The organism is Hymenobacter negativus (assembly GCF_016056375.1).
GTDB lineage: Bacteria > Bacteroidota > Bacteroidia > Cytophagales > Hymenobacteraceae > Hymenobacter > Hymenobacter negativus_A.
On record NZ_JAEDAE010000002.1, the window covers coordinates 398,853 to 514,195 of the forward strand.

Genomic DNA, 115,343 nt, shown 5'->3' on the forward strand with positions numbered 1-115,343 from the left:
ACGACACCGGGCGCGGGTAAGCATTCTTCACCACCAGCCGGCCCACCTCGCGGCGCATTAGCTGGCCGTTGTTCGAGCGCACCCCGGTGGTGTACAGGAAAGCCTGCAGGCCCGACCAAATGGCATGGTAAGCTTGCGGGAACGTCCAATGTAGGGCGTTGCGCAGGAAATTGTCGTCGCCTAGCTCGGCCGTGGCGCGGAGGGCATACTCCGTGCTCCAGCTGGTATGCAGCAGCTTGGTGAGCGCGGCCACGTCGGCATCGTTCAGCTCGGCCGAGTGGCTGCGGAAAAACGGCAGGTTCTGCAGGCCCCCTAGGGCGTCGTCGTTTTCCTGAATGTGATAGTTGATGGCAAAGAAATAGTTGAGGAAAACCTGCGCCGGGATGGATTTGCGCCAGTTTTCGTCAGCTAGCTTCTGCTGTTGCTCATCGACGATAGCAGCTACCGACGGGTTGAGCGGGATGATGCGGGTTTCCTCTTGAGTAGTCATGCCAAGTAAACACCATGCGGCCCCTTTTTAGTTGCCTGTTTGCTAATTATTTTGACAAAATTTACTAAAGAAATTAACTATGATAATCAGTGTGTTACATGGCAAGCAACAGGTTTTGATAAATGGTGTCATAAAGGATGAATTGCTAACGGGGTTGACCAAATGAAGGTAAGGCCCAAAAAAGCCTCCGCTTCATATGAGGCGGAGGCTTTCTGGTTTGTTTCTGAAATTGGAAGCGGCAGAGCCACTCCCGTATCAATACCTATTTTATTTCATCCTGAATCACGGCCACGGCCTCGCCAATGGTAATATCCTTCTTCAGGCTCTTGGTGAAGCGGGCGGCCCGGTTCACTTTCACTGTATCGCCGCCCACGGCGCGTACATCGGCGGCCAGCGGCGAGAAGGCGAGGGCAGTAGTCGTCTTCTGTGCGGCTTCGTAGCGGTCCGAAATGGCTTTCGACTCCTGCTGCTCGGCGCGGTAGGCGCTAAGCTTGAGCGAAACCGTGGTTTCGTCCTTGCGTTTGCGCATGCTTTTCACCATTTCGTCCATCACCTTGAAGCTGGGGTTGGTGGCTACGCGGGCCTTGCTTTCGGCGCGGAGCTTGTCAAGCGACGGTGCAGCATCCCAGATACGGTAGCGGGCGGGCTGAATCTCGTCCCATTTCAGCGGATAGTCCGACTCTTTTTCGCCTTCATCGAGGTACGAATACAAGTCCGGCACCACAATGTCAGAAGCCACGCCCTTGAACTGAGTCGAACCACCGTTTACGCGGTAGAATTTCTGAGTAGTGAGCTTGAGCGAGCCGATGGGCTTCACGCTATTGAGTTCCGAAGGCAGGGCCTCATCGAGGTCGAAGATGCGTTGCACGGTGCCCTTGCCGTAGGTGCTGGTCGAACCCATGATTACACCGCGGTGGTAGTCCTGAATGGCCGCCGCCAGAATCTCCGAAGCCGAGGCGCTGTACTTGTTCACCAGCAGAACCAGCGGGCCGCTGTATTGCACGCGCGGGTCATTGTCGGTCAGCACCTGAGTGTGGCCCTGGCCGTCGCGCACCTGCACCATGGGGCCGCTGGGCATAAACAGGCCGGCCATCGAAACAGCGTCGCTCAGCGAGCCGCCGCCGTTGAAACGCAGGTCCATCACAATGCCCTTCACGCCTTCGGCGTTCAGCTTGGCCAGTTCCTTTTTCACGTCATCCGACGAACTCCGGCCGCCGTTGTCGTTGAAGTCGGCATAGAAGCCGGGCAGGCGCAGGTAACCTATTTTCTGGCCTTTATCCGTAATAATAGACGACTGCGCATACTTGTCTTCCACCACCACGATGTCGCGGACAATTGGAATAATCTTGGTGCTGCCGTCAGGCTTTTTCACCGTCAGGCGTACTTCTGAACCTTTTTTGCCCCGAATCAGCGTCACTGCCTTGGGGGTGTGCCAGCCTTCCACACTCACCGGCTCAGCAGCACCTTGCGCCACGCGCAAAATGGCATCGCCCTTCTTCAACTCGCCCTGCCGCGCCGAGGCCGAGCCAGGCATGATTTCCTCGATGTAAATCAGGCCGTCCTTTTCCTTCAGCGTGGCGCCGATGCCTTCGAAGCGGCCGGTCATTTCATAGTCGAAATCCTCTTTGGCTTTGGGCGCGAAATATTCCGTGTGCGGGTCGTAGGTATTGGCGATGGTGTTGGCATAGGTCGCCAAACGCTCGTTCGCATCGGTGTCGTTGATTTCGTCGAACTGGTCGTCGTAGTATTTCAGCACGCGCTTGCGGGCCTCGGCTTCCATTTGGGCGGGCGTGCGCACGGGCTCGGCAGCGGTAGGAGCCGAGGCATCAGCGGCGGCTGGCGCGGCGGTGGCACCGCTGGGCTTGGCTTCCTTCGCTTTTTCCTGCGCTTCCATCATTTCCGAAACGCGAGTCAGGGTTTCGTACTTCAGCAGCTTGCGCCATAGCTCGCGCTGGGCCGCTTTATCGGCCGGAAAAGCAGCTTTCTCGAAATCGGTCTGGAAGGTTTCGTCCACCGTAAAATCGAAGGGCTTGGCCAGAATGTCACGGTATAGGCCCTGCATTTCTTTGGTGCGCTCAGCCATCAGCTTGGTGCTGAGGTCGAGAAACTCGTGCGTACCGTTCTTCACCTCGTCGTCAATCTGCGTCTGGTAGCGGCGCAACTGGTCCACGTCGCTGGCCAGCAGGAACTGCTTGCGGTAGTCGAGGTGCTTAAGGTACAGGTCGAACACGCGCTTGGAAAAAGCGTCGTCCACCTTTTCGGGCTGGTAATGGGCCGCCGATAAGCCCTGCAACATGGTGCCAATCAGCACCTGGTCCTTGCTCGGTGCCGCCGAGTCGGCCCGGCGGAACAGCCGGTACGAAGCCAGAACAAACACAGCTGCCACCAAAAAAGCGTACAGCCCGACTTTCAAGCGGGGAAATGACATCTGCTAAAAATAAAAAACGGGATGAAAATCAAATATACGGAGATTGCCAGGCAACGCGAGCTCGGAATCCCTGCCGCAAAAACGCCCTTGCGGGGGGAATAAGTGCCCGGTTTTGTAAATGGCTGCCAATAAGCTCCTACCAGTCTACAAACTCACTAAACTGACCGAAGGTTGCAATAAAAAAGCCTTTCCCAGACGGGAAAGGCTTTTTTGATGACTAACAGGCCGGAACCTGCGACGAGACTAGTACTTGTAAATCTTGTCGCCGTTGTTGCGGCGGAACTCGTCTTCAAAGTACTTGGCATCCTCGGCGTTGCGGGGCTTCACGCCCATCACAATGCCACCGTTTTTGATGCCGGTTTCGTACTCGGCAGCGTGCTCCTCGGGAATGCCCGAGCCCACCAGGGCGCCTACCAGACCACCTGTGAGGCCACCGGCACCAGCGCCGGCCAGGGCAGCAGCCAGCGGGCCGGCAATAATCAGGCCCAGGCCGGGCAGTGCTACCGAAGTACCGATGGCCGCAATGGCACCGATGATAGCACCAGCCGTGCCACCGATGGCCGAGCCTACACCAGCACCTTCCATAGCCTTATCGCCGAGGTCGGTATGCACGGTGTCGTCACCGAAATGGGTTTTGCGGGTTTCGTCCGACATGAGCAGGTTCACGTCGTCTTTGCCGTAGCCACGCGAATGCAGAGCGTTGTAGGCTTTCTCGGCACTGCTGCGGTCGCGGAACATGCCGCTCATCGTGCTGCCATCGCGGTAAGGCTCGCCGGTTACGGCGTGGGCGGCGCTATCGGCGGTGTTCTGGATGCCATCAATGGCACGGCCTACTACAGCACCGGGGGTGCCGGCGATGGCTGCACCTTTGGCAGTGGCGCTGAAATCGTCGCCGTCAACGGCATTGGAAACGCCGGCTCCCGAAGAAGAAGAAACACCCGTGCCCGACGTAGAGCCGGTACCTGCATTGTAGCTGGTGCCTTCGTTGCTCAGGCCAGTGCTGTTGCCCATGCCGGTACCGGTGTTTTGAGTGCCGTAGTTAGAGCCTGCGCCGGTGCCAGTGTTTTGCGGGTTGTTCGAATCGTTGGTGTTCATGGGAAGGGAATGGAATGTGAGAGTGAAAAACCAGTCATAGCGGCTGGAATATGTCCCTTCAACGGGGGCGCCTTGCCGGGGGTTGCGGCAAGCCCGAATTCTATTCCTTCTTCTTTCTTTACTAACTACCGGGTATAAAAAAACAGTGTATTCATAGAGCAAGATGCTCATAATGAATACACTGCCGTTAAATTATTTTTTTTAGGGCAATTCAGGAAAATTCCTGAAAGTTTGCCTCGTCACGCCAGAATTCCCGGCAGTCGCGGATGAGATTTTTGAGGAAATCCTCGTCCTGTTTGAGGCTGCGCCATTCGCCCATCCCCAGCTTTTCGCAGAGCTTGTAAAAGTTGTCGCCCTGGCCTTTTGAACCCTGCACTTTCACCAGCGCGCTCAGGGGCGGGCGGCCGGCTTCGTGCTCGGTGGCGGAGATTTCGGCCAGCATTTCGTTGAGCCGGGATTTTTCGTGCGAAATATCCAGGTTGAGCCCCAATTCGGCTTCCTGCACCAGTGTGAGGTAGCTCACAGTTCCGGTTTGAAGCCGGGAATAACGAATTAGATACGTGCGAATACGACCAATCATAGCAGGGTTACAAGTGAACAAAAAACCGTTTTGGGGGCTGAAAATTAGTGATTTTTAACTGGCCAATGCAAGCTGCTGGCAATGTTGCTAATCAATAATTTCCAACCCCGCGGCTTTTCCCATGCCACAATCGTTCCTAAATTCTGAATACACCCTTTTAGATTCCAAAAACAGGCTTTTCCAGACTGCTTCTAGGTGCAAAAATCAAGTGTGCGACGTACAAAATTATTGCTTTTCGCAACTACAGATTTCCTTCAGAATTATTCCCCTTTGCGACGACGAATTTCCTTTTGAATGAGCAAAAATTCCCGGCTGCTCTGGCCGGCAATGGCCGTGTTTTCGTCGGCGCGGCGCAGCAGGTAGGGCATCACGGCGGCTACGGGGCCATAGGGCAGGTATTTGGCAGTGTTGTAGCCGGCGTTGGCGAGGTTGTAGGTAAGGTTGTCGCTCATGCCGTAGAGCTGGGCAAACCACACGCGCGGGTCGCTGGGGGCAAGGTGGGCCTGTTGCATGAGCTGGGTGAGCAGCAGCGAGCTGGCTTCGTTGTGCGTGCCGGCGCAAATGCTGATGCGGTCGATGTGCGCGATGCAGTAGCGCAGGGCTTCGTCGTAGAGGTCGTCGGTGGCCTGCTTGGTGGGGTTGATGGGGTTCTGGTAGCCGCGCTGCTTGGCCACGCGGGCTTCCTTTTCCATGTAGGCGCCGCGCACCAGCTTGGCACCTATGTAGTAGCCGGCTTCGGCGGCGTGGTCGTGGGCGGCTTGCAGGGCTTCGAGGCGGTCGTGGCGGTAGAGCTGGTACGTATTCCACACAATGGCTTTCTCGCGGTTGTACTTGGCCATCATGTCGTAAGTCAGCAGGTCGATGGTGTGTTGGAACCAGCTTTCCTCGGCATCCACAAACAAGCGCACGCCGTGTTGGTGGGCGCGGGCGCACAGGGCTTCCACGCGGGCCAGGGCACGGGCGTGGGCGGCTTCCTCGGCAGGGGTGAGAAGCTGGCCGGCCTGGATTTTTTCGAGAATGGCCACGTCGGCCACGCCCGTCACTTTGAAGACCGAAAAGGGGATGTGGCTGGAGCGGTGGGCCTCGTCGATGGTGGCCAGGATTTCGTCGCGGGTGCGGTCGTAGCTCTGGTCGCTGCCTTCGCCTTCCACCGAGTAGTCGAGGATGGTGCCGATGTTGTATTTGCCCAGCTCAGCCGTTACGGGGCGGCATTCGGCAATGGTTTCACCGCCGCAGAACTGCTCAAAAATGCTGTGCTTAATCAGAAATTTGGTGCCGGGAATTCCCCACTTGAGGGCGGTTTTCATGAGGCCGCTACCGGTTTTTACCAGGCTGCCGTTGTTCATGGCGGCGAACAGGGCATACACCTTGCGCAGCTGCGCATCAGACTTGGACGCAAAGGCCACACGGGTGTCTTCGAAGGAAACGGGCGGGGACTGGGTGGGGGGGGCAATAGACATGAGAGCAAGGAAAAAACGTGGGAATTGGGCGGGGTGGGAACGGGGCGCGAAGGTAGAAAGCAAACAACGTTTCGGGGAAACGAGTTACGTTTGCCGGGCTTTTCGGCGGCTGGCTGGCCGCTGGCTATTATTTATCTCTTTCGCAGAATGCTTCCCGGTACCGATACGTATTTCACCCGCTTGCTGGCCCAAAAAGGGCAACCGTTACTGATTGCCGGGCCGTGCTCGGCCGAAACTGAGGAGCAAGTGATGGCTACCGCTCACGGCCTGAAAGCGTTGGGTAAGATTGATTTGTTCCGGGCCGGTATCTGGAAGCCGCGCACCCGGCCGGGCTCGTTTGAGGGCATGGGCGCGGTGGCGCTGCCGTGGCTGCAGCGCGTGAAAGCCGAAACGGGCATCCCGACGGCCATTGAAGTAGCCACGCCGCGCCATGTGGAGGAAGCCTTGGCGCACGGCATCGACGTGCTTTGGATTGGGGCGCGCACCACCGTCAACCCCTTCGCGGTGCAGGAGCTGGCCGATGCGCTGGCCGGCACCGGCGTGCCCGTGATGGTGAAAAACCCCGTGAACCCCGACGTGGCCCTCTGGGCCGGCGCGCTGGAACGAATGGAGCGGGCCGGAATTGCCGATTTGGCGTCTATTCATCGGGGATTCAGCACGTTTGCGCCCAGCCGCTACCGCAACGCGCCTACCTGGATTCTGCCCATTGAGCTGAAAACGCGGTTTCCGCACATCCCGTTCATCTGCGACCCTAGCCACATTGGCGGCCGGCGCGACTTGCTGCTGCCCATCGCCCAGAAGGCGCTCGATTTGGACTACGATGGCCTCATCATCGAAACCCACCCCGACCCCGACCACGCCCTGAGCGACGCCGAGCAGCAGGTGACGCCCCAGCGCCTGGGCGAAATCCTGAACGAGCTGAAATACCGCTACCGCTCCAGCAACAACGCCGACTACCTCAACAAAGCCGAGGAACTGCGTCAGAAAATGGACGTGGCCGACCGCGAGATTGTAGAAGCCCTGGCCCGCCGCATGGCCCTGGTAGAGGAGCTGGCCGAATACAAGAAGGAAAATAACGTGAAAATCCTGCAGTTCGACCGCTGGCAGGAGATTTTCCGCACGCGCACCGACTGGGCCGGCAAGCTAAACGTGAACGACAAATTCGTGGCCGAGCTCTATAAGCTCATTCACATCGAAAGCATCCGCAAGCAAACCGAGGTGCTCAACGGCCGCCCGCAAGTGGACGGCGTGGAGCACCTCGGACCGGGGCTGTAGGCGGGTTGGAACTACGGCTGCACCCGCACATAGGTGTCGCGCGGGGCATCGCAGGGGCTGCCGTAGTCCAGGTTCAGCGTATCGGCCTGAAGCGTGTATTGCACGTCGCGCGGCCCGATGTTGGCCACTGCGTCGGTCAGGCGTATGCCCACGCTTGTAGTAGGAAGGCCGCACAGGGCCACCGCGGCGGGCTGATACAACCCGTTGGTGTAAGGCGCGGCCCCGGGTTGCGGACCTACGCGGTTGAACGCAAATGTGGTGGCCGTAAGCGTCAGGGTTTCATTGGGCAAAGCGGTAGGGGCGCAGTAGCATTGGCGGCTGACTAGGCGCCAAGTGCCAATGAGCCCGGCGTCGGCTTGCGGGTCAGTATCTTTTTTGCAGCTGCTACCGCTGGCCGACACCAGCAGCAGGAGAATTGAAGTGGCGAAGCGCATGGCAATTAAGATTAAAGTGAGAAAGGAAGAAACTTGCGGAATACTGCCCTGACCGGCCAGCCACCGCCACGGTTGCGTGGACAGGAGCCAACCCGCAATTTTTTGTGCCGACTTTTGCCCCATGGATAATTCCGTCATCATTGGCCCCCAGGCCCTGCCCGCCCTGGCCGAGCTGCTGCATCGCCCGGCCGTGAGCCGTGTGTTTGTGCTAGCCGACAGCAACACCGCCCGCCTCTGCCTGCCGCTGCTCGAAAACCACCTGCCAGCCAATTATAAGCTCATCGAAATACCCGCCGGCGAAGAATATAAAACGCTGGCCAGCTGCGACACCGTGTGGTGCGAGCTCACCGCGCAGCGCGCCGACCGCCACGCCGTGCTCGTGAACCTGGGCGGCGGCGTGGTCACCGATTTGGGTGGTTTCGCGGCGGCACTTTATAAGCGCGGCATCCGGTTTGCGCAGGTGCCCACCACGCTGCTGGCGCAGGTAGATGCCAGCGTGGGTGGCAAAACCGGGGTTGACTTTCAGGGTTATAAAAACCAGCTGGGTGTGTTTCAGGAGCCGGCCGGCGTATTTGTCGAGCCGCGCTTTTTGCAAACCCTCGACCCGCGCCAGCTCAAATCTGGCTATGCCGAGGTCATCAAGCACTGGCTCATTGCCGATGCCGATGCTTTCAATATCAACCGCCGCCTGGGCTGGCTGACCGACGACTGGACCACTATCATCCGAGAGTCGGTGGCGCTCAAGCAGCGCATCGTAGCCGAAGACCCGCTCGAAGCTGGCCCGCGTAAGCTGCTCAACTTCGGCCACACCGTGGGCCATGCCCTCGAAAGCTACTTGCTCACCCAGCCCGGCCGCGAGGCTTTGCACGGCGAGGCCGTGGCCGCCGGTCTGGTGTGCGAAAGCTGGCTCTCGGTGCAGCGCGGGCTGCTGAGCGCCGAGGAGCTGGACAAAATCGAAACCTTTGTGTTTTCGGTGTTCAATAAGCTGGATTTCGTGACGTTGGAAACCAACGCCATTGCCGAATTCGCGCTCCAGGACAAGAAAAACGCGGGCGCTACCATTAATTGTACACTGCTCAGCGGCATCGGCCACGGCGTGTACGACCAAGCGGTGACGGTGGCCGAAATCGCCGAGTCGCTCCGCTATTACCACCGGCTGCAAGCGTGAGGTAGGCTTTCGCATGCCGTCCTTTAATCGAAGCAGCAACATCTAAACGGCAAGCGCAAGCTTACCGCCCAACGCATGCAATTAACCTGGCCCGGCGGCCCGCTGCGCGGCACCGCCCAACTCCCGGCTTCCAAAAGCGAAGCCAACCGCGCCCTCATCCTGCAGGCTTTAGCCGGTGGCGGCACCCTCAGCAACCTCTCCGATGCCAACGACACGCAGCTCATGCAGTGCCTGCTGGCCACCGCGCCCGGCACTACTGAGCTCAGCGCCGAAGATGCTGGTACCGTTATGCGCTTCCTCACGGCCTATCTGGCCGTCACAAACTGGCGCGGCCGTCTCACCGGCACCGCGCGCATGCAGCAGCGGCCCATTAAGGTCCTCGTTGATGCCCTGCGCCAGGCCGGCGCCAGCATCAACTACCTGAACAACGACGGCTATCCGCCGCTGGAAATTGCCGGCTTCACGGCAGCACCTGAAACGACCGCGCCCACCGAATTATCCGTGCGTGGCGACATCAGCAGCCAGTACATTTCGGCCTTGCTGATGGTAGGGCCGCGCCTGCCCGGCGGCCTGCGCCTCACGCTCACCGGCCACATCGGCTCACGCCCCTACATCAACATGACGGTGGCGCTGATGCAGCGCTTCGCGGCCAACTACACGGCCGAGGGAGACGTGCTGACGGTGCGTCCCGGCGCATATCATCCTACCGATTACACCATTGAATCGGATTGGTCGGCGGCCAGCTACTGGTATGCGCTGGTGGCGCTGGCCCCGGCCGGCTCCGAAATTACGCTGCCCGACTTGCGCCGCGAATCGTTGCAAGGCGACCAGGCCATTGCCGGAATGATGACGCAATTCGGCGTCGAAACCACTTTCCTGACCGATGGCGTGCACCTGCGCCAGGTTCCCCTCGCGCCTCAAACCGAAATCCAGACTCTCGATTTTACCGATTGCCCCGACCTGGCCCAGACTGTGGCCGTAGTGGCGGCGGCCCTGGCCCGCCCGGTAGACATGACCGGTCTCGAAAGCCTGCGCATCAAAGAAACCGACCGCATTGTGGCGCTGCAAACCGAGCTGGCCAAATTCGGCGGCAATTTGCGTGACCTGGGCGAAGGCCGTTTCCGAGCCGAGTCAACTGGTTTCGATGTCAATAATCAATCGGTAGCCACCTACCACGACCACCGCATGGCCATGGCCTTCGCGCCGCTGGCCATGCGTGGCCCGCTCACCATTGAGTCCCCCTCTGTAGTGCGGAAATCCTACCCGCAGTTCTGGAAGGAATTAACAAAAAGCGGTTTTGCCGTTAGCGAAGCTGACTGAAATACGCCGCTGATTTTAACAAGCGACTGCCGTACCAGCTGAATAGTTCGCCGTCAACAATATCAACTTTTGCGGCCGGGCATATCTGCTGGAATTCAGCCACATGCTTTTCCGCAAAAGGGTAAGGCTCCGACGATAGTAAAATGCGCTGCGGAGCCGCCGTGGCCAATTGCTCAGCGGTGATTTCCGGGTAGCGGGACTGCCCGGCAAAGGCGTTGGCGAAGCCTGCCCGGCGCAGCATGCCATCAATGAATGTGCACGTAGCGGCCACCATGTAAGGTTTTCGCCAAATAAAGTAAGCTGCTGAAACGAGTGTTTCGTCAGCAGCAGAAGCTGCTAGCCTTGCAAAAGAAGCCTCAATCTCAGCAGCCAGTGTAGCAGCTTTTTCCTTTGCGCCGGTAATGAAACCAACGCGCCGAATCATATCCAGTGCTTCTGATAAATTGCTAATGTCGCTTATCCAAACCGGATATTTAGCGGCTAATTGGTCAACTCCGTCCTGATAATTTTCTTCCTTATTACCGATAATTAAATCAGGTTTCAGCGCGGCTATTTTACCAAAATCAAAGTTTTTCGTGCCGCCAATTACCGTAGCCTTGGTGCGCGCCTCGGCCGGGTGAATGCAGAATTTAGTAACGCCCACCACCTTCTCCCCCAACCCCAAATCGAACAATAATTCCGTCTGCGAAGGCACAAGTGAAACAATGCGCTGCGGCGGAAACGGAACTGCCACGCGCCGTTCCATCTGGTCGGTTACATTGAGCGGGAGGGAAGGGGTTATGGGAAATTCCACGTTGAAATAAAATCTGCTGTCATCCTGAATGCAGTGAAGGACCTTATCGCGTTGAGCCAACTTGCTCAGCCGTGATAAGGTCCTTCATCTTTGCTTTATGCGCAAAATGTCCAGGATAACAGACGGTTTCTAGGGGACTTATTTGAAGTAGCGGAAATCATGGCCGTCCTCGATGCGTAGCAGCGTCTCGTAAATCAGGCGCGTCACACTGTCCACGTCGTCTTTATGCACGGTTTCCACCGTAGTGTGCATGTACTTGAGGGGCAGTGAAATCAGGGCCGAGGCCACGCCCGAGCCGGAGTAGGCGAAGGCATCCGTATCGGTGCCGGTGGCGCGGGTAGCAGCGGCACGCTGGAAGGGAATGTCGGCCTGCTTGGCCGTGTCGATAATGAGGTCGCGCAGGTTGTTCTGCACGGCCGGGCCGTAGGTAATCACCGGGCCTTTGCCGCAGGAAATGTCGCCGGCCGTCTTTTTCTCATACATCGGCGACTGGCTGTCGTGCGTCACGTCCGTGATGATGGCCACGTCGGGGTTGATGCGGTGGGCCACCATTTCGGCCCCGCGCAGGCCAATTTCTTCCTGCACCGCATTCACTATGTAGAGGCCGAAGGGTAACTTCTTGTTGTTTTCCTTCAGCATGCGGGCCACCTCGGCAATCATGAAGCCGCCTACGCGGTTGTCGAGCGCGCGGCCCACGTAAAACTTGTCGTTCAGCACCGTGAACTCGTCCTCGAACGTCACCACGGAGCCCACGTGAATGCCCATTTCGGCCACCTCGTCGGCGCTGCTCGCGCCGCAGTCCAGAAACACGGTTTCAATGGTCGGGGCCTTGTCCTGCTCCACCTTGCGCACGTGAATAGCAGGCCAGCCAAAAATGCCCTTCACGATGCCCTTTTCACCGAAAATATTAACGCGTTTGCTCGGGGCCACTAGCGGGTCGGAGCCGCCGTTGCGGCGCAGGTAGAGGTAGCCTTCCTTGGTGATGTAGTTCACGAAGTAGGAAATCTCGTCGGCGTGCGCTTCAATAACGACTTTGTATTCCGCTTCGGGGTTAATTACGCCCACCACCGTGCCGTAAGTATCCACGAAATACTCGTCGATGTAGGGCTTAATGTATTCCAGCCACAGTTTCTGGCCTTCTTTCTCAAAGCCGGTGGGAGAGGGATTGTTAATGTAGTTCTGGAGGAAGGTCAGGGATTCGGGGCGCATTAGCAGAGTAAATACAGAAACGATAATACAATCAGCAAGCTACGAGGTTTGAAGTACTTGCGTTGGGGGCGGTGCGTGCCAAGCCATCGGAATATCGGCCTCCAAGCCGTGCATACCGGCAACGCGGCCTTCGAAGCGTCCTTCCTGCCGAAAACCCAATTTCTCGTACAGCGCAATGGCGCGGACATTGCTTTCGCGCACCGTCAATTCGACGCGGCTTACCTGGGGAAACTTTGTCTGCACTGTTGTCAGCAAGGATTCAAATAGCCGCCGGCCAACCCCCGCCCCTTGCGCTGAGGCATCAACGGCCACGGTGAGGTCGCCCAACACATGAGCAAATATTCGCAACCCGGCGGCGTAAGTGTGAATTTCCGCGATTATCTGTCCACCACGTTCAGCAACCAACCCCACGCCTTGGGCGTGAGCCTGGTGTAAAAAGTGCTGCACATAATCGTCGGTTACTTCGTCGGCCTGCCGGGCAATGCCGCCACTTTCGCGGGCTACCCGTTGGTACAGGGCGCGCACGGCCGGCGCATCAGCGGGCGTCGATGGGCGAATGGTGATGACATTTTCAGCAACCATTACAGCGGAATATTACCGTGCTTTTTGCGCGGCATGGTGTCCACTTTGTTTTCCAGCATCTTGAAGGCGCGAATCAGCTTCTGGCGCGTCTGCGAGGGTAGAATCACCTCATCCACGAAGCCGCGGTGGGCGGCGCGGTAAGGCGTGGCGAATTTCTCCTGGTACTCGTCCACTTTCTCCTGCAGCTTGGCTTCGGGGTTTTCGGCCTGGGCGATTTCGCGCTTGAAGATAATTTCGGCCGCGCCTTTGGCGCCCATCACCGCAATTTCGGCGGTGGGCCAGGCATAGTTCATGTCGGCTCCGATATGCTTGGAATTCATCACATCATACGCCCCGCCGTAAGCCTTGCGGGTAATCACGGTGATGCGCGGCACGGTGGCTTCGCAGAAAGCGTAGAGCAGCTTGGCGCCGTTGGTGATGATGCCGCGCCACTCCTGGTCGGTGCCAGGCAGGAAGCCGGGCACATCTTCCAGCACCAGCAGCGGAATGTTGAAGGCGTCGCAGAAGCGCACAAAGCGCGCGGCTTTGGTGCTGGCATTGATGTCGAGCACGCCCGCCAGCACGGCCGGCTGGTTGCCCACGATACCAATGCTGCGGCCCGCCAGCCGGGCAAAGCCCACCACAATGTTCTCCGCGAAATTCTGATGCACTTCGAGGAAGGAATCGGTGTCGATAATGCCCTCAATCACCTCGCGGATGTCGTAGGGCTGGTTGGCGTTTTCAGGAATCAACTTATCCAGTGCCGGGCGGCTCTCGTCGGCGCTGGTTTCGTAGGGCTGTGCGGGGGCAGTTTCCTCACAGTTCTGCGGCATGTAGCTCAGCAGCTGCTTGATGTGGTTGATGGCCACCACCTCGTTGGCGCACGAAAAATGCGTCACGCCGCTCTTGGCTGAATGGGTGCTGGCCCCACCAAGCTCCTCGCTGGTTACTTCCTCGTGGGTCACGGTTTTCACCACGTTGGGGCCGGTCACAAACATGTAGCTCGTGTGCTCCACCATCAGAATAAAGTCGGTGATGGCAGGCGAGTACACCGCGCCGCCCGCACACGGCCCCATAATGGCCGAGAGCTGCGGCACCACACCCGAAGCCAGGGTATTCTTATAGAAAATGTCGGCATAACCGCCGAGGCTCACCACGCCTTCCTGAATGCGGGCCCCGCCCGAGTCGTTGAGGCCAATGACAGGCGCGCCGTTTTTCATGGCGAGGTCCATGATTTTCACGATTTTCTCGGCGTGGGTTTCGCTCAGCGAACCGCCGAAAACCGTGAAATCCTGCGAAAAAACGTAGACCAAACGGCCGTTCACGGTGCCGTAGCCGGTTATCACGCCATCGCCGAGATAATGCTCCTTGTCCAGGCCAAAGTCCTTGGAGCGGTGCATCACAAACTTGCCGATTTCCTCGAAGGAGCCTTCGTCCAGCAGCAAGTCAACCCGTTCGCGGGCGGTGAGCTTGCCTTTTTTATGTTGAGCATCAATGCGGGCCTGGCCGCCTCCAAGGAGGGCTTCTTCGTTTTTGCGGGCCAGCAGTTCGGTTTTGGAAAGGTGGGCGTGGGCGTGCGGGTCGGGCATGAGCAGGGGTTAGCGCGCGGGTGGGATGGGTGCGCGGGAATGGGAGGCCAAAGGTAGGTTACGGGCAGATTACGGGCAGCAGTTTCGGCGTACTTCTGTCATGGTGAACGCAGTGAAGCATCTGATAATCGAACTACAGATTCTTCCCCAGCAACATCATCATAAAGGCGTACTGCCGCGCCGTGTCGTCAATCGATTTGAAACGGCCCGAGGCTCCGCCGTGGCCGGCGGCCATATCGGTGTGCAGCAGCACCAGGTTCTTATCGGTTTTCATGGCGCGTAGCTTGGCTACCCATTTCGCCGGCTCGAAATACTGCACCTGCGAGTCGTGCAAGCCCGTGGTAACAAGAATGTTGGGGTATGCCTGACGCTTTACGTTGTCGTAGGGCGAATACGAGAGCATGTACTTGAAATAATCTTCCTCGGCGGGGTTGCCCCACTGGTCGTACTCGCTGGTGGTGAGCGGGATGCTGGGGTCCGACATCGTCGTAACCACGTCCACGAACGGCACAGCCGCGATGACGCCTTTGTAGAGGTCGGGTCGCATATTGAGCACCGCGCCCATGAGCAGGCCCCCGGCACTACCGCCCATCGCAAAAAGCGTGGCCGGCGAGGTGTATTGCTGCTTGACTTTGGCACTGCCAACGGTAGCATCGTGCGGCTTGGTTAGGTATTCGGAGCAGTCGATAAAATCGTTGAAACTATTGATTTTGTGCAGCATCCGACCGTCCTCAAACCACTGCCGGCCCATTTCCTGGCCCCCGCGAATGTTGCACAGCGCGTACACAAACCCCCGGTTCAGCAAGCTCAACCGGGCGGCGTTGAAGGTGGGGTCCTGTGAGTAACCATAGGAGCCGTAGGCGTACTGCAGCAGCGGCGCGCTCCCATCCAGCTTCGTGCCCTTCTTATACACGAGGGACATGGGAATGAACTTGTTATCGCGCGATTTCACGAAGACGCGCTCCGTCACGTAGTCGAACTTGTTGTAGTTGCCCAGCACTGGCTGCTCTTTTAGCAGCGTGCTGGTGCGGGTGCCCATATCGTACTCAAAAATGGACGGCGGCGTGGTGAGCGAGGTGTAGTTGTAGCGCAGCACGGGCGTATCCAGCTCGCGGTTCACACCGATGGTGGCGGTGTAGGCTGGCTCTTCAAATTGCAGGTAATGTTCCTGCTTATCCTTCAGGCTCACCACGCGCAGCTGGCGCAGGCCGCCTTTGCGTTCATTCAGCACGAGGTAGTCCTTGAACAGCTCGAAATTATCGAGGAAGATTTCGGGATGGCGGGTCAGGGCATCGGTCCAGGTGGCTTTGCCGGTGGTGGCCACGGGTGTGGTCATCAGGCGGTAGTTGGGAGCCTGCCAGTTGGTGCGGATGTAGAACTTATCGCCCAAGTGCTCCACTTGGTAGAGGTGGTCTTTCTCACGGCGCGCAAACACCTTGGGTTGCTCCGTCGGCGCATTTGCCTCCACATAGCGGTACTCCGACGACAACGAGCTGACCAGCTCGATGCCAATGTATTTGCGTGATTTCGAACGGCTCACGTGCACGTTGAACGTGTTGTCGCGCTCCTCATACACCAGCGCGTCGCCTTTGGGGTCAGTGCCCAGCACATGCCGGTATACTTGGTAGGGCAGGAGCGTGGTCACATTCTTTTTGGTGTAGAACACCGTCTTGTTGTCGGCCGCCCACACTACTTCGCCGCCGGTGTTGGCAATGCGCTCGGGGTAGTTCTTGCCGGTAGCGAGGTTCTTGAAGCGCAGTGTGTAGAGGCGGCGGCTCACGGTATCCACCGAGAAAGCCAGCAGCTGGTTGTTGTCGCTCACCGCCCAGTCACCAATCTGAAAATAAGCTTGGCCGGTGCCCATCTCGTCGCCGTTCAACAGGATTTCCTCCGGGTTGATGACACTGCCTTTCTTGCGGCAATACACCGGATATTCCGATGCAAACTCGTAGCGCGAATAGTAATAGTAGCCGTTGTCACGGTACGGCTCCGAGGCGTCTTCCTGCTTGATGCGGTTCTTGATTTCCTGGGCCAGCTTCTTCTGGTTTTCCTTGGCCCCGGCCATTTGCTGGTCGTAGTAGGCGTTTTCCGCGTTTAGGTACTTGAGGACGGCCGGGTCGGTCGGCTGGTTCAGCCAGTAGTAATTATCGGTGCGAGTAATGCCGAAATCAGTAAACACCTTGGGTTTAACGGGGGCCACCGGGGCCGATTGTGCCAGCGCGCCACTGGTGATGGCCGCTCCAGCCCCGGCAAGGGCCGCTCTTTGCAGAAAATTCATAAAGAAGGGAGTAAGACTGCCAAAATCTCAACAATCGTGGTCGAAATCAAGATGCAAGTTACTAGGCATATAGCAAAAAAGGCCGGCCCCTTTTCAGGAGCCGGCCTTTTCAGACCATGCACAAGCCAACGCTTGTACTAGAGCCTACTTCTTCGCGTCCGTATCGGGCGCTTCCGGCGTTTCGGCCGGCCGCTCGTCGCTGGCGAGGTTTTGGGCCTCGCCGCTCTTGCTCACCGAGAAGGTCAGTTCCTCCTTGCCGTCCTCGTAATCGGCGGTAATCACGTCGCCGTGCACCACCTGAGCTTTGAGGATTTCCTCAGCAATTGGGTCTTCTATGTACTTCTGGATGGCGCGGTTCAGCGGACGGGCACCGTACTTAGGGTCGTAGCCTTTGTCGGCCACAAAGTCCTTGGCGGCTTCCGTCAGCTCGACGCGGTAGCCCAGGGCCTGCACCCGCGAGAGGAGCTTGCTGAGGCTGATGTCGATGATTTTGTGAATGTCCTTCTTCTCGAGCGAGTTGAAGACAATCACGTCATCCAAGCGGTTGAGGAACTCGGGCGAGAAGGTCTTCTTCAGGGCGTTGGTGATGGTGCCCTTCGTCAGCTCGTCCATGTTCTCCTGGCGGGCTTTCGTGCCGAAGCCGATGCCAGCGCCGAAGTCCTGTAGGTCACGCGCCCCGATGTTCGAGGTCATGATGATGATGGTGTTGCGGAAGTCCACCTTGCGGCCGAGGCCGTCGGTCAGAATGCCGTCATCCAGCACTTGCAGGAGCAGGTTGTACACGTCCGGGTGCGCCTTCTCAATCTCGTCGAGCAGGATAACCGAGTACGGCTTGCGGCGGATTTTCTCCGTCAGCTGGCCGCCCTCTTCGTAGCCCACGTAGCCGGGAGGCGCGCCCACTAGGCGCGATACGCTGAATTTCTCCATGTACTCCGACATATCGACGCGCACCAGCGCGTCTTCTTTGTCAAAGAGGTAGGTGGCGAGCACCTTGGCTAGCTCCGTCTTACCCACGCCCGTCGGGCCGAGGAACACGAACGAGCCGATGGGCTTCTTGGGGTCTTTCAGGCCCACGCGGGTGCGCTGAATGGCTTTCACCAGCTGCTTGATGGCTTTGTCCTGGCCAATTACTTTGCCTTGCAGCTCCTCGTTCATGTTGAGGAGTTTCTGGCTTTCGTTCTGGGCCACGCGCGAAACGGGGATGCCGGTCATCATAGCAATAACCTCGGCCACGTTCTCCTCTTTCACCGTGTAGCGCTTCTTCTTGGTTTCCTCTTCCCAGCTCTTTTTAGCCGTTTCGAGTTGGTCCAAGAGTTTCTTCTCGGTGTCGCGGAGCTTGGCGGCTTCCTCGTATTTCTGCGATTTCACCACGCGGTTTTTCTCGCCTTTGATGTTCTCAATCTGCTCTTCGAGCGTGAGAATGTCTTCGGGCACCACGATGTTGTTGATGTGCACGCGGGCACCGGCCTCGTCGAGAATATCGATAGCCTTGTCCGGTAGGAAACGGTCGGACATGTACCGGTCCGACAGCATCACGCACTGCTCTATGGCCTTATCGGTGTACACCACGTGGTGGTGGTCCTGATACTTGTCCTTGATGTTGTGCAGGATTTCGATGGTCTCCTCGGGCGTGGTGGGGTCCACCATTACCATCTGGAAACGACGGGCTAAAGCGCCGTCTTTCTCAATGTACTGACGGTACTCGTCCAGCGTAGTAGCACCGATGCATTGAATTTCGCCGCGGGCCAGAGCCGGCTTGAACATATTCGAGGCATCGAGCGAGCCCGAAGCACCGCCGGCGCCCACGATGGTGTGCAACTCGTCGATGAACAGAATCACGTCGGGCGACTTCTCCAGCTCGTTCATCACAGCCTTCATGCGCTCTTCGAACTGGCCGCGGTACTTGGTGCCAGCTACCAGCGAGGCCAAATCCAAGGTAACAACGCGCTTGTTGAAGAGTACGCGGCTAACCTTTTTCTGGATGATGCGCAGGGCGAGACCTTCGGCGATGGCCGTTTTACCTACGCCGGGCTCACCGATGAGGATAGGGTTGTTCTTCTTGCGGCGGCTCAGAATCTGAGCTACGCGCTCGATTTCTTTTTCGCGGCCCACAATGGGGTCGAGCTTGTCTTCCTCGGCCAACTTGGTGAGGTCGCGGCCGAAGTTGTCGAGCACCGGGGTGCGCGATTTCTCGCCGGGCTTCTTGGCGCCAGCGCCGGTGCCGGCACCGCGCCCGCCGGGGCCCGACGAGCCAAAGAGTTTGTCGTTATCGTCGTCGTCCGTGTCGGGCGTGCGGTTTTGCGGGGCAGCGCCGGCGTTACCGTGGTAATCCAGCGAGTCGCGCACAGTTTCGTAGTTCACGTTGAATTTGCTGAGAATTTGGGAAGAAATGTTGTCTTCGTCCCGCAGGATGGACAACAGCAGGTGTTCGGTACCAATGATTTCGGATTTGAAGATTTTGGCCTCCAAATACGTTATTTTCAACACCTTCTCGGTCTGCTTGGTAAGCGGAATCGAGCCCGTAATGCTGGTGCCCTGGGTGGCGGTGTTGCGGGTGGCCTGCTCCAATGAGAATTTCAGCTCATCGATGCTCACGCCCAGCTTGCGCAGAAGGCCAAGGGCGGTGCCTTCGGCCTCCCGAATCATACCAAGCAGCAGGTGCTCGGTACCAATGTAGTCGTGGCCGAGACGAATGGCCTCTTCCCGACTGAGGGAAATAACCTCTTTGACGCGGTTTGAGAATTTAGCTTCCATGCCAATAAACGTAGTGAAAAATCAGATAAGCCCCGCGTCGGGCAAGTAACACGAATAACGGGTTGGGCCGATGTAGCTTGAAAACAAGCCGGTTCGGGCGAAGGTTCGGACTAAGTTGCGGCCCGGCATTATTAACCTAACGTCGGCCGAAATCTACGGGTTACTGCAAATAGCGGCCGGCGGCCGGGCCTTGCGAAAACAGCAGGTCCAGCACACTCAGGCCGGGCTCAAAACCTGGGCCAAACACCTGCGGATAGGGCCGCACCAGGCCGGAGGCTGCCGGAGTGTCAGGTTCGGGCATTTTGGTAGCGGCTTTGGGTGTCAGCCAGTCGCGTCGGTCTATTATAGGGTAGGAGGGCAGGAGGGCAGGAGGGCAGGAGGTGGCGGGGTAGTGGGCGTGGTATTCGGTGGTGAGGTGCAGGGGCAGGGTGATGCGGAAGCACCTCAGCAGTAAACGTAAAAACTGCTGATTTAGGTCGAAAAGCAATGCGGGTTTACTTACGTAAATATCATGCAGATAGTCGGCATAAAATTCAAAATAAGGGCTGTTGCCGTAGGCCGTTTGCAGCGTGCGCCAGTGCCGGTGAATCCAGTTCTGGCGGTAGTCGATTTCGATTTCGGAAACGCTGACCTTTTCGGCCCGGTTGCCATCGATAACCGGCACCGTGAGCGGCTGCACGCCCTGCGCGGTGCGGATGAGGCAGCGGTTGCGGAAGGTTTGCTTACGGTAGTGCTCGTGGGCTTCGAGCAGGATGCTGTCGGCGCGGAGCAGCTCGGCAAAAAGGGCGGCCGGCGGGTGGTAGTGGAGTTCGGTGAGGAGAATCATGGGATGGTGTAGAGACGCATAATTGCGTCTCATCGTTGGACAAAACAGGCGAAAATCGTTCGCTGACTCCGTTCAATGACGAGACGCAAATATGCGTCTCTACTCATCGCCGCCCTGGCCTTTGCTGCGCTCGGCATCGAGGAAATACGCGCCTTTGATAACTAAATGCGTGGTGTCGCTCAGTTTATCCAGCGGGCGCACGGCTACCTGGCCCTGGTCGGTGGCGCCGGGGCGCAGGCTGAAGCGGCGGAAGGTGCTGCCCTTGCCGTCCGTTTTTATTTGATAATAGCCGTAACTGACTTCACCGCCGGGCACCAGCGCGTCTTCGGGCAGGGTGCGCTGCGGGGTGCGGCCGGTGAGGATGCGGGCACTGACGTATTGGCCGGGCAGCAGGGCGATGGTGGCAGCAGCGTCGGGGCCGGTTTCGTGCAGGTGGGCGTGCACGGGCACGGTGCGGCCGTCGTCGTCAAACGATTTGCCAACCAGAAATACCGTGGCGGGTAGCGGCTGGGCGCTAGCGCCCTGGGCGGGCACGCGGAACAAGATGTCCTGGCCCACTTTCACTTTCGCGATATCGCGCTCAAAAACTTTGAGCTCGAGATGCAAATCGGAGCGGTCAACGAGTTCAATCAGCACGTCCTGCGGATTTACAAATTGGCCGGGGTTCACCAGCACGGCCTTCACGAAGCCGCCGATGGGCGCGATGAGCGGAACGCTGGACTGGATGTTGGTGGCGGAGATGCGCTCCGGTTTCAGGCCAATGAGGCGGAGCTGGGCGGCGAGGCTACCGGCGGCGGCCTGCTCGGTGCGCAGCTCGGAAGCAGCCTGTTGAAGCTTGCGGCGGGCGCCCACGTCCTCGTCGTTGAGGATTTGCTGGCGGGCGGTTTCCTGCTTCAGAAACACGATGCGGGCCTGGCTTTGGAGGTAGTCCTGTTGCAGTTTGATGTAATCGGGGTTGCGCAGGGTGGCAAGCACACTGCCCTGCATAACGTGCTGGCCGGGCAGCACCGGGAGTTGCTGCACGTAGCCGCCCATCACGGCCGTGATGGATACTTTGTGGCTGGGCGGCACGTCTATCTGGCCGGTAGCCTGTACCTCGGTGCCCGGGTCGCGCCGGGTGAAGGTGCCCAGCTCGATGCCCGCGGCTTGCAGCTGAGCTTTGCTGAGAAAAACTTCGTTGGGGGCGCGGGGTGGAGGGGCAGCGCGCTTGTCGGTGGTTCCTTCAGTTTTTTTGTCGCAGGCGACGAGGAAGGGGAGAAGGAGGAAGGGGAAGTATTTCATCAGAGGAAGTGTCGTGCTGTGGTAGCCCCCACCCCCGGCCCCTCCCCGGTAGGGAGGGGTGCGTTCTGGAGTGAGGAACTGGTTGTTGCTTTTTGAATGACTCGTTCGGCTCCCCTCCCAGCCGGGGAAGGGCCTTGGGGTTACGGCGCATCTGCCCCAACCAGCGCCAGGATGTTGGCCACCAGCTCATTGTATTGTCTGAGCTGCTCCAGATACGCTTCCTGAATCTGCCAGGCGGGCTGGGTGTTCACCACGTATTCCACGTACTCGATATCGCCGGCGCGTCGGCTTTTTTCGGCCGTATCGAGGATGAGCCGGGCTTGCGGCAGGGCATAATTTTCGTAGTAAAGCAGCGAAGCCTGAGCGCGGGCCAGCTGCTGGCGCAGGGTGCTGAGCTGGGTGCCGAACTGGGTGTTGGCGTAGTTCAGCTGCATTTGGGCGGCTTCCTCGCCAATTTTGGCGGCAGCTATGCGGGCCCGTTGCGCCCCGCCCAGCAGCGGTACCGCAATGCCGGCCTGAGCCACGTTGAAGCCTCTTTCCTGGTTGATGGTTTGGTTAAAGTAGCCGGCGCGCAGGTCGGGTAGGCGGCGCAGCTTTTCGAGCTTGGTTTGCTGCTGGCTAAGGGCGAGCTGCTGTTGGTAGAGAGCCAGCGTAGGGTTAGTGGCGGGCGTGAGGCCAGCCGTATCGGCGGGCAGCAGCGAGGCGCGGGGGCTGGCCGTGGTGTCGATGCTGGCCAGATTGGGCTGGCCCAGCAGCAAGCCCAACTGCTGACGCTGCACCAGCAGCTCGGAGCGCAGGGTGGCGAGGCGGTTTTGCAGCTCGCGCGCCCGAGCTTCAGCCGACACCTGCTCCAGGCGGTTGGTTTCGCCCACCTGGTAGCGGATGCGGGCGGCCCGGGCAGCGCGCTGGTAGAGACTGTCCTGCTTACGTAGCAGGGCCACAAGGCGGTAGGTCACCAGCAAATTATAGTAGCCCGAACGGATGCTGCGGGCCAGCTCGCGACACTGAGCGCGGGCCCGAATGGTGCCGGCCTCGGCGGTGGTTTGCAGCACCTTGCGCTGGGCCCCGTAGACGGTCGGGAAGGCCGACTGCTGCAACACGTTGAAGCTATGGTCGGCCAGCGGACCGGAAATTTGACCGTACTGGTAGTCGAATACCAGGCGTGGCAGGTCGTAGCCGGTGCGCGTGAGGGCCTGCTGTTGCTGGGCTTGCAACGTGGCCACCTGCACCAGCGGGCTCTGGGCCAGGCCGGTGCTCAGGGCTTGCGCCAGGCTGAGCTGGGAATTGGTGGGTGCTTTTTGGGCGCGGGCAGTGGCCGGCAGCAGGGCGGCGGCTAAAAGGAGAAGCCGGAGCGGTGTAGAGACGCAATATTTTGCGTCTCGTCGTTGAACGAAATCATCCGAACGACTCCCGGACGGCGCGGCCGACGAGACGCAAAATATTGCGTCTCTACACCGTTCAATCCAGTATGCAAGGCCGGTAAATGACGCAGAAGCGGGCTTTGCCTCGTCATCTTCTGCCGCAGGCGCTTCACCAGTTTCTTCCCGCCGCTTGGCTTCTTCCGCTTCCTCGGCGGCTACTTCGGGGCTGGGTTCGTCGTCGTCTACGAAGAAAGTATAGAGCACCGGCAGCACCACCAGCGTGAGCAGCGTGGCCGTAATCAGCCCGCCGATAACCACCGTGGCCAGCGGTTTCTGCACCTCCGCGCCAGCCGAGCCGGATAAGGCCATCGGCAGGAAGCCCAGCGAGGCCACCGAGGCCGTGAGCAGTACCGGCCGGAACCGCTCCTCGGTGGCGCGCAGCACCCGCTCACGGATTTTGCGCACGCCGGCCGTGGCCAGTTCGTTCAGGCTGGCCACCAGCACAATCCCGTTCAGAACGGCCACCCCAAACAGCGCGATAAAGCCCACGCCGGCCGAAATGCTGAACGGCATCCCGCGCAGCCCCAGCGCCAGCACGCCGCCAATGGCCGCCAGTGGAATGCCCGTAAAAATCAGCAGCGCCTCCTTCACCGAACGGAAAGCCAGGAACAGGAGCATGAAAATCAGCACCAACGATACCGGCACGGCCACCGCCAGGCGGGCTTTGGCGTGGTTCAGGTTTTCGAACTGGCCGCCGTAGGTGATGCTGTAGCCGGCGGGCAGGCGGAGGCCGGTTTTCAGCTTGCCCTGGATGTCCTGCACGAGGCTTTGCACGTCGCGGCCGCGCACGTTCACGCCGATGTTGACGCGGCGGCGGGCGTCGTCGCGCGAGATTTGGGCGGGGGCTGGTTTCAAGGCCACGGTAGCAACTTCGCTCAGCGGAATCTGGGTGCCGTCGGGCAGCGACACGAGGAGCTGGTTGATGTCGTCGGGGCCGCGGCGGTGCAGGGAGTCAAGGCGCAGCACGAGGTCAAACCGGCGCTCGCCTTCGTACACCTGGCCGGTAGTTTGGCCGGCGAAGGCGGTTTGCAGCAGGGTGTTGAGGTCCATTACGCGCAGGCCGTACTGGGCCAGCCTGGCGCGGTCGTAGCTCACGCGCAGCTGCGGCAGGCCAATAATCTGCTCCACCTTAATGTCGCCCACGCCCTGCAAGGGGCGAATGAGCGCGGCAGCCTCATCGGCTTTGGCCTTGAGCACGTCCAGGTCGTCGCCGTAAATCTTCACCGACACGTCCGACTTCACCCCCGAAATCAACTCGTTAAACCGCATCTGAATGGGCTGCTGGAATTCAAGGCTCACGCCGGGCACGCCGGCCAGGGCCGCCTGCATCTTGTTGGCCAGCTCCTCGCGGGTGTGGGCGCTGGTCCATTCGGCGTGGTCTTTCAGGATAATCATCTGGTCGCTGTCTTCCAGCGACATGGGGTCGGTAGGAATTTCCGAAGTGCCGATTTTGCCCACTGCCTGCAGCACCTCCGGAAATTTACTTTTCAGAATGCGCTGAATCCGAGACGTAAGCAGAATGCTTTCATCCAGAGAAGAGCCCGGCGCCAGCGTCACGTTCATGGCAAAGTCGCCTTCGTCGAGCTGCGGAATAAACTCGCCGCCCAGCCGCGTAAACACCAGGCCGCCCAGCGCCAGCAGGCCCACGGCTACGCCCACCACCAACCAGCGCGCCCCCAGCGCCGCCCGAATAATCGGGTCGTACAGCTTATGCAGAAAGCCCACGATGCGGTCGGCCAGGTTGGGCTTTTCACTGATATTCTTCTTTAGCGCCCAGGCCGTGACGGCTGGCACGTAGGTCAGGCACATAATCATGGCCCCCAAAATGGCGAAGCTCACGGTGAGGGCCATTGGCCGGAACATCTTGCCCTCCACGCCCGTGAGCGAGAGAATGGGCAGGTACACAATCAGGATGATGAGCTGGCCGAACAGGGCCGATTTCATCAGCCGGTTCGTCACGTCCTCGGTAATGTCGTCCATGGTTTCGTGGGCGGCTTTGAGGCGCTCGTGCAGCAGGTGGGCGATGACGGCCTCCACGATAATCACGGCCCCGTCCACGATGAGGCCGAAGTCCAACGCGCCCAGGCTCATGAGGTTAGCTGAGACGCCGAAGGTGCGCATCATGCCCAGCGCGAAGAGCATGCACAGCGGAATCATGCCCGCCACCACCAGCCCGGCCCGCAGGTTGCCGAGCAGCAGCAGCAGCACGACTACTACAATCACGCCGCCTTCAATCAGGTTTTTCACCACCGTATGAATAGCCTTGTCCACCAGCTTGGTGCGGTCCAGAAACGGGTCAATTTCCAGGCCTTTGGGTAAGGTTTGCTGGATTTCGGCCACCCGGGCCTTCACGTTTTTGATGGTGGCTTCGGAGCTGGCGCCTTTCAGCATGAGCACCACGCCGCCCACGGTTTCGCCCTGGCCGTCGCGGTTCATGGCGCCGTAGCGCACGGCGTGGCCGAAGCGCACGGCCGCCACGTCGCGCACCAGCAGCGGGGCGCCGCCCCGGCCGGGCACGCCCACGGGCTTCACCACGATGTTGCCGATGTCCTGCAACGACGTGGCCCGGCCCTCGCCCCGGATGAAAAACGCCCGGGGGCCGCGCTCCAGGTAGCTGCCGCCGGCGTTGCCGTTGTTAGCCTGCAGGGCTTCGTAGAGCTCGGCCATGCTCACACCCGCGCCGGCCAGGCGAGCGGGGTCCACGCTCACCTCGTACTCGCGCACATAGCCGCCGAAGCTGCTCACATCCACCACGCCCTCCACGCCGGCCAGTCGGCGCTTCACCAGCCAGTCTTGCACTTCGCGCAGCTGGGCTAGGCCGTACTGCTTTTCGTAGCCCTTTTTGACTTTGATGGTGTACTGGTAAATCTCGCCCAGGCCGGTGGTGATGGGCGCCATGCCCGGCGCGCCCAGGCCCTGCCCGAGGTCGGCCTCTGCCACTTTCAGCTTCTCGGCCACCAGCTGCCGGGTGTGGTAGGTGTCCACGTCTTCCTCGAAAACCACGGTTATCACCGACAGCCCGAAGCGCGAAATCGACCGGATTTCCGTGACGCCCGGGATGGTGCGCAGCTGCAGTTCCAGCGGCACGGTGATGAGCTGCTCGACCTCCTGCGCTGCCAGCGCGGGGCTTTGGGTGATGACCTGAACTTGGTTATTGGTGACGTCGGGAATGGCGTCGAGCGGCAGGCTGGCGGCCGAAAATCCGCCCCAGGCAATCAGCCCGGCCAGCATTAGCCCCACCAGCAGCTTGTTGCGGATGCTGAAATTAATAATTGCCGAAATCATGCGATACGGTGCAATATGGCCCGGTCCGGACGCGGCCAATGGCCAGCCGGGAGGCGCTAAAAATCCAATAAGAGAGGGGAGGGGGCCGGAGATTTAGGGCCGGTGCTACCAATAGCACGGGCACACTGCCTCCGGGGGCGCAGCAGGGTTAGGCTCGGGGCGGCTGGCCCTGCGAAGCACTAAAAATGAAGGCGTAGCGCGGCGCAGCAACGGCACTATACGCCGGCGCAGCCGCTATTTCCGGCTGAGACACAAACAGTAGCCGCGTCACAGGTGCTACCACGAAGCTGAGCGTAACGCAACCGTGGTGGCAGCGCAGGGGCAGGTTGTGGTGGTCTTGCTGGTGGCGGGGCGAAAGTGTGCAACCCACATAGTGCTTGGTACCGGCGCCGTAGTGCTCAGCGATGAACTGGCCGAAATTCAATCCGCCGCCCGCGGTCGAATGATGGTATTCATAATGCTCGACCAGCTGCGGCAGCTTGGCCAGCTCGCCCAAGTCATTCTCGGGCACGAAGCTGCCCAGCAGCATCAGTATTCCCAGAAAGAAGGCGACAGTAGCACGCATAGCGGGGGAAAAACGAGGCAGGCGCGGGAATTGTTTGCCGCAGAGCTGGCACAAAAATAGTCTGATGACGAATTTAGGTAGCACGTCATGCCGAGCGCCGTCGAGGCATGACGTGCTGGCCATGTTCTGCATAACGTTCTACCACTTCCCAACACCTCCCCTACACCCGCCGTACTTTTGCCCCATGCGCTACCTCCTCGCCCTACTTGCCACATTCGCCACGCTAGCCGCCCAGGCCGGCCCGCCGCAGCTGCTGCTCGACGTGGCCCGCTTCCGCAACCTGAACAAGGTGGAGAAGGGCGCCGAAGTCGAAATCTATGTCACTGTGCCCACGCAGTCGCTGCAGTACCGGCAGCGCGCACCCAAGGCGTTCCAGTCGTCGGCCCTCGTCACGCTCGACATTCTGAAAGCGGATGGCACTTCGTCCTACCACGAAGTCATTAACTTGAAGCCGCCGGTACTTACGGACACCACCATTGTCATCAAAAATCCGCAGAGCTTCCTTAAGCGCATTCTGCTGCCCGATGGCAAATACACCCTGCGCGGTACCGTGAAGGACCAATACAAGACTGCCAACGGTGAAACCACTGTGGAGAAACCGCTGGTGCTGGAGGCCCCCACCGGTCCGTTCCTCTCGGATGTGGTATTGCTTTCGCGCCCGGCGGCCAAGAGCGGGGGCGACGATAATTTTGCCCGGGGCGGCTTTCGCCTCACCCGTGCGCCCGGCGGCAGCTACGGCCGGGGTGCGGATAATGTGTTCTTTTACACCGAATTGCACAATGCGCCCGTGGGCCAGGCCCTGCGCGTACACTACCACCTCACCACCCCCGACGGCTCGGCCGCCGATGCCGACGCCACCCTCACGCCCCAGAGCGGCCGCCCCACCAGCATTGCCGGGCAGCTTCCGATGGGGCCGCTGCCCGATGGCCCGTTTACGCTGTTTGTGGAAGTGTACGGCGGCCCCGGCAATAAGAAGCTGATAGCGGGCCACCGCGCCATTGGCGAGCACTCCGCCGCTGAGTATGCGCCCGCCGGCGCGGCCGTGCCCCGTTAAGCATGGCCACCAAAGGAACCCTCGCCACCACTGGCCGGCCCTACGCCTGGTACTTCGAGCCGCTGTGGTGGCTGTTGCTGGGCCTGGCGCACCTGCCGCTGGCGGTGCTGTATTTATTCGCGGAGGTAATTTATTTCATGTTGGCTTACGTGGTGCGCTACCGTTGGCGCGTGGTCACAGAAAACCTACGGAATTCCTTCCCTGAGAAAACGCCGGCCGAAATCGAGCGCACCGGCAAAGCGTTTTACCGGCATTTTGCCCAGGTAGTGGTAGAAATTCTGAAGCTGGCCGCCATTTCGCCGGCGGAGTTGCGGCAGCGCTTGCGCTTCACCAACCCCGAGCTGATGACGCGCCACTTCGCCGAAAACCGGCTGGTGCTCTCGCTGGGCTCGCACATGGGCAACTGGGAATGGATTTTGAACGGCGCGGCGCTGGAGTTTCCCGGCCGGGCCGCCGGCGTGTACAAGCCGCTCAACAACTTGTTTTTTGAGACCCTGATGCGTCGCTTGCGCACCCGCTTCGGGGCCGATGCCGTGCCCATGCTGGCCACGCTGCGCTACTTAGTGGCCCACCGCGGCGAGGGCCGTACCCTCAGCCTGCTCACCGACCAGGCCGCCGGCCCCGAAGACCGGCCTTACTGGACCCAGTTCCTCAACCAGGACACCAGCTTCTACACCAGCGCCGACCGCCTAGCCGTGCAGCTCGATTGCGCCGTGCTCTACGTGGGCATCCGCCGCGCCCGGCGCGGCTACTACGAAGTCACCTTCACCGAACTGCCCGATGGCCGGACCGCGAAAGGCGCGCCCGCCGGCACGTTTCCCATCACCGAAGCCTTCGCCCGGCAACTGGAAGCAGACATGCGCGCCTCGCCGGAGCAGTACCTCTGGACGCATAGGCGGTGGAAGCACAAGCGGTAGCCGTCTGTCATTGCGAGTGGAGCGCAGCGCAAGGCGGCAAACGAAGTTCAGCGAAGCTAATCCGTCCTCTCAATGTGACCAACCCTGAGATGTGATAAAGCCTTTTCAGTAAAAAGCCCCGCCGCTGCTATAGCGTCGGGGCCTTCTGGTAAAAGGAGGTGTCTGGTTAGTACAGGACGGATTGCCACGGGCTGCGGCCCCGCAATGACAGGCGATTTTACAGATACTGCTCAATATCCCCCGCGCCCTCGCGCACGATGTCAAAGTCGTCGTTGGTGCAGTCAACGATGGTGCTGGGGGTGTTGCCGCCGAAGCCGCCGTCAATCACGAGGTCCACGAGCAGGCGGTATTTCTCATAAATCAGGTCCGGGTCGGTCACGTATTCTTCCAGGGTTTCCTCGCTCTCGCGCACCGAGGTGCTCACGATGGGGTTGCCGAGCTCTTTCACCAGTTGGCGGATAATCTGGTTGTCGGGCACGCGGATGCCGACTTGCTTGCGCTTCACGCCCCCGAAGCGGGGAGCATCGGCGCTGGCCTCGAAGAGGAAGGTGAACGGGCCGGGCAGGGCTTTTTTGATAACCTTGTAAGTCGACGTGGAGATGCCGTGGGCGTAGTCGCTGATGTGCGACAGGTCGTAGCAGATGAAGCTCAGGTTGGCCTTTTCGGGCTTGATGCCTTTGATGCGGCACACACGCTCCACGGCTTTGGCATTGGTCACGTCGCAGCCGATTCCATAGACGGTATCGGTGGGGTAAATAATGACTCCCCCCTTGCGCAATACGTCAACGGCTTGCTGAATGCGGCTCTGCGGCGGATTTTCGGGGTGGATGCGGAGAAGGGTGGCGGGCATGGATATGGCTGATGGTTAATAAATTAGAGACGTAATGCGGCGGCGCGGCGGCCACGGCCTTCGGCGGCCGGCAACCCACCGGGCCAAAGGCGCGGGCAAGGTACTACGCCCGGCCGAAACGAAACAACTCAACCGCCGTCTGCGCCGTGCGGTTGCCGGCCTTCGTACTTTTGGCGCCGCTCCTCTGACCTCCGCTTTATTTCTCATGGCCAAACCTGCCCAAAAGTCCATCCTCGAACGCCGCGACGACGCTCTGAAACGCCGCAAACGCTGGGCCACTGTGAGCATCATTTTCACGCTCGCGCTGGTCTGCTTCTCCTATTATTTCTACCAGGTGTTCTTCACCGCCAACATCGAAACCAAGGGCAAGCCGACTTATGTGGTAATCCCCCGCGGCGCTACTTGGAAAACGGCCCTCGCGGCCATCGACAAAACCGGTACCGTGGTGGATAAACTCTCGCTGCACTTCGTGGCCCGGCTGATGAAGTACGACAAGCCCGGCGCCGTGAAGCCCGGTAACTACGAGCTCAAAAACGGCTTCACCAACCGCCAGCTCATCAACGTGCTCAAGAGTGGAGCCCAGTCGCCCGTAAAACTGACCTTCAACACGGTGCGCCTGCGCAATGAGCTGGTGACCAAGCTCGCCAGCCAGGTCGACGTGCCCGCCGCCCGGCTCGACTCGCTGCTGCGCGACCCGGCTTATACCAAGAGCCTGGGTTTCGACACCACCACGGTGCTTACCATGTTCATCCCGAACACCTACGACGTGTACTGGAACACATCGGCCAAGCGCCTGATGCAGCGCCTGAAAACGTCCTACGAGCAGTTCTGGACGCCCGCCCGCGACGCCGAGCGCGAGAAGCTGCACCTCACCCGTGCCCAGGTGAGCACCCTAGCCAGCATCGTGGAAGCCGAGCAGCAGCAGCACGCCGACGAGCGGCCCCGCATCGCGGGCGTGTACCTCAACCGCCTCAAGCGCGGCATGAAGCTGCAGGCCGACCCGACGGTGGTCTACGCCAACCACGACTTCACCATCAAGCGCGTGCTGAACGTGCACCTGCAAAAGGACTCGCCATACAACACCTACAAGTACGCCGGCCTGCCCCCCGGCCCCATCAACCTGCCCAGCATCGCCAGCATCGACGCCGTGCTGAAACCCGAGAGCAACAACTACCTCTATTTCTGCGCCAAGGAGGATTTCAGCGGCTACCACGCCTTCGCCACCACCGAGGCCGAGCACATCGCCAACGCCCGCCGCTACCAGGCGGCACTGAATCGGGCGGGGATTCGATGAACTAAACGGCTGTCATCCTGAGCGCAGCGAAGGATGACACAATTTACCAGACATTATGTATCAGTCCGATATCCAAATCCGCGTGCGCTACGCCGAAACCGACCAGATGGGCTACGTCTATCACGGCAATTACGCGGCGTATTTTGAAGTGGCGCGCACCGAGGCGTTCCGCAAGCTTGGCATCAGCTACAAAGAGCTGGAGGCCGACGGCGTGGGCATGCCGGTAGGGGAGCTGCGCACCCGTTTTCGCCGCCCCGCCCGCTACGACGACCTGCTGACTGTGCGCCTGCTGCTGCGCCAGCCGCCCGAAGGCACGCGGGTGCTGTTCGAGTACGAAATTTACAACGAAGCCCAGGAGTTGCTCACCGAAGGCCACACGCTCATGGTGTTTGTGAAAACTACCACCGGCCGGCCCGTACCTATCCCCGAAAGCATCCAGCAGCAGCTGGCACCGTATTTTAGCGAAGACGACCTGGAAAGCCCGGTGCTGCCCAAGCCCGGCGCAATTTTGCCAGATGCGCCTGCCCCGGCCGCGTTCCGGAAATAGAAAGTTAGTTAGCAGTTATCAGTGAACAGTTAGCAAAACGCTTGTTGTAGCTGATGCTGTTAATTGCTCACTGTCAACTGTTGACTGTCAATTGAAAGCCCCCGCCGCCATCCGCCGTGCCCGCTTCCCCGATGTGCGCCAGCAACGGCCGTACCGGCGGGCCATTGTGGGCCTGAAGCGGCTGCGGCTGCCCGGCGGCCACGCCTCGCTCTACGACGTGCTCGACCGCATCCTGCACGAGCTACGGCTCGACTCGCTGGAGAAGCGCGCCGCCTACATGGCCTTCAACCTCACGGTGGCCCTGTTCCCGACCATCATTTTCCTGTTCACGCTCATTCCGTACATCCCCGTACCGAACCTGAATGTGGACATCCTCCAGTTTCTGGCCGATTTCATGCCCCGCGAGTTGTACGCGGCCACTGCCAGCACCATCGAGGACATTGTGAACATCCCGCACGGCGGCCTGCTCTCCTTCGGTTTCGGCACGGCGCTGGTGCTCAGTTCCAATGGCATCATGGCCTTGCTCGATGCCTTTGAGAAGAAATATCCGTGGTTCAAGCACCGCAGCTACCTGCGCAAGCGAATGATTGCCACCGGACTAACGTTTGTGCTGGCCCTGATACTGCTGCTGTCCATCGCGGGCATCTTCTTCGGTACTTACCTCATCGATGGCCTGGTTTTCTATGAAATCGTGCCCGAGCGGTTCACCGATTTGGTGCTCACACTCATCCGCTACGGCTCACTGATTGGACTATTTTTGAGTACCACCTGCGTCATTTATTACTTCGTGCCGCCCGTGCATGACAAGTGGCCGTTGGTGTCGGCCGGGGCCATTGTGGCTACGCTGCTCATTTTTTTGGTGTCGTTTCTCTTCACGCTCTACGTCCGGATTTTCGATTCCTACAACCACTTCTACGGCTCCATCGGGGCGCTGGTGGGCTTCATGGTGTGGCTCGAATTCGTGTGTATGACGCTGATTATCGGGTTCGAAGTGAACGTGAGCATGGATGCCGTGACCGGCCGTCGCCGCCAGATGCTGCAGGAGCAGCTAATGACAAAGAATGAAAAATGAGGAATTGATTTTGAGGGCGATAGCAGAAAATTTGAGAAAAATTCTTCCTTCCTCGTTTTTCATTCCGCATTCCTTTTTACTTTTGCACTCCCCAATCACTCGGGGGCCTTATAGAGAGGTGGCAGAGTGGTCGAATGCGACGGTTTCGAAAACCGTTATACCGGCAACGGTATCGGGGGTTCGAATCCCCCCTTCTCTACAAAAAGGCTTTTTCTGCGCTGGGAAAAGCCTTTTTTGTTGCTTTCATAATCACAGCGCGCGAGTAATTGACCCAGAGAAGTGGCAGAGTGGTCGATTGCGGCGGTCTTGAAAACCGCTGACTGTAACAGGTCCGGGGGTTCGAATCCCTCCTTCTCTGCAAAGTAAAAACCCCGTTTCCGCATTGGGAATGGGGTTTTTACTTTTCCGGGGGACACTTTAGGAGACAAGGCGAAGTGGACATCTTCGTCAGCAGGGAGCAACCAATTAGAAAGAAACGGAGAAAGGGATGAAGGCTTCGAGTTAGATTAACTCGCATCCAAAACATTGGTCGTGGAAGAGCATTTCAACCAAAAATAAATGGGCTTCTGTATAGATGAATACTTCTGCCATAGGCGCTCTAATCATTAAGGTGTCTGGAATTCTGAGTGCTTACGCAGCTTTTGGCCGCAATAAGTTGCTGAATGCATGGGATTTTACTGCGGCAGTATGCACGCTTACTCCATCTATTCAGATGGCAACCGGGACTCGACTAGCTCGTGCAAAAGTTCCCCTCCCTGCTTCCCCAACCCGGTGGTGGCCGTCCGGTAACGGTGTCCTACTACCTGGAAGCCGGGGCCACGGTGAGCGTCGACGTACTCGACGAACTGAACTGCCCGATGATGGCACAGATGCAGGCGCAAGGCGTGGGGCCGCACACGCTAGCTGTGCCCACAGCCCCTGCACCGTGAGCTTGGTGCACGAGGGGGCGGCGACTTACCTAACGGATTCCCCCGGCCTTGCAGCGCCCCGGCCAACCGGCCAGGGCTTTTTTGTGCCCTGACGCGCTGCGCTCCACCTTTTCGTCTGGCTGGTATCGAACATATTAATGTAACGATGTCAGCAACAGCGGGTTTGGCAGGGTAATCATGTGCCCGAGCTTATCTAATAATTGCGTTATCACCCGACAATTCTTCCCAATAGCCCCTAATTGCCTTTGTATAATCCTAGTCATAAACAGGCAGCAACTGTCCTTTTTGTTGGGTGAAATGCGGCCAACCTTTGGGCATCCCTTTCACGCTTTAACTACCTGACGCGTGGTACCTATACTCGGCGACTCCCCCTCTGGGCTATGGCTTTCCGGCACTTGTGCCAGCCCTGGCGCCCCTGCTGTAAGGCATTGCCTTCGGCCCCGCCTCGCCGCCGCGGCTCCCCGGCGGCCCGCTCTTCGCTAACGGCCCCGCACGGGGTCCTGTTTCTGTTCCGATAAGTTTCCGGGCCCTTGCCGGCCGGAAGCCCCCAATTGTGGCAGCGCGTGCTGACCGCTCTTGCTTGCTTGTTCCTCGCCCAACGCCTTCCTGCTCCGGTGGCGTGGGGCAACCTGCCGCCAATGCTAGCTTCAGCGGCCAGGTTGCCCCCGCCGTGGCCGGACCCCCGGGAAGAAAACGGCGCGCTGCGAACCGCAAGTGCGAGCCCGGGCGCGCACTGCTCCGGGAGTCATAAGCCCTCCGATAGCCCGTATTAAGTGGAGGAGGCACCAATCCTTTCACAAAATGAAAAATTTCTTCCTGCTCCTGCTCGCTTTTTGCGCCATTGCCCTGGCCACCGTTTCGTGTAGTAAGAAAGACACCGCCGATATGGCCCCGACTGCCAAGACCGTGGCGCAAAACAGCACCAACCCCTACGATTATGTCGGCGTGCAGCACAATCAGGGCTTGGACTACTACCTGGCCAAGGCGGATTTTAACGTTGCGGCCGACGAGGTAGAACCCAAAACGCTGGATTTTTTACAAGAAGCGGGCTACAGCCGGTCTGCGATGCAAGAAGTGCTGAACCAGCCTTATGTGAACGAAATCATTCACAGCGCCGACCCGGTGGAAGCCCTGCGCCAGTACTACACCACCAACGGCAACACCAAGGAGTTGGACTACCTTGACCGGATGGTGGACGCCATGTCGACGTCCACCAACTCTGACCAAGCCGTCTCGCGGTTGACCCAAATCGAAGATGACGTTCAGGCCGACAATTCGCTCACGGCCAGCAGCCAGGAGTCGTTGCTGAAGGGCCTCGCCGTGGGCCGACACAGCGCTCAGTACTGGTACGAGCAGCAAGCGCAAGGCGACCAAAGCACCTGGCTGCAGGCCAACGCCGGCACCATCGGGGCTACCAATCAGCCCGGCGGTCCAAACAGCTTGCGCCCGTGGTGGCACTACGGGTTGGCCGACCTGGCCGGTACCCTTGGGGGCACCATCGCCGGTGGCATCGGCGCCTCCATCATCTTCTGGCTCGGCGACCATAAAGACTAACCGTCCCCCTTTTGGCAGGGCCCAGTACGGCACCGGACTCTGTCCGAAGTAGATACCAGGAAAGCCGTCGCATCCGTGCGGCGGCTTTTTTGTAGGCCATGGCGCCCTTTGCTTTACCTGGGGCGTGGGCGCCTTAATGATTTGATAACCGTCTTCTCGCAACCATACGGTCTGGGGAGAGTACACTGGCTGATTAGCCACCGCGTCGTCATGAAATTCAGCACTCTTCGTTCGCACTTCGGTGCCCTGCGCGCACGTCAGGAGCGGGCCGTTTATGCCGTCATGGGCATCGCGGCGGCGGGCGGCCTGAGTTGGGCGTTGTGGGAGCACTACCTCAAGTCCTTGTAGCAGTTTTCACCGTGTGGTCGGTTTTTTTGCTACCTCTTCTCTTTTTTACTTGCAATGCGCCGGGGGATTAGCGGCGGGTGAACGGGGCATTCGTTACCAGCTGCTAATGGCTGCCTGTGTTTAGGTGGAGCAATCTTGGTAGGGCGGCATGGCCGGTTCTGGTCGTGCCCGCCGCCTCTGGGGCTAGAGGGAAAGACATGCGTTTACTGCGCAGATAATGCCTCCAGTGGCAATAAGCCGGCCCCGTCCGCTTGGTAATGGTCCCAAATGATTTGGGCGCGGCGCTGCACCTCTGTTTCGAGCGGGAAAGCGGGAGGCTGTTTTTCAAAGCGGCGCAGCAGTTGGTAACACAGCGTGATTTCTGCGGTGGCCACGATAGCGGGAAGACGATGAATATCCAGTTGCCACCATAGTGTGGTGGGCATTTGCTGGGCTGAGAGAACGGTGGGATAAACAGCTGCCAGCTGCTGGCGGACAGACGTAGGTACGGATTTCGCGGCCACCTTTTTCCTTTTGATTAGCTGCCGCTCGTGTTCGGTAACCAGCGTGCCAATGATGCTGGTCATGGTTTCATACCCGCGGTTGGTGTCGTTTGCCTGGCTAAGGTTTCGATATAGTTGCTCGTAGTTGAGACTACGCACCCGGCGCATGAACACAGAGGTAAGCAACGCCTTGGTGCTGCCAAGACGCAGGGTGAGCAAATCATATAGCTGCCGTAACGGTAGCTGCCGCAGCCGGGGCAGCACCCACGCTGGCAGATTCGGTCCCATGCGACTCAATATTCGGGTAAGTCGCTGCCAGCCCCAGATGAGTAGCCCCGTTACACCAACTGCAGTCAGCGCCAGTCCAGTGAGGGTACCCCCGACGAAGGGATGGGAATTGCGCAGCCACCATGCCCCGAGGCAAAGCAGAGTGAGTAGGACAAGCCAAGCGCTGAACGCTTGGATGAGGGTAGGAGAAAAACCACCAATGGCTGCTGGCGCAGCCTGGTAGATGCTTTTTTCGGCACTGCTCACGTCCGCAACTAAAAACAGGGTAGTAGGCTGCAAGAGTTGCGCCTGCTCTTCGGGAAGTGTAGCCTGGGCTGTTTCCCGGTATTTAGCGTTGCGCTCGTTGGCCAGCAGCAGGCTTTCAATGCCCTGGTTGTCGTAGATGCCTCCGTCGAGTAAAGCCACGCTGCCGAGAAAAGGCTGGCCTGGACCGCCGCGAAGTACAGAATTATCTTCCTTGGGCAAAAAATCGTCTGGCAAGACCAAAGGCTCGAAACCACCCGGAAAGCAGGAAGATGCGGCTACCACGTCACCCAAGCGGAGTTGGCGGGCGTATTTTGCCGGCAAGTGCACGTTACCGTTGCCCACGAGGTAAGCCGCGTCGGTCTCTTTTTTGGGCGGAGGCAGGAAAGAGCTGTGCTGAAAGCGAAAAGTCAGCCCCGAATACAGTTCAGTAGCACCGAAAATGACCGTTTGCAGGTGATAGGGGATAGAAGGGGGCGCCTTATCCCAGAAAGTTCCTAGGTCGGTGTCGGGAAATAATAGCTTGGTGTACGTATCGGCGAAAGCATGAATGAGTTTGGGGCGGTCCGCCTTTACGTTGCTGCCCCACTGCGTTAGGGCATGGAGCAAGAGCTGGTCCTGGGCGAGGAAATCATAGAAGTCGTGATAGATAGCGGCAAAGTCGTCTCCTTTTTTCCTTCTCATGGCGTAGTAGGCGCCGGTAATGGTGCCGCCCGAGGCCGTTGATAGCATGTGCACGCGTTCGAGCAGACCGAGCATGTGTAAGGCCTTTAGCGTGCCCAGGCTGTAAGCGGAGGCACGGAAGCCGCCCCCAGACAAACTCAGGGCAATGCGGTCGAAAAGGGTAGACATTAAGAGAGCCGTTTAACCGAAGGAATTACTTTCCCTGTACTGTAGCGAAAATACTTGACGGGTGTAATATTAGTAGGTTTAGGGACCCGTCAAATAGGCCCGCGAGAGGTGACTTCAAGGCCATAGCCACCACTAAGTAAAGTTGGCCGTCCAGTACGTGGAGACCGATAGTGCCAAACGCTCAGGTGTTCTACCTCAGCTACCTTATGCGGCGGGATAGTTGACGTGCAGGGACTGCCGCAAGGGCACACATCCCGCAGGCGCTGCCCCTGCTGGACCGAAGTTGATTAGGCGCTAATAGCTTCTAAAGCAGATAAATCAACCCAGCCACGCAGTAAGCCCGTAATTGTGGCAATTGGAACAAGTTTGGACTTCCAGGTCGGCGTTACCTTAAATTCCTTTTCGGTGATGGCTTGCACATCTTGTTCCAGCACGAAGCCATAAGCCTTCGGACCGGTGGTCTCCTTGGCCACCACGATTTTCCAAAACCGGTTGGGAATTTGTACCCGGACTTCTCCGGTACTGTCTTTACCGCGAAACCAGCGGTCGTCCGGAGCGAGGACGGGGCCGGAAAACAATATCACTTTCTCGGCCTTGGTTTGCTTGGCTACTTCGGCTTCCAAATCGCCCCAGTTGTCTACTCCGTATGCCGCTTGATTGAATCCTTTGATTTGCGGGCTGCAGTTGGTAATGTGGTAAGTATCCCCATTTGCCATTTGCATATCCTCAAAAGTATTGCCCCAGCACACGTCGTCGCGGCGTACCAGATGTCCTTTGTCAAACGCTTTGTGGTCGTCGGTGTAGAAGATGTCGGACAGCTGGTGCGCGGCCGCAATGCGAGCATCCGGCACCCATTCCTCGGTGACCATGTCAGGAATGTTTGTCAGCTCGGCACGGGTCGGTTTGTGCCCATTGATTTCCCGATGGGATTGAATCCAGTCCACGTTGGCAGCGGTAAAAAGCGCCAGGCGGCGCTGCTTGTGCATGACCACAGAAAACTTGTGGTAGCGCAATTCGTAGCCTCCTCCTTCCAGCAGTGGGGCGACGACGGACTTGCCAGCGGCCGTAAGCTGCGGCAGGGCCACCACTGCCCCTCCATCTAGGGTCAAAAAATCGGGCTGGTAGCCCTGACGACTGGCCAAATCGTCGTAAATGACAGGAATCTGCTGCTTAAAGGCCTCTGTTTCCAAGCCAGTTGCTGCGGATAGCAAGGACTTGGTTCCTGTGTCAGCAGGCTCGGCCCGCAGGCCTTGCGGTCCTTCTAGGCTGATGCGCAGTGTGAGCGGAATGGCTATTCCGGTGTTGGTTTGAGGCGGGGTTGATTCGAGGGATGTTTCGGAGCGGCTGCTTTCGGCTTGCATGAGGGAGGATGAAGGAGGTGAAACATGGTCTGGGCCGCTGGTGCTGACTTGAACAATGGCGCGGCCCAGGATGTCGCCCCCCGCCATGGCTTGTTCCAGCACCGCCACAAAAGCAGGGTAGCGCTGGCGGGCCTGCATTAGCAGGTTCGCGCAAATCGCCGAAACGCGAATACCAGCGTTGGCTTCCCACTCCACATCTGATTCCCGCAGGCCGTCCAGGGTGGGGCGCGTGGTGCCGTCTTTCAGCACGTAGGCTTGCTGGGCATCGCGCTTGATGCGCCCTCCACTGTGCAGCGCGGCAACTTGCAGTGAATCGTTGAAGACCGGGGCGCCCGACGAGCCGTGGGCCGTGTCAGTCTCATACTGAATAAAGTTCTCGTCTTCTTGCGCCCGGGTCACCTGGTTTTCGCGCAAAGCAATCTGCATGAGCTCGCCGTCTGGGTGCTGAATGATGGTCACGCACTCGTTGACGCCCACTTTACCCGAGCTTGGAAAGAGCCGCAGGTACCCCTGCTCGGCAAGTAGTGCTCGGCCGCTGCGCGAGGTCGCCTGCACAGCAACCAGGGTATAGTCTAACTCCTGGTCCGTTACAAAAAAAGCTGCCGGGTTTAAATCAAACCGCACGGTCGGGCCCGCCTCGCCCGCTACGTCGTACCAAGCATTAAACTCAACCGAGCCGGTTTCAGCTATGCCGGGCTCGGGCAGTACGTGGTTGTTGGTGAGCAGCAAGCCAGGTGCAACCATAAATCCCGTGGCCAGAATGCGTTGGTTGTCCTGATGCGCTTCCAGCCGCCCCACGGCCTGCCGAACCAGTAGGCAGCGGTCTAAAAAATTGACTTGCAGCAGGTCGTTGTTGCCTCGAAGGACTTCCAGTTCCAGATTCGTGGGTTGCTGGCCATCCGCGGCCAGGAAGTGTTCGCGCCGTCTGGCTTCGGGTGCTGGCAGAGCCAAATGGATTGCCGCTTTATCGGCCTTGAGCAGCCACGTGCCGGGGTTTTTGACCGGTTGGAGCTGGTCCCAGCGTTGGGAAGAAACGTCGCTTGCGAGCATGGCAATAAGATAGAGGTTAGCAGTAGCGGCGGCGCAGTTGTACTATTGGTCCAGCCCCCAACCCTGGGGCCGCGGAGCTGCAATTCATGGCCAATTAGCAGTTCACCCCAGGTTTGAAATTATAACTAGTGCCGCCAAATTGATTGGCGATGCTCTGGCACGTTTGCAACGTCACATTTGATTGCGAAACCGAAGAACCGCCTTGTCTGATTTCGCAGCACCCTCGGGGCGCAAATCCTTCCATTGCTTTATCCACGTTATCACTGGCAGCGGCTTGAGCCAGCAATTGCTTAATCTTCTTGAGGTCGTCGTTGGGGGCCATGGCGGGAGCGGTTATGATGTTAGGGAATGAAGAGTACGGTTTGGCGACGGCTAGCCTGAGGGGTTTCCGCTGTGAGATACACAGTGCCTTTGGTAGTGTCAGACCTCAATAAGGTTCGAGCGTACCGGTAGTCACCCTGTATGGAATCTGCGAATTGCTTGATGATTTTGGTGTTGTTGAAGGGGAAGCTGCCAGCAGAAGTCGTAAAAGTGATGATGACCTGCCCCGCTTCTTTGGGAACCCGAGCCAGCAGCACCGTTTTGTCCTGGCCATTGGCAACTAACTGTTTTTTTCCAGTTACCGACAAGAGCAGTATTTCTTCCGGGGCGACAAGGGCCGGGTCCTCCAGCGGGGAGCAACCACCCAAAACCCAAACAGCGGCTAGCGCGCTTGCTAGGAAAATGATGCGTTTCATTGAACTAATTTGCCCAGCGGGCCGAGAATGGAAGCGATGTTGAAGTCGTAGGTGATGCTCATGAACAAAGCCCGTTTGTTGACATCGCCGGCGATGGACACGTTCTGGTTGGCCTGCTTAAAGTTTAGTACACCCACATTGACCCGCATGGGTTGGAAAAATACCCGCCCAAATCTGCCCGTGCGGAACCAGGGACTGTAAAATGGAGAACGCAGCCCCACCCCGTAAACAAAGCTTCCAAGGGCAAACTTGCGCTTAATTTCCTGCTCCGTATGTTCACTAAATACTACGGGTGAAAGACCCGCGAATAGGCTGGTGCGAAGCAAGAAGTGCCGGGAAAAGGACAAATGTTCGTCATTCAAATCCGTATCCTCGTTGATGGGAGAGAAGTAAAAGTGCACTGTAGTAAGTCCAACCACAGCACGGGGCTTGAAGGCATAGCCCAACCCGAAATCCAGCTTGATGTGGTCAGATAAGCCCGATTCTGTGGTTCCGACCAATGAGTAAGAGGCAACTTTACTTTGACCCTGCCAAGTGCAGGCGTAACCGTCAATGTAAAATAGATAACGGTGGTTAGGGGTGGGATACCCTTGGCCCTGTTTGAAGAGGAGGAACAGCCGAAACTTTTCGGCTTTAGCGTCTTCCCCTTCTGCCCCTCCATTACTTTTATCGTATTGGCGTGCCCAGGTAGCTTCCTCTACTGCTAGCACCGTCCCGGTAGAGGAATCCAGTTGCACCTTTCTTATTTTAAGGACATCGACCGTTTTGGGGGGCGTCCCGATGAATTCAAACGGGGCATCAAATGGGATTTTGCCTTTGATAGATTCATTTATCAAATCTATTTCCACTTGTTTGGCGATGGCAGGGGGAGGTACTCCTTGGGCCAAGACAGCGTGAGTAACTCCCAAGGCGCAGCAGAAGACGATTAGTAACTTGCAAATTTTGTTCGGCATGAAAAACAGGATGCTTACTTATCGGAATGGTAGTGGGGGACGGTACTGGCACAAAGCAAATGAGATTTTTTACTGAGGAAAAGGAAACATCGCATGTGAATGCGACATCAAAAAGAGGAGAATTATGACATGAAATGAGCTCGCTTTACTGAATATTTTATATTTATTATAATAAATTATGATAGTATAATATATAAAATCCAATTCTAAAAATAGACCGATTGTGACATCGATTCTTACACCATTATAGCGGTATACAGCAGGTAAGGCTACTGCAGCAACTTCTACTGGCTGGTCATTATCATCTGGTGCAACGTGGCGTTTGGCCCGGCAGCCGGAGTACCTTTGCCGCTCTCTTACCCCAGCCCGCCCGCCCGATGAACGGTACCGAACCGGCCACTCCCAGCGCTTTCGACAAAGCCCGTACCGGGCTGTGGACCAGCCTCCAGAAGCACCTGACCACGGTGTACGCCGCCGAAAGCGCCTTCGTCAAGGCCGTAGCCTTCACCGATAGTTTCCCCTTTCCGGCTTCGGCGGGCAGCGAGCAGCAGCTGTACGACTACGAGCAGCAGCGCCGCGCCTTGCGCGACCTCTTCACCGACGAAACCACGCAACTGGATACCCTCGTCAAAGCCATTCGCCAGAAAGGCTACGCTGAGGACGAGAAGAAGCAGTTGTACCTGTTGCTGCTGGGCTACATGGACATTGCGGCCACAATTTTTGCGCGGCTGCACACCCAGGTGCCCGTGCGCCAGCCCAAAGACGAGGAACTGGACGAAACCACCGACCGGTTTGCGCGGGTGCAGAAATTTGCCCGGCTCAACATCAAAGGAATTGCGGGCTTATTGGGTGGTATCTGAGGCAGGCCGCGAAAGCGTTAGTCGGCAGACTCGGCGGCTTGGTCGACGGTTAAGAGGGGAGGTGTTGAAGTAAGTTGTTGGATAAGAGTTGATTGTTGAAAGCGCGGCTTTTGGCTATTTCGGGCCTTGGCACAGCGCTTGCGTTTGGAGAGACAGACGCCGTCACAATCTCCATTCACTTTTCAACTTCTTTTTTCGTCATGAAAACTTCCCTGCTTTCGCTTCTCGCCACCGGCCTGCTCTTCGTTGCTACTGCCGCTTCGGCCGCTCCCGCTTTCGACCACGACCACGATAAAGACTCACGCCGTCAGGCGGCCATTGAGCGCGCCCGCTACGAAGCCGCCCAGCGCCAACAGGAACAACGCCGCATCGCCCTGGAACGGGCCCGCTACGAAGCCAACCAACGTCGCCTCGAGCAGGACCGCGCCCGCCTCGCCGCCCAGCGCGAAGCCGCCGAGCGTGCCCGCTGGGAAGCCCAGCACCGCAACGACCGCGGCCACAGCTACGGCTACAACCACCGCTAATTAAGCGCGCTTAGCTTTTGACGCAGCCCCGGATTTCGCCAGAAGTCCGGGGCTGTTCGTATTTGCTCCGGTCCTACCGCCCTAGGCGGTCCGACCGGTCTTCGTTATTCTCCAAAACGTGTTTCCTTCCACCGGTCGGACCGCCTAGGGCGGTAGGACCGGAGCAGCCGTTTGCCCACAAAAAAATCCCCGCCGGTTGGGCGGGGATTTCTCGTTGCAGGCAGTCAGACTAAACCTACTTGGCCAGCTTGGCTTTCAGATTTTCGTCCAGAGCTTCCAGGAATTCCTCGGTGTAGAGGTAATCGCGGCCGTGCTCCACTTTGTTGCCGTGGATGCAGACGGCGAGGTCCTTGGTCATTTTACCGCTTTCCACGGTTTCGATGCACACCTGCTCCAGCGTGTGGCAGAAGTCGATGAGTTCTTGGTTGCCGTCGAGCTTGCCGCGGAACTCCAGGCCGCGCGTCCAGGCAAAGATGCTGGCAATGGGGTTGGTGCTGGTAGGCTTGCCGGCCTGGTGGTCGCGGTAGTGGCGCGTCACGGTGCCGTGAGCGGCTTCAGCCTCCATCACGGTGCCGTCGGGTGTCACTAGCGTCGAGGTCATCAGGCCGAGCGAGCCGAAGCCCTGGGCCACGGTGTCGGATTGCACGTCGCCGTCGTAGTTTTTGCAGGCCCACACGAAGTTGCCGTTCCATTTCAGGGCCGAGGCCACCATGTCGTCAATCAGCCGGTGCTCGTAGGTGATGCCGGCGGCCTTGAACTTGGCCAGGTAGTCCTGCTCGTAAATCTCCTGGAAGATGTCCTTGAAGCGGCCATCGTACTTCTTCAGGATGGTGTTTTTGGTGCTCAGGTACAGCGGCCAGCCCTTGCTCAGGGCCTGGTTGAAGCAGGCGTGGGCGAAGCCACGGATGCTTTCGTCGGTGTTGTACATGGCCAGGGCCACGCCGTCGCTCTTGAAGTTGAACACTTCAAAGGACTGCGTTTCGCCGCCATCTTCGGGCTGGAAGGTGATGGTAAGCTTGCCCTTGCCCTTGGTCACAAAGTCGGTGGCGCGGTACTGGTCGCCGAAGGCGTGGCGGCCGATGCAAATCGGGGCCGTCCAGTTGGGCACGAGGCGGGGCACGTTCTGCATCACGATGGGCTCGCGGAACACGGTGCCGTCCAGGATGTTGCGGATGGTGCCGTTGGGCGACTTCCACATCTGCTTCAGGCCAAACTCCTTCACCCGCTCCTCGTCGGGGGTGATGGTGGCGCACTTGATGCCCACGCCGTACTGCTTGATGGCGTTGGCCGAGTCGACGGTCACCTGGTCATTGGTCTCGTCGCGGTACTCGATGCCGAGGTCGTAGTATTTGATGTCGAGGTCGAGGTAGGGCGTGATGAGCTTGTCCTTGATAAATTTCCAGATGATGCGCGTCATTTCGTCGCCGTCGAGCTCTACTACGGGGTTGGCTACTTTAATTTTGGTCATTTCCGCTATGGTTTGTCGTTTGATTTGGGGCAGTGGGTACGCTGGTTTTTCCAGTTCGACAACAATATTAAGGGAGGAAAGCGGGCTTGCCGCACACCGGCGGTTTGCAAATGGTAGCCGAGGGCGCACTTCAGCGCATTTTCAGGGATTTTGGGGTGCTCCGAAAAATTAGGTTTTAGTCTTAGCGGGCTTTGTTTATCTTTGAATGCACAATCGATTGTGTGAGCAGGTAACTTTCCCTTCAATCCATGATGTCATTTCGTCGTTCCGGGCTGCTGGCCGTAACATTGTCCGGCCTGCTATTGCTGGCCGCCTGCGGGTCTAATCAACCAACAGAGCAATCCACCACGACGGCTCCGGCCGTCGACTCCACTCAAACGAAAGCCGCTGCCATGCCCACTTCCGCCTCCTTCGGCAAAGCCCTCGACGGCACCGAAATCCAGCTCTACACCCTCACCAATAAGCAGGGTGCCCAAGCCACCATCACCAACTACGGCGGCACCCTCGTGGGCCTGCTGATGCCCGACCGGGAAGGCAAAATGGACGACGTGGTGCTTGGGTTCGATAATGTGAGCGACTACCAGAGCCCGGCCTTCCGCAAGGCCAACCCCTACATCGGCGCGCTCATCGGCCGCTACGGCAACCGCATTGCCAAAGGAAAATTCACCATTGATGGCAAAACCTACCAGGTGGGCGTGAACAACGGGCCCAACTCGCTGCACGGCGGCAAGGTGGGCTACGACCAGAAAATCTGGGAAGCCACGCCCGGCACCTCGCCCGAGGGCCAGACCCTGACCCTGAAATACCTGAGCAAGGACGGCGAAGAAGGCTACCCCGGCAACCTGCAGATTACGGTGGTTTACACCCTCACCGACAACAACGCCCTGCGCATAGCTTACACCGCCACCACCGATAAGGCCACGCCCGTCAACCTCACCAACCACGCCTACTTCAACCTGAGCCACGGCGTGAGCAAGGACATTCTCAAGCACGAAGTGACCCTACCCGCCGACCGCTACACCGTGGTGGATGCCGGCCTGATTCCGACCGGCGAACTGCGCCCCGTTAAAGGCACGCCCTTCGATTTCACCACGCCCCACGCCATCGGCGAGCGTATTGCGCAGGTGCCCGGCGGCTACGACCACAACTGGGTGCTGAACGCCGAAACCGGCCAGCACGCCGCCGCTACCGTGTACGACCCCGCCTCGGGCCGCACCCTGGAGTTGACCACCGACCAGCCCGGCATCCAGTTCTACACCGGCAACTTCCTCGATGGCAGCCTCAAAGGCAAAGGCGGCACCGTGTACGGCCTGCACGCCGGCTTTTGCCTCGAAACCCAGCACTTCCCCGACTCGCCCAACGAGCCCAAATTCCCAAGCACCATCCTCCGCCCGGGCGAAACTTACCATACCACCAGTACCTATACGTTTAGCGTGCGCAAGTAAGGCCCGTCTGTCATTGCGGGTGGAGCGCAGCGAAACGCGGCAAACGAAGTTCAGCGAAGCTAATCTGTCCTCTCGATGCGACTAGCCTTGAGATGTAATAATGCTCTGGTGAAAAAGCTTGCCGCTCAGGAAAATGTCTGGTTTTGACAGGACTGATTAGCTTCGCTGAACTTCGTTTGCCGCGTTCCGCTGCGCTTCACTCACAATGACAATTACTTAATTACCGATAACCATCGTGCAACCCACCCCAACCCCCGCCTACGTCATCGGCATCGACTACGGCACCGACTCCGTTCGCGCCCTGCTCGTGGATGCCCGCACCGGCACCGAAGCGGCCCAGGCCGTGCATCCCTACGCCCGCTGGAAAACTGGACAGTTCTGCAATCCCGCGCGCAACCAGTTCCGCCAGCATCCGCTCGACCATATTGAGGGACTGGAGGCAGTGGTGCGCCGCGTGGCCCAGCACGTGCCGGCCGAGCAGGTCGTGGGTCTGGCCGTGGATACTACCGGCTCCACGCCCGGCCCCGTGAATGCGCAGGGCGTGGCGCTGGCGCTCACGCCGGGTTTCGAGGACAACCCGAATGCCATGTTCGTGCTCTGGAAAGACCACACGGCCCTGGCCGAAGCCGCCGAAATCAACCACAAAGCCCGCACTTGGGGCGGCGAGGATTATACCAGATATTCAGGCGGTATTTATTCCTCGGAGTGGTTCTGGGCCAAAATCACGCACATCCTGCGAGAGGATGAGGCCGTGGCTGCCGCCGCCCACTCCTGGATGGAGCACTGCGACTGGCTGACCCTACTGCTGACCGGCGGCGACCTCGCCACCTTCAAGCGGAGCCGCTGCGCCGCCGGCCACAAGGCCATGTGGCACGTGAGTTGGGGCGGCCTGCCCGCCGAGCAGTTTCTCGAGCACCTTGACCCAAAACTGGCTGGTTTACACAATCGATTATTCACCGAAACTTACACCGCCGATGAGGTGGCCGGGCACCTTTCGGAAGAGTGGGCACAGCGCCTGGGTCTGACCACCAACACCGTGGTGGCGGTGGGTTCGTTCGATGCCCACGCGGGGGCCATTGCGGGTGAAATCGAAGCCTATTCGATGGTGAAGGTGATGGGTACTAGTACCTGCGACATCGTGGTGGCGCCCACGGTCGAAGTCGGTGACCACCTCGTGGCCGGCATCTGCGGGCAGGTGGATGGGTCCGTGATTCCGGGCATGCTGGGGCTGGAGGCAGGGCAGTCAGCCTTCGGCGATTTGCTGGCCTGGTTCCGCAACATCGTGGAATGGCCGTTGCACCACGTGCTGCCCGATTCCACAGTGCTGACGCCCGAACAGCAGGACGCCCTGCGCGACGAAATGAGCGACGCGCTGCTGGTGAAATTGAGTGAAGCAGCTGCCGCTGTAGACCACGCCGAGAGCGCCGTGCTGGCGCTGGACTGGGTGAACGGCCGCCGCACCCCCGACGCCAACCAGGCCCTGAAAGGCGCCCTCATGAACCTGACGATGGGCACCAACGCCCCCCAGATTTTCCGGGCGCTGGTGGAAGCCATTTGCTACGGCTCGAAGCAGATTGTGGAGCGGTTTGAGGCCGAAGGCATTCCCATTAAGCAGGTCATCGGTATCGGCGGCGTGGCCAAAAAGTCGCAGTTTGTGATGCAGACCCTGGCCGATGTGCTGGACCGGCCCATTCGCATTGCCGTGTCGGAGCAGGCCCCGGCGCTGGGTGCGGCCATGTACGCGGCCGTAGCCGCCGGCATTCAGCCTGATGTGCAGACGGCGCAAAAGGCCATGGGTTCCGGCTTCGCCGAAACCTACCTGCCCAACCCCGCCCGCGTGGACGATTATGCGGCCCGCTACGCGCAGTATCAGGCCTTTGGCCGCTTCGTGGAAAGCGCGACAAGCGGACCCGACGAACCCGTTATGGAAACTGAAGCGCCTGCCATCACCACCGCATGAGCCAATACCAAGCCCTGAAAGAAGCCTGCTACGAGGCCAATATGCAGCTGCCCAAGTTCGGGCTGGTGCTCTTCACCTTCGGCAACGCCAGCGTGGTCGACCGCGAAAAGCGCGTATTCGCCATCAAGCCCAGCGGGGTGCCCTACGAGTTGCTGAAACCCGAGGACATCGTGATTCTCGACTTCGCCAACAACGTGCTGGAAGGGGAGAAGCGGCCGAGTTCCGATACCAAAACCCACGCCGTGCTCTACAGCCACTGGGAGCACATCGGCGGCATCGTGCACACGCACAGCACCTACGCCACGGCTTGGGCCCAGGCGCAGCTCGACATTCCTATCCTCGGTACTACCCACGCCGACCACCTCACGGCCGATGTGCCCTGCGCCCCGCCCATGGATGATGCCATGATTGCCGGCGACTACGAACACCAGACCGGCTGGCAAATCCTCAACGAGTTCCAGCGGCGCGGCCTCTCGCCCACGGAAGTAGAAATGGTGCTGCTGGCCAACCACGCCCCCTTCACCTGGGGCAAGACCGTGGACAAAGCCGTGTACAACAGCGCCGTACTCGAAGAAATAGCCCGCATGGCTTACCTGAGCTGCACCCTACGTCCGGAAGTACCGCGCCTCAAAGATGCCCTCATTCGCAAGCACTACGAGCGCAAGCACGGCGTGAATTCCTACTACGGGCAGCAGTAGCGCGGACTTTATAGTCCGCGCCCGAACGAAACCAAAACCACTTCCCCAAACGCGGACTACAGAGTCCGCGCCACTTCTATGATTGACATTTCGCACTACGAAGCTTGGTTCGTCACCGGTACCCAGCACCTCTACGGCCCCGAAACCCTCGAAGAAGTGGCCCGCCACTCCGAAGAAATTGCGCGGGAGCTGGGCACGAAATTGCCCATCAAAATCGTCTACAAGCCCATTCTGAAAACGCCGCAGGAGATTTACAAGCTCTTGCAGGAGGCCAACCAGGCCGAAAACTGCGTGGGCCTGATTGCCTGGATGCACACTTTCTCACCGGCCAAAATGTGGATTAACGGGCTGAAAATCCTGCAGAAGCCGCTGGCGCACCTGCACACGCAGTTCAACCGCGACATTCCGTGGGCCGACATCGACATGGATTTCATGAACACCAACCAGTCGGCGCACGGCGACCGCGAGTTTGGCTTCATTGGGGCCCGCATGCGGCTGAAGCGCAAGGTGATAGTGGGCCACTGGCAAAGCGCCGCCGTGCACGAGAGCCTGAACATCTGGAGCCGCGTGGCCGCGGCCTGGGCCGACTGGCAGTCTGCGAAATTTATCCGTTTCGGCGATAACATGCGCTACGTGGCCGTGACCGAAGGCGACAAAGTGGAAGCCGAAATCAAGTTCGGCTACGAAGTAAATACCTACGGCATCGGCGACCTGGTGGCCGTGGTCAACGAAGTAAGCGACGCGCAAATTGACGAGCTGCTGGTTACGTATGAAAAAGAATACGAGCTGGCCGAAGACCTCAAAGCCGGCGGCACGAAGCGGGACTCTCTGCGCGAGGCCGCCCGCATCGAGGCCGGCCTGCGCCAGTTCCTGCAGGACAAAGGCGCTAAGGGTTTCACCGACACCTTCGAGGACTTGCACGGGCTGGCCCAACTGCCCGGCATCGCCACGCAGCGGCTCATGGCCGAGGGCTATGGCTTCGGCGGCGAGGGCGACTGGAAAACCGCGGCCCTGGTGCGCGCTATGAAGGTGATGGGCGCGGGCCTGCCCGGCGGCAACTCCTTCATGGAAGACTACACCTACCACTTCGAGCCCGGCAACGAGCAGGTGCTCGGCTCGCACATGCTGGAAATATGCCCGAGCATCGGCACCGGTAAGGTGAAGGTGGAAGTGCACCCGCTGGGCATCGGCGGCAAAGCTGACCCGGTCCGCCTCGTTTTCAACTGCCCCGCCGGCCCGGCCCTGAATGCCACCATCGTGGACCTCGGCAACCGCTTTCGACTGATTGTGAACGAGGTGGAGGCTGTGCTGCCCGCCGCCGACCTGCCCAAGCTGCCGGTGGCTCGCGTGCTCTGGAAAGTGCAGCCCAGCCTGAGTGTGGGCGCGGCCGCCTGGATTTTGGCTGGGGGCGCCCATCACACCGGCTACAGCCAGAACCTGACCGCCGAATACCTGGAGGATTTCGCCGAAATGGCCGGGATTGAATTCCTAATTATCGATGCCGATACCAAGCTGCGTACCTTCAAAAATGAGCTGCGGTACAACGAAGTGGCCTTTCGGGGCTGATACAGCACGACGTAGAGACGCGACGCTTCGCGTCTCACTGCCTGCACCATTGTAGGAGCAATCGGCTAACGCCGGGACGCGAAGTGTCGCGTTGCTACATCGTCCTCACGCACCAACAGATTCCCACCGCCCATGACTTTCTCTATTACGCAACGCCTGCTGGAAGCGGCGGCGCTGGCGTTGTTGGGCCTGCTGCCCGGCCCTGCTACCCTGGCCCAAACGGCCCCCGCCACCCTCACCGTGCAGGTGAGCAAGCCGGTTGCGGCCGTGCCGAAAAACATGTTCGGCCTGTTTTTCGAAGACATCAACTTCGCGGCCGACGGCGGGCTGTATCCCGAGCTGGTGAAGAACAAATCGTTTGAATACGATGACCATCTCATCGGCTGGAAGGCCATCCGGGGTGCGGCCGGGCTGGCCGACTACCGCGTGTCGGGCGACCAACCCATTGGCGCCACCAACCGGCATTTCCTGCGACTAAGCGTGAAAACTGCCGGGCCCGATGCCGGTTTCGTGAACGAAGGCTTCCGCGGCATGGGCGTGAAACAGGGCGCGGAATACACCTTCTCGGTGTACCTGCGGCGCGGCCCCGGTAGCATTTCGGCCCTCAATGTGACCCTGGAAGAGCCCGGCCAGCGCGGCGGTGGCCCCGAAACGTCTGCCTCGGGCCAGGCGCTGGCCCAGGCCCAAATCACGGGGCTTACCGGTGAGTGGAAGAAGTACAGCGTGGTGCTCCGGCCTTCGGCCACAGCGGCCAAAGCCCGCCTCAAGCTGACGGTGGAAGGCACCGGCACGGCCGACATTGATGTGGTTTCCCTGTTCCCGAAGGACACCTACCTGAAGCGCGAAAACGGCCTGCGGCCCGACCTCGTGCAACTGCTCAAGGACATGAAGCCGGGTTTTCTGCGCTTTCCTGGCGGCTGCATTGTGGAGGGCATGACGTTGGATAACCGCTACCAGTGGAAGGAAACCATTGGCGAGGTAGCCAGCCGCCAACCCATGATAAACCGCTGGAATAAAGAATTTAAGCAGCGCTACACGCCCGATTATTACCAGTCGTTTGGGTTGGGATTCTTCGAGTATTTCCAGCTGGCGGAAGACATTGGAGCCGAGCCGCTGCCGATTCTGAACGTGGGCATGGCCTGCCAGTTCAACTCGGCCGAGCTGGCCCCGCTGGGCAGCGCGGCCAAGGGGCCGAACGCGGCCGGCCCGGGCGACGAGCCCACGCTGGATACCTTCATTCAGGACGCGCTGGATTTGGTAGAATTTGCCAACGGCCCTGCCTCCTCTACCTGGGGCGCAAAACGTGTGGCCATGGGTCATCCCGCACCCTTCAACCTCACGATGATTGGCATTGGCAACGAGCAGTGGGGGCCGCAGTACCTGGAGCGCTACGAGCCGTTTGCCAGGGTGCTGAAGGCGAAGTATCCGGCCATTCAGATAGTGAGCAGCGCCGGTCCTTCGCCAGAGGGCGAGCTGTTTGACAAAGCCACGGCCACGCTGCGCGCGCAAAAGGCGGAGTTCATCGATGAGCACTACTACGCCAAGCCGGAGTGGTTCCGGCAGCACGTGGACCGCTACGACAACTACCCGCGCACCGGCTCCAAAATCTTCGCCGGCGAATACGCCGCCCAGAGCGTGGGCATTGCCAGCCCCGCCAATAAGAACAACTGGGACTGCGCCCTTTCCGAAGCCGCTTTCATGACCGGCCTGGAACGCAATGCCGACGTGGTGGCCATGGCGTCCTACGCGCCGCTCTTCGCCCACGTCGATGCCTGGCAGTGGACGCCAAACCTTATTTGGTTCGACAACCTGAATGCCTACGGCACGGTGAACTACTACGTGCAGCAGCTTTTCAGCCAGAACAAGGGTACCACTATGCTGCCCGTGCAGCTGCCCGGCGGCGCCAAAAGCGGTACCGATAACCTCTTCGCCAGCGCCGTGGCCGACGACGCGGCCGGCGACCTCGTGGTGAAGCTGGTGAACTACTCCACCGCGCCCCGCACCGTGAAAGTGAACCTGGCCGGAGCCAAAAAGCTGGGCAAAACCGGCCGCGCCCTGGTGATGGCCGCCGATGATTTGAACACCCAGAACAGCCTGCAGGAACCCAAAAAACTCACGCCACAGGAATCGAAATTTGCCGTGGCCGGCCCGGTGGTGAGCTACACGCTGGCCCCGAACTCGCTTACGGTGCTGCGCATTCCGGGCAAGCGGTAGGGTAGGGAAAGAGAACAATAAAATGCAGAACGTCATGATGAGCGTAGCCCGTCGTCTATTGGCAGTGGCCGCCCTTCTCGGCACCATCCCCGCGGCTCATTCCCAGCAAGCCGCGTCCAGACCCGACTTCCACCAGTGGGCCACCACGCCGCCCATGGGCTGGAACAGCTGGGACTGCTACGGCCCTACCGTGACCGAAGCCGAGGTGAAGGCCAATGCCGACTACATGGCCCGCAACCTCAAAAGCAGCGGCTGGGAGTACGTGGTGGTGGACATCCGCTGGTACGTGGGCAACGACACGGCCCACGGCTACAACGAGAAAAACCCCGACTGGAACCTGGACGAGTACGGCCGCTTCGTCCCGGCCGTGAACCGGTTTCCTTCGGCTGCCGGCGGCAAGGGCTTTAAGCCGTTGGCCGATTACCTGCACAGCAAGGGACTGAAATTCGGGATTCACATCATGCGCGGGGTGCCGGTGGTGGCGGTGCAGCGCCGGCTGCCCATCCTCGGCACGAAGCTCACGGCGGCCGATATCTACTCGAAAGAGGGCCAGGCCCGCTGGCTGCACGACATGTACACGGTGAAAGCCGGGCCGGGGGCGCAGGAATACTACGACTCGCTGTTCAAGCTCTACGCCGCGTGGGGGCTGGATTTTGTGAAAGTCGATGACCTCTCGGAGCCCTACCACAAGCCGGAAGTAGAGATGATTCGGCGGGCCATTGACAAGTCGGGCCGCCGAATCGTATTCAGCACCTCGCCCGGCGAAACCCCGATTGCCGAAGCCACGCACGTGGCCGCCCACGCCAACATGTGGCGCACCGTGGGCGACTTCTGGGACAGCTGGGAGCAGCTCAAGGAGCATTTCGCGGTGTGCGCGCGGTGGGCGTCGCACATTCGGCCCGGCGCTTTTCCCGATGCGGACATGCTGCCGCTGGGCCGCCTGGGCATTCGGGCCGAGCGGGGCGATGACCGCATGACCCGCTTCACCCCCGACGAGCAGCGCACTCTGATGACGCTCTGGAGCATCTTCCGCTCGCCGCTCATGTTTGGCGGCGACCTGCCCAGCAACGATGCGGCCACGCTGGCCCTGATTACCAACCCCCGCTTGCTGGCCGTGAACCAGCGCAGCACCCACAACCGCCAGCTGTTTCGCCGCGGCGACCTGGTAGCCTGGACCGCCGACGACCCCGCTACCGGCGATAAATTCCTGGCCCTCTTCAACGCCCAGGACCAGGAACTGGCCCCCGCCAGCGAAGCCGCCTGGGCCAGTGGGCCCATTACCCGCCAAACCTCAGCCAAAACCGCTGAAGTAGACCTCGCCGGGGCTACCAAGCTCTACCTGACCGTGCGCGACGGCGGCGACGGCACCGCCTGGGACCACGCCGACTGGCTAAACCCGATACTGCTGAACAGCGACGGCAAACCGGTGCCGCTCACCACGCGGCCGTGGCGCCGCGCCACCGCCGGCTGGGGCAAGCCCGCCGTGAACAAAAGCGTGTCGGGTGGGCCGCTGCTGGTGGCTGGCAAGGCTTACGAAACCGGCATCGGCACCCACGCCAATTCCATCATTGAATACGACCTGCCGGCTGGCACCACCCGCCTCAGCACCACGGTGGGGCTCGACAACGCGGCGGCTGGGCAAAACACCGGCGGTACGCTCGATTTCCTGGTATTCACCAAGTCGCCTTTCCGCCCCGCACCCGCCGACTCGGTGCGCGTGCCGGTAGCGTTGCAGGAGTTGGGTGCGACGGCCGGGGCCAGTGTGCAGGACCTGTGGACCGGCCGGCAAATCGGTAAATTCACTACTGAGTTTGCGCCCTATGTCCGGCGGCATGGCGCGGCTCTGTATCGCATTTCAATTCCTAAGAAATAACGAAATTCCTCATGACTACTTCGAATATATTTCTGCTGGTTCTGGGGTTGGGTGCCGCCATGCCTGCCCATGCCCAACAGACCGCCGACTATCCCATTCGGGCCGTGCCCTTCACCAAGGTGAAGCTGACCGACAGCTTCTGGCTGCCGCGCCTCAAAACCAACACCGACGTCACCATTCCCGCGTCCTTCGCCCGCTGCGAAGCCACCAACCGGGTGAAAAACTTCGAGATGGCGGCGGCGAAATCCGGTAAGTTTGCCACGGTTTACCCCTTCGATGACACCGACATTTACAAGACCATTGAGGGCGCGTCGTACTCGCTGAGCGTGTACCCCGATGCCAAGCTGGATGCCTACGTCGACGAGCTAATCAGGAAGGTTGGCGCGGCCCAGGAGCCCGACGGCTACCTCTACACCGCCCGCACCATCGACCCCGCCCACCCGCACCACTGGGCCGGCCAGGAGCGCTGGGAAAAGGAGCGGGAGCTCAGCCACGAGCTCTACAACGCCGGCCACCTCTACGAAGCCGCCGTGGCCCACTACGAGGCCACCGGCAAGAAAACCCTGCTCACCATTGCCCTCAAAAATGCTGACCTGGTGTGCTCGGTCTTCGGCCCCGGCAAGCGCACCGTGGCCCCGGGCCACGAAATAGTGGAAATGGGCCTGGTGAAGCTTTACCGCGCTACGGGCAAGCCCGAATACCTCAGCACAGCGAAGTTTTTCATCGAAGCCCGCGGCCAGTACAAGGGCTACGACTCTAAGAGCGCCGACCCCTTCAAAAACGGCCAGTACTGGCAGGACGACCAGCCCGTGACGGCCCAGACCGAAGCCGAAGGCCACGCCGTGCGCGCCGAATACCTCTACTCCGCCATGGCCGATGTGGCCGCCCTCACCGGCGATAAAAAGCTGCTGGCCGCCGTGGACACCATTTGGCAAAATATGGTGGGCAAAAAGATGTATGTGCAGGGCGGCACCGGCGCGGTGCCCGCGGGCGAGCGGTTCGGGGCCAACTACGAGCTGCCCAACACCACGGCTTACAACGAAACCTGTGCCTCGGTAGCCGACGTGTACTGGAACCAGCGCATGTTCCAGCTCCACGGCGATGCCAAGTATGTGGACGTGATGGAAAAGGTGCTCTACAACGGCCTGATTTCGGGCGTGGGCCTCGATGGCAAGAGCTTTTTCTACTCGAATGCGATGCAGATTAAGAATGCCATGGGCTACCACGACACCGAGCCGGCGCGGGCGGGCTGGTTTGAGTGCTCGTGCTGCCCCACCAACCTGGCCCGCCTCATGCCCGCGCTGCCCGGCTACGTGTACGCGCAGAAAGACAGGGATTTGTATGTGAACCTGTTTGTGAGCGGCAACACCACGCTGCGCATCGGCAAGCAAAACATCGGCATCACCCAGCAAAACAATTACCCCTGGGACGGCGGCCTGAAATTCACCGTGAACCCGGCCACCGCCACCGATTTTACCCTGCGGCTGCGCATTCCCGGCTGGGCCCGCAACCAGGCCATGCCCTCCAGCCTGTACACGTTTGCCACGCCTTCCAGCCAGACGGCCACCATCAAAATCAACGGCCGGCCCGTGGCCTATACTCTGCAAAACGGCTACGCCGTGCTGGCCCGCAAGTGGCGCAAGGGCGACGTTGTCGACCTGACGCTGCCCATGGAAGTGCGCCGCGTGCTGGCCAACGCCCAGGTGAAGGATGACCTGGGCAAAGTGGCTTTGCAGCGCGGCCCGGTCATCTATTGCGCCGAGTGGAAGGACAACAACGGCAAAACCAGCAACCTCATCGTACCCGCCGGCACGGCCTTCAGCACCGCCTTCCAGCCCGGCCTGCTGAATGGGGTGATGACGCTGACGGCCACCGTGCCGGCCGTGGAAGTAGAGGCCACATCCGTGCGCACCGTGCCGCAAGCATTCACGGCCATCCCGTACTACGCCTGGGCCAACCGCGGCAAGGGCGAAATGACCGTTTGGTTTCCCGAGCGCGTCACCGCCGTGGACCTGCTCAGCCAGCCCACCGCTCAGGAGGCAGCAGCTGGGAAATAAGCGCCTAATCACTCTCAATAGATTCTCGGCGGACTGACCCCAATGCTGGTACTCACGCCTGCCAGCACGATGCCGGTGATGTTGTGCTTCGTCAGCTCCTCATCAAGCGCCGCGTGATAGAACGCGCGCCAGGTAACCATCTTAGGACGAGTAATAAAAGGATGGAACAGAAAAATGGATTACGCGGCGGTGGCTACTTCAGCGGGTGGTGTTGTGGCGGCAGAAACGGCCAGCCCGGCGGCCTTCACCTGGCGCAGGTTCCGAACGTACAGCAGCGCAATCAGCAAGGCCAACAGGCCTTCGGCCAGCACCGTGGGCTGCACGCCAATGCGCTCTGACACCGCCCCCACCAGCAGACTGCCCAGCGGCACCGACGCGGTATAAACCAGCACGTAAATGCTGATGACCCGGCCGCGCATGGCCGGCAGCATCAGCGTCTGGAGCAGGGTAATGCTGATGGTGGTTTGCGACATCATGCCAAAGGCACCCACCACCAGAAACGGCAGCGCCAGCCAGAACCACGGCGTATAGGAAAACAGCACCAGCCCCACACCGAATACGAACATATTTGTCATCAGCACCTTATTCAGGTCCTGGCTGGGCTTGAGGGCGGCCAGGTAGAGCGCGGCTATCAGCCCACCCAGGCCAATAGCCCCATCGAGCAGGCCAAACGTGGTGGCGGTGCCCCGGAAGATGTCCTTGGCATACACGGGCATCAGGTTGGTGAAGGGCAGCACCAGCAGGCCGGTGATACCCAGCATAGTGATGAGAAAGCGAATGGTGGGTGTATCCTTCACGTACTGAAACCCTTCTGTCAGTTCGCCCATGAGGTTTTTGGTGCGTGCCCGGGCCACATACGCCGGTAGCCGCAGTGCCAGCAGCGAGCCGATGACGGCCACGAAACTGAGCGCATTCAGCCCGAAGCATGCCACCGCCCCCAACTGCTCGATGGCGAAGCCGGCCACAGCCGGTCCCAGCAGCTTGGTCAGGTTCAGCATGGTCGAATTCATGGCCACGGCGTTGGGCAGGTCCTGCTTATTGTCCACCAGGTCGTACACCAGCGCCTGGCGGGCCGGCACGTCGAAGGCATTGATAATGCCCAGCACGCCGCTCAGGGCAATGATTTCCCACACCGCATCCTGCTTGAAATAGACCGCCAGCGTGAGCAGCAGGGCCTGCGCCATGGACAGCACCTGCGTCAGGAGCAGCACGCGGTAGCGGTTGTAGCGGTCCGACACCACCCCGCCCAGCAGCGAGAACACGGCCGACGGAAACAGCGTGGCAAACACGCTCACGCCCAGCATAAACTTGGACTGCGTTTGGGCATACACCACCCAGCTCACGGCGGTTTTCTGCATCCAGGTGCCCAGCAGCGACAGGGATTGCCCGGCAAAAAAATAGCGGTAGTTGCGGCTGCGGAAGGCGCGAAAAATGTCCGAATTCATGCAGAATAGGCGTGGGGTTGTCTAGTCAAAATCAACCAGTTTGGTGAGGGCGGGCAGCGCCTCACGCAGGCTGGCCAGTTCCTGGGCCGAGCAGGTTTTTTGCAGGGCCTGGTGCAGCCACTCATTCGTTTCCTGCTGCATGGCGGGAATCAGCGCCTCGCCCGCCGCCGACAGGCTAATTAGCACCTTGCGCTTATCGGTGGCCGAAGGCTGGCGCGTGATGTAGCCCAACTCTGCCAGGTGGCTCAGTATCTGCGACATGGATTGGGTGGTGACCTTCTCTTGTGCGGCCAGCTCGCTGGGCAGCAGCTGCCCGTGCTGGGCCAACAGCTTCACCACGGCCCGCTCGGTGAGCGACAGGGAAGAATGCGTTTGAGAGTGGCTGCGCAGCTTTTTCACCAGCCTGGAAACGACAGTGCGCAGCTCGGCGGCCAGGTGCAGGGTATCGGATTGGTCGGACATATCGGCAAGTAAACTTGTTAGTTTACTTACTAAATATACAATTGCCTGCCCGTTGTAGTTCGCACCAACGCAGAATGCCCTGACGCGCACAACCCAAGCATTTCGCTTAGGCCATGGGCAACAGGGCGTTCCATCTTCGTTTTGGTCCGTATTATTTTGCCGCCTTCACGCCTTCCGTGGTCATCACCACGCGCTTCATAGTGCCGTCCTTGTTGTAATACAGGTTGTCGATGCATACCGAGCGGCGGTAGCTGCCGCCGTCGGTATTCGCGCCGCCGTTGTGGTAGATGAAGTAAGACTGGCCTTTGAAGTCGATGATGGCCTGGTGGTTGGTGTTGGAGTTGCCGGCCAGCTCGTTCAGAATGCCTTTGTATTCCCACGGCCCTTCTAAGCTGCGGCTCATGGCGTACACTATTTTTTCGGGGAATTCGGAGGCGTAGCTGAGGTAATACCAGCCGTTGTGCTCGTGCACCCAAGGCGCTTCGGTGAAGCGCGGCAAGCCTTTCACGGTTTGGATGGGGCCGTCCAGCTCCGTCATGCTAGGCTTGAGTCTAGCGTAGTAGCAGGTGGTATTGCCCCAGAATAAATAGCCCTGGCCCTTGCTGTCGATGAAAACCGTGGGGTCGATATCGGCCCAGCTGATTTTGTCGTCGGGTGTCGCGTCGGGCGCAATCAGGGCCGAGCCCCGGGCGTCTTTGAACGGCCCGGTGGGGCTGTCCGCCACCGCCACGCCAATGGCCTTGCCGTGGATGCTGCCGTGCTCCACGGCCGCGTACCAGTAAAATTTGCCGTTGCGCGCAATTACCTGCGAAGCCCAGGCATCGTCCTTGGCCCAGGCAAAATCCGACACCCGGAGCGGCACCGGGTGCTCGGTCCAGTTCACCATGTCGGTGCTGGAAAAGCAGAGCCACTCGTGCATCACGTAGCGCTCCTGGCGGGCGGGGGCCTCGTCGTGGCCGGTGTAGAGGTACACGGTGCCCTTTTGCACCATGGCGCTGGGGTCGGCCGTGTAGTTATTGCGGATGATGGGGTTGCCGGCCGGGGTAGGAGCGGGGGGCGTTTGGGCGGCGGCCGTAGCGGCCATCAGGAGCAGCGCGGGGAGAAGCGGTTTCATGTAACAATAGATGGTAAGGCACTATGGGTGAAGGCGTACGCCCGCCCGGCGTGTAAGCTTGTGTGCAGCTTCAATTGGCCGGGCCCGGAGGGGCTATAAGACCAAGCATGCAGTGATTCGTGCTATGCTGATTCATTGCATGAACGATTGTGTAAGTCGACGTGAATTGATTGTTTAACCTGCTTCTTTTGTTTGGGAGGCAGCGCAACGCTGGCTTCTGCCTGCAATTAACTTCAATTTCTTCGCACAATCGTTTGTGTGTACACTCATAGTGTATGATGCTTCTGTGTGTAGCTTATTTTAGTGCCAGCCGGATTAAGCTACAGTGGGCGAGTACATCAGGGAAAGGGGGCACTAGTCGCATTATCGGCGTCATTTGCTAAATCATGCTTTTCACATTCCGACTCATGAAAAAAATACTCGTCCTGTGGTTTTTGCTGGTCGGCAGCAGCGGTTTTGCCCAGCCGGCTGCGGTGCGCTCCAAAGCCCGGGCCGGGGCAGGGGAAGTGTGGCCGGTGGCGCGGGCACAGGCCTGGTACCGGGCTCATCCGTGGATTAGCGGGGTCAATTTTATCCCGAGCACGGCCATCAACCAGCTGGAAATGTGGCAGGCCGCCACCTTCGACCCCGTCACCATTGACCGAGAGCTGGGCTGGGCCGAAGGCATTGGCTTCAACACCATGCGGGTATTTCTGCATAGCCTAGCCTGGAAGGAGGACCCGGCTGGCTTCAAGAAACGAGTGGGCGACTATCTGGCCCTGGCCAATAAGCACCACATCCAGACCATTTTCGTGTTTTTCGACGACTGCTGGAACAAAGTGCCTCAGGCTGGCCTGCAGCCCGCGCCCCGCACCGGGGTGCACAACTCGGGCTGGGTGCAGGACCCGGGCGAGCCCATCTCACGCGATTCGGCCGCCTTCAGCCAGCTGAAGCCATACGTGCACGACGTATTGACGGCGTTCCGCAGCGACCCGCGTATTTTGCTCTGGGACCTATATAATGAGCCCGGCAACTCCGATAAGCGCACGGCCTCCCTGCCGCTGGTGCGCAATGTGTTTGCCTGGGCCCGGGAGGTGAACCCCGCCCAGCCCCTCACGTCAGGCATCTGGGCCTGGGATTTCACTGCCCTCAACGCCTTGCAGGTGGGCAACTCCGACGTGGTGACGTACCACGACTACGAGGACGAGGCCTGGCACCGGCGCGTGATTCAGATGCTGCACACCACGGGCCGGCCGCTGGTGTGCACCGAGTACATGGCCCGCCCCCGCAACAGCCGCTTTTCCACCATCATGCCGCTGCTGAAACGTGAGAATGTGGGCGCCATCAGCTGGGGGCTGGTAGAGGGCAAAACCAACACTAAGTACGCCTGGGACACGCCCCTGACCGACGGCAGCGAGCCGGTGGAATGGTTTCATGAAGTATTCCGCCGCGATGGCACCCCGTATCGGCGCGACGAAACGGAGCTGATTAAAAAGCTGAACAGCAAGTAGCGGCCGGCCCGGAGCGGCAACGCGGCCGGCCCGTTTGCCGTTGCAAGCACCCAACGTTGTGCTTACCGTTATTTCCCCCATGCTTCGCTTTTATTCATTCGTGCTGGTTGTGCTGCTGGCGCTGACCAGCCGTCCGGCGGCCGGCTACGCCGTGCTCACGCACCAGGCCAACATCGACTCGACCTGGGAGCGCTGCCTGGTGCCGGCCATTCTGAAGCGCTATCCCGGCTCGACGCCCGAACAACTGGTTGATGCCAAGGCGTATGCCTACGGCGGGGCCATTATCCAAGACATGGGCTACTATCCCTTCGGCTCGGTGCTGTTCACGAACCTGACGCACTACGTGCGCTCCGGCGACTTCATTCGCAACCTCATCGACGAGTCCCGCGACCTGAACGATTACGCCTTTGCCCTGGGCGCGCTGGCCCACTACTCGGCCGACCTCAACGGCCACGCCGAGGGCACCAACCGCGCCGTGCCTTTGGTGTATCCCGACCTGAAAGCGAAATACGGCGACGTAGTGACTTACGAGCAGGGCCGCAAGCAGCACGGGCAGCTGGAGTTTTCGTTTGATGTGGTGCAACTGGCCAGCGGCAAGTACCACAGCCAGGACTACCACCAGAAGATTGGCTTCAAGGTGAGCAAAGCGCCACTGGAGCGGGCCTTCCTGAAAACCTACGGCCTAGAGCTGGGCCAGGTAATTGTGAACGTGGACCTGAGCATTGCCAGCTACCGCTTTGCGGTGAGCCAGCTCATTCCCACAGCGGCCCGCGCCGCCTGGCACTACAAGCGCAAGGACATCATGAAGCTGAGCCCCGGCGCCCGGCGGCGCGACTACATGGCGCGCAACCACCCCAACGCCTTCCGCAAAGAGTATGGCAAGGAGTATAAGCGGCCGGGTTTTGGGGCGCGCATCATTTCGTATTTCATCCGGGTACTGCCTAAGATTGGGCCACTAAAGCCATTTGCCTTCAAGCTGCCCACGCCGGAAGCCGAGCAGATTTTCCGGGCCAGCTTCCGCAAGGTGATGGTGAGCTACTGCGCCAACGTGGCCCGCCAACCCGCCGATACCACCGCCGCGCCCCTCACCCTGGCCAATGCCGACTTTGATACCGGCCATCCCACCCGCGCCGGCGAGTACGGCCTGGCCGACGAAACCTACGGCGAATGGCTGCGCAAGCTGGCCGGCAAGAAGTTCGAAAACCTTAGCCCCGTGGCCCGCCAGAACATCCTCGCTTTCTACGGCACCCAGCCCAAAACCCCGGCCTCGCAGGAAGAAAAAGAGGGCAGCAAACAGCAGGAAACCCAGGCCGCGCTGGAGCAGCTTCGCACGCTCCACTAAAAGAAAAAACCGGATGGACGGCAATTGAGGTATGTAAAAAAGCAAGTGCTTGCAAGGCTGGCTTTTTTACATACCTTTCTTTTTTTTAGCCTGTTCTGTCGGCTTTTGATGCTTTCGCTTACCTAACCCATCCATTCACTCACAAGTCCTTTTCTATGTTGAAACGCTACTTAATGGAAATGCCACCGCTGCGCTGGGCGCGGCGATTGGCTCTGTTTGTGCTGCTGCCTATGCTGGGCCAGGCCGCGCCGTTTACTCCCGGCAACGTGGTGGTGGTGCGCGTCGGCGACGGCTCGGCAGGCCTTACCAGCGCAGCCACCGCAGTGGTTTTACTTGAATACACGCCGGCCGGCGTGCTGGTGCAGTCCATACCCCTGCCCACAGCAGTGTCGGGCACCAATCGCATTTTGACGGTAGCGGGCTCTTCGACTACCGATGCGGGCCTGACGCGCTCAGCTGACGGCGCCTACCTAGTGATAACCGGCTACGATGCCGCCCCTGGGGTGGCGGCTGTAGCTGGTACGGCCCCGGCTACCACCAACCGCATAGTAGGACGCGTGGCTGCCGATGGCTCCATTGACACCAGTACGCGCCTGACCGATGCCACGGGCAACCTGCGCGCCGGTACCACGGTAAACGGCACTAGCTTCTACACGGCTGGTTCGTCGGGCGGGGTGCGCTACGTGCCCTTCGGCAACAACGGTACTTCAACCGTCATCAGCAGCACGCCCAGCAACCTGCGCTATGTTAATACGTTCGGGGGCAACCTCTACGTTAGCAGCGGCTCCTCGCCCTTCATCGGCGTTAGCCAGGTAGGCAGCGGTTTGCCCACCACCAGCGGCCAGACTACGGTACTGCTGCCCGGCTTCCCAGCTAACAGTGCTGTAAGCCCGCTGGCTTTCTACTTCGCCGACCTTAACCCTTCGGTACCAGGAGTTGATGTCGTCTACGTGGCCGACGACGGTAATACCGCAGCCGGCGGGGGCATTCAGAAATTTAGCCTGGTCGGCAGTACCTGGACCTACAACGGCACCATTACCGGCGGCTCGGGCTCGTCCATTCGCGGCCTCGATGGCCAGGTAGGTGCTACCGGCGTCGTTACGCTGGTGGCCAGCGGCAGCGGCTTATTCTTTCTCAACGATAACAGCGGCTACAATAACGCTCCTAGCACCGCTACCCTGCCGGCGGCCATTGCTACTGCTGGCACCAACTATTCTTTCCGTGGTGCGGCCTTTGCCAATGCCGTGCCCGTCATCACCAATATCGCGCCCGCCAGCGGGCAGACCGGTACCCCGGTAACGATTACAGGCACCAACTTCACTGGCGTAAAAGCTGTGACCCTGAACGGCGCGGCCATCACCGGTTACACGGTGGTGAACGCCTCCACCATTACCTTCAACGTGCCCACGGGGGCCACCAGCGGTACCATCACCGTGACCACGCCCCTCGGCACGGCCACCAGCCCCGGCACGTTTACCGTGCTGCCCGACAACCCGGCGCCCACCATCAGCAGTCTCTCCCCCAGCTCGGTGACGGCCGGCGCGGCCGCTCAGACGCTGACGGTGAACGGCACCAACTTCATCGCCTCGTCGGTGGTGAATTTCAATAATACCGCCCGTACCACCACCTACGTATCGGCCACGCAGCTCACCATCCAGCTCACGGCCGGCGACCAGGCCACGGCCGGCTCCTACAACGTGACCGTGACCAACCCCACGCCCGGCGGCGGCACCTCGGCGGCGGCCACGTTTACCGTTAGCCCGGCCGCGCTGCCCAACCTGGTGGTTAGCACCGGCACGGCGACGGCGCCCACGCCCATTACGGGCAACTACAACAACGTAACCATCAACCCCAATGCCTTCGCGGTGTTGGTAGGTCCGCTCACGGCCGCTGGCACGCTCACCATTTCAGGGGGCGGGGGCCTGGCCCAGAACTGCCAGTTGCTGAGCGGCACCGGCACCTTCGACCTGCAGGCCGGCGGCACGCTGGCTATCTGCGACCCGGCCGGCATTGCGCCCACGGGCGTGCCCACCGGTGCCGTGCTGCTGCTGGGCACCCGCACCTACAGCCCGCTGGCCAACTACATCTACAACGGCACCGCTGCGCAGGCAACGGGCCTGGGCTTGCCCACTACGGTACTGGCAGTGGGTGTGGCCAACCCAGCCAACGTGACCCTGAGCCAGGGCCTGAGCCTGACGCAGGGCCTGCAGCTGCAAAACGGCAACCTCATCACCAACAGCCAGCCCTTCACGCTGCTTTCGTCGGCCACGGGCACGGCCGGCGTGGTGAACGTGGGCGGCGTGGTAGTGGGCACGGCCACGGTGCAGCGCTACATCAACAGCAGCAACTCGCTGGGCTACCGCCACTACTCGGCCCCGGTGAGCAACACCACCTTCGCCGACCTGAACGCTCCAGGCTTCACGCCAGTGTTCAACCCGAGCTACAACAGCAGCGCCACGCCGGGTACCGTAAGGCCCTTCCCCACGGTGTTTGGCTACAACCAGGACCGCATTGCAACGGTGACCTCGAATGCCAGCGCGTTTGATAAAGGCTGGTTTTCGCCGGCCGGCTCCTCCGACCCGATGGCGGTGGGCAAAGGCTACACCGTGAATGCGCCGAACACGGCCCTGATTGACTTTGTGGGTACCCTGAACAACGGCCCCGTCGCCTCGGGCACCCTGAACCGTGGCACCGATGCCGCCGCCGGCTGGCACTTGCTGGGCAACCCCTACCCCAGCCCCCTCGACTGGAGCACGGTAACGCCCGCCCAGCGCCCCGGCATGGACGCCGCCATCTACGTGTTTGAAAGCGCCGGCCAGTACGGCGGCACCTACCGCGCCAGCGTGAACGGCGTGGGCGGCAACGCCAACAGCCCGCAGCCCATCGTGGTATCGAGCCAGGGCTACTTCGTGCGGGTAGCTTCGGGCCAGGCCAGCGGCCAGGTGAACCTCGACAACCCGAACCGCGTGACCACCTTCGGCGCGCAACCCAGCTTCGGCCGTGGCACCGCCGACACCCGACCCCAGGTGGCCCTCACGCTGCAAGGCGCCTCGGTGGCCGACGCGGCCTACGTGTACTTCCAGGCCGGGGCCACTGCCGGCAAGGACGTGGAGTTTGATGCCACCAAGCTGCCCAACTCGCACGGCCTGAACCTGACCTCGCTGGCCGGCGGCGAAGCCCTCGCCATCAACGGCCTGCCCGTGCTGGGCACGGCCACCGTGCTGGTACCCTTGAACGTGGCCGCCCCGCAAGCCGGCAGCTACTCGCTGACTGCCGATGCACTGGCCAACCTGGCCGGCACCACCGTGACGCTGATAGATGCCCTGAGCGGCACCCGCACGGTGCTGAACGTCAACTCCACCTACGCCTTTAGCCTGAGCAGCACCACGGCCACCGGCCGCTTCGCGCTGGAGTTCCGTCCGGCGGGGGCCCTGGCCACCACGCCCGCCCAAGCGCTGGCGGCCCAGGTGCAGCTGTTTCCGAACCCGGCTTCGTCCTCGTTCCGGGTGCAGCTGCCGGTACTGGGCAGCAAAGCCGTAGTGGCCGCCACCCTCACCAACGCCCTCGGCCAAACCGTGCTGAGCCGCTCGCTGAGCGCACCTGCCGGCCAGGCCATCGACGCGGAGTTTGACGTGCACGCCCTGGCGACCGGCGTCTACACCCTGCGCCTGACCGTGGACGGCACCCTGCTGGTACGCAAAGTGGTGGTGGAATAACCATCGGCCATCGAGTATAAAAAAGGCCGGCCCTTATTGGGTCGGCCTTTTTCATTTGTCTTGATTTCAGAGGTTTGTCTTACTCCACCGTGAGCGGCCGGCTGGTGCGCTGAGCGCCGACTTGAATTTGCAGGTGATAGAGGCCGGGCATCAGCCCGGACAGCGGCAGCACGGCGGTGGCGCCGGTGGCGGGCAGCGTTAGCCGCTGGGACTTTACGTGCCGGCCGAGGCCATCCAAAAGCGTGAGCGTGGCCTCGGTGGTGCCGGGCACGGGCGGGATGTGCACGGTGGCGGCGGTGTGGGCCGGGTTGGGGGCCAGGCTCAGGCCGGCCAGCGGCGTGGCGGCAGTGGTGGCCAGCCCGGTCGCATCGTCGAGCGCCGCCAGGAAGGGGACATAGCTGGTGGCCGGGTAAACAAAAGAGATGGTGCCAAAACTAGCCTGGGTGTAGACCACGCCAGCAGTGTAAAGCGTGGTGCCGCTAAGCGCGGCCGCGTAGGTCTGGTCGTTGAAACGGCCACCGGCCTGTTGTGCCCAATCGAACCGGGCACTGCTGCCCAGGTCGGTGATTTTGGTGGCAAAAATGTCGGGGTAGCCGTTGCCACCGCCGAAGTTATTTAGCGAATAGGAGCCAAAATCAATATTTGCACTGTTGAAATAGCCCGTCATGTACGCCTGCGCTCCGCTCACGGCCAGGCCGGTAACGTAGTCGTTTTCGGTGCCGCCCAGGCCCTGTGCCCAGGCAACGGTGCCGGTGTTGCCCGTATCGGTGAGCTTGGTCAGGAACACGTCAAGAGTCGCGGCCGGGCCGGAGTTGGTGAGGGTGGTGCCCCCGATGCGCAGAACCGGAGAATCGAAGCCCCCAGCCAGGTAGATGCCGAAGCCACTCACGGCCAGCGCACTGGCGTATTCGCCCTTGCCCTCGCCGATATTTTGCGCCCAGGCAAAGCCCGGTGCCGTGCCCGTATCGGTGAGCTTGGCCACGTACACGCTGTAGCTGGTGCCCACCTTGGCCAGGCTCAGGTTGCCGAGGCTCAGCGTGGGGCTATTGAAGCTGCCGGTCAGGTACACGTTCGGGCCGCTCACGGCCACGGCGCGGCAGTTGTCGTTGGCGGTGCCGCTCAGGTGTTGGGTCCAGGCAAAGCTGCTGGTGCTGCCCGCATCGGTGAGCTTGGTGAGGAAACCATCGGCGGAAAAATTCTGCAGGCTGCTTTTGGTGAGGGTGGTAGGGCCGAAGGCCACCGTCGGGCTTTGGAAGTAGCCGGCCAGGTACACGCTGCCGCCGCTGGTGGCCAGGCCCGTCGCAAAGTCGTTGTCCGTGCCGCCGATTTGTTTCGCCCAATCAAATCCGGCGGAGCTGCCCCCATCAGTGAGTTTGGCTACGAATATGTCGACCAGGCTAGTATTCAGCGTGGAGCTGGTGAGCGTAGTCGAGCCGAAAGTGGCCGGCCCATAAAATTCGCCGCACACGTACACGCTATTCCCACTCACGGCCAGGCCTTTCACGGCGGTGGCATACGCGGAGGCCGGCTCAGCCCAAATGAAATTGCCAGTAACCGGGCTCCATTTGGCCACAAATACGCTTTCGCCCCGCGTGCTGGTCAGCATAAAAGCACCGAAATACACCGTGCCTATAAATTTGCCCGCCAGGTAGACATTGCCGCTGGCATCGGTGGCCATAGCCTCCACGCTGGAAGAATTGGCGCCAGAGGCCGATTCTGTGACGGCAATGGCCGACTGCCAGACGGGAACCTGAGCACGGGTGCCGCCGCTGGCCAGCAACACAATGAGCAGCAGCAAAAGCGCCCTTACGCGCAGGCCGCAACCAACAGAACCTGTAAATAATGCAGAAATCATAGCCAGTAGAGAAGGTGGAAAGGATGCTCTAAAGGTACTCCCCGAAGCAATTAGGCCGGCACTTCAGCTATTCAAACACACAGGCCAATTCTTCCCTCAGTCCCACGCCCGCCAACGGGCTGCTGCCGCTGGATGTGCCAGCCCCGCAGGAGCCGCGAGCATGGCGCTAAGTAAATTGTTCGATAACCGCAGCCTGCGCCGGAAACTCGTGGGTTAGCTGGGTGCGGTCGGCCAGCTCGAAATCCGCAAAATCGAAGCCCGGCGCCACCGTGCAGCTCACCAGCGCAAAGCCAACGCCGCCCTGCACGCGGGCCCCAAACCACGTATGCGCCGGCACCACGGCCTGGGGCATTTCGCCCCGCGCCACGTTGTGGCCCAGCGTGAGGACGGTAAGCTGACCGTTTTCCAACAGCAGCACCTCCAGGGGCTGGCCCTGATGGAAAAACCACAGTTCATCGGACTGAATGCGATGGAAATGCGACTTGTTTTCGTTTTCCAACAGGTAATAGATGGCGGTGCTTGCGTTGCGCTGGGCACCGCTCGCGGCCGTGGTGTGAAGGCTGGCCCGGTAGGTTTCGCGGTAGTAGCCGCCTTCGGGGTGGGGCTGCAGGTGCAGCTGCTGAATGAGGTCGTGGGCGGTAGTCATGGTGGCGAAAGTAAACAGCAGTCGCGCAGAGTAGGAGGGGAGGCCACTGTTGCCGATGCTTCCATACCCGGCAGATGGTGTCGAACGGCGGCCCGCAATGCTCTGCTTTCGTCCGAAATTCCTCGCGGCCGAAGGCGGCAGTTTTGGTTCTGGTGTGCTGCCCCAACTGACGCGCTGGGAACGTTCCCGGCATCGATTGCGAGGATTTAATCGGCTCGTTCAGTACTGTACCGGCAGGTTGAAGCCTACCTTTCTTACTGCTAATTCACGGAATTCCTGCCCAACACCAAACCTTCATTTATGAACCGAATATTTACCCTGCGCACCGCGTTTACCGGTGCGCTCGTGCTGCTGCTGCTGGCCCTGTGCCCCCGGCTGTACGCCTACGACCTGACGGTGGCCAAAGACGGCACCGGCAATTACACCACCGTGCAGGCCGCCATCGACGCGGCCCCCACCGGCCGCACCGCGCCGTTTACCATTTTCATCAAGAACGGCAAATACAAGGAGTTGATTGTGGTGCCGGCCACCAAGCCCTTCATTCAGCTGGTGGGCGAGAGCGTGGGCAATACTGTGTTGACTTACAACAACTCGGCCGGTACGCTCGTGAATGGCGTGGCGCTGGGCACCCAGAACTCGGCTTCGGTCACCATCAACGCCACCGACTTTTCGGCCCTAAACCTGACATTCGAAAACTCTTTTGGCGAGGCTTCGTCAGGTGGACAGGCCGTGGCCATTCTGGTGAATAACGACCGGGCGGCCTTCCGCAACTGCCGTTTCCTGGGTAACCAGGACACCATGTACCTCAAGGGCAACGGCACGCCGCGCCAGTATTTCGTGAACTGCTACATCGAGGGCAATACGGATTTCATTTTCGGCAGCGCCGTTGCCTTGTTTGAAAACTGCAACATCTACGCGAAGAACAAAACCACCACCAACACCTCCTACATTGCCGTGCCCAACACGCCAGCCGGCCAGGCGTTTGGCCTCGTGTTTAAGAACTGCAACGTGACCGGGCACTCGGTGGCCGGCGGCACCCGCTACGACCTGGGTCGCCCCTGGCAGGCCAACCCCAAAGCGGCGTTCCTGAATTGCAACCTGTCCACGCCCATCATTCTCGACGAGGGCTGGTCACCCACCAGTTCGGCCGGCACGGCCACCATCCGCGACTCGTATTTCGTGGAGTACCAGAACACCCACTTCAACGGCAAGGCCATCAACGTGAGCAGCCGCGTGCTCTCGGGCCAGGGCCTCACGCCCCCGCAGCCTTCCTCGCAGCTCACCGCCGCCGAAGCCGCCACTTACACCAAAGCCAACATTCTGGGTGCCTGGGACCCCTGCACGCTGATTGACTGCGCCACGCCGTTTGTGAAATCGGTAATCGTCAATAACTTCCGGGGCGTGAAAGGCGCCACCACATCGGCCTTCACCTGGAATACGAGCTGGCCCATCAGCGGCGACGTGCTGAGCGTGTACCGCGCCACGGCCACGCCTCCCGCTGTCCTCGGCGCATTCACCGTGGTGAGCACCCAGACCGAGCCCAGCGACACGATTTTCAACTACTCGTATTCCGATGCCATTCCGGCTTCCGGCAGCCTGTATAAGTACTTCGTGCGCGGCAGCGTCACCCCGAACCAGATTTCGTCGGACACCGTGACCATTACCAGTGCCCCCACCATCGTGGCCACGGGCACGCTGGGCAATTTTACCCAGCAGCTGGGCACCGGCTCGCCCGCCCAGAGCGTGGCCGTTTCGGGGTCCGATTTGACCGCGCCCATTGTCGTCACGGCTTCGGCCAACTACCAGGTTTCGCTGACTTCGGGCGGTACCTACGCCAGCAGCGTGAGCCTGAACCCCACCACCGGCGCGGTAGCCAGCACCCCGGTCTACGTGCGCCTGAATGCCACCACGGCCGGCACCTACCCCGGCACGCTCACCCTCACCAGCACCAATGCCACCACCGTGCGCCTGACGCTGAACGGCACGGCCATCGTAGCGCCCACGGTTACGTCGAACATTCTGCAGTACTGGCCTTTGCGCGTGAATGCTTCGGACAGCACCCAGGCCCGCAATGCCCGCCTGGCCGCCACCACGCCCACGCTCAAGCGCCTGTATTTATCCAATGGCACTACGATGGCCACCATTCCGGCCTACTCCAACCTCTATGGCCAAGCCTTCGGGCCGTCTGTTAATGGCGACGGTACCTGGACTACGGTAGGCGGCACGCTCAACCGCATGTATTACGAGCAATTCACGGTGAACGTGCCCGCAGGCGCTTCCACGGTGCGCGTCGATTCGCTGATTTTCAACTCGGGCTTCTACAACACCAGTTCCAACACGAAGATGGGCATCGTGTACTCGCTGAACGGCTTCACCACGCCCGCCGACTCCACCGAGATTTCGGGCGTAACCGGCCCCGGCGGGGCACTGGCCCTCACCGCCAGCGGCACCTTCAACCGCTCGTTCCCGCTCCTGAACGAGACGGCCGCCAACACCAACCTGTACCGTGTGGCCCTGAACGGCCCAAGCACCACCAACCCCAGCGGCGGCGTATCGGTGGCCGGTGGCCAGACACTGACCATCCGCCTGTACTTCGCCTGCGGCAGCACCGGCACCCCGCGCTACGCACTCCTGAAAAACTTTCGCGTGAAAGGCGATGTGGTGGCCGCCCCCATCGTGTCGACGGTGCTGGAGCACTGGCCCCTGCGCGTGAACAACGCCGACAGCACCCAGGCCCGCAGCAGCCGCGTGGTGTCCACCACGCCCACGCTCAAGCGGTTGTACCTGTCCAACGGCACTACCATGGCTTCCATCCCGGCCTACTCCAACCTCTACGGTCAGGCCTTCGGCCCCTCGGCCAACGGCGATGGCACCTGGACTACGGTGGGTGGCACCCTGAACCGGATGTACTACGAGCAGTTCACCCTGACCATGGCCGCCGGCTCGTCGGCGCGGGTCGATTCGCTGCTGTTCAACTCGGCGTTCTACAACACCAGCTCCAATACCAAGATGGCCGTGGTGTACTCGCTAAACGGCTTCACCACGCCCGCCGACTCGACGGAAATAGTGGGCGGCACCGGCCCCAACGGCGCACTCGTGCTCAGCGCCAGCGGCAATTTCACCAACTCGTTCCCGCTGCTGAACCGGACGACGGCCAACACCGACCTCTACCGCGTGGCCCTGCGCAACGGCGGCGTAAACCTAGCCAGCAGCCAGACCTTGACCGTGCGCCTGTACTTCGCCTGCGGCAGCACCGGCACCCCGCGCTACGCCTTCCTGAAAAACGTGCGCTTCAAAGGTGCGGCACAGGCCATGCTGGCCACCACGCCTGCCCAGGTGCTGGCCGCCCAGGTGCAGCTGTACCCAAACCCGGCTGCCGGCCGCTTCCACCTGCAATTGCCGCAGCTGAGTGGCGCGGCCGCCCAGCAGCCCATCACGCTGCGCCTGTTCAATAATGTTGGACAACAGGTGCTCACGCGCAACATGCCCGCCACCTCCGGCCGCGCCGTGGAAACCGAGGTTGACGTGCACAGCCTGGCCCCCGGCATCTACAGCCTGCGTCTCGAAGTAGCAGGCACGCCCATCACGCGCAAAGTGGTGGTTGAGTAGGTTAGAATACCGGCCTCAACACCGGAAAAGAGCCGGCCCGCCTGGGCTGGCTCTTTTTGCTTGTTGCCCGGTTCAGGAATGTGCAAAACGGACTTTTCGTGCTGTTGGTAAGAAAGATAGAGGCAGGCTTAAACCCCACCACGACCATTTGGTCTATTGAGAGTAAAACCTGTTAATCAATCATTTCTTCCTGAATCATTATGAAATCAAACGCACCTAAAATTCTGGCTTTGCTGCTGCTGGTTGTCCTGTCAGCTACGGTAGCGGGGGTGGCGCGCGGCGGCCGGCACCGCCAGCCCGGAGACCGGCCCATTCGCCGTGAAGTCCGCGCCTATTTCCAGGCCAACATCATGCCCGTGCTGCAACAGCAGCGCCAGAAGCTGGAGCCCCAGCTCACCGCCGCCGACCGCGCCCAGCTGGCCACCTACCGCACCCAGCTCAAAGCCCTGAAGGAGCAGGGACAGGCCCTGCGCCGCAGCGTGGCGCCCGATGGCACCGCTGCCCCCGCCACGCGCCCTACGCTCAGCGGAGCCCAGCAGAAGCAGGTCCACGACCTGCGCTTCCAGGCCCAGGGCATCATGCTGAACGTGGCCCAGATGGCCCGGAAATACGACGCACCCATCGCGCAGCTCACCCAGGAAGTAACCTCGCAAAAGGAAAAATGGGCCACCGATATCAAGGCCATCGTGGCGAAAAATGCCACACCCGAACAGCAGCAGAAACTGGCCGCCATGCAGGGACGTCAGCATGAGCGCGGCGGTTTGCGCCGCTTCTTCAAGCCCGCTATGTTCCTACTAATGGACCCCAATGCCCCTGCTGCCAACAAAACGGAACTTGGCGTCGGCAACACCAACTTCTACCCAAACCCTGCCGCGCCCACCAGCCAGCTCGATTACGAGGTGAAGAAAACAGGCCCCGTCACCATCGACCTGCTCGACAAGGATGGCAACAAGCTACGCACGCTGGTATCGGAAGCCAGCCAGGAAAAAGGCCCGCAAACCCAGCAACTCGATTTGCACGATGTACCGGCCGGCACGTACTTCTACAAAATCACGACCAAAGGCGGCACCCAGACCAAGCGCTTTGTGAAAGAGTAACCGCCTGTCATTGCGAGTGGAGCGCAGCGGAACGCGGCAATCCGTCCTGTTCTCAGCGACCAACCTAATGATGTGACAAAACTTTAATTGAAAGCCCCGGCACTGTGCAGTGTCGGGGCTTTCTGGTAAATGGGAGGGACTGGTTTTGCCAGGACGGATTGCTTCGCTGCGCTCGCAATGACAGTTACGGGGCCTGCACCAGCCCGCCGCTCAGGCGGCGCAACGCAGTTTCGGCCTGCTTGGCCGAATAGCGGATATCCAACAAGCGGGTTTCGGCATCGAGCTGGTTGCGCTGGGCTTCGCGCAGGGCCAGGGGCGTGAGCAGGCCCAGGCGGTAGCGCTCCAGGGCAATGTCCACGTTCTGGCGGGCCAGCTGGATGTTGGTTTCTTCTAGGTCGAGCAGCTGCAAAAAGTTCTGGTATTGCGCGAAAGCGGTGGCGGCATTGGCGTCGAGCTGCAGGTCGGTCTGGGCCAGGCTGAGCTTGCTTTGCTCTTCCACCACGCGGGCGTTCTGTTCCTGGCGGCGGATGTTGAAGCCGTTGAAAATGGGCACCGAGGCCGTGACCCCGTAGTTCAGGCCCTGCACGGAGTTGGTGCTGGTGGTGAGCACCGTGCCGGCAAAAGCCGCGTTGTTGATGTTGCGGGTGAGGCCGTAGCCCGATACCAGCCCAATTTGCGGAAAGCGCGAGGCCCGAATGAGGCGGCGGTCATACGTGGCCACATCAACGCCCAGCTTGGCTTGGGCGAGGCGCGGGTTATTGGCCTTGATGCCGGCCGTAATCACATCCTCGCGCAGGTCGCGGGTCACGGTCAGGCTGTCGCTGGGCTCAAAATCGAGGCGTGGCGTGCGGCCCAGCAGGTTGTTGAGCGTGATTTTGGCCGCCGCCAGTGCCTGCTGCTGCTGCAGGAAAAGGCTGCGGTCGGCGTTGTAGTCCACGCGGGCGGTCAGCACTTCCACCTTGGCGCTCACGCCCACATCCACCCGCCCCTGGGTAAGGTCGATGCGGGCCTGGCCGATTTTCAGGGCTTCTTCGAGTGAGGTGATTTTGCCGGCCTGCCGCACCACGTCGTAGTAGGCGTTGGTCACGGTTTCTACGGTTTCCTCCACCGTGGCGCGGGTGATTTGCTGCTGCTGCTGGCGCAGAGTTTTCAGCCGGTCGTAGGCAATGAACATGCCCAGGCCGTCAAAAATCGTCCAGCCCAGCGTCACATTCGTGTTGAAAGCGTTAGAGCTCGCCCCGTTCACAATGCGTGGGTCGGCCTCGCCAAAGCGCTGGTTGATGTTGTTGTTGTTGAATGTCCGGGTCAGATTGCCAGTGAGGCTGGGCAGCTGGCCGGCGTTGCCCCGGGTCACGTTGTTCTCCGCAATCTGCACATCCTGCCGCGAAAGCAGAATGCCGTAATTGTGCTGCAGCGCCTCGGCAATGGCCTGCTGCAGCGACAGCGCCGGGGCTGGAGCCACTGTGGCCGGCCGCGCCAGTTGGTTGGGCCGGGCCTTGGGCACCTGCTGCGCCACCGCGGCGAAGGGGAGGAGGGAAAGGAAAAGAAGCTGGGGGAATTTCATGAAAGGAAAATCAGAACATCAAACTCCCCTCCTTACCAAGGAGGGGACGTTGGCGCGAAGCGTCAGCTGGGGTGGTGCCACCGGAGGGTGGGCTTTGGGATTGACTGAACAAAGCACGTGACACCGTTCAACGCCAACAACCACCCCCGTCCGAGCCTTTGGCTCGAGCATCCCCTCCTTGGTAAGGAGGGGAGTTAAGCTACCACCGCTGCTGGCTCAGCTTCGGCCGCTTTCGGCTTATGTTTCTTGGCCGTGGCGAAATACGAGTACATCACCGGCACCACAAACAGCGTGAGGCCGGTGGCAAACAACAGCCCGCCCACCACGCCAATGCCCATGGCCCGGCGGCCCAGCGCGCCCGCCCCTTGCGCCATGGCAATGGGCAGAATGCCGAGCACGGCGCATAGGCTAGTCATCAGAATGGGCCGGAAGCGAGCAGCTGAGCCCTCAATCAGACCAGTCATATAATCGGCGCCTTTCTCCACGCTCTGGTTGGCAAATTCCACGATAAGAATGCCGTTTTTCGTCACCAGGCCCACCAGCATAATGATGCCGATTTGTGAGAACAAATTCATCGTCTGGTTGAAATACCAGAGGCTGAACAAAGCACCCGACAAGGCCAGCGGCACCGTCACCATGATGATGCCGGGGTCGCGGAAGCTCTCGAACTGCGCGGCCAGAATCAGGTAAATCAGCACCAGCGCCAGCCCGAAGGCAAACAGCACCGACGACGAGCTTTCGGCAAAGTCGCGCGACTGGCCCGAGAGCGAAGTGGAGAAGCTGTCGTCCAGTTGCTTATCGGCGATGGCCTGCATGGCGGCAATGCCTTCGCCCAGCGTCTTGCCCTTGGCCAGCGAGGCCGAGAACGTAGCCGCGTTGTAACGGTTGAAGCGGTAGAGCTGGGGCGGCGTACTCTTTTCTTCGAGCCGAATCACGTTGTCGAGCTGCACGAGCTTGCCGGTGCGGCTTTTCACGTTCAGCGTCCGCACGTCGAGGGGCTGGTTGCGGTCTTCGCGGGCCACCTGGCCGATAATCTGGTACTGCTTGCCGTTGCGGATGAAGTAGCCGTAGCGCTGCCCGCTGAGGCCCGCCTGCAAGGTCTGGCTGATGTCCTGCACGCTCACGCCCAGGCTCTGGGCTTTCTCGCGGTCAATCACCACGCGCAGCTCGGGCTTGTTGAACTTCAGGTTCACGTCCACAAAGCTGAAGGTTTTGTCGGCCAGCGCCGCTTCCAGAAACTTCGGTACGGCGGCCGTGAGCTTCTCAAAATCCTGGGTTTGCACCACAAACTGCACCGGGAGGCCACCGCCTTTGCCGCCCCCGCCGGAGCTAATGCTTTGGTCCTGCGCCACCGACACGCGGGCGCCCGTGTATTTCTTCACGCTGGCGGTGAGAATATCGGCCAGCTGCTGCTGCGAGTGCGGCCGGTCGGTAGGGTCTTTCAGCAGCACGCGGGCAATGGCCGAGTTGGCCGCGCCTCCGCTGCTGCCGCCGCCGGGCGAGGTCACCGTCAGGATGTTGTCGGCGTCCTCTCGCGAGCTGTCCTGCAGCACCTTGGTCAGCTGGTTAATGTAGTCGTCCATGTACTCGAACGACGCGCCTTCCGGAGCAGTGGCATTGATGCTGAGACGGTTGCGGTCTTCCACCGGAGCCAGCTCGGTGGGCAGGGTTTTCATGAAAAACCAGATGCCCACGCCCGTCAGGGCTACCAGCCCCCAGGCCAGCCAGCGCCGGTCGAGGAAGGTGATGAGGGCGTTGCGGTAGCCGTTGGTGAGGGCCTGGAAGAAGGGCTCGGTCTTGCGGTACAGCCAGTTGTGGCCGCCTTCGCGCTTCAGCAGCTTCGAGCACATCATGGGCGTGAGCGTGAGCGACACGAAGGCCGAAATCAGCACCGAACCCGCCAGCACAATCCCGAACTCGCGGAACAGCTTGCCCGTGATACCCGCCAGAAATACTACCGGCAGAAATACCGCCGCCAGCACAATCGTAGTCGAAATAACGGCCATCAGAATTTCCTCCGAGCCGTTTTTGGCCGCTTCGAGCGGGCTTTCTCCTTCCTCAATTCGGCTGTAAATATTCTCCAGCACCACAATGGCATCGTCCACCACCAAGCTGATAGCCAGTACGATGGCCAGCAAGGTCAGCACATTGATGGTGAAGCCCATCAGGTCCATAACGAAGAAAATGCCAATCAGCGACACCGGGATGGCCACTACCGGAATGATGGTGGAGCGCCAGTCGCGCAGGAACAGGAAAATCACGACCACCACCAGCACAAACGCCTCAATAATCGTGTCCTCCACCTCCGCAATCGAGGCTCGAATAAACACCGAGTTGTCAAAACCAGTGCTCACCTTAAGGTCTTTAGGCAAGTCGTTCTGGTATTGCTTCATCCGCTTGTTAAACTCGTCGGTGATGGCAATCTGGTTCACGCCGGGCTGCGGAATGGCCATCACAGCCACCATCGGAATGCCATTGCGGCGCAGGATGGTCTGGTCGTTTTCGGGGTACAGCTCGGCGTAGCCCACATCCGTCAGGCGCACCAGCGAAGTGGGGTCGTTGCGGATAATCAGGTTGTTAAAGTCGTCTACCGAGGCCAGGCGGCCCATGGTGCGCAGCGAGAGCTGGGTGCTCTGGCCCTGAACCGCGCCGCTGGGCAGCTCCACGTTTTCGCGGGCCAGGGCCTGTTGCACATCCACGGGCGAGATACCGAGGGCGGCCATTTTCACGGGGTCGAGCCAGAGGCGCATCGAGTACTTGCGCTCGCCCCACACCCGGATTTCGCTCACGCCGGGAATGGTTTGCAGGCGCTCCTTGAGCACGTTGTTGGCGTAGTCGGTCAGTTCCAGCAGGGTGCGGGAGGAGGAGCTTAAGTAGCTCAGGATGATGGGGGAAGAGTCAGCGTTGGCCTTGCTCACGGTGGGCGGGTCCACGTCGCGCGGCAGGCGGCCCTGGGCGCTCGATACCTTGTCGCGCACGTCGTTGGCAGCGGCTTCCAGGTCTACACCGAGGTCAAACTCAACCGTAATGGTAGATGCTCCGTCGCGGCTGGTGCTCGACAGGTTGCGAATGCCTGCGATGCCGTTAATGCCTTCTTCCAGCGGCTCGGTTATCTGGCTCTGAATCACGTCGGCCGAGGCCCCGGTGTAGCTGGTCTGCACCGTGATGATAGGCGGGTCGACGCTCGGGTACTCGCGGATGGCGAGCGAGCGAAAGCCGATGGCACCAAAAATCACGATGAGCAGGCTCATCACGATGGCAAGCACCGGCCGGTTGATGCTGACGGAGGAAAGACTCATATGATGGGACTGTAGGAACGCGCCATGGCGCGTTCAATCGTTGTTATCGCGCTCAATCGTTTTTATTTAATCATCCGGCCGGAACCGTTCACGCGCTGAACGCGCCGTGGCGCGTTCCTACTGGATGGCCACCTTGTCGCCCGCCTTCACCTGCAAAATGCCGGTGCGAATAATGGTATCGCCCACGGCCAAGCCTTTGGTAATCTGAATCAGCTTGTCCGAACGCACGCCAATGTTCACCGGCTGAATGACAGCCTTGCCGTTCTTCACCGTAAACACGGTGTAGCCACTGGCCACCGGCACCACAGCTTCGGTCGGAATCTGTAGAGCCTCGGCGGTTTCGCCCAGCTCCAGGTTCACTTTCACAAAGCCGCCGGGGCGCAGCTCCATATTCTTATTAGCGTAAACGGCCCGCACCGGCAGCGTGCGCGACACCGGGTCAATCTGCGGGTTGATGGCGTACACCTTAGCTTCGATTTTCTTGGTCGTGGCCTCATCGGTCACCAGCACCGGGTCGCCCACCCGCACCGATTGCGCGAAGCGGCTCGGTACGTTGAAATCCACCTTCACCGGCTGCACCCGCGAGAGCGTGGTGATGGCCGTGCCCGGCGACACATACGCGCCCACCGAGGTGTTGCGCAGGCCCAGAATGCCGTCGAACGGTGCCCGCACGTAGGCTTTCGAGAGCGTCACGCGCAGGGCGGCCAGGTCGGCCTGGGCCGTGAGCAGGGCGTTGTTGCTCTGCTCGTATTCCTGGCGGCTGATGTACTCTTTGGCCAGCAGCGTGCGCTGGCGCTTCTCTTGGTCCTGATAGAGCTTGATATTGTACTCCTGCTTCTGCAACTGGGCCTGCACATCGGCCGCGTTGATGGTGAACAGCAACTGGCCCTTGCGGACCGGCTTGCCTTCCTGAATGTTGAGGCTGGTAATCTTGCCCGAAATCTCACTCTGAATGGTCACCGCCTCGTCGGCGATGATGGAGCCGGTGGCCGCCACCTGGTCGGAGAGGCGCGTGGCGGCTACTACGTATACCTGCACCGGTACTTTGGCGCCGGGGCCGCCCGCACCGCCCTTGCCGCCTCCTTTGGCGCCGGCTGCGCCGCCTTTGCCACCCTTCTCACCGGCCGTGGGGCTGGGGAAGTACTTCACCTTGGCCCAGGCCATGCCGCCGATGATGAGGGCGGCTATCAACCAGCCCAACCAGCCGCGCTTGCCCGAGGGGGCGGGGCGGGGCGCAGGCTCAGGGGCCGGGGCCTGCGGGGGCGTGGTGGTAGTGGTATCCCAGGTTTTGGGCGGAGCAGCGGTGTTGGTTTCCAATGGCATAGTTAGCAAGAACGTGCGGCGAGGGGTAGATGTTCGGGGACGGTCAACGACCTGAAATCGACCCGTTAGGCGTCCACTTAGCGGGTGTGCCCCGGCCACCCCGAAAGGACATAGTGCAAATTTCGGCCGAAAGGTTGCTTGCTTGCATCGGAAATAGACGTAAGCTGGCATCACCCTGACCGAAACTATCTTCGTCCCGATGAAGCCAACCGCCCCCGTCGCGCCCGAGCCGCGCAATTTTTTCCAGGACGTGCACGAAGTGGTGCGCCTCATTCCGGCCGGCCGCGTGAGCACCTACGGCACCATTGCCCACTACCTCGGCGCACGACACGGGGCCCGCACCGTGGGCTACGCCATGATGGCCGCCCACACCGCCGACCAGTACGTGCCTGCCCACCGCGTGGTCAATCGGCTGGGTCACCTCACCGGGCGCATGCACTTTGCCACGCCCACCGCCATGCAGGAAGCGCTGGAAGCCGAAGGCGTGCGTGTGGTAGAAGACCGGGTGGCTGACTTCGATAAGCTGCTTTGGGACCCGGCTGTAGAGCTGGCGTAGTGCCGCTACCGTCGCAGTTTTTCCAGCGCATCTACTTCGGCCTCGCCTTGGCGCGTGGGCATGGCCTGCCAGGGAGTGAGCGCCGTGCCCGATGGGACCAGCTTAAGGTAGTTGGCGCTGGCCGTATTGGGTACAAAATAAAAGGCCGGGCCGCTGGCAGTGCCTGCGCTCAGGCGCACGGCATGCGCAAAGTGCGGCGAAAAAAGCTCCAGGTACTGGCCGGGCCGCAGCTGGCCCGCCTCGCGGTCATTCATGAAAATCCGCAATGCTTCCGGGCTACCGCCCAAAGGCCGGTACACGTACATAAACGCCGTGTCGGCCCGCTGGGCTTGGCCGGGCAGCGGATAGGGAATGGGGGCGCCCGAGTGCATATCAAGCGCAAAAACCATGGGCAGGCCGCTGGTGTCTTCGGTGCCGTTGGACGGCAAAGCGCCGCCGGTGGCCGGCGTGCGTGTGCCCATGCCGTTGGCGCGCGGCACGTTGTAGCCCAGGGCGCGCTGGCTGGCTGCCGCCATATCCCGTGGCGCCGGGCCCACGAAGGTGAAAAAGCTCCCTTGCCGGTGCAGCGGGCGGTAATGGTTGCGGTAGCGCACGTAGAGCTGCTGCCCATCCGAAAACCCCCAAACCTTGGGCAAGGCCGTGTGGCCCCCGTTGAGGTTGCGCACACTGGGCCGAATCAACACGGTGCCCTCCCAGCCGGCCGTGTGGGCCCGCACCGTATCGAAAGCCAGCGGAATGGCCTCGGGTTGGTTGGCCAGAAACTGCTCGAAGGTGTTGTAGGGGCCGGCCTTTGGCGTGGCCGTTCGCAGAATAGCGGGCTTGGTGGTGGCCGTCGGCTGCTCGGTGGGCAGCTGCGCCAGGGGGCGGGGCGGGCGTTGCGCAGCCTGTGCCCAGTCGGCATCGGCTAGCTGCGCCAGGCACTGTTGCAACAGTAGCGCAACGTGGGGCGCGTGGAGGGCCGTGGTTTCGAGCGCCCGCTCATCAATATGGCTGGCCACGGTGCGCACAAAATGGTAGCCATCGGGCAGGTGGATGTACACGTCGGCCGATAAATCAGCCGTGGCCGTTTCAGAGAAGGCACGCATGATTTCATTCACCACCAGCTGCCGCACGCACAGCACTACGCTGTGGTCGCCAGGCCGGCGGAGGAATTGGCGCTGCAGATAAGCAGTTAGCTCCGGCTCTATCCCTTTTTGGAAAACCACGGCTTGTGGCTGGGTTTGCAGGCCCCGATACACCGTGCCGATGGCCGGCCGGCCCGGGCGCCCATCCACCACCTGCTCCACATACACAGCACGCTCAGGCAGGGCCAGCGTCTGCTTGCTGAGGTCGAGATAATAAACCTGGGCCAGCGCTGGTTGGCTGCAAAGGGAAAATAGCAGCAGGCACAGCCCTTGGTAAAACCAAGCGGGCCGGCCAGGGAATAGAAGTGAAAAGAACATGCGGAAAGGAAGGATAACGGGGAGGAGGCAGCAGAATACAAACCTAGGGCTCCCGGCTAGTAATCCGAAAGCAATTGCTCCGCGGGGCGGTGGCGGCCCCAACCGGATTCGGGGCAGGGGCGTGCTTTTTCTTCTTCACCAAACCTTTACAGGCGGCACACTACTGCCGACCCCGGCTAATCAGTATATTTGTTGTCCCGGAATGTGCCGGGGAGTATTTAAATAAGTATGAAGCACTTCGTTACTGCTTTTTTAGTCATTCTGTTTACCCTGCCCGCGCTTGCCCAAACCACGTTTTCCATTCGTGGGCGCGTGCTCGATAAGGTGACCGGCGAAACCCTGCCCGGCGCTACCGTGCAGGTAACCGGCAACGGCAAAAACACCGGCGCCGGGGCCGATGCCGACGGCAGCTACAAAGTGAGCAACCTGCCCGCCGGCACCTACACGGTGCAGGCCAGCTTCATTGGCTACAAGCCGAATACCCAAACGGTCAAAATATCGACCCAAAGCGTGGTGGCTTCCTTTACCCTGGCCTCCGACAACGCCAGCCTCGACGAGGTGCAGGTTGTGGCCAGCCAGGCCCAGGAGCGCGAAACGCCCGTGGCCTTCGCGGCCGTGAACGAGGTGAAGCTGCGCGAAACCCTCTCCAACCGCGACCTGCCGATGATTCTCAACGAGACGCCCGGCGTGTACGCCACCCAGGGCGCGGGCGGCGGCACCGGCGACTCCCGCATCAACGTGCGCGGCTTCGACCAACGCAACGTGGCCGTGCTCATCAACGGCGTGCCCGTGAACGACATGGAGAACGGCCAGGTGTACTGGTCGAACTGGGACCTGGGCGACGTGACGAAGTCGCTGCAGGTGCAGCGTGGCCTCTCCGCTGCCAAAATTACCGTCCCTTCGGTGGGCGGTACCATCAACGTGCTCACCAAAGGTTTCGACGACAAACGGTCGATAGTGGCCCGCGCCGAAACCGGCTCAAACAACTACCAGAAATACTCCCTCATGCTCAGCAGCGGCCAGCTTAAGGGCGACTGGGCCGTGACGGCCTACGGCGCGCGCCGCACCCAGGACGGCTGGGTTGACAAGACGTTCGACGATGCCTGGACCTTTTTCGGTACCGTGAGCAAACGCATTGGCAAGCATACTCTTTCGCTCACAGGCATGGGCTCGCCCCAGAGCCACGGCCAGCGCATTCCGTTTGGCGAACGCATTGGGGTGTATTCCAACGAGAAAGCGCTGGAACTGGGTGCTACGCCCCAGCCTGGCGGCGACAAGGGCTTCAGGTACAACAAGGGCTGGGGCTACCTCGACCGCTACACGCTGGATGGCAACGGCAACCGCATCAGCCACGGCCAGGAGGTGGTGAACGAGCGGGTAAACTATTTCTTTAAGCCCCAGGTCAACCTCAACCACTTCTGGAACGTGACCGACCGGCTGTTCGTCTCCACGGTATTGTACGCTTCCAAAGGCACGGGCGGCGGCTCGCAGGCGGCCGGCAGCACATTCCCGACGGATGCATCCGGGCAGGATAATATCCAGAAGGTGTACGACGATAACTACAAGAACGTGCGGCCCGATGGCCAGCGCCAGTCCACTCAGTTCATCACAAACCTCGTCAACTCGCACCGCTGGTACGGCTTGGTTTCTGGGTTCGATTACCTGCTAAAGCCCTCCCTCACCTTGTCGGCCGGCGTAGATGCCCGCTATTACTACGGCATTCATTACAACGAAATCCGCGACCTGCTGGGCGGCGATTACGCGGAAGGCACTGGCAACCTCAACGCGGCGGCCAAGCCGCGCCTGAAAGTGGGCGACAAGTACAGTTATTACAACGACAGCAAAACCGGGTGGCTGGGCGGCTACGGCCAGCTCGAATACAAAACACCGCTGCTCTCGGCCGTGGTCAGCGGCACGGTTTCGCGCATCAGCTACGCCCGCATCGACTACTTCCGGTCCAAACAGGTGACCGTGGATGGCAAGAACTACGACGTAATTTACGGCGCAACTCCTCTGGTAATAAACGGCCAGAGCTACACCAATGCCGACGGGCACTACCTCGAAAACGATTGGGTGAACATCACTGGCTACAGCGTGAAAGCCGGAGCTAACTACAACCTGACCGAGCACGACAACCTGTTTGCCAATATTGGCTACAATAGCAAGGTGCCGTTCTATCAGTTTGTGTTCAATAACAGCGGCCAGAAGTTTAAAGACATCCGCAACGAAGGAATTAGCTCGTTTGAATTGGGCTACGGCATCAGCTACCCTAGCCTGAAGGTGAGCCTGAACGCTTACTACACCTACTGGGCCAACAAGAGCAGCAACTCTACCACCGCCAACCCGGCCGGCGGCACCATCTACAACAACGTGCGCAACGTGGACGCCCGCCACATGGGCATCGAGATGAGCGTGGCCCAGGAAATCAGCCGCCGGCTGCAACTCAACGCCGCCATCAGCCTCGGCGACTGGCGCTGGGCCGGCAATGGCGTGCTGAACCAGACCGACGACAACAACCAGTTGGTGGGCACCCCCGATACCCCCATCTATCTCAAGGGCGTACACGTGGGCGATGCCGCTCAGAACCAGTTCCAGATAGGGCTGCGCTACGAGCCGGTGAACAATTTCTACATCCGGCCCTCGTTCCTGCTCTTTACTAAGTACTACGCTGGCTTCAACCCGGTGAATCTCCTCAATGAAGCCAGCCGCACCGATACCTACCGCGTGCCTACTTCGCGCAACCTCGACGTGCACTTGGGCTACGACCTGCCCAAGCGCCTGTTCGGCGACAAGATTCGCCTGGGCCTCAAAGGCTCCGTGCTCAATGTGCTCAATGAGTTCTACATCACGGACGTACCCGCCAGCACATCGGCTACCGACCCGTCGCTGCTGCAAGGCTTCTTCAACCGCGGCCGGACTTTCACCGTGGGCCTCTCGGCCACGCTGTAATCCTTACAAAGCACTATTAACGCAACAAAAAACGCGCTTCCTGCATTGCAGGAGGCGCGTTTTTTGTTGGCGATGGCGCGCGGCCTGGGCCTACTTGCCAGCAGCAGCGGCGGCCAGTACGGCGCTGCGCATTTCCTCGGGCGAGGTGTTTTTGACCAGGTAGCTGTGCGCGCCCTCGGCCAGCACGGTGCTCACCAGCGAGGGGTCGTCGTGCATGGAGATGATGACCACGCGCACCCCCGGGAACTGGGTGCGCAGCAAGCGGGTGGTTTGCAGGCCGTCGAGAATGGGCATTTGCATGTCCATCAGAATCACGTTGGGGTTGCTGCCCTGGTCCAGAAGTTCGAGTAGTTCCTGGCCATTGCCGGCCTCGCATACTACTTCAATGCCCGCGTAGCCGCTGAGCAAGGCCCGCAAGCCTTTTCGGAAAAGAATGTGGTCGTCGACAATGGCCAGGCGCACGGGCACGGACCCGGCTGCGGAAGCAGAAATGGCGGTCATGAGTTAAGAGAAAAAGAAGGATTTGGCGTGCCTGCCGGCAACAGTGTGACGGGCAGTACAGCCTCGACGCGGGTGCCCACGCCAGGCTCAGAATGATAATGCAGCTGGCCGCCCAGCACCGCCACCCGGCTGCGCAGGTTGATGAGGCCCATGCCCACGGGCTGGCCGTGGGGGCCGGGGGGCGGCAGCTCTTCTAGGGCCGCGAGGTCGAAACCCTGGCCGTCGTCGGAATAAGTGAGGGTAAGCAGGCCGGGCACCGTCGCTACGTGCACCACAATGTGGGCCGCCTCGGCGTGCAGCAGGCCGTTGGTGAGCAGCTCCTGGGCAATGCGGTACACCATCAGCTCGTGCGGCGGAATGAGCCGGCCCAGCGGGCCTTCCTGCTCTAGGCGTACTTCGGGGCCATTGTCGGTGGGCACGGCCTGCACCAGCGCCCGCAGCGCTTGGGCCAGGCCCAGCTGCTGCAGCGTGGCCGGCTGGAGGTTGCGCGAAATGCGGCGCACTTCGGCCACGGCCTGGTCAATAAGCGCGCTGGCCTCGGGCGAGGGTTGGCTGCCGGGGGCGTACAGGTGCAGCTTGGCCAGGGCCAGAATGGTGCCCACTCCGTCGTGCAGCTCAGCGGCAATGCGCTGGCGCTCGTCTTCCTGGGCCACCAGGGCGGCGGCTAGCGCCTGCTGCTGTGCCGCCTCCTGCACCTGGGCCAGCTCCTGCTGCTGCCGCAGCTGGCCCCGTTGGTACCGTACCACAAACCACACCAGCCCAAGCACCAGCAAGAGCAAAGTAGGAGTGAGGAGTAACAACGGTAAAAGATTTGTCACGTGAAGGCACCCGGCAGAGAGGGTGCGCAAATGAAGAAGAAAGAATATCCTTGGTTACATGTCCAAGGGCAGCGGGCGGGTAGCGTAGGGCAGACGGTTTAGGTTACGGTAAAAGTTGAGACAGGCAATTACAAGGCATCGCCAGCCTTTGGGAAGGACTATTCTAGGAAGCAACCAGCCGGCTCTCGACGTTGGGAGCTACTAACCGGGGCGGCACTCCGGGTGTGGCCCGCAGAAAAGCCAGCGTAAGAAAATAGTTGAATACTAAGGAAGCAAGCGAAAAAGAGAGGGCTGAAAACGTGTTAAAGATTGACCCCTTAAAAAGCGTTACTATTTCAATGCTAAAAGTCGAAACGGTAGCGGCCGAATAAATGAGCTGGCCCACGCTCAAAAGCCAGATGGGGTCGCCGTTGAACCTGCGGTTGTCGGTGCGATTTAACCCTTGCTCCAGATACGCCAGCGCAAACCCGGCCAGTAGTGCACATTGCACCACCCGGCTCACCGTCACGGCGCGCGGCAGGCCCAGGACAAAGGATGCCGCCACAATGCCAAGCCCCGCCAGCGTGGCGATGGCCAGCAGCCGCCGCGTGCGGAGGGCCGTAAGTACCAACCGGTACACCGCCACCAGCAGCAGCACCTTGGCGACGTTGAACCCGATTAAAAAGAGCAGGTTGTTGTGCAGATAAATGGCCGATAGGCGGGCGCTGAGTGCGAAAAAAGCGGATATGTACACATACAGGCTCAGCACCTTAACCGGGGGCGAAAAATTGCGCCGCCGTGCCCATACCACCACCATCGGTACCAGAATGCTGAACTGCATCACCGTCACCAGCTCAAACACCAATGCGTCAAACTGTTCAAAACTCATGATATGCTGCGGCCGGTGAAATAAAAAGAGCAGAACTAGCTGTTGAGGATGTTGGGTTGGCTGCAACGGTCAGGGCAGCCGCAGGCTTCATCGGCCACGATGCGGTTTTCGCCCAGTTGGTCGTTTTCGTCGCTATCGGCTCCTACCGCAATCAGTTGCGGTACGCCGCCGTCCGTGCCGTAATAAAAACGAATGCCCTGGCAGCCTTCTTGGTTGAGAATGTCCGTCAGAATGTCGCGGCCAAAAAAATGCGCGATGATTTCTCCCGGGTGCTTTTCGCGAAAGCTCTTGGTCCATTCACTGGCTTTGTTGGGGTCAATCGCACGGCTTTCGCTTCCATTAAAGGGCATACAGTATGGCTTTAAAAAAAATTGAAAAAAAAGAAGTTTGTATTGGATGGAGGTGCCAAATATAGCGGTGTGTCCGAATAATGGTATCCCCGTCCAAAAATATTTACCAGCCCCGCCCGGGCCCGCCGGGTAGGTGGTCGTGTTCATCCTCGTCGTCGCTTTCGTCCTCGTCGTCCTCTTGGTCGGCATAGTCTTCGGCTTCTTCCTCTTCGTCCAGGGTGTCAAACACGCGGTCGAGCGAGGCTTCGGCGTGGCGCAACTTGTGGCGACACAGACGGATAAGCTCCGCTGAGCGCTCTACGCGCGTGGTGAGGTCGTCCACGTCCACGGCGTCGGTTTCCAGAGCGCGGAGGATGGTTTCAAGCTCCTCAATGGCTTCGCGGTAAGTCATTTTTTACAGTGAATAATTAATAGTTGTCAGTGAGCAATCTGGAGTCACTTGCCGGGTGTTGGGCCCTGTCGGATAACGGCTAACTGTTCGCTGTTAACTGATAACTGACAAAGGCGCAGCTCGGCACGGTGCAGCTGGCGCTCTAGGGCCAGCTGCAGCTGGTAGCGCTGGCGCAGCAGGGCCTCGCGCCGCCGCTGGTGGTGCCGCCCGAAGCGTCGCAGCAGCACCCGGCCCCGCTGGCGCAGGCCACGCTGCTCGCGGGCCAGGGTGCGGCGGGCAGCGCGGGGCAGCTGGTGCCGAAAGCGCGCGAGGCCCACGGCCAGCTGCCGAAGCTGCTCGCGCGGGGCCTGAGTGGCCTGGTGGGCGCGGGCGCGCAGGGCATCGCGGGCGGCATCGAGCTGGCGGTGGGCGGCGTAGCGGCTTTGGCCGCTGAGCTGGTCGAGGCGGGCGTGGCCCTGGCTGAGCTGGCGGCGGGCCAGGGCCACCACCTGCTCGCCCAGGCCCAGCACGGCCGCTTCGAGCCGGGCTAGGCGCTCGACCAGAAAGACGGCGACGGCGGTGGGCGTTTTCAGGGCGCGGTGGGCGGTGAGGTCGACCAGGGCTTCGTCGCGCTCATGCCCGATGCCCGTGAGCACCGGCAGCGGAAACGCGCCCACGGCCGCCGCCAGCCCGTATTCATCGAAGGCCAGCAAATCGGTGCGGCTGCCCCCGCCCCGGATAATCACCACGGCATCGAACCGACCGCGCCGGGCGCGGATGCCATCCAGCGCCGCCCGAATGCTGGCCGGCGAGTCGTCGCCCTGCATAATGGCTGGGAACAGTGTGAGGGCAAAGTCATAAGGCGCTTCCTGCAATTGCTGCACAAAGTCCTGAAAGCCGGCGGCAGTAGGAGAGGAAATAACGGCCAGCCGCTGCGGCGCCAGTGGCAACAAGAGTTGCTTCTGACGTTCCAGCAGGCCTCTTTCTTCCAGCTGGCGCAGGGTGCGCAGGCGGAGCAAAGCCAGCTCCCCCACAGTGTAGCTCGGGTCGATGGCCACCACGTCGAGGCTCAGGCCATACTGCTCGTGGAAGCGCACCTGCACCCGCAGCAGCAGCTTGAGGCCGGGGCGCAGCGGCTGGCCGGTGGCGCGCTCAAACGCGGGGGCCAGCTGCTGGAAGCGCTGGCTCCAGAGCGTGGCGCGGGCCTGCGCCTTCATGGGCATGCCGCGGCTGTCAGTGCCCTGCTCAGTGAGGGTGAGGTAGCAGTGCGCGCCGGCGAAGCGGGGCAGGGTGAGGTCGGACACTTCGGCCACCACCCAGTAGGAATCGGCCAGCTGCTGCTGCAGGGCCAGGCGCACGTAGCTCAGCAGCTCGGCCAGGCCCAGCGGGGCAGGGGCGGGCGTGGGCGCTAGTTCGGGACGGCGGTTGTAGAGCGGCATGGGCGCAAGTTACGGGCAGGGGAGGGTGCGACGCGACAATTGGCCGGGCTGCGTGCGGCCCGTGCTGATATTTCGCCACCCATGCCAATCTTTGCGGCCCGGGTGCAACTGCTCCTTTTGCCCCGCGTCTGTACCTTCACGGCTTCAACTCCCAACCCAACATTTTCCCACTTCATGTTTTCAACTTCTCTTGTGCGGCGGCTGAGCTTGGCCGCCCTCGGCCTGGGCAGCCTGGCTGCCACGGTAGCGGCCGGCCCGCCCACCAAAACCGGTCCCACGCCCCCGCAGAAAGGCGTCGGCATCAACATCGCCAACATCGACCCGTCGGTAAAGCCCTGCGAGGACTTCTTCCACTACGCGTCGGGCAACTGGCTCAAAAACAACCCGATTCCGGCCGCTGAGTCGCGCTGGGGTTCGTTCAACGAGCTGGCCAACAACAACAACGCCACCCTGCGCGCCATTCTGGAGCAGGCGGCCAAAAACGCCCCGAAAGCGGCCAAGGGCTCGAATGCTCAGAAGGTGGGCGACTTCTACGCCTCGGCCATGGACTCGGCCGCTATCGAAGCCGCAGGTCTGAAATACCTCAAGCCGCACCTCGACCGCATCATGGCCATCAACAGCCTGGCCGACGAGCAAAAATTCCTGGCCGACCCCAAAGCCCACGCGGGTAGCGTGTGGTTTGGCTCGGGTGTGGGGCAGGACGAAAAAATCAGCACCCAGTACGCCGTGTATCTCGGCCAGGGTGGCCTGTCGTTGCCCGACCGCGACTACTACCTGAAAGACGACGCCCGCTCGAAAGCCATTCGCGCCGCCTACCAGAACTACCAGGTCAACATCTTCAAAATGCTGGGCGACGACCAGGCCACGGCCGAGAAAAACGCCGCCGCCGTTACCCGCATCGAAACCCGCCTGGCCAAAGCCAGCAAGAGCCGCGTGGACCTGCGCGACCCCTACGCCAACTACAACAAGATGTCGGTGGCCGACGCCAACGCCGCCTACCCCAACTTGGCCCTGCCCATGCTGTTGAAGGACGGTGGCCTGGGTGCGGCCAAAGAAGTAATTGTGGGTCAGCCTGACTTCCTGAAAGAAGTGAGCGTGATGCTGAAGGACGAGCCCCTGGCCGACCAGAAGCAGTACCTGCGCTGGCACCTGGTGAGCAGCTCCACCGCCGCCCTGCCCAAGGCCTACGGCGATGAAGCTTTCAAATACCAGCAGGTGCTGAGCGGCGCCAAGAAGCAGCAGCCCCGCTGGAAGCGCATGCTAGGCTCGACGGACCGCGCCCTGGGCGAGGCGTTCGGCCAGCTCTACGTGGACAAGGCGTTTTCGCCCGCTGCCAAGGCCAAGGCCAAGCAGATGATTGAAAACCTGCGCGTGGCCTACGCCGAGCGTATTCAGGCCACCGACTGGATGAGCGCCGCCACCAAAAAGGAGGCCCTCGTCAAGCTCAACGCTTTTGTGGTAAAGATTGGCTACCCCGATAAGTGGAAGGACTACTCGAGCCTGAACATCAGCCGCGAAAGCTACCTCAACAACCTGTTTGCCGCTCAGGAGTGGGCCAACCGGGAAGAAATCAGCAAGTTTGGCAAGCCGATTGACCGCACCGAGTGGGGCATGACCCCACCCACGGTGAATGCCTACTACAACCCGCCGATGAACGAGATTGTATTCCCGGCCGGCATCCTGCAGCCCCCGTTCTTCGACGCCAAGGCTGACGACGCGGTGAACTACGGTGGCATCGGCGCTGTGATTGGCCACGAAATGACCCACGGCTTCGACGACCAGGGCCGCCAGTACGACTCCAAAGGCAACCTGCGCGACTGGTGGACCAAGGAAGACGCTGCCAAATTCAACGCCAAAGCCGACATCGTAGGCAAGCAGTTCGATGCTTTCTCGCCGCTGGACTCGGTGCACGTGAACGGCAAGCTGACGATGGGCGAGAACCTCGCCGACCTCGGCGGCCTCACCATTGCCTACCAGGCATTCGAGAAGACGGCGCAAGCCAAAGGCGGCCAGAAAATCGACGGTTTCACGCCCGAGCAGCGCTTCTTCCTCGCCTACGGCCAGATTTGGCGCACCAACACCCGCGACGAGTACATCCGCCAGCAGGTGCAGACCGACCCGCACTCGCCCGCCATGTACCGCACCAACGGCCCGCTGATGAACATGCCCGAGTTCTACAAAGCCTTTGGTTGCCAGGACGGCAACAAGATGATGCGCCCCACGGCCGAACGCTCCAAAATCTGGTAAGTCGGCTGATTTGAGCGAAAACCTTAGAACGTCATGCTGAGCTAAGTCGAAGCATCGCTACCGCAAGAGTAAAATTGTTTACTTGCGCAGTGGAGATGCTTCGGCAAGCTCAGCATGACGTTCTTTTTTGTTTCTAATCCTTTTTCTTCCCAATCAACTATGTCTAACCATTCCTTTGCCGGCCGCGTGGCACTATCGGCGGCGGTGCTGGCCCTGGTGGCCGGCGCGGCGCAGGCCCAGACCAAAATCAAAACCAAGAGCAGCAGCGACGGCAAGCAGAAAACCACCGTGCCGGCCACCGTGGGCCAGACGGGCACCGGCATCTCGCTGGCCAACATGGACAAGTCGGTGTCGCCGTGCGACAACTTCTTTCAGTTTGCTTCGGGTACCTGGCTGAAAAACAACCCCATCCCGGCCGCCGAAACCCGTTGGGGCGCTTTCAACGAGCTGGCCGACCGCAACCAGGCCATCGAGCGCCGCATTCTGGAGAAAGCCGCCAACGACCGCATGGCCAAGCCCGGCACCAACCTCCAGAAAGTAGGCGACTTTTACGCCGCCGCCATGGATTCGATGGCCATCGAAAAAGCCGGCCTGAAGTACCTGCAGCCGCGCCTCAACCAGATTGCCGCCATCAACGACCTGCCCACCATGCAGCACTACCTGGCCGACCCCCGCTCGTTCGGGACCGGCTGGTACGGCTTCGGCGTGAGCCAGGACAGCAAAAACAGCACGCAGTACGCCGTGCGCATGGGCCAGGGTGGCCTGTCGCTGCCCGACCGCGACTACTACCTGAAGGACGACGCCCGCTCGAAAGCCATTCGCGCCGCCTACCAGAACTACCAGGTCAACATCTTCAAGATGCTGGGCGACGACCAGGCCACGGCCGAGAAAAACGCCGCCGCCGTTACCCGCATCGAAACCCGCCTGGCCAAAGCCTCCCGCAGCCGCGTGGCCCTGCGCGAGCGCGAGAAGAACTACAACAAGATGACGGTAGAGCAGGCCACGGCCGACTACCCAAACCTGAACATCCCACTGCTGCTCAAGGACAGTGGGCTGAATGGCGTGAAGGAAATCATCGTGGGCCAGCCCGAATTCCTGACCGAGGTGAGCACCATGTTCAAAGAAGAGCCGTTGGCCGACCAGAAGCAATACCTGCGCTGGCACCTGGTGAGCGGCGTGACCTCGGCCCTGCCCAAAGCCTACGGCGATGAAACTTTCAAATTCAGCCAGGTGCTCACGGGGGCCAAGCAGCAGCAGCCCCGCTGGAAGCGTGCCCTCCGCGCTACCGACGGAGCGCTGGGTGAAGCTTTTGGCCAACTCTACGTAGACGAGGCGTTCAGCCCGGCCGCCAAGGCCCGCGCCAAGGTGATGGTGGAAAACCTGCGTCAGGCCTATGCCGAGCGCATTCAGGCCACCGAGTGGATGAGCGCCGCCACCAAAGCCGAGGCGCTGAAAAAGCTCAATGCCTTCGCCGTAAAAATCGGTTATCCCGACAAATGGAAGGATTATTCGGCCCTGAAAATTTCGCGTGAAAGTGCGCTTAACAACCTGTTTGCCACGGCCGAATGGGCGTCGAAAGACAACCTGAGCAAGTTTGGCAAGCCGATTGACCGCGGCGAATGGGGCATGACCCCGCCCACGGTAAATGCTTACTACAACTCGAGCATGAACGAAATTGTGTTCCCGGCCGGCATTTTGCAGCCCCCGTTCTACGACCCCAAGGCCGATGATGCGGTGAACTACGGCGGCATCGGCGCCGTGATTGGCCACGAGATGACCCACGGCTTCGACGACCAGGGCCGCAAATCGGACGCCAGCGGCAACCTGCGCGACTGGTGGACCAAGGAGGACGGCGAGAAATTTATGGCCAAAGCCGCCGTGGTGGGCAAGCAGTTTGATGCTTTCTCGCCGCTGGACTCGGTGCACGTGAACGGCAACCTGACGATGGGCGAAAACCTCGCCGACCTTGGCGGCCTCACCATCGCGCACCAAGCCTTCCAGAAAACGGCGCAGGCCAAGGCCGGCAAGCCGATTGACGGCTTCACGCCAGAGCAGCGCTTCTTCTTGGGCTACGCCCAAATCTGGCGCTCGAACCAGCGCCCGGAAGCCCTGCGCCAGCAGATTCAGACCGACCCGCACTCGCCCGGCCAGTACCGCACCAACGGTCCGCTGCAAAACATGCCGGAGTTTCACCAGGCCTTTGGCTGCAAGGAAGGCGACAAGATGGTGCGCTCCGCCGCCGACCGCGCCAAAATCTGGTAAGCTGTTTGCACTAGGATAATTGAATCACGCACGGGAAACTGTTTCCGCGCCCGATACGAGAAGGTCCGCTCCCCCTGGGGGCGGGCCTTTTTACGTAAAAGCGCTCCACTCGCAATGACAGGCGGTGCCTCACTTCACCACTTCCACCTTCATGGTGATGTCCTTCACCGGCCACTTGTCGGATTCGACGGGTTCGTTGGAAATCTTGTCCACTACGTCCTGGCCTTCGATGACTTCACCGAACACCGTGTATTGGCCATCGAGCGAGGGCACGCCGCCCACGGCGGCATAGGCTTTCACCTGCGCGGGCGTGAGCTTGCGGCCGGCCATGGCCTGCGACTGGAACGGGGCCATTTTTTCGCCCACCACGAAGTAAAAATCGGTATTGGACGACAGGCGGCCGGGGTTCTGCTCGTCATCGTAGCGGGCCATGCCCAGGGCGCCTTTGTGGTGGAAGTGCTCTGGCCGAATTTCAGGCGGCAGGCGGTAGCGCTTCAGCCGGATGGTGCGGGCGTTGTAGGTCTGGCCGCCCTGCACCGCAAAATTCTTCACCACGCGGTTGAACATGGTTTCGTCGAACACGCCCTTGCGGGCCAGCAGCAGGAAATTGGCCTTGTGAATGGGCGTATCGTCGTACAGCCGCACCCGGATGTTGCCCAGCCGCGTCTTCACCAATACTTCGGAGCCGGGGTATTGCTTGCCGTAGGCCAGCAGCGCGGCCGGCGCGGCGCTGTCGGTGAGGGTAGCCAGGTCGGGGCCGGGCACCACGGGCCTGGCAGTGGTGGGGGCGGTGGCCGGCGGGGCCTGGTTGCAGGCGGCCAGCAGGCCCAGGCCGAGCAGCAGGCGGCCAGCAGAGAAAACAGATGTACGCATAGCGGTGGGGCCGAAAAGTGGCCCAAGGTAAGACGAGGAGCCGGCCTTATCGGTTGGCTCAAGCCCAAAAAAGCCCGCGCTGTGAAGCGCGGGCTTTCAGGTCGAAATTATTACTCAGGCGAGCTTACCAGGACGGCGTGCTGGCTTTCTGCTTGGCTTTTTCGCTGCCGGCCTTGGTTTTTACCTTCACCTTTACTTTCTCCACCGGAGCGGCGGGAGTGGTAGCGGCGGCAGGTGCAGCGGGCGTGGGCTCGGGTGTCGCTTCGGCTTCGGCGGGCGGCTCGGCCATGTCTTTGGCCGATTTGATTTCGTCCACCGCTTCCACCTTTTTCACCTTTTGCTGGGCCAGCAGGAGCTGGTCCTGGGCCAGGGTGTTCTTTTTCCAGGCCGAAACTTCGGTGCTGAGCTTCTCTTTTTCTTCCTTGGTGGGCTTGCTGGGCGTCATCATGCTGCCGAGGTCGGGCTTGCCTGCGTCCTGCCAAGCCGTGAGCCAGAGCGAGGCCACCATGGTGGTGGCTTCCTTCATGCGGTTATCCACCATGCCGCCCACTTCCTTTTCGTACTCGGCCGCGAAGGCGTCAGAGTAGCGGCGCGAGGTTTTGCCGTACTTGTGCGAGAACGTGAAGCGCACGTCAGGCTTCATCACTTTCTCGATTTTGCTGGCCCGGTCAAAGGTTTCGCCCAGGAAGCCGTAGCTGCGCTGCACCGTGGTCCAAACGGCATTCAGCGGGTCTTTGATGTACTTGGCGTCCTCGGCCGTGAGGTTGTAGTCGTTGATGTATTTCTCGGGCAACTGGCTTTCCCAGAGGCTGTGCAGGCCCTTCTGGTCGGTGAGCTGGCCGTCGTAGTTAATGGTGGTGTGCAGCGGCACAAACGAGTCGGCCACGTAGTGGCTCAGCTCGGCCGAGTACTTCACGATGTTCAGCGTATCGCGCTGGCGGAAGGCCTCGGTCAGGTTGTCCTTCATCTCCAGTATCACCCACGGCACGGTGCCGTACTTCTTAAGCGTATCGGCCGAGAACTTGGCCACGGCCTCGTCGTACTGGCGCGGCATCTTGCCGAAAGGGTTGCTTTCGGAGTAATGGTCCATGTCGATGAAGTGCTTGGGCGCTTCGGTGGGGTCGTCGTTGCGGCGCTCGTCGGGGGCAGTGCTCAGGCGCACTACCTCGGCCATGTGGCGGAAGTAAAAGGCCTGCATGGTGGCCGGCAGCTCGTACACGGCAATCTGCGTGATGGTGCGGTGGCCGAAAAAGCCCCAGCCGCTCGCGGTGCCGTGGGCCAGGATGAGGGCCGCGAGCAGCAGCGGCAACAACGTTTTTTTCATGAATGCGGGAATGATTACGGGACCCGGGATAGTTCCCCTGGCCAAAGTTCGGCACTGGCCGTCACATTCAGAAGCCCTGACCTTGGGGGCGCCATTAGGGCGTCCCGTACCTTCGCGGCTCAAATAGCTGATATGAACTACACGCGTCGCTTGTTAGTAGGAGTATTGAGTTTGCTGGCCGCACCGGCCGCCGCCCAGATATTCACCATCCCGCCCGGGGCCTACCGCACCGGCGCGGCCTACCACCGCAAGCAGCCCCAGCCTGCCGGCCTCGATGCCACTTACCCCGACAAGCGCGGTCAGCTGGTGGTAGTGGTGCCGCGCGGCACCAAAACCGCCAAGCTGCGCGTGGCTCCCGACAGCGTGTGGGGCTACGTGTCGGCCAAGGGCCGCACCTTCCGCCTGTTTCGCAATGAGGAATATCGCCTCGAATACGCTGACACGCTCTGTATCTACAGCAGCAGCAACATCATGGCTGGTAGCGACCGTGATGGCAACAATTTGCGCACGCCCGGCGCCAATGCTCTGGGGCCGTACACGGCACCGCGCTATTTCTTTAGCCGGGGCCTCAACGGACTCATTTTTCCCCTGACCACGCGCTACCTGCGCGAAGCCTACGAGGCCAGCAACCCCGGCTTCATCGCCGCCATCGGCAGGCTAAATATCGGCCAGAGCCTGGTGGATTTCGACCGTAAAACCGGCCTGTTTCGCGTGACCACGCTATACCGCGACGAGGCCGGGCACTAATGCTTGCTGGCCGGTATCGTCTTGGCTGCCACATGGCTGCTGGGTACGGCCGGTGCGGCCAGGGCCGCCACTTGTCGTCGCTGCAGCAGGTCCGCAATTTTTTCGTAAACGAAATTGGCCGCCAGCTCGCGCAGCTTATCGGCGGTGCCCTCCAGTTGTGCGCGGTATTCGTGGGCGTGACCATCTACCAGGACGGTGACAAAAACGGTGCCCATGGGCTTGTCAGGCGTTTCGGAGGCGCCGGGTCCGCACAGGCCGGTCACGGCGGCGCATACATCGGCGGGCAGGTGCTGGTACAGGCCCAGCACCATTTCGTTGGTGGTTTGCTGGCTTTCGGCCGAATAGGTGGCGAGCGTGGCTTTCTTCACGCCCAGCAGGCGTTGCTTGGCCTCGGGATGGTAGGTTACCACAGACCCCAGCAGCACTTCGCTCACGCCGGTGGCCGACGCCAGCTGCGCCGCTACCAGGCCGCAGGTGCAGCTTTCGGCCAGCGCTAAGGTGATTTTTTGCTGCAAAAACTGCTCAACCAACGCATTCAAATCAGGGGTTTTCATAGGATGGGGCGGACGGAGATAAGTCCTTCACATACGCCGCCGCCCGCCGCTGAGGTTGCGGCCGAGCTTACCTTATTTCTCAGTCAAAAACCGCCTAAGCACCACCGTAATGGCCGATTACAGCGGCTATTCCTGTCGATAAGCCACGCCGGCTTTCATCACGAACTTCGGGCGCATCAGAGCCGAAATATCCTGCAACGGGTCGCCATCCAGCGCCACGATGTCGGCCAGCTTGCCGGCCTCGATGGCCCCCAAATCGGTGGTTTCGCCTAGCAGCCCGGCGGCGTTGAGGGTGGCTGTGCGGATGGCCTCAAGCGGGCTCATGCCGGCCTCCGTCATGTAGCCGAACTCCCGGGCATTCTGGCCGTGGCGGTACACGCCGGCATCGGTGCCAAACGCTACCCGCACGCCCGCCTTGGTGGCGCGGCTGAACGTGCCCTGCATCTTGGTACCCACATCGAGGGCTTTGCGGGCAATAACGGGCGGAAAGTAGCCGGGCCGCAACCGTGCGGTATCGGCCACCGACTTGCCGGCGATGAGCGTGGGCACGTACCAGGTGCGGCTTTTGGCCATGAGCCGGATGGCTTCGTCGTCCATCAATGAGCCGTGGTCGATGCTGGTCACGCCGGCTCGCACGGCCCGCTTGATGCCCTCGGCGCCGTGCGCGTGGCAGGCCACGCGCAGGCCCAAATCTTTCGCGGTTTCCACTACGGCGCGGATTTCTTCTTCGGTGTACTGCGCGCCGGTGCCGTCTTTGCTCAGGTCGAGCACGCCGCCGGTGCTGGCAATCTTGATGAGGTCGGCCCCGCGCTTAAACTGCTCGCGCACGGCCTGGCGGCACTGGTCGGGGCCGTTGGCAAGGTAAATGGGGTGGCCAGCTTTGGTGAGCTGGTCTTCGTTGAGGCCGTCGGTTTCGTCCATGTGCCCGCCGGTGGCCGAGATGGCCGTGCCCGCCGAGAAGATGCGCGGCCCCGGCACCAGGCCCTGGGCCACGGCGTTGCGCAGGCTGGTGTTCACGCCCGAGCCGCCGCAGTCGCGCACCGTAGTGAAGCCGGCCCGCAGCGTGGTGAGGGCATAGCCTTGGGCGCGGTAGGCCACGTCGGCTGGGTTGAGGGTGAACTGCTCGCGGAAGTTGTTGCGGCTCGACTCCGATTCGAGGTGCACGTGGCAGTCGATGAGGCCGGGCAGCACGGTGCGGCTTTCGAGGTTGATAACCTTGTCCTGCGGGCCCGTGGCGGCGGTGTAGCCGGCTTGCACGGCCGTAATCCGGTCGCGCTCAACCACAATCGTTTGCTGGGCCAGCAGCTTGCCGCTGCGCACGTCCAGCAGGTGGCCGCAGTGCAGGTAGGTTTTCTGAGCGAAAGCGGTGGGGGCGGTTAGCAGAGACATGGCCGTGGCTAAAGCAGGAATAGATTTGCGCGTCATATGGTGGATTGGTGGATGGGCGGAGTGGTGGTATAAAAGAACGTCATGGCGAGCGAAGTTGAAGCAGCTCTGTCGCGCAAGTAAACCAAACGATTCAACGAAGCGGTAGGGCTGCTTCGACTTCGCTCGGCATGACGTTCTTTGCGTTGTTCTGTCTAATCCAGTAGCCCACCAACCCACTCATCCACTAATTCACCAACTCACCATATGACCACGCAAGAAGAATTCGACGCGGCCAGCCAGCGCGCCCAGCAACTGCCCACTAAGCCCTCCAACATGATTCTGCTCCAGCTGTATGCCCTCTACAAACAGGCCACCGAAGGCGACGTAACCGGCGACCGCCCCGGCGGCTTCGACTTCAAAGCCATTGCTAAATTCGACGCCTGGAATGGCTTGAAGGGCACCAGCAAAGAAGCAGCCCGCCAGCAGTACGTAGAGCTGGTCAGCGAGCTGGCGGGGTAATTCGCGGAGTGACTGAGTGGCTGAGTGAATAAAACCTCAATTACTCAGCTACTCAGTCACTCAATCACTCAGTGGATGATGGACATCTCCCGCAAAAAGCCGCCGTACCCCATCACGCCGGCCCTGCGCCAATACCTGCGCGCCTACGACCGCGAAACTCCGCTGCCCGTGACCTACGCCGATTTGCGGCAGTTCACGGGCTCGTTTCCGCTGCTGGACCGGACCGGGAAAGACACGCTCTGGCAAACGGTGCACTTCGAGCCGCAAACCCTGCGCGAGCTCAGCCAGGGCCTTACGGAAGTGTACGCGCTGCTGAAAACGGCCGGCGACCTGTCCTTCTCCAAGCACCTCGTGGCCGACCGCATCGATTACTGCGAGTTTGGCAACTCGCGGCCGTTCCGGGTGCGCATCGTGAACCAGCTCAACGACAACTACGACTACTTCTACGTGAAGCAGGCCGACGCCTCGCGCCTCTACGGCCTGGAGCTGGAGCACCTGCTCTCGCCCAACTCGCTCACGTTTCTGGTGAGCGGCGACACGCTCATTGAGGAGCACATCGTGGGCATTCCGGGCGATGATTTCATCCGGCACCACCTGAGCCAGCCGCACCTCAACCAGGTGCGCATTGCCAAGGAGTTTGTAAAGTTCAACGAACGCTGCTTCGTGCGGCTGCTGGGCGATATGCGGGCCTATAATTACGTCATCGCCGTGACGCCCGACTTCGAGGACGAGCAGTACCGGGTGCGGGCCATCGACTTTGACCAGCAGAGCTACGAGGGCCGCCGCACCATGTACCTGCCCCAGTTTTTCAAGGATAATGCCGAGGTGGTGGCCATGTGCGCCCGCCACCTCAAGCCCGAAACCCTGCGCCAGTACCAGACCGAGGAGCGCGCCCTGATGGCCCGCCGCGCCCGCGCCGAGCGCCACCGCCTGCGCGACCTACTGGAAGCCATGCGCCGCCACGACCTGGCCCCGCCCGAGAAGGTGGCCCAGCTCAAGGCCGAGCTGGGCCGCTACCACCACACCGACGCTTTCGAGAAGTGCGATTCGATGGGCGACGTGGTGCGCCAGAACCTGTGGCTGATGCTGGGGGCCAGCGGCGCGTTTCGGGCGGCGGGGTAGGGGGAGTAGGGAATTCTAATGACAGACGACCGACTTATTCGGGCTGGTGGCGCAGTATCGGAAAGCCTGGCACGGGCCCCAAAAGAATAGCCCGCTAGCGAACCGCAAGCGCCTCCGGCTCCGCAGCCGGAGGCGCTTTGCAGTTTGGGCGGTGTATCTTCCCTCTCTATTTCAACTCCTTTCCAATTACGATGAAAGAAGCTCTACTGCCCGGGCTACTGGCACTGCTGCTGGTGCTGAGCCTGGGCGGCCCGGCCCATGCCGCCGTCCCGCCGCCCGCCCCTGGCCGCTCCCTGGCCGAAGCCCTTAACCCCGACGGCACACTACGGGCCGGCCTGAATGGCTCCTTCGATGCCCGCGCCTTTCGGATGCAGACCGCGCCCGATGGGCGGCCGGTGTTCCGGCCGGCGGGCGTGGCCGGGGCCGGCGATGAGCGGTGGGCCAATGGGTTTGGAGTCCGGGACGGAGTGGACGGCTATGTGGCCGCCATTGCGCAATTTGGCGTTCATGTGTACATCGGGGGCAGTTTCACGGCTGCCGGGAACGTGCCGGCCAATTGCTTGGCCCACTGGGACGGCACGGCCTGGAGCGCAATGGGGGCCGGAGTGCCCGTAAACCCAAGCGGGGCGCTGAGCGTAACCGCGCTGGCCGTGGCGTCCAACGGGGAAGTGTATGCTGGCGGGGTATTCAACCAGATTGGCAATGTGGCGGCCAACAACGTGGCGCGTTGGAACGGTACTGCCTGGAACACATTGGGAAGCGGGCCAACCAACGGCACGGACGGCGGGGTCAGGGCGTTGGCCGTGGCTGCCAACGGGAACGTGTACGCCGGGGGCACGTTTGGCAACGCCGGCAATGTGGCGGCCATTGGCGTGGCGCGCTGGAACGGCGCCACGTGGAGCTCCCTGGGCACGGGCACGGCCAACGGGATATGGGGTGGGTCGGTGTGGAGTCTGGCGTTGGGGGCAAACGGGGTGGTGTACATAGGAGGCGATTTTCTGCAGGCGGGCGGCTTGCTGGGTACTTCTTTTGTAGCCAAGTGGAGTGGCACCGCGTGGAGCGGCCTGAACAACAGCAGCGTCAGTACGGGCCTCAACGCGGTGGTGTACGACCTGGCCGTGGCGCCCAACGGGGATTTGTATGCGTGCGGTGGCTTCAGCCAGGCCGGCGGTGCGCCGGCCAACTACGTGGCCCGGTGGAACGGCACCGCCTGGAACAGCCCGGGCATGGGAGGAGCCGTCAGCTTTGGCTACGGGCCGAGGGCGCTTGCCATTGCCTCTTCCGGCGAGGTGTACGTGAGTGGGACGCTCGTGACAGCAGGGGCAACAACCAGCACCACCGTAGCGACGTGGAATGGCACGGCCTGGAACTTGGTGCCCGGCGCGCCGTCCGTGAACAAAATAGTGACTACGCCTGCCGGCGACCTGTACGTGGGCGGGTACTTCTCGCAGGCCGGTGGGGCGCCCGTGAACAACATTGCCCGGCTAGCGGGCGGGACGTGGAGTGCCCTTGGTCCGGGCGTGGGCCTCGGCCTGCACGGGTACGCCGGCTTCGACGTTTCAGTGCAGGCCGTGGTGGTGGCGCCCAGCGGACTGGTGTACGTAGGAGGTGCTTTTCGTTTGGCCGGGGGCACTTTGGCCAATAACGTTGCTTGTTGGGACGGCAATAATTGGCAGGCGCTGGGAGCCGGGCCCACCAACGGAACCAATGCAACGGTGAAGGCGCTGGCGGTGGCTCCCAACGGCGACGTGTACGTAGGCGGGGAATTCACCTTGGCCGGCGGGGCGGTGGCCAATCGGGTGGCCCGCTGGAATGGCACCGCCTGGAATGCGCTGGGGAGCGGCGCTGCTAATGGCTTCAACTACGGGGCGGTGAACGGGCTGGCCCTGGCTCCAACAGGGGAGCTCTACGCAGGGGGTAGCTTCGACCGGGCCGGCAACAACATTTACGCAAATGGCATTGCCAAATGGGACGGTACCGCTTGGAGTGCGATGGGCACGGGGCTTGGCAGCGGTGGAACCTACTCAACCGGAGAAGTAGCCGCTGTGGCGGTAGCTCCCAACGGGACTGTGTATGCGGGTGGCAGCTTTTCCCGAAGCAAGCGTGGACCCACTGATTTTATTGCCCGTTGGAGCGGCACCGCCTGGGTGGCCTTAGCCACGGGAAGCTACTACGACGTAGGCGGCCCGGTCAGTGCGTTGGCCGTGGCCGCCAACGGCGACTTGTACGTAGGAGGCGATTTTACGCTGGCCAATGCTGTTCCGGTCAACTACCTGGCTCGCTGGAATGGGATTGGCTGGAGCGGGGTAGGAACGTCCACGCCCAGTGGCATCAACGTTGCAGTTACCACGCTGGCCTTAGGAGCGGCTGGAGAAATATACATAGGCACGAGCTTTCGGCCGCTTGCCGGCATCACAGTGGCCAACCGCATAGCTAAATGGAACGGCACGGCATGGAGCAGCCTGGGCACCGGCTTAAATGGGTTAGTAGGTGCACTGGCCGTGGGAAGTACCGGGAAGCTGTATGCTGGGGGGAGCTTCACGGCCACCGGCGATGGAAGTAAATTCACTGCTCGCTTCGGCATCTACGACCCTGCCGCAACCCTGTCCACCACAACAGCCCGCGCCACGCCGGCCGCGCAGCTCTACCCCAACCCGGCCCACGGCACGGCCACGTTGCGCCTGCCCGCCGGCGCGCCCCGCCAGCCCCTGACGCTCACCGACGCGCTGGGCCGCCCCGTGCGCCGCTACCCCGCCCCAACCAGTGCCGAGGCCGAGCTGGACCTGCGCGGCCTGCCCGCCGGCACCTACGTGGTGCGCTGCGGCCAGCTCTCCCAGTGCCTGGTGGTGGAGTAGGGGCCGCCACATGCTTTTATCGCTCCTAGTAACTCACATTTTCTCTTTCCCTTTCCACATTACCGATGAAGAAAAAATTACTGCCCGCACTACTTATGCTGCTGCTGGTGCTGGGCCTGTGCGGTTCGGCCCACGCCGCCACCCCACCTGCCCCCGGCCGCTCCCTGGCCGAAGCCCTCAACCCGGACGGCACCCTGAAAACCGGCCTGAATGGCTCCTTCGATGCCCGCGCTTTTCGGATGCACACCGCGCCCGATGGGCAGCCGGTGTTCCGGCCGGCGGGCGTGGCCGGGGCCGGTGATGAGCGGTGGCAAGACGGGTTTGGTCTGCCGAATGGCACCGATGCGGAAGTGCTGGCTGTGCTGTCGGTTGGCAACACTATCTACATTGGGGGTTCCTTCACGGTGGTGGGAACGGTGCCGGCCCGGTGCGTGGCCAAATGGGACGGCACGTCGTGGAGCGGCCTGGGGGCAGGGGTAGGGGACTTAAGCGTATATGGCGGCGTGGATGGGGGCGTGTATGCTCTGGCCGTCGCGGCCAACGGCGATGTGTATGCGGGCGGCAAGTTTACCCAAGCCAGCGGGGTGCCTGCAACCAACGTGGCCCGGTGGAACGGCACGGCTTGGAGTGCCCTCGGCGCGGGCCTGTACCGGAGCGGAGGGGGAGCTTCGGCCGTTTACGCCCTGCTGGCCGGTCCCGGCGGGGCCATGTATGCGGGTGGAAATTTTACCCAGGCCGGTGGGGTGGCCACTCAGGGCATTGCCCAATGGAATGGTACGGCCTGGAGCTTTCTCGGCACTACTACTTACAACGGGGTAAACAGCAACGTCAACTCTTTGGCGTTGGCGGCCAACGGCGACCTATACGTAGGCGGACAGTTTACCCAGGCCGGGGCAGTTAATGCCAATCGCATTGCCCGCTGGAACGGCACGACGTGGAGCGCCCTCGGCGCGGGCATCGGCAGTGTAGGCAGCGACATGGTGGCCGCCCTGGCCGTAGCGTCCAACGGCGACCTCTACGCAGCGGGTAGCTTTATTCGGGCTGGCAGCGTCACTGCCAATGCCATTGCCAAATGGAATGGCACGACGTGGAGCGCGCTAATTGCCAACCCCAGCACCGGCCAGGGCAATGGGGTGAATAGCTACGTGTATTCGCTGGCCCTGGCTCCTAACGGCGACCTTTACGTGGGAGGCATTTTTACCCAGGCCGGCCTGACGGCGGTTAGCCGCGTGGCTCGCTGGACCGGTACGACCTGGGTGGCTCTGGGCACCGGCGTGGGCACGGGCCTGGGCGTGGAGGCCCTGGCCGTAGCGGCCAACGGCGATGTGTACGCGGGCGGGCAGTTTGGCCAGGCCGGCGGGGTGCCGACCGAAAACCTGGCCCGCTGGACCAACTCGGCCTGGGCTTCCGCCCCCGGCACCAGCCAGATTAGCGGGGTAAATGCGTCGGTTTCGGCCTTGGCCATAGCGCCCAATGGCGACGTGTACGTGGGCGGGCAGTTTGGCCGGGCCGGTGGGGTGGCCGCCAATGCCATTGCCAAGTGGAATGGCACGGCGTGGAGCGCGCTCGGTACGGGCATGGCCACCAGCGGAACCACCGCGCCTCGGGTGTCGGCGCTGGCCGTGGCCGCTAATGGCGACGTGTACGCTGGGGGCAGCTTTACCCGGGCCGGCGGCGTAGCGGTGAGCAACGTAGCCAAGTGGAATGGTACGGCCTGGAGCGCCCTCGGCACGGGCATGGCCACCAATAATGCCAGTGCCGCCTTTGTCACGGTCCTGACCGCGGCCCCGAACGGCGACATCTACGCCGGCGGCAATTTTGTGCAGATAGGCGGCGTGACGGCCAACTTCGTGGCTCGTTGGAATGGCACCACCTGGAATTCGCTGGGCACGGGTACCGCCAATGGCGTGTTTGGAACCACCCAGGCCATTGCCCTTGCTCCCAATGCCGACGTGTATGTAGCAGGCTACATCAACCAGGCCGGTGGGGTGGCCGTCAACTACGTAGCCAAGTGGAATGGTACGAACTGGAGCGCCCTGGGCACGGGAGCCACCAATGGCGCCAACAGCACCATTCTTGCCCTGGCCGTGGCGACCAATGGCGACCTCTACGCCGCTGGCTCCTTCAACCAGGCCGGCGGCGTCGCGGCCAATCGGGTGGCCCGCTGGAATGGCAGCACCTGGAGCCCCCTCGGTACCGGCCTGGGCACGCTGGTGTCCGATGCCGGTTTTGCGCTGGCCGTAGCCCCCAATGGCGACCTTTACGCGGCAGGACAGTTTACCCAGAGCGGGGGCGTAGCCACCAATTACATCGCCCGGTGGAACGGCACATCCTGGAGTGCGCTCGGCACGGGGCTGAACAACGCGCCCGCAGATTTGGTGGTGGGAGCCAATGGTAAGCTCTATGCCGGGGGCATTTTCACGACTACCGGCGACGGCCGCAAAGCCTCTCCCTACTTTGCCATCTACGACCCCGCCGCAACCCTGTCCACCACAACAGCCCGCGCCACGCCGGCCGCGCAGCTCTACCCCAACCCGGCCCACGGCACGGCCACGCTGCGCCTGCCCGCCGGCGCGCCCCGCCAGCCCCTGACGCTCACCGACGCGCTGGGCCGCCCCGTGCGCCGCTACCCCGCCCCAACCAGTGCCGAGGCCGAGCTGGACCTGCGCGGCCTGCCCGCCGGCACCTACGTGGTGCGTTGCGGCCAGCTCTCCCAGCGCTTGGTGGTGGAGTAGAAAGGGCATACCTTCATTTCTCTGCAATCCTACTGACTCCTTCTCTTTTCCACATTACCAATGAAAAACGACTTACTGCACTCGCTACTGACGCTGCTATTAGTGCTGGGCCTAGTGGGCCCGGCCCGCGCCGCCACCCCGCCGCCGCCCGCCGGCCGCCCTCTTGCCGAAGCCCTCAACCCGGACGGCACCCTGAAAGCTGGGGCCAATGGCTCGTTTGACGCTCACCAGTTTCGGATGCGCACCGCGCCCGATGGGCGGCCCGTGTTCAGCGCGGCTGGCGTGGCTGGGGTGGGCGATGAGAGGTGGCAGGGTGGGTTTGAATCGACTGTCGGTGGCGTCGGTGGCGTCGTACGTACCGTAGTGCGGTCAGGGACTGATGTGTATATCGGGGGCGACTTTACGACAGTAGGTAATTTAGTTGCCAACCATGTGGCGAAGTGGAACGGCACGGCGTGGAGCAGTCTGGGAACGGGCGTAGCCAACGGGGTCGATAGGTCGGTTTACGCGCTGGCCTTGGCTGGCAACGGGGATGTGTACGTAGGCGGCATGTTTACGCAGGCGGGCGGGGCAGCAGCCAATCGGGTAGCCCGTTGGAGCGGCACTGGTTGGAGCGCGCTCGGCACGGGCGTAAGCAATGGCAGTGTCAGCGGCCCATGGGACTCCTACGTGTATGCACTAGCGGTTGCCAGCAATGGTACTGTGTATGCAGGCGGAATTTTCAGCGAGGCTGGCGGGGGAACGGCCAATTGTGTTGCCAAGTGGGACGGCACCGCTTGGAACCCGCTCGGCACGGGATCAGCCAACGGAGTAAGCGGTGGAAATGCCGTGGGCATCAACGGTGCCCTATACACTTCCGTCAATGTGCTGGCGGTTGCCGGAAATGGGAACGTGTACGTGGGCGGGGTCTTCAACCGGGCCGGCAACGTGGTGGCTAACCGGGTGGCTCGGTGGGACGGCACGGCCTGGAATCCGCTCGGTACGGGCGTGAGCAATGGCAGTGGCTCAAACTTAATCGTTTACGCCATGGCGTTGGCCAGCAACGGGGACGTTTATGTGGGCGGTACGTTCACACAAGCGGGTGGAGCAGCGGCCAACCAAGTGGCCCGGTGGGACGGCACCGCTTGGAGTAGTCTGGGTACGGGGGCTGCCAATGGTACGGACGGCAGCACCGGCTCCGTCTACTCGTTAGTCGTAGCCAACAACGGGGACGTGTACGTCGGCGGCGACTTTACCAAGGCGGGCGGTGTAACAGCCAACCAGGTGGCCAAATGGAACGGTACGGCCTGGAGTGGCTTTGGCCCGGATGCAGGCAATGGATATGTGGGTGCGCTGGCCCTGGCGGCCAATAGCGACGTGTATGTGGGCGGCGGCTTCACCCGATTTGGAGGCGTAGCTGCTGGAAGTATGGCCCGGTGGAACGGCACCGCCTGGAGCCCGCTCGGTACGTCATCAGTTGCCGGATACGTGAATACGGTGGCGGTGGCCGGCAATGGAGACGTGTATGTGGGGGGACAGTTCAATGAAGCGGGTGGCGTGATTGCCAACAAGGTGGCAATGTGGAATGGCACCGCCTGGAGTAGTTTGGGTACGGGCGCGGCCAATGGCTTGGATGGCGACGTTTCCGCGCTGGCGGTGGCCCCCAACGGGGATGTGTACGTGGGTGGTTTCTTTAGCCATGCAGGCGGTGTTGCCGCCAGTCACATAGCCAAATGGGACGGCACAGCTTGGAACTCGCTTGGCACAGGTGCGGCCAATGGAGTGGGCAATGGGATTGCAGGTCGTATCGTCTTGGCGTTGGCAGTGGCCAGCAACGGCGACCTATTTGTCGGTGGCGAATTCACTTCGGCCGGTGGGAGAGCAGCCAACTGCGTGGCGAAGTGGAATGGTACCACTTGGAGCGTACTCGGAACAGGAATAACCAATGGGTTGAATTATCAAAATGTGGCTGCCCTGGCAGTGGCCAGCAACGGGGACGTGTATGCCGGCGGCACTTTTACGCAGGCCGGTGGAGTAACCGCTAACTGTGTGGCCAAGTGGAATGGCACCGCTTGGAGCAGCCTCGGCACGGGCGTAGCCAACGGAATAGTAGCCAACATCGGGAGCTACACGGTCTGCACGCTGGCCATCGCTGGCAATGGAGATGTGTACGTGGGCGGGCAGTTCAGCGTAGCCGGTGGCACAGCCGCCAACAACTTAGCTAAATGGAATGGCACCGCTTGGAGCAGCCTTGTCATGGGGGGGGCTAACGGCGTGAACTCAGGTTCAGGTATCAACACCTTGGTGGTGGCCAGTAACGGGGATGTGTACGCGGGCGGCTATTTCACGCAGGCTAGCGGGGGCGTAGCTAATAATGTGGCCCGATGGGACGGCACCGCTTGGAGCAGCTTGGGCACCGGGCTAAATGGCAGCGTTAACAAGCTTGCCTTTGGGTCCGCTGGTAAACTGTATGTTGGGGGCACGTTTTCCACAACGGGTGACGGCAGCAAATTTTTAAGGTCTTTCGCTATCTACGACCCCAACGCCCCACTAGCTACAACCCCAACAGATGCACGTGTTGCAGCTACGCTCTACCCCAACCCGGCCCACGGCACGGCCACGCTGCGCCTGCCCGCCGGCGCGCCCCGCCAGCCCCTGACGCTCACCGACGCGCTGGGCCGCCCCGTGCGCCGCTACCCCGCCCCAACCAGTGCCGAGGCCGAGCTCGACCTGCGCGGCCTGCCCGCCGGCACCTACGTGGTGCGCTGCGGCCAGCTTTCCCAGCGCCTGGTAGTGGAGTAAACAATATTCATTCAACAACAAAAAGCCCGCTGGTCAATTGGCCAGCGGGCTTTTTTTATGATGCAGATGCCGGATTACACGGCCGGCTTGGGCGCGGGCAAGTCAAACGCCACGGCGGCGTGCTCGAAATGGCCCTTGTGCGAGCCGTCGCAGAAAGGCTTCTGCTTGGACAGCCCGCAGCGGCAGATGCTGATGCGCTGGCGTCCGCCAAGGCCGTAGGGCTGGCCGTCGGCGTCTACGAGTTCGATGTCTTCGCCCTCTACGCGGAGGGAGCCGTTGGAAAGGACGGTGAGTTTGGTGGCCATATTGGGAGGGTTGGATTTTAAGGATTGAATGTTGAATTATCAGTTGTCTGTCATCCTGAGCGGAGCGAAGGACCTGCTCACGACTAAAGGGTTTGCAGCAATCTAAATGCAGCAAACGCGGGAAGGTCCTTTGCTCAGCTCAGGGTGATAAAGAGAAAATTATAACGCTTTCCGCATTACGTAGTCGTTCATGAAATACGGCCCAATCGGCACGTCCACCTCGCGCTGGCGCACGAAGCCGCGCCGTTCGTAGAAGGCAATGGCGGGGTTGTAGCGGTTCACGTTCAGGTCCAGAAACTGGCCGCCGGCGGTGCGGGCCGCGTTTTCCACGGCCTCGATAAGGTGCACCCCCAAGCCCTGGCCCTGGCGCGTGGGCAGCACGTAAATCTTGTGCAGCTTGTAGCCGGTACCGCTGCCGTCCTCGGCTGGCAGCGGGCCGAAGGAGGCAAAGCCGGCCGGCTCGCCCTCGACCCGCGCAATGAGAAACACGTGGTGTTGTTCCACCATCTGCCGTTTCAGGGCAGCCGGCGAGTAAATTACCCGGTACATGTATTCCAGCTGCTCCTCCGAAATGATGAAGCGGTAGGTAGGCTCCCAGGTAGCCTCGGCCAGCTGAATAATGGTCGGAATGTCGTTGAGCGTGGCGGGCTCAATGCGCGGCGGCGCGGCAGGGGCGTCAGAAGTCATAAGCGGTAAAACACGAAATTGCGGCGAAAAAACCGAAACCGGCCCGTCCACAGGCATACGGTTGGCCCGTTCCTTGCGTTTAAGCCCGCAAACCTTCGTTTTTTTTCGTTCTGACCATGAAATCTGCATTCGTTCTGTTGCTCGCCGGCTTGCCTTTCGCCAGCCAGGCCCAAGCCACCACCCAGGCCGAGCTGCTGCGCCGCGGCGAACTCACCGGTTCCCGCCCCTCCACTATTGCCCGCAGCCAAGCCCGCCAAACTGCCGCCCGCGCCGCCAATGCTTCTTCCGACCCCGTGCAGCAGCACCTGCTGCAAACCGACGTGAACCTGGCCCAAGCCAGCGCCGACCAGCTCCCCAACCTCTACGAACGGTTCATCGCCACCACCCGCGACGAGCGCCGCGCCTGGAACTACGAGCAGTGGGACGGCGCCGGCCAGGTCCTGGCCCGCCTCAACCAGCGCTACGAGCAGGTGCGTACCACCCTGCCACTCGAAGAACGCATTCGCATCCGCTCCTTTCAGGGCGAGTTTCACACCCTGCGCGGTGCCCGGCAGGTGAAGGACAAACTCGATTAGCACAAATTTTCATTTCGACGCAGGAGGAATCGGATAAAATTAAATCCATCGGATTCCTCCTGCGTCGAAATGAAAATTGTTAGCTACTTGTTTTCCAGCCAATCCCGGGCGTCTTCCTCGCTGGTAAACAGTGAAATATCGAGTTGCCCCCGCACGGCAGCCACAAATTCCTGGCTCACAATCTGGGCCTCCGGGTTGGGCGACAGAATGTAGGCAACGGCCCGCAGGCCCGCCGCGATGGCCTTGGGCAGCCATTCGTATTCGAGCCAGGGCAGCGCCTCGCTCCAATCGCCGCCGGTATCGCGCTTGTCGTTGAGCACCCGCTCAAAACGGTGGTCTTCGATGAGGCGCGTGCCTTCCAGCACCCCGCGAATGACTTCGGCGGCGGTGAGCTGGCCGTGCCAGCGAATGTAGAGCAGGGCATGGTCCGGAAAAAAATAATATTCGGCCAACGGTGCTCCGTAGCTGTCGGCGATGGTGCTCAGGTGAACGGCTTCGGCGGTTAACATGGCAGGTAAGCTGATATTAGATATCAAACATACTACATAATAACGGGCCTAAATCGTTGAGCCAATGCGGGCCGCACTACTACCTTTGGGGTTCTGCTTATCTCTCGTCTTTTTCGTTCGTAGCGCATGCACATTGCCATCGTCGGCAACATTGGGGCCGGTAAAACCACGCTGGCCCATAAGTTGGCCCAGCACTTCCGCTGGGAAGTATTTCTGGAAGATGTGGACGACAATCCTTACCTGAAGGATTTTTACCACGACATGCCCCGCTGGGCCTTCCACCTGCAGGTGTATTTCCTCAACGGCCGTTTCCGCCAGACGCAGCACATCAAGGAGCTGCAAAAAGCCGGGCGTGGCATCATTCAGGACCGCACCATCTACGAGGACGCCCACATCTTCGCGGCCAACCTGCACCAGTCGGGCCTGCTCGAAACCCGCGACTACAACAACTACTACGCCCTGTTCGAGTCGATGGTGGACCTTGTGGCCCCGCCCGACCTGCTGCTCTACCTCCGCGCCGACCTGCCCAAGCTCATCGGCCAGATTGAGAAGCGCGGCCGCGACTACGAGAATACCATCAGCATCGAGTACCTCAAAAACCTCAACGAACACTACGAGAAGTGGATTAGCACCTACGACGCCGGCCGCTCCCTCATCATCGATGTGAACGAGCTCGACTACGTGCGCCGCCCCGAGGACCTGGGTTCCATCATTGAGAAGATTGATAGCACGCTGTTTGGCCTGTTTTAACTGCGGAGTTAAGACTGCTCAAGCAAAACGCCCCGCTTTCCATCACGGAGAGCGGGGCGTTTTATTGTGCAGCAATCCGTTGGCTCTAAGCCGGCTCCGGAATAGCCGCGTTGAAAAAATCGACCAGCGGCCGGGCCGCCGCAATGCCGGCTACCAATTCCTCTACAAATCCGGGGGCCAGCACCTCGGCATCGGTATAGAAGCGGCCCACCCCAAAGGTTTTGAGCCGCAGCCACGCCACGTCCGGGTCGGTGGCCGCATAGCCACGCGGCGGCCGCGTCAGCTGCGGCCCGGTAGTGTCGATACCATCCGGAAAGTAGCGCAGCAGCTCCGGCGCCTGCCGCAGCCGGTGAAACTCGTCGCCGCTATAGTGGATTTCCTGCCGGATAGCGGCCAGCAGTTCCGGAGTAGGGTGGAAGGTACCGGCCCCTAGCCAACTCTTGCCCCCGGGCTGAATGGCCAGGAAATAGCCCGCCCGGGGCGCGTGGCGGCCGCCGCGTTTCAGGCCCGCGCCCATGCGGCGCTTGTAGGGCTCGGGGTCGCGGTGCGCCCGGTCGTTCTTGTGCAGCCGAAACATCACGTCGGCTGTGGTGAGGTTGGCCAAATCGGGGTCGGTAGCCGCTACGCGGGTCAGTACCTGATTCACCAGCTCGGTGCAGGCAGCGCGGGCACGCTGGTACTCAGGCCGGTGCTCGGCCATCCAAGCCGTAGTGTTGTTGGCCGCCAGCCGGGCCATGAAATTCAGCAGATAATCCAGTTCCATAAAAAAGCCGGGCATCAGGCCCGGCTTTCCCCCAACGCACCCGCAAGGGCAGGAGTTGCAAAATATTCAGCCTGCGAATCCCACTGGCACTATTTCCGGCTGAGCACCGTCACGGCGTCGCCCACGCGCAGGCGGCCCCGCGCCGGACCGGTCACGTTTTGGCCAAATAGCGTGCTGTTCTCCACCTTGCGGTAGGTGGCCAGCGTGCGCAGCGGGTCGCCCACCGGGCTTTTGATGGCCGTAGCCTGGTCGATGGTGGTGAGCACGCAGCGCCCGCAGCCCCGCACCGCCCGAAACAGCGCCTCGCCAATCTGGAACTGCTCCCAGGCATCATCCTCATACGCCTCGCCGCCCCCAAACACCAGATTGGGCCGAAATCGATTCATCGGTACCGGCTCGGCCATGCGGGTGTTCAGGTCGGCTAGCGAGGCCTCGCCCGCCAGCAGGTAGGGGTAGCCGTCGGCGAAGCTCACCAGCTTTCCTTCGGGGTTCAATTCTGGCTCCACCTCGCGTCGCACCATGTCCGACATATACACCAGCCGGCAGGGGCGGCCCAGCGCCTCGGCCAGCCATTCATCGGCCTCGGGCGTGCCGCGCCAAGCCCACAGAATATCGTCCCACACGGTCACGAACAACGTCCGGTCGGGCGTGGCCTCGAAGGGAATGAACAGCGGCAGCAAATCGGGCCGCTGGCGGTGCGAAATCAGGAAGCCATTGTAGGCCGGGGCCACGGTCAGTAGGGCCAGCTCCGGCTGCTGCCGCTGCGTCATGAAGCGGTTGCGCTCGTCCACCAGCAGCCAGCGACGGTCGTGGCGCAGGCCACGGGCCGTCACCTCGGCTTCGGCCACGGCATACCCGCCGAGGGATTTAACAGGATACAGAAAAAGGCCGGTGAGGGAAAGGGGTGCTGACATGGGCACAAAAGTAGGTGGGTTGGCGGAGTGGTGGAGTAAAAAAGGAATCCACTAACCCACCATTCCGCTATTCCACCACCAGCAAGTCGGCGGCCCGCACAAAAGCCACGCGCTGCTGCCACTGCACTCGGTACCAGATGTCCTGCCGGCCCAGCACGGGCAGGCGGTCACCCATAGCGGCGGTGCTTAGCCATGCCGAGCTTGCCCCCGGCCCATCCATCAGCGCCGCCCCCGACCGTGCCACCAGCCCCGTCGGCGTTGGGCGCAGAAAGTGCAGGTAGGCGCCCAACAACGCAACATAAGCGGCATAGCCTACCCACGCACCGCGCGGGCTGCGGCGCCACAGCAGGGCCATCGCCCCTACCAGCGCGCCCGCCAGCAACGCCTGCAAGCCTGGGTAGAAGTAGCGTTGCGCCTGCACCCGCAGCTCTTGTTGCCAGGTAGCGGGGTAACCCACCAGTCGGTGCTGGGTGGCCAGGGCCACTAGTTGCCGCCACGTGCGCACCCGGGGCTGTCGCGCCTGCGCCATGCTCAGGTAGAGCAGCGCCGCCGGGTAGTGCCCAAGTTGCTGTTGTGCATAAGCCATTTTCAGCAGCAGCTCTGGCGAAACGCGCCGCTGCTGCCACACCTGCTGTCGATAATCAGGAAAAGAAGCTTCGTATTGACCCGCCGCGAAAAGCGAATCGGCCCGCCGCAGGCCAGCAGGTGCCACCGAAAGCGTGCTTGCTAATTTTTTTTTTGCTGGTGAATTTGCACTCAAGGCACAGATAGGCAGGAAGATTAGAAAGCAGAAAAGGATGCGCACAGCAATGAGGGTGACTTTTTTTTAAGCCAGGGTTGTGTAGTTCCGGAGGCTATAGTACTTTTGTGCCACCAAAGAAGGAAACGCCCTTCCAAGGTAAAGGTACCGATTCTGTAGCTCAGCTGGTAGAGCAGTACACTTTTAATGTACGGGTCCTGGGTTCGAATCCCAGCGGGATCACAGCAAAAAGCCCCATTCTGGAAACAGGATGGGGCTTTTTCATTGGGCTTGGTCCAGCTGCAGCTGCTTTGGAATGAGTGCTTGCTTGTATATGGGCCAGAGCACAAAAAGGCCCACTGCCATTAGTGGTGAGCTAATAACCGTGGGCCTTTACTTGAACTAATAGCAGATTGCTGTACGGCGGACAACCGTTTTCTGAGCAATAGTCCGTTTCCTGCTGAGGCGCTTCCCTTACTTCAGCAGCTCGTGCAGCACGGTTTGCATGGAGATGGTGCGGTTGCCGGCTTCCTGAATGATGAGCGAACCGGGCGCGTCGAGCACGGCGTCGGACACTTCCACGTTGCGGCGCACGGGCAGGCAGTGCAGGAATTTGGCGCCGTCGGTGAGGGCCATGTGCTCGGGGGTGAGCATCCAGGCGGGGTCGTTTTGCAGTACCTGGCCGTAGTCGCGGTAGCTGCTCCAGTTTTTGGCCTGCACATAGTCGGCGCCTTCGAGAGCTTTCTTCTGGTCATATTCGATGCGGGCTCCTTTGGTGAACTTGGGGTCCAACTCGTAGCCTTCGGGGTGAGTGATGACGAAATCCACCCAGTCGATTTCCGAGAACCAGTCGCAGAAGGAGTTGGGCACGCACTGGGGCAGGGCGCGCACGTGCGGGGCCCAAGTGAGCACCACTTTCACGCGCTCCTTCTGCTTGGTTTCGGCCACCGTGATAAGGTCGGCGAAGGACTGCAAGGGATGCAGGGTGGCGCTTTCCAGGCTGATGACGGGCACGGTGGCGTATTGCAGAATCTTGTTGAAGACGACTTCGCCGTAGTCCTCGGCCTTGTCCTTGAGGGTGGGGAAGGTGCGCACGCCCAGCACGTCGCAGTACTGGCTCATCACCGCAATGGCGTCCTTGATGTGCTCCTGGGTGCCGCCGTTCATCACCGCGCCATCGGCCATTTCCAGGGTCCAGGAGTCGGCTCCGGCGTTCAGCACCCAGGCTTGCGCGCCTAGGTTGTAGGCCGCCTTCACCGAGCTGAGGCGCGTGCGCAGGCTGGGGTTGAAGAAGATGAGGCCGACGGTTTTGTTGCGCCCGATGTGCTGGTAGCCGTAGGGGTTGGCCTTGATTTCGAGGGCTTGCTTGAGGAGGGCGTGGTAGTCGCCGGCATCGGCGAAGGAGGTGAAGTTTTTCATGGGCTATGCAGTGATTTAAGGCCCGGGTAGGCCTTGCGAAAAAGGGGAAATAATATCCTACTTATTTCCGACGCTTGAATATTCTCCGTTAAATAGGCGAGCTACGCTGTCGATAACGCACCGGCCATTCTCATTTTTTGTGTAAAGTAGAAAGCTGAATTTTTCGCCTTCGGGCAAAGATTCCGGTAGCTCGTAAATACCGTCGCGGACTTTATTATCCGGTGCCCGATAAACTCGTAATCTGTTAATGTCCGATGGGGCGTAAAGCTCCATCATCCAGAACACTTCATCCGCCTCGAATCCTTCTGGCTCTCCGTCTTCCATTTTGGAGGCGTCTAATGCTTTGCCCCGGTGAAGAAGTGAGGCACGTTTTTCTTGCAAATAGCTTTTTGAGAAGTAACCAGACTTCCCAAGCATTGCCAAATAGTTGTCGACGCTGGGCCAATCCATTTGATAATACTTCGTTGAGCTTCTATTCTCCGGCCTTATACTTGCTGCAACACTTGAGTCAGTTTCTGAAGTGACGGGTATTTTGAAATTTAGACCTGAATACTCAGGGTTTGGTTTCTCGTAATCTACAAGGCTCAAATACCAGCGCAGAAACCCTTTCATGCGTTCGCCACAGGCATCCAGATGCGTTATAGCCGGTGCAGCAGTAACCACGGAATCTTTAGCATCAGCCTGCTTTGCTACGGTGGCTGATGCTTGCTGCGAAGACTTGTCCGAACCGCAGGCAAACAAACAACTACCAAGTAAGGCTGCTACAAACAAATTAATAATTCGCATTGAATTAAGCATCAAAGACTGATTACGCAGAAATAAAAAGAACGTCATGCCAAACTGCAACGAAGCGGTAGAGATGCTTCGGCTGCGCTCAGCATGACGTTCTTTTTCGCTGATTAAGCTAATTAACCAGCCTTGTATTCATTCCAGCTCTTAATCTTCAAATCCTTCATTTCCAGCTTGCAGAAGGCCTGAATAAACGCCTTCGCCAGCCGCGCATTCGTCAGCAGCGGCACGCCGAAGTCGATG

The 115,343-nt window shown here is 60.8% G+C and carries 88 protein-coding genes and 3 tRNA genes (2 of these 91 cut by a window edge); 40 read left to right on the forward strand and 51 right to left on the reverse strand.

Translation table 11 applies throughout. The annotated features are described in order from the left end of the window. The 5 genes from I7X13_RS06635 to I7X13_RS06655 form a co-directional block, all read right to left on the reverse strand. Window positions 1–490 carry the 5' end (the start) of a hypothetical protein gene (locus tag I7X13_RS06635; RefSeq protein ID WP_198074854.1) on the reverse strand. It extends 599 nt beyond the left edge of the window, so 490 of the gene's 1,089 nt are visible here — the first part of the coding sequence; its start codon is at window positions 488–490; its stop codon lies off the left edge, out of view. Window positions 491–752: 262 nt separating this feature from the next. Continuing rightward, window positions 753–2,918, reverse strand: a complete 2,166-nt coding sequence (locus tag I7X13_RS06640) for a carboxy terminal-processing peptidase (RefSeq protein ID WP_198074855.1) — start codon at window positions 2,916–2,918, stop codon at window positions 753–755. A 243-nt stretch (window positions 2,919–3,161) separates the two neighbouring features. Next, window positions 3,162–4,013, reverse strand: a complete 852-nt coding sequence (locus tag I7X13_RS22025) for a hypothetical protein (protein ID WP_394368576.1) — start codon at window positions 4,011–4,013, stop codon at window positions 3,162–3,164. A gap of 211 nt (window positions 4,014–4,224) precedes the next feature. Next, window positions 4,225–4,536, reverse strand: a complete 312-nt coding sequence (locus I7X13_RS06650; protein ID WP_317191546.1) for a hypothetical protein — start codon at window positions 4,534–4,536, stop codon at window positions 4,225–4,227. 317 nt (window positions 4,537–4,853) lie between these two features. Next, complete coding sequence (locus I7X13_RS06655; RefSeq protein WP_198074857.1) at window positions 4,854–6,053, reverse strand: proline dehydrogenase family protein; 1,200 nt, start codon at window positions 6,051–6,053, stop codon at window positions 4,854–4,856. A 147-nt stretch (window positions 6,054–6,200) separates the two neighbouring features. On the opposite strand from I7X13_RS06655, the gene I7X13_RS06660 reads away from it, so the two are divergent. Continuing rightward, on the forward strand, window positions 6,201–7,328 hold the full coding sequence (locus I7X13_RS06660; RefSeq protein WP_198074858.1) for a chorismate mutase: 1,128 nt from the start codon (window positions 6,201–6,203) through the stop codon (window positions 7,326–7,328). A gap of 11 nt (window positions 7,329–7,339) precedes the next feature. Here the strand turns inward: I7X13_RS06660 and I7X13_RS06665 are convergent, their stop codons facing one another. Next, window positions 7,340–7,762, reverse strand: a complete 423-nt coding sequence (locus tag I7X13_RS06665) for a hypothetical protein (RefSeq protein ID WP_198066827.1) — start codon at window positions 7,760–7,762, stop codon at window positions 7,340–7,342. A 121-nt stretch (window positions 7,763–7,883) separates the two neighbouring features. On the opposite strand from I7X13_RS06665, the gene aroB reads away from it, so the two are divergent. Further along, complete coding sequence (gene aroB / locus I7X13_RS06670) at window positions 7,884–8,930, forward strand: 3-dehydroquinate synthase (RefSeq protein ID WP_198074859.1); 1,047 nt, start codon at window positions 7,884–7,886, stop codon at window positions 8,928–8,930. Between the two features lie 75 nt (window positions 8,931–9,005). Continuing rightward, entirely contained in the window at window positions 9,006–10,250 is a 1,245-nt protein-coding gene (locus tag I7X13_RS06675; RefSeq protein WP_198074860.1) for a 3-phosphoshikimate 1-carboxyvinyltransferase, read from the forward strand. Here the strand turns inward: I7X13_RS06675 and I7X13_RS06680 are convergent. The 10 genes from I7X13_RS06680 to I7X13_RS06725 all read right to left on the reverse strand — a co-directional run bounded on the left by I7X13_RS06680 (window position 10,234) and on the right by I7X13_RS06725 (window position 26,812). Beyond that, window positions 10,234–11,043: a helical backbone metal receptor gene (locus I7X13_RS06680; RefSeq protein WP_317191547.1), complete on the reverse strand. Its 810-nt coding sequence runs from the start codon at window positions 11,041–11,043 to the stop codon at window positions 10,234–10,236. The two genes, I7X13_RS06675 and I7X13_RS06680, sit on opposite strands and share 17 nt — an antisense overlap. 138 nt (window positions 11,044–11,181) lie before the next feature. Next, window positions 11,182–12,252, reverse strand: a complete 1,071-nt coding sequence (locus tag I7X13_RS06685; RefSeq protein ID WP_198074861.1) for a M42 family metallopeptidase — start codon at window positions 12,250–12,252, stop codon at window positions 11,182–11,184. A gap of 39 nt (window positions 12,253–12,291) precedes the next feature. Then, entirely contained in the window at window positions 12,292–12,834 is a 543-nt protein-coding gene (locus I7X13_RS06690) for a GNAT family N-acetyltransferase (RefSeq protein WP_198074862.1), read from the reverse strand. Next, on the reverse strand, window positions 12,834–14,402 hold the full coding sequence (locus I7X13_RS06695; RefSeq protein ID WP_198074863.1) for an acyl-CoA carboxylase subunit beta: 1,569 nt from the start codon (window positions 14,400–14,402) through the stop codon (window positions 12,834–12,836). The genes I7X13_RS06690 and I7X13_RS06695 overlap by 1 nt, the downstream gene beginning before the upstream one ends. A gap of 133 nt (window positions 14,403–14,535) precedes the next feature. Next, on the reverse strand, window positions 14,536–16,680 hold the full coding sequence (locus I7X13_RS06700) for a S9 family peptidase (RefSeq protein WP_198074864.1): 2,145 nt from the start codon (window positions 16,678–16,680) through the stop codon (window positions 14,536–14,538). A 144-nt stretch (window positions 16,681–16,824) separates the two neighbouring features. Beyond that, window positions 16,825–19,434 (reverse strand): ATP-dependent Clp protease ATP-binding subunit, encoded by a 2,610-nt coding sequence (locus I7X13_RS06705; protein ID WP_198074865.1) that lies wholly within the window; start codon window positions 19,432–19,434, stop codon window positions 16,825–16,827. 160 nt (window positions 19,435–19,594) lie between these two features. Further along, entirely contained in the window at window positions 19,595–20,260 is a 666-nt protein-coding gene (locus I7X13_RS06710; protein WP_198074866.1) for a WbqC family protein, read from the reverse strand. 99 nt (window positions 20,261–20,359) lie between these two features. Next, on the reverse strand, window positions 20,360–21,541 hold the full coding sequence (locus I7X13_RS06715; RefSeq protein WP_198074867.1) for an efflux RND transporter periplasmic adaptor subunit: 1,182 nt from the start codon (window positions 21,539–21,541) through the stop codon (window positions 20,360–20,362). Between the two features lie 140 nt (window positions 21,542–21,681). Continuing rightward, window positions 21,682–26,247, reverse strand: coding sequence for a CusA/CzcA family heavy metal efflux RND transporter (locus tag I7X13_RS06720; protein WP_198074868.1), 4,566 nt, complete (start codon window positions 26,245–26,247; stop codon window positions 21,682–21,684). Window positions 26,248–26,395: 148 nt separating this feature from the next. Further along, a complete protein-coding gene (locus I7X13_RS06725) occupies window positions 26,396–26,812 on the reverse strand; it encodes a hypothetical protein (protein ID WP_198074869.1) in 417 nt (138 codons plus the stop codon). A gap of 184 nt (window positions 26,813–26,996) precedes the next feature. On the opposite strand from I7X13_RS06725, the gene I7X13_RS06730 reads away from it, so the two are divergent. Then, entirely contained in the window at window positions 26,997–27,866 is an 870-nt protein-coding gene (locus I7X13_RS06730) for a hypothetical protein (protein WP_198074870.1), read from the forward strand. A gap of 2 nt (window positions 27,867–27,868) precedes the next feature. Next, entirely contained in the window at window positions 27,869–28,783 is a 915-nt protein-coding gene (locus tag I7X13_RS06735) for a lysophospholipid acyltransferase family protein (protein ID WP_233454694.1), read from the forward strand. A 217-nt stretch (window positions 28,784–29,000) separates the two neighbouring features. Here I7X13_RS06735 and I7X13_RS06740 read toward each other — a convergent pair whose 3' ends face one another. Further along, on the reverse strand, window positions 29,001–29,633 hold the full coding sequence (locus tag I7X13_RS06740) for an L-threonylcarbamoyladenylate synthase (RefSeq protein WP_198066814.1): 633 nt from the start codon (window positions 29,631–29,633) through the stop codon (window positions 29,001–29,003). A gap of 205 nt (window positions 29,634–29,838) precedes the next feature. Here I7X13_RS06740 and mltG point away from each other — a divergent pair, with 205 nt between their 5' ends. The 8 genes from mltG (at window position 29,839) to I7X13_RS06780 (ending at window position 35,377) form a co-directional block, all read left to right on the forward strand. Beyond that, a complete protein-coding gene (gene mltG, locus I7X13_RS06745) occupies window positions 29,839–30,927 on the forward strand; it encodes an endolytic transglycosylase MltG (RefSeq protein WP_198066813.1) in 1,089 nt (362 codons plus the stop codon). Between the two features lie 55 nt (window positions 30,928–30,982). Next, entirely contained in the window at window positions 30,983–31,474 is a 492-nt protein-coding gene (locus I7X13_RS06750) for an acyl-CoA thioesterase (protein WP_198074871.1), read from the forward strand. A 91-nt stretch (window positions 31,475–31,565) separates the two neighbouring features. Next, on the forward strand, window positions 31,566–32,546 hold the full coding sequence (locus tag I7X13_RS06755; RefSeq protein ID WP_198066811.1) for a YihY/virulence factor BrkB family protein: 981 nt from the start codon (window positions 31,566–31,568) through the stop codon (window positions 32,544–32,546). A gap of 112 nt (window positions 32,547–32,658) precedes the next feature. Next, window positions 32,659–32,745, forward strand: a tRNA-Ser gene (locus I7X13_RS06760). 74 nt (window positions 32,746–32,819) lie between these two features. Further along, window positions 32,820–32,904: transfer RNA gene (locus tag I7X13_RS06765), tRNA-Ser, on the forward strand. Between the two features lie 379 nt (window positions 32,905–33,283). Then, a complete protein-coding gene (locus I7X13_RS06770) occupies window positions 33,284–33,475 on the forward strand; it encodes a hypothetical protein (RefSeq protein ID WP_198074872.1) in 192 nt (63 codons plus the stop codon). Window positions 33,476–34,276: 801 nt separating this feature from the next. Continuing rightward, window positions 34,277–35,029 (forward strand): hypothetical protein, encoded by a 753-nt coding sequence (locus I7X13_RS06775; protein ID WP_198066809.1) that lies wholly within the window; start codon window positions 34,277–34,279, stop codon window positions 35,027–35,029. Window positions 35,030–35,239: 210 nt separating this feature from the next. Further along, a complete protein-coding gene (locus I7X13_RS06780) occupies window positions 35,240–35,377 on the forward strand; it encodes a hypothetical protein (RefSeq protein WP_198074873.1) in 138 nt (45 codons plus the stop codon). A gap of 203 nt (window positions 35,378–35,580) precedes the next feature. Here I7X13_RS06780 and I7X13_RS06785 read toward each other — a convergent pair whose 3' ends face one another. The 5 genes from I7X13_RS06785 to I7X13_RS06805 form a co-directional block, all read right to left on the reverse strand. Further along, complete coding sequence (locus I7X13_RS06785; protein ID WP_198074874.1) at window positions 35,581–37,242, reverse strand: patatin-like phospholipase family protein; 1,662 nt, start codon at window positions 37,240–37,242, stop codon at window positions 35,581–35,583. Window positions 37,243–37,529: 287 nt separating this feature from the next. Then, entirely contained in the window at window positions 37,530–39,653 is a 2,124-nt protein-coding gene (locus I7X13_RS06790; RefSeq protein ID WP_198074875.1) for a DNA/RNA non-specific endonuclease, read from the reverse strand. A 94-nt stretch (window positions 39,654–39,747) separates the two neighbouring features. Further along, complete coding sequence (locus tag I7X13_RS06795) at window positions 39,748–39,975, reverse strand: hypothetical protein (RefSeq protein ID WP_198066805.1); 228 nt, start codon at window positions 39,973–39,975, stop codon at window positions 39,748–39,750. 19 nt (window positions 39,976–39,994) lie between these two features. Next, window positions 39,995–40,390, reverse strand: coding sequence for a hypothetical protein (locus I7X13_RS06800; protein ID WP_198074876.1), 396 nt, complete (start codon window positions 40,388–40,390; stop codon window positions 39,995–39,997). Continuing rightward, window positions 40,387–41,343, reverse strand: a complete 957-nt coding sequence (locus tag I7X13_RS06805; protein ID WP_198074877.1) for a hypothetical protein — start codon at window positions 41,341–41,343, stop codon at window positions 40,387–40,389. Before I7X13_RS06805 ends, I7X13_RS06800 begins: the two co-directional genes overlap by 4 nt. Before the next feature lie 377 nt (window positions 41,344–41,720). On the opposite strand from I7X13_RS06805, the gene I7X13_RS06810 reads away from it, so the two are divergent. Next, the gene (locus I7X13_RS06810; RefSeq protein WP_198074878.1) at window positions 41,721–42,203 is read left to right on the forward strand and encodes a hypothetical protein; all 483 of its coding nucleotides are present in this window, start codon (window positions 41,721–41,723) and stop codon (window positions 42,201–42,203) included. Window positions 42,204–42,403: 200 nt separating this feature from the next. Next, a complete protein-coding gene (locus I7X13_RS06815) occupies window positions 42,404–42,727 on the forward strand; it encodes a hypothetical protein (protein ID WP_198074879.1) in 324 nt (107 codons plus the stop codon). A gap of 235 nt (window positions 42,728–42,962) precedes the next feature. On the opposite strand, the gene I7X13_RS06820 is transcribed toward I7X13_RS06815, so the two are convergent. Beyond that, on the reverse strand, window positions 42,963–44,195 hold the full coding sequence (locus tag I7X13_RS06820; RefSeq protein ID WP_198074880.1) for an NADP-dependent isocitrate dehydrogenase: 1,233 nt from the start codon (window positions 44,193–44,195) through the stop codon (window positions 42,963–42,965). A gap of 251 nt (window positions 44,196–44,446) precedes the next feature. Between I7X13_RS06820 and I7X13_RS06825 the strand changes: the two genes are divergently transcribed. The 7 genes from I7X13_RS06825 (at window position 44,447) to I7X13_RS06855 (ending at window position 56,008) form a co-directional block, all read left to right on the forward strand. Then, window positions 44,447–45,640 carry an aldose epimerase family protein gene (locus I7X13_RS06825; RefSeq protein ID WP_198075073.1) on the forward strand — a complete coding sequence of 398 codons (1,194 nt, stop codon included), beginning with the start codon at window positions 44,447–44,449 and terminating at the stop codon, window positions 45,638–45,640. 235 nt (window positions 45,641–45,875) lie between these two features. Further along, entirely contained in the window at window positions 45,876–47,600 is a 1,725-nt protein-coding gene (locus tag I7X13_RS06830; RefSeq protein ID WP_198074881.1) for a ribulokinase, read from the forward strand. Continuing rightward, window positions 47,597–48,298 (forward strand): L-ribulose-5-phosphate 4-epimerase, encoded by a 702-nt coding sequence (locus tag I7X13_RS06835; RefSeq protein WP_198074882.1) that lies wholly within the window; start codon window positions 47,597–47,599, stop codon window positions 48,296–48,298. Before I7X13_RS06830 ends, I7X13_RS06835 begins: the two co-directional genes overlap by 4 nt. 78 nt (window positions 48,299–48,376) lie before the next feature. Next, window positions 48,377–49,864, forward strand: a complete 1,488-nt coding sequence (gene araA, locus I7X13_RS06840; protein WP_198074883.1) for an L-arabinose isomerase — start codon at window positions 48,377–48,379, stop codon at window positions 49,862–49,864. 132 nt (window positions 49,865–49,996) lie between these two features. Next, the gene (locus tag I7X13_RS06845) at window positions 49,997–52,078 is read left to right on the forward strand and encodes an alpha-L-arabinofuranosidase C-terminal domain-containing protein (protein ID WP_198074884.1); all 2,082 of its coding nucleotides are present in this window, start codon (window positions 49,997–49,999) and stop codon (window positions 52,076–52,078) included. A gap of 22 nt (window positions 52,079–52,100) precedes the next feature. Beyond that, complete coding sequence (locus I7X13_RS06850; RefSeq protein WP_198074885.1) at window positions 52,101–53,951, forward strand: NPCBM/NEW2 domain-containing protein; 1,851 nt, start codon at window positions 52,101–52,103, stop codon at window positions 53,949–53,951. Window positions 53,952–53,962: 11 nt separating this feature from the next. After that, window positions 53,963–56,008 (forward strand): glycoside hydrolase family 127 protein, encoded by a 2,046-nt coding sequence (locus I7X13_RS06855; RefSeq protein WP_198074886.1) that lies wholly within the window; start codon window positions 53,963–53,965, stop codon window positions 56,006–56,008. Between the two features lie 179 nt (window positions 56,009–56,187). Here the strand turns inward: I7X13_RS06855 and I7X13_RS06865 are convergent, their stop codons facing one another. The 3 genes from I7X13_RS06865 to I7X13_RS06875 all read right to left on the reverse strand — a co-directional run bounded on the left by I7X13_RS06865 (window position 56,188) and on the right by I7X13_RS06875 (window position 59,029). Beyond that, a complete protein-coding gene (locus I7X13_RS06865) occupies window positions 56,188–57,453 on the reverse strand; it encodes an MFS transporter (protein ID WP_198074888.1) in 1,266 nt (421 codons plus the stop codon). A 21-nt stretch (window positions 57,454–57,474) separates the two neighbouring features. Further along, window positions 57,475–57,915, reverse strand: a complete 441-nt coding sequence (locus I7X13_RS06870) for a MarR family winged helix-turn-helix transcriptional regulator (protein WP_198066792.1) — start codon at window positions 57,913–57,915, stop codon at window positions 57,475–57,477. Between the two features lie 151 nt (window positions 57,916–58,066). Beyond that, window positions 58,067–59,029: a glycoside hydrolase family 43 protein gene (locus I7X13_RS06875; RefSeq protein WP_198074889.1), complete on the reverse strand. Its 963-nt coding sequence runs from the start codon at window positions 59,027–59,029 to the stop codon at window positions 58,067–58,069. Between the two features lie 407 nt (window positions 59,030–59,436). On the opposite strand from I7X13_RS06875, the gene I7X13_RS06880 reads away from it, so the two are divergent. The 3 genes from I7X13_RS06880 (at window position 59,437) to I7X13_RS06890 (ending at window position 65,577) form a co-directional block, all read left to right on the forward strand. Then, window positions 59,437–60,519, forward strand: coding sequence for a glycoside hydrolase 5 family protein (locus I7X13_RS06880; RefSeq protein ID WP_233454696.1), 1,083 nt, complete (start codon window positions 59,437–59,439; stop codon window positions 60,517–60,519). A 79-nt stretch (window positions 60,520–60,598) separates the two neighbouring features. After that, window positions 60,599–61,861: a zinc dependent phospholipase C family protein gene (locus I7X13_RS06885; RefSeq protein ID WP_198074891.1), complete on the forward strand. Its 1,263-nt coding sequence runs from the start codon at window positions 60,599–60,601 to the stop codon at window positions 61,859–61,861. Between the two features lie 155 nt (window positions 61,862–62,016). Beyond that, window positions 62,017–65,577: a T9SS type A sorting domain-containing protein gene (locus I7X13_RS06890; protein ID WP_198074892.1), complete on the forward strand. Its 3,561-nt coding sequence runs from the start codon at window positions 62,017–62,019 to the stop codon at window positions 65,575–65,577. A 79-nt stretch (window positions 65,578–65,656) separates the two neighbouring features. Here I7X13_RS06890 and I7X13_RS06895 read toward each other — a convergent pair whose 3' ends face one another. Together I7X13_RS06895 and I7X13_RS06900 are read right to left on the reverse strand one after the other, a co-directional pair. Beyond that, complete coding sequence (locus I7X13_RS06895) at window positions 65,657–67,432, reverse strand: T9SS type A sorting domain-containing protein (RefSeq protein ID WP_198074893.1); 1,776 nt, start codon at window positions 67,430–67,432, stop codon at window positions 65,657–65,659. 166 nt (window positions 67,433–67,598) lie between these two features. After that, complete coding sequence (locus tag I7X13_RS06900; protein ID WP_198074894.1) at window positions 67,599–68,078, reverse strand: cupin domain-containing protein; 480 nt, start codon at window positions 68,076–68,078, stop codon at window positions 67,599–67,601. A 300-nt stretch (window positions 68,079–68,378) separates the two neighbouring features. On the opposite strand from I7X13_RS06900, the gene I7X13_RS06905 reads away from it, so the two are divergent. After that, a complete protein-coding gene (locus I7X13_RS06905; RefSeq protein WP_198074895.1) occupies window positions 68,379–71,687 on the forward strand; it encodes a pectinesterase family protein in 3,309 nt (1,102 codons plus the stop codon). 200 nt (window positions 71,688–71,887) lie between these two features. After that, entirely contained in the window at window positions 71,888–72,784 is an 897-nt protein-coding gene (locus I7X13_RS06910) for a T9SS type A sorting domain-containing protein (protein WP_198074896.1), read from the forward strand. 184 nt (window positions 72,785–72,968) lie between these two features. On the opposite strand, the gene I7X13_RS06915 is transcribed toward I7X13_RS06910, so the two are convergent. The 3 genes from I7X13_RS06915 to I7X13_RS06925 form a co-directional block, all read right to left on the reverse strand. Continuing rightward, window positions 72,969–74,348, reverse strand: coding sequence for a TolC family protein (locus I7X13_RS06915; RefSeq protein ID WP_198074897.1), 1,380 nt, complete (start codon window positions 74,346–74,348; stop codon window positions 72,969–72,971). A 194-nt stretch (window positions 74,349–74,542) separates the two neighbouring features. Continuing rightward, a complete protein-coding gene (locus I7X13_RS06920; protein ID WP_198074898.1) occupies window positions 74,543–77,647 on the reverse strand; it encodes an efflux RND transporter permease subunit in 3,105 nt (1,034 codons plus the stop codon). 117 nt (window positions 77,648–77,764) lie between these two features. Then, window positions 77,765–78,970, reverse strand: coding sequence for an efflux RND transporter periplasmic adaptor subunit (locus tag I7X13_RS06925; protein WP_198074899.1), 1,206 nt, complete (start codon window positions 78,968–78,970; stop codon window positions 77,765–77,767). Between the two features lie 199 nt (window positions 78,971–79,169). Here I7X13_RS06925 and I7X13_RS06930 point away from each other — a divergent pair, with 199 nt between their 5' ends. Then, a complete protein-coding gene (locus tag I7X13_RS06930) occupies window positions 79,170–79,526 on the forward strand; it encodes an MGMT family protein (protein WP_198074900.1) in 357 nt (118 codons plus the stop codon). Window positions 79,527–79,531: 5 nt separating this feature from the next. Here I7X13_RS06930 and I7X13_RS06935 read toward each other — a convergent pair whose 3' ends face one another. Continuing rightward, window positions 79,532–80,968, reverse strand: coding sequence for a hypothetical protein (locus tag I7X13_RS06935; RefSeq protein WP_198074901.1), 1,437 nt, complete (start codon window positions 80,966–80,968; stop codon window positions 79,532–79,534). 228 nt (window positions 80,969–81,196) lie between these two features. On the opposite strand from I7X13_RS06935, the gene I7X13_RS06940 reads away from it, so the two are divergent. Then, window positions 81,197–83,917: a TonB-dependent receptor gene (locus I7X13_RS06940; protein ID WP_198066778.1), complete on the forward strand. Its 2,721-nt coding sequence runs from the start codon at window positions 81,197–81,199 to the stop codon at window positions 83,915–83,917. A 90-nt stretch (window positions 83,918–84,007) separates the two neighbouring features. On the opposite strand, the gene I7X13_RS06945 is transcribed toward I7X13_RS06940, so the two are convergent. From I7X13_RS06945 to xseA, 6 genes are all read right to left on the reverse strand, one after another. Further along, window positions 84,008–84,418, reverse strand: a complete 411-nt coding sequence (locus tag I7X13_RS06945) for a response regulator (RefSeq protein WP_198066777.1) — start codon at window positions 84,416–84,418, stop codon at window positions 84,008–84,010. Next, window positions 84,415–85,197, reverse strand: coding sequence for a sensor histidine kinase (locus I7X13_RS06950; protein WP_198074902.1), 783 nt, complete (start codon window positions 85,195–85,197; stop codon window positions 84,415–84,417). The genes I7X13_RS06945 and I7X13_RS06950 overlap by 4 nt, the downstream gene beginning before the upstream one ends. 202 nt (window positions 85,198–85,399) lie before the next feature. Then, a complete protein-coding gene (locus tag I7X13_RS06955) occupies window positions 85,400–86,104 on the reverse strand; it encodes a hypothetical protein (RefSeq protein WP_198074903.1) in 705 nt (234 codons plus the stop codon). 35 nt (window positions 86,105–86,139) lie between these two features. Beyond that, window positions 86,140–86,601 (reverse strand): hypothetical protein, encoded by a 462-nt coding sequence (locus I7X13_RS06960; protein WP_198074904.1) that lies wholly within the window; start codon window positions 86,599–86,601, stop codon window positions 86,140–86,142. Beyond that, window positions 86,558–86,845, reverse strand: coding sequence for an exodeoxyribonuclease VII small subunit (gene xseB, locus I7X13_RS06965; RefSeq protein WP_198066773.1), 288 nt, complete (start codon window positions 86,843–86,845; stop codon window positions 86,558–86,560). Before xseB ends, I7X13_RS06960 begins: the two co-directional genes overlap by 44 nt. 44 nt (window positions 86,846–86,889) lie before the next feature. Beyond that, the gene (gene xseA / locus I7X13_RS06970; protein ID WP_198074905.1) at window positions 86,890–88,263 is read right to left on the reverse strand and encodes an exodeoxyribonuclease VII large subunit; all 1,374 of its coding nucleotides are present in this window, start codon (window positions 88,261–88,263) and stop codon (window positions 86,890–86,892) included. A gap of 174 nt (window positions 88,264–88,437) precedes the next feature. Here xseA and I7X13_RS06975 point away from each other — a divergent pair, with 174 nt between their 5' ends. After that, complete coding sequence (locus tag I7X13_RS06975) at window positions 88,438–90,510, forward strand: M13 family metallopeptidase (protein ID WP_198074906.1); 2,073 nt, start codon at window positions 88,438–88,440, stop codon at window positions 90,508–90,510. A gap of 159 nt (window positions 90,511–90,669) precedes the next feature. After that, on the forward strand, window positions 90,670–92,772 hold the full coding sequence (locus I7X13_RS06980) for a M13 family metallopeptidase (protein ID WP_198066770.1): 2,103 nt from the start codon (window positions 90,670–90,672) through the stop codon (window positions 92,770–92,772). A 129-nt stretch (window positions 92,773–92,901) separates the two neighbouring features. Here I7X13_RS06980 and I7X13_RS06985 read toward each other — a convergent pair whose 3' ends face one another. Next, window positions 92,902–93,645: a peptidylprolyl isomerase gene (locus tag I7X13_RS06985; RefSeq protein WP_198074907.1), complete on the reverse strand. Its 744-nt coding sequence runs from the start codon at window positions 93,643–93,645 to the stop codon at window positions 92,902–92,904. A 124-nt stretch (window positions 93,646–93,769) separates the two neighbouring features. Beyond that, entirely contained in the window at window positions 93,770–94,969 is a 1,200-nt protein-coding gene (locus I7X13_RS06990; protein WP_198074908.1) for a zinc dependent phospholipase C family protein, read from the reverse strand. A 132-nt stretch (window positions 94,970–95,101) separates the two neighbouring features. Here I7X13_RS06990 and I7X13_RS06995 point away from each other — a divergent pair, with 132 nt between their 5' ends. Continuing rightward, complete coding sequence (locus I7X13_RS06995; protein WP_198074909.1) at window positions 95,102–95,716, forward strand: hypothetical protein; 615 nt, start codon at window positions 95,102–95,104, stop codon at window positions 95,714–95,716. Here the strand turns inward: I7X13_RS06995 and I7X13_RS07000 are convergent. Together I7X13_RS07000 and I7X13_RS07005 are read right to left on the reverse strand one after the other, a co-directional pair. Further along, window positions 95,713–96,270, reverse strand: coding sequence for a CinA family protein (locus I7X13_RS07000; protein WP_198066766.1), 558 nt, complete (start codon window positions 96,268–96,270; stop codon window positions 95,713–95,715). The genes I7X13_RS06995 and I7X13_RS07000 overlap by 4 nt on opposite strands. A gap of 126 nt (window positions 96,271–96,396) precedes the next feature. Continuing rightward, window positions 96,397–97,659, reverse strand: coding sequence for a metal-dependent hydrolase family protein (locus I7X13_RS07005; RefSeq protein WP_233454697.1), 1,263 nt, complete (start codon window positions 97,657–97,659; stop codon window positions 96,397–96,399). Window positions 97,660–97,902: 243 nt separating this feature from the next. Here I7X13_RS07005 and I7X13_RS07010 point away from each other — a divergent pair, with 243 nt between their 5' ends. The 5 genes from I7X13_RS07010 to I7X13_RS07030 all read left to right on the forward strand — a co-directional run bounded on the left by I7X13_RS07010 (window position 97,903) and on the right by I7X13_RS07030 (window position 107,650). Next, complete coding sequence (locus I7X13_RS07010; RefSeq protein WP_198074911.1) at window positions 97,903–98,157, forward strand: acyl-CoA-binding protein; 255 nt, start codon at window positions 97,903–97,905, stop codon at window positions 98,155–98,157. Window positions 98,158–98,232: 75 nt separating this feature from the next. Continuing rightward, window positions 98,233–99,279, forward strand: coding sequence for a hypothetical protein (locus tag I7X13_RS07015; protein WP_198074912.1), 1,047 nt, complete (start codon window positions 98,233–98,235; stop codon window positions 99,277–99,279). A gap of 191 nt (window positions 99,280–99,470) precedes the next feature. Next, entirely contained in the window at window positions 99,471–102,134 is a 2,664-nt protein-coding gene (locus I7X13_RS07020; RefSeq protein ID WP_198074913.1) for a T9SS type A sorting domain-containing protein, read from the forward strand. A 65-nt stretch (window positions 102,135–102,199) separates the two neighbouring features. Beyond that, window positions 102,200–104,869: a T9SS type A sorting domain-containing protein gene (locus I7X13_RS07025; protein WP_198074914.1), complete on the forward strand. Its 2,670-nt coding sequence runs from the start codon at window positions 102,200–102,202 to the stop codon at window positions 104,867–104,869. Window positions 104,870–104,929: 60 nt separating this feature from the next. Beyond that, window positions 104,930–107,650, forward strand: coding sequence for a T9SS type A sorting domain-containing protein (locus I7X13_RS07030; protein ID WP_198074915.1), 2,721 nt, complete (start codon window positions 104,930–104,932; stop codon window positions 107,648–107,650). A gap of 74 nt (window positions 107,651–107,724) precedes the next feature. Here I7X13_RS07030 and I7X13_RS07035 read toward each other — a convergent pair whose 3' ends face one another. Continuing rightward, window positions 107,725–107,955: a CDGSH iron-sulfur domain-containing protein gene (locus I7X13_RS07035; protein ID WP_198066760.1), complete on the reverse strand. Its 231-nt coding sequence runs from the start codon at window positions 107,953–107,955 to the stop codon at window positions 107,725–107,727. 159 nt (window positions 107,956–108,114) lie between these two features. Next, on the reverse strand, window positions 108,115–108,642 hold the full coding sequence (locus I7X13_RS07040; RefSeq protein WP_198066759.1) for a GNAT family N-acetyltransferase: 528 nt from the start codon (window positions 108,640–108,642) through the stop codon (window positions 108,115–108,117). A gap of 116 nt (window positions 108,643–108,758) precedes the next feature. On the opposite strand from I7X13_RS07040, the gene I7X13_RS07045 reads away from it, so the two are divergent. Then, window positions 108,759–109,217 (forward strand): hypothetical protein, encoded by a 459-nt coding sequence (locus I7X13_RS07045; protein ID WP_198074916.1) that lies wholly within the window; start codon window positions 108,759–108,761, stop codon window positions 109,215–109,217. A gap of 83 nt (window positions 109,218–109,300) precedes the next feature. Here I7X13_RS07045 and I7X13_RS07050 read toward each other — a convergent pair whose 3' ends face one another. Then, window positions 109,301–109,726 (reverse strand): STAS/SEC14 domain-containing protein, encoded by a 426-nt coding sequence (locus tag I7X13_RS07050; RefSeq protein WP_198066757.1) that lies wholly within the window; start codon window positions 109,724–109,726, stop codon window positions 109,301–109,303. Between the two features lie 126 nt (window positions 109,727–109,852). On the opposite strand from I7X13_RS07050, the gene I7X13_RS07055 reads away from it, so the two are divergent. Further along, window positions 109,853–110,476 (forward strand): deoxynucleoside kinase, encoded by a 624-nt coding sequence (locus tag I7X13_RS07055; protein WP_198066756.1) that lies wholly within the window; start codon window positions 109,853–109,855, stop codon window positions 110,474–110,476. Window positions 110,477–110,561: 85 nt separating this feature from the next. On the opposite strand, the gene I7X13_RS07060 is transcribed toward I7X13_RS07055, so the two are convergent. From I7X13_RS07060 to I7X13_RS07070, 3 genes are all read right to left on the reverse strand, one after another. Then, window positions 110,562–111,239, reverse strand: a complete 678-nt coding sequence (locus tag I7X13_RS07060) for a DUF2461 domain-containing protein (protein ID WP_198074917.1) — start codon at window positions 111,237–111,239, stop codon at window positions 110,562–110,564. A gap of 89 nt (window positions 111,240–111,328) precedes the next feature. Beyond that, window positions 111,329–112,153, reverse strand: coding sequence for an MOSC domain-containing protein (locus tag I7X13_RS07065; protein WP_198074918.1), 825 nt, complete (start codon window positions 112,151–112,153; stop codon window positions 111,329–111,331). A 67-nt stretch (window positions 112,154–112,220) separates the two neighbouring features. Beyond that, entirely contained in the window at window positions 112,221–112,865 is a 645-nt protein-coding gene (locus I7X13_RS07070; RefSeq protein ID WP_198074919.1) for a hypothetical protein, read from the reverse strand. 197 nt (window positions 112,866–113,062) lie between these two features. On the opposite strand from I7X13_RS07070, the gene I7X13_RS07075 reads away from it, so the two are divergent. Continuing rightward, window positions 113,063–113,135 (forward strand) — tRNA-Lys (locus tag I7X13_RS07075). A 231-nt stretch (window positions 113,136–113,366) separates the two neighbouring features. On the opposite strand, the gene I7X13_RS07080 is transcribed toward I7X13_RS07075, so the two are convergent. From I7X13_RS07080 to carB, 3 genes are all read right to left on the reverse strand, one after another. Next, window positions 113,367–114,311 (reverse strand): Rossmann-fold NAD(P)-binding domain-containing protein, encoded by a 945-nt coding sequence (locus I7X13_RS07080; protein WP_198074920.1) that lies wholly within the window; start codon window positions 114,309–114,311, stop codon window positions 113,367–113,369. Between the two features lie 57 nt (window positions 114,312–114,368). After that, on the reverse strand, window positions 114,369–115,145 hold the full coding sequence (locus I7X13_RS07085; RefSeq protein WP_198074921.1) for a hypothetical protein: 777 nt from the start codon (window positions 115,143–115,145) through the stop codon (window positions 114,369–114,371). A 74-nt stretch (window positions 115,146–115,219) separates the two neighbouring features. Further along, window positions 115,220–115,343 carry the end of a carbamoyl-phosphate synthase (glutamine-hydrolyzing) large subunit gene (gene carB, locus I7X13_RS07090; RefSeq protein WP_198074922.1) on the reverse strand. Its footprint extends 3,110 nt past the window's final position, so the window shows 124 of its 3,234 coding nt (coding positions 3,111–3,234); its start codon lies beyond the right edge, outside the window; the stop codon is at window positions 115,220–115,222.

Excerpts from the sequence above, each read along its gene's own strand:
- I7X13_RS07065 (WP_198074918.1), bottom strand. The coding sequence starts at position 112,153 with ATGTCAGCACCCCTTTCCCTCACCGGCCTTTTTCTGTATCCTGTTAAA.
- I7X13_RS06695 (WP_198074863.1), bottom strand. The coding sequence starts at position 14,402 with ATGCCCGACCCGCACGCCCACGCCCACCTTTCCAAAACCGAACTGCTG.
- I7X13_RS06955 (WP_198074903.1), bottom strand. The coding sequence starts at position 86,104 with ATGAGTTTTGAACAGTTTGACGCATTGGTGTTTGAGCTGGTGACGGTG.
- I7X13_RS06865 (WP_198074888.1), bottom strand. The coding sequence starts at position 57,453 with ATGAATTCGGACATTTTTCGCGCCTTCCGCAGCCGCAACTACCGCTAT.
- I7X13_RS06850 (WP_198074885.1), top strand. The coding sequence starts at position 52,101 with ATGCAGAACGTCATGATGAGCGTAGCCCGTCGTCTATTGGCAGTGGCC.
- I7X13_RS06750 (WP_198074871.1), top strand. The coding sequence starts at position 30,983 with ATGTATCAGTCCGATATCCAAATCCGCGTGCGCTACGCCGAAACCGAC.
- I7X13_RS06700 (WP_198074864.1), bottom strand. The coding sequence starts at position 16,680 with ATGAATTTTCTGCAAAGAGCGGCCCTTGCCGGGGCTGGAGCGGCCATC.
- I7X13_RS06910 (WP_198074896.1), top strand. The coding sequence starts at position 71,888 with ATGAAATCAAACGCACCTAAAATTCTGGCTTTGCTGCTGCTGGTTGTC.
- I7X13_RS06820 (WP_198074880.1), bottom strand. The coding sequence starts at position 44,195 with ATGACCAAAATTAAAGTAGCCAACCCCGTAGTAGAGCTCGACGGCGAC.
- I7X13_RS06920 (WP_198074898.1), bottom strand. The coding sequence starts at position 77,647 with ATGAGTCTTTCCTCCGTCAGCATCAACCGGCCGGTGCTTGCCATCGTG.
- aroB (WP_198074859.1), top strand. The coding sequence starts at position 7,884 with ATGGATAATTCCGTCATCATTGGCCCCCAGGCCCTGCCCGCCCTGGCC.
- I7X13_RS06905 (WP_198074895.1), top strand. The coding sequence starts at position 68,379 with ATGAACCGAATATTTACCCTGCGCACCGCGTTTACCGGTGCGCTCGTG.
- I7X13_RS06985 (WP_198074907.1), bottom strand. The coding sequence starts at position 93,645 with ATGCGTACATCTGTTTTCTCTGCTGGCCGCCTGCTGCTCGGCCTGGGC.
- I7X13_RS06810 (WP_198074878.1), top strand. The coding sequence starts at position 41,721 with ATGAACGGTACCGAACCGGCCACTCCCAGCGCTTTCGACAAAGCCCGT.
- I7X13_RS06735 (WP_233454694.1), top strand. The coding sequence starts at position 27,869 with ATGGCCACCAAAGGAACCCTCGCCACCACTGGCCGGCCCTACGCCTGG.
- I7X13_RS06855 (WP_198074886.1), top strand. The coding sequence starts at position 53,963 with ATGACTACTTCGAATATATTTCTGCTGGTTCTGGGGTTGGGTGCCGCC.
- I7X13_RS06815 (WP_198074879.1), top strand. The coding sequence starts at position 42,404 with ATGAAAACTTCCCTGCTTTCGCTTCTCGCCACCGGCCTGCTCTTCGTT.
- I7X13_RS06890 (WP_198074892.1), top strand. The coding sequence starts at position 62,017 with ATGTTGAAACGCTACTTAATGGAAATGCCACCGCTGCGCTGGGCGCGG.
- I7X13_RS07020 (WP_198074913.1), top strand. The coding sequence starts at position 99,471 with ATGAAAGAAGCTCTACTGCCCGGGCTACTGGCACTGCTGCTGGTGCTG.
- I7X13_RS06930 (WP_198074900.1), top strand. The coding sequence starts at position 79,170 with ATGAAGCCAACCGCCCCCGTCGCGCCCGAGCCGCGCAATTTTTTCCAG.
- I7X13_RS06720 (WP_198074868.1), bottom strand. The coding sequence starts at position 26,247 with ATGATTTCGGCAATTATTAATTTCAGCATCCGCAACAAGCTGCTGGTG.
- I7X13_RS06785 (WP_198074874.1), bottom strand. The coding sequence starts at position 37,242 with ATGTCTACCCTTTTCGACCGCATTGCCCTGAGTTTGTCTGGGGGCGGC.
- xseA (WP_198074905.1), bottom strand. The coding sequence starts at position 88,263 with ATGCCGCTCTACAACCGCCGTCCCGAACTAGCGCCCACGCCCGCCCCT.
- xseB (WP_198066773.1), bottom strand. The coding sequence starts at position 86,845 with ATGACTTACCGCGAAGCCATTGAGGAGCTTGAAACCATCCTCCGCGCT.
- I7X13_RS06775 (WP_198066809.1), top strand. The coding sequence starts at position 34,277 with ATGAAAAATTTCTTCCTGCTCCTGCTCGCTTTTTGCGCCATTGCCCTG.
- I7X13_RS06990 (WP_198074908.1), bottom strand. The coding sequence starts at position 94,969 with ATGAAAAAAACGTTGTTGCCGCTGCTGCTCGCGGCCCTCATCCTGGCC.
- I7X13_RS06660 (WP_198074858.1), top strand. The coding sequence starts at position 6,201 with ATGCTTCCCGGTACCGATACGTATTTCACCCGCTTGCTGGCCCAAAAA.
- I7X13_RS06805 (WP_198074877.1), bottom strand. The coding sequence starts at position 41,343 with ATGCCGAACAAAATTTGCAAGTTACTAATCGTCTTCTGCTGCGCCTTG.
- I7X13_RS06980 (WP_198066770.1), top strand. The coding sequence starts at position 90,670 with ATGTCTAACCATTCCTTTGCCGGCCGCGTGGCACTATCGGCGGCGGTG.
- I7X13_RS06710 (WP_198074866.1), bottom strand. The coding sequence starts at position 20,260 with ATGATTCTCCTCACCGAACTCCACTACCACCCGCCGGCCGCCCTTTTT.
- I7X13_RS07015 (WP_198074912.1), top strand. The coding sequence starts at position 98,233 with ATGATGGACATCTCCCGCAAAAAGCCGCCGTACCCCATCACGCCGGCC.
- mltG (WP_198066813.1), top strand. The coding sequence starts at position 29,839 with ATGGCCAAACCTGCCCAAAAGTCCATCCTCGAACGCCGCGACGACGCT.
- I7X13_RS06845 (WP_198074884.1), top strand. The coding sequence starts at position 49,997 with ATGACTTTCTCTATTACGCAACGCCTGCTGGAAGCGGCGGCGCTGGCG.
- I7X13_RS07040 (WP_198066759.1), bottom strand. The coding sequence starts at position 108,642 with ATGACTTCTGACGCCCCTGCCGCGCCGCCGCGCATTGAGCCCGCCACG.
- I7X13_RS06675 (WP_198074860.1), top strand. The coding sequence starts at position 9,006 with ATGCAATTAACCTGGCCCGGCGGCCCGCTGCGCGGCACCGCCCAACTC.
- I7X13_RS06960 (WP_198074904.1), bottom strand. The coding sequence starts at position 86,601 with ATGAACACGACCACCTACCCGGCGGGCCCGGGCGGGGCTGGTAAATAT.
- I7X13_RS06640 (WP_198074855.1), bottom strand. The coding sequence starts at position 2,918 with ATGTCATTTCCCCGCTTGAAAGTCGGGCTGTACGCTTTTTTGGTGGCA.
- I7X13_RS07035 (WP_198066760.1), bottom strand. The coding sequence starts at position 107,955 with ATGGCCACCAAACTCACCGTCCTTTCCAACGGCTCCCTCCGCGTAGAG.
- I7X13_RS06975 (WP_198074906.1), top strand. The coding sequence starts at position 88,438 with ATGTTTTCAACTTCTCTTGTGCGGCGGCTGAGCTTGGCCGCCCTCGGC.
- I7X13_RS06925 (WP_198074899.1), bottom strand. The coding sequence starts at position 78,970 with ATGCCATTGGAAACCAACACCGCTGCTCCGCCCAAAACCTGGGATACC.
- I7X13_RS07080 (WP_198074920.1), bottom strand. The coding sequence starts at position 114,311 with ATGAAAAACTTCACCTCCTTCGCCGATGCCGGCGACTACCACGCCCTC.
- I7X13_RS06825 (WP_198075073.1), top strand. The coding sequence starts at position 44,447 with ATGTCATTTCGTCGTTCCGGGCTGCTGGCCGTAACATTGTCCGGCCTG.
- I7X13_RS06875 (WP_198074889.1), bottom strand. The coding sequence starts at position 59,029 with ATGAAACCGCTTCTCCCCGCGCTGCTCCTGATGGCCGCTACGGCCGCC.
- I7X13_RS22025 (WP_394368576.1), bottom strand. The coding sequence starts at position 4,013 with ATGAACACCAACGATTCGAACAACCCGCAAAACACTGGCACCGGCGCA.
- I7X13_RS06715 (WP_198074867.1), bottom strand. The coding sequence starts at position 21,541 with ATGAAATACTTCCCCTTCCTCCTTCTCCCCTTCCTCGTCGCCTGCGAC.
- I7X13_RS06705 (WP_198074865.1), bottom strand. The coding sequence starts at position 19,434 with ATGGAAGCTAAATTCTCAAACCGCGTCAAAGAGGTTATTTCCCTCAGT.
- I7X13_RS06935 (WP_198074901.1), bottom strand. The coding sequence starts at position 80,968 with ATGTTCTTTTCACTTCTATTCCCTGGCCGGCCCGCTTGGTTTTACCAA.
- I7X13_RS06655 (WP_198074857.1), bottom strand. The coding sequence starts at position 6,053 with ATGTCTATTGCCCCCCCCACCCAGTCCCCGCCCGTTTCCTTCGAAGAC.
- I7X13_RS06835 (WP_198074882.1), top strand. The coding sequence starts at position 47,597 with ATGAGCCAATACCAAGCCCTGAAAGAAGCCTGCTACGAGGCCAATATG.
- I7X13_RS06780 (WP_198074873.1), top strand. The coding sequence starts at position 35,240 with ATGAAATTCAGCACTCTTCGTTCGCACTTCGGTGCCCTGCGCGCACGT.
- I7X13_RS06900 (WP_198074894.1), bottom strand. The coding sequence starts at position 68,078 with ATGACTACCGCCCACGACCTCATTCAGCAGCTGCACCTGCAGCCCCAC.
- I7X13_RS06995 (WP_198074909.1), top strand. The coding sequence starts at position 95,102 with ATGAACTACACGCGTCGCTTGTTAGTAGGAGTATTGAGTTTGCTGGCC.
- I7X13_RS06730 (WP_198074870.1), top strand. The coding sequence starts at position 26,997 with ATGCGCTACCTCCTCGCCCTACTTGCCACATTCGCCACGCTAGCCGCC.
- I7X13_RS07055 (WP_198066756.1), top strand. The coding sequence starts at position 109,853 with ATGCACATTGCCATCGTCGGCAACATTGGGGCCGGTAAAACCACGCTG.
- I7X13_RS07030 (WP_198074915.1), top strand. The coding sequence starts at position 104,930 with ATGAAAAACGACTTACTGCACTCGCTACTGACGCTGCTATTAGTGCTG.
- I7X13_RS06945 (WP_198066777.1), bottom strand. The coding sequence starts at position 84,418 with ATGACCGCCATTTCTGCTTCCGCAGCCGGGTCCGTGCCCGTGCGCCTG.
- I7X13_RS06800 (WP_198074876.1), bottom strand. The coding sequence starts at position 40,390 with ATGAAACGCATCATTTTCCTAGCAAGCGCGCTAGCCGCTGTTTGGGTT.
- I7X13_RS06880 (WP_233454696.1), top strand. The coding sequence starts at position 59,437 with ATGAAAAAAATACTCGTCCTGTGGTTTTTGCTGGTCGGCAGCAGCGGT.
- I7X13_RS07050 (WP_198066757.1), bottom strand. The coding sequence starts at position 109,726 with ATGTTAACCGCCGAAGCCGTTCACCTGAGCACCATCGCCGACAGCTAC.
- I7X13_RS06790 (WP_198074875.1), bottom strand. The coding sequence starts at position 39,653 with ATGCTCGCAAGCGACGTTTCTTCCCAACGCTGGGACCAGCTCCAACCG.
- I7X13_RS06915 (WP_198074897.1), bottom strand. The coding sequence starts at position 74,348 with ATGAAATTCCCCCAGCTTCTTTTCCTTTCCCTCCTCCCCTTCGCCGCG.
- I7X13_RS06940 (WP_198066778.1), top strand. The coding sequence starts at position 81,197 with ATGAAGCACTTCGTTACTGCTTTTTTAGTCATTCTGTTTACCCTGCCC.
- I7X13_RS06885 (WP_198074891.1), top strand. The coding sequence starts at position 60,599 with ATGCTTCGCTTTTATTCATTCGTGCTGGTTGTGCTGCTGGCGCTGACC.
- araA (WP_198074883.1), top strand. The coding sequence starts at position 48,377 with ATGATTGACATTTCGCACTACGAAGCTTGGTTCGTCACCGGTACCCAG.
- I7X13_RS07060 (WP_198074917.1), bottom strand. The coding sequence starts at position 111,239 with ATGGAACTGGATTATCTGCTGAATTTCATGGCCCGGCTGGCGGCCAAC.
- I7X13_RS06725 (WP_198074869.1), bottom strand. The coding sequence starts at position 26,812 with ATGCGTGCTACTGTCGCCTTCTTTCTGGGAATACTGATGCTGCTGGGC.
- I7X13_RS07000 (WP_198066766.1), bottom strand. The coding sequence starts at position 96,270 with ATGAAAACCCCTGATTTGAATGCGTTGGTTGAGCAGTTTTTGCAGCAA.
- I7X13_RS06665 (WP_198066827.1), bottom strand. The coding sequence starts at position 7,762 with ATGCGCTTCGCCACTTCAATTCTCCTGCTGCTGGTGTCGGCCAGCGGT.
- I7X13_RS07010 (WP_198074911.1), top strand. The coding sequence starts at position 97,903 with ATGACCACGCAAGAAGAATTCGACGCGGCCAGCCAGCGCGCCCAGCAA.
- I7X13_RS07025 (WP_198074914.1), top strand. The coding sequence starts at position 102,200 with ATGAAGAAAAAATTACTGCCCGCACTACTTATGCTGCTGCTGGTGCTG.
- I7X13_RS06685 (WP_198074861.1), bottom strand. The coding sequence starts at position 12,252 with ATGCGCCCCGAATCCCTGACCTTCCTCCAGAACTACATTAACAATCCC.
- I7X13_RS07085 (WP_198074921.1), bottom strand. The coding sequence starts at position 115,145 with ATGACGTTCTTTTTATTTCTGCGTAATCAGTCTTTGATGCTTAATTCA.
- I7X13_RS06740 (WP_198066814.1), bottom strand. The coding sequence starts at position 29,633 with ATGCCCGCCACCCTTCTCCGCATCCACCCCGAAAATCCGCCGCAGAGC.
- I7X13_RS07005 (WP_233454697.1), bottom strand. The coding sequence starts at position 97,659 with ATGTCTCTGCTAACCGCCCCCACCGCTTTCGCTCAGAAAACCTACCTG.
- I7X13_RS07045 (WP_198074916.1), top strand. The coding sequence starts at position 108,759 with ATGAAATCTGCATTCGTTCTGTTGCTCGCCGGCTTGCCTTTCGCCAGC.
- I7X13_RS06690 (WP_198074862.1), bottom strand. The coding sequence starts at position 12,834 with ATGGTTGCTGAAAATGTCATCACCATTCGCCCATCGACGCCCGCTGAT.
- I7X13_RS06795 (WP_198066805.1), bottom strand. The coding sequence starts at position 39,975 with ATGGCCCCCAACGACGACCTCAAGAAGATTAAGCAATTGCTGGCTCAA.
- I7X13_RS06870 (WP_198066792.1), bottom strand. The coding sequence starts at position 57,915 with ATGTCCGACCAATCCGATACCCTGCACCTGGCCGCCGAGCTGCGCACT.
- I7X13_RS06895 (WP_198074893.1), bottom strand. The coding sequence starts at position 67,432 with ATGATTTCTGCATTATTTACAGGTTCTGTTGGTTGCGGCCTGCGCGTA.